We start from the raw sequence: 81,004 nt of genomic DNA, 5'->3' as shown, positions 1-81,004 counted from the left end.
ATCCGCTGCCGACGCCGCCGCAGCAGGTGCAGCCCACCCCGCCGACGCCAAGCCCGCCGCAGCCGCAGCAGGCGCAGCAGACGCCGCGCCCGGACGCGCTGCCGCTGCCGCCCACGCCGGTGCCGCCGCCCCCCGAGCCCAGCCAGCAGGTCGGAACGGGGCAGACGCCGCCGGTTGCACGACCGCAGGAGCGCAGCACCTCGGTGCAGAACACGCTGGAACGGCTGCGCACCGCCCAGCAACAGGAACGCCCGCCGACCGCGCGGCCCAACCCGTCCGGGCGGCCGCAGCAGGGCGGCGGCAGCCCGACCGGCACCGCTGCGTTGAGCCAGGGCGAGATCCGTGGCCTCGCGGAACAGATCTCGGAATGCTGGAACGTCGATTCCGGGATGCTGGGGCTCGAGACCATCGTCGTCGAACTGCGCGTGCAACTCGATGCCCAGGGCGTCGTTCGCAACGTGGTGCCGAATGGGTCGGCCCCGGCCGATCCGCGCGCGCGCTCGGTCTATGAATCCGCCCGGCGTGCCCTCATGTCGCCACAGTGCAACCCGCTGCGTGTCCCGGCGAACAAGTACCAGACCGTGATGTCGTCCATCTTCCGCTTCAATCCCAGGGGGCTCGTGCGATGAACCCAATCTCCTCCTTCGCCGCCACGCGGCGCCGGGTGCTGATCGGCGCCGGCGCCGGGCTGGTCGCGCCCGGCATCTTCGCGACACCGACGACCGCTGTCGCGCAGGCGCCGCAGGGTGCGGTCATCGACATCACCCGCGCCCGCACCGACCCTGTGCCCGTCGCCATTCCGGATCTCGCGGGCGCCGGTGATGCGGCGCGCTACGGCCGCGACATCTCCCGCGTCATCCAGGCGAACCTGCGCAATTCCGGCCTGTTCCGCCCCGTCGACCGGCAGGCCTTCATCCAGACGCCGGAAGCCGCCGCGCAGACGCCGCGCTTCCAGGATTGGCGCGTGATCGGCGCCCAGGCGCTCGTCACCGGTCGCGTGGTGGACCAGGGCGGGCAGCTTCGCGTCGAGTTCCGCCTGTGGGACGTGCTGCCCGAGACGCAGCTCCAGGGCACCGCCTTCACCGCGCCGGCTGCCAATTGGCGCCGCATCGCGCATCTGATCAGCGATGTGATCTACGAACGCCTGCTCGGTGAGAAGGGCTATTTCGACACCCGCGTCGTCTATGTGTCGGAGACCGGGCCGCGCGACCGGCGCACGCGGCGCCTCGCCATCATGGACCAGGACGGTGAGAATCACCGTTTCCTGACCGATGGCCGCTCTGCCGCGCTGACGCCGCGCTTCCACCCGTCGGCCGAACGCATCGCCTTCATGTCCTACCAGGACCGCGGCCAGCCGCGCGTCGTGCTGTTCGACATCGGGTCGGGCCGGCAGCAGGTGCTCGGCAACTTCCCGGGCATGACCCTTTCGCCGCGCTTCTCGCCGGATGGTCGCTCGGTGGTGATGTCCGCCACGCGCGGCGGGGACGCCAACATCTACATCGTCGACATCGGCGGCGGGCGGGAGCGCCAGCTCACCTCCGGTGGCGGGCTCGACGTGTCGCCGTGCTTCTCCCCGGATGGGAACCAGATCGTCTTCAACTCGGACCGCGGTGGCGACCAGCAGCTTTATGTGATGGACGCCGGCGGCGGGAATGTCCGCCGCATCTCCTTCGGCAATGGCCGCTACGCGACGCCGGTGTGGTCGCCGCGAGGCGACCTGATCGCCTTCACCCGTATGGGCCGCGGTGGCTTCGCCATCGGCGTGATGCGGCCGGACGGGTCGGGTGAGCGCATCCTGTCCGAGGGTTGGGCGATGGAGGGCCCGACCTTCGCGCCGAACGGCCGCGTGCTGATGTTCTTCCGCGAAAGCCGTGCCACGGATTCGCGGGGTGGTGGCTACTCCTCGCGCATCGTCTCGATCGACATCGCGGGCTTCAACGAGCGCCCGGTCGCCACGCCGACCGATGCCTCCGACCCCGCCTGGTCGCCGCTACTGTCCTGACGAGGTGCGAACCGCAAGGATTCCCTGCTCTCCCGCCGCATCGCGCTTGACCGCGCTGGTGGCGGGTGCTTACCCCAACGTGACGAACCCTCCGCATAGGGAGATACCCTCGATGTCCACCCGCCTTCTCGGCGCCGTTGCCGCCCTGGGCCTGCTCGCCGCCTGTTCCAACACCGACCAGAACGCGGCGCAGACGGGCGGTGGCAACACCATTCGCCCGGGCAGCCAGGAAGATCTCGTCGCCAATGTCGGCGACCGCGTCTTCTTCGACTTCGACAGCTCCCAGGTGCGCGCCGACCAGCGCCCGGTGCTTCAGCGCCAGGCGGAGTGGATGGGTCGTTACCCCGATGTGCGCGTGCAGGTCGAAGGCAATTCGGATGAGCGCGGCACGCGCGAGTATAACCTCGCCCTCGGCCAGCGCCGTGCCAATTCGGCGCGCGACGTGCTGGTCGCGTCCGGCGTGAATGGCGCGCGCATCACGACGATCTCCTACGGCAAGGACCGCCCCGCGGCCCTGGGCTCGGACGAGACTGCCTGGGCGCAGAACCGCCGCGCCGTCACGGTCGTCCAGTAAGGGAAGGGGCCCGGCCGCGCCGGGCCCGCCACTGGACCATGGCCCCACGTTCTCCTTTCCTGCCGGCTGCGCTGCTGGCGCTGCCGCTGCTGGCGCCGCTGCCGGCGGCGGCCCAGATGGACAGCCGCGAAGGCATCGCGCTGCAGAACCAGATCCTGGAACTGCGGCGGGACCTCGACGCGATGCGCCGCGGCGGTGGCGGCGGCTATACCGCAGCCCCGATACCGGCGCCGTCGCGCGGCGGGGGTGGGGGCGTGCCGCCGGAACTGGCACAGCAGCTCCTCGCCCGCATCGGTGAGCTGGAGGAGCAGGTGCGCCGGATGCGTGGCCAGCTCGACGTCGCCGAGAACGCCAACCGGCGCTTGGCGGAAGATGTCGAGAAGCTGCGCGGCGACATGGACTTCCGGCTCCAGCAATTGGAAGGGGGTGGCCGTCCGGCCGCCAACCGCCCTCCTCAGGGGCCGGCGCCCGCGGCGCCGGCCCCCGCCCCCCAGCAAGCCCAACCCGGCCCCCGGCCCGCTGAACGAGCCATCGCCGACGGGCAGGCCGCCCTGGGCCGGCAGGACTATGCCGCCGCCGAGGCAGCGGCACGGGAGGTTCTGCAAGGCCGGCCCGGTCCGCGCGGGCAGGACGCCAACCTGCTGTTGGGCGAGGCTCTGCTCGGCCGGCGGCAGTTCCAGAACGCGGCGCTCGCCTTCAACGACGCCTACAACGCCAACCGGCGGTCGTCGCGGGCTCCGGAGGCATTGCTCGGCCTGGCCAACGCCTTCCAGGGCTTCGGGGCGCGCCGGGAGGCATGCGATACGCTGGAGCAGCTGCGGTCGGAATACACGCAGATGTCGGCGGCCTTGTCGCGCCGGGTGGCCGACACCCGACGGCGCGCGCAGTGCTCCTGAGCTGAGGTCCCGGAGAGGCCCTGCCCTGCAGGGCACGGCCCGGAAGGATCGGAGCCATCCTCCGATTCCGCCTATCCTGGCCAACCATGCTGACCCCGCCGCTATCCGAGGATGATTTCGCGGCGCTGATGGCGCCGCTCGGGCCGTTCGGCCCGGCGCCGCGCCTGTCGGTCGGGGTTTCTGGCGGACCGCACAGCCTGGCACTGACGTTGCTGGCGCAGGCATGGGCGCGGCGGCGTGGCGGCGATGTGCTGGCCCTGGTGGCGGATCACGGGCTGCGGGCCGGCAGCGCGGCGGAGGCGGCGCATGTCGCCCGCCTGCTCGCCGTTCAGGGCGTGACCGTGCAGGTGCTGCGCCTCGGGCTGTCGGCCGGGCCGTCGATGCAGGAGCGCGCGCGCGGCGCACGGCTGTCGGCGCTGTCGGTCGCGGCCGCGGAGGCCGGGCGGCCCTGGCTGCTGCTCGGCCACCATCGCGGGGACCAGGCCGAGACGGTCCTGTTCCGCGCGCTGCGCGGCAGCCTCGCGATGGGGCTGGCCGCCATGGCGCTGGTTCGGGACGGCGGGGCGGCGCTGATCCTCCGCCCGTTGCTCGGCGTGCCGCCAGCCGCGTTGGAGGCCGTGCTGGCCGCTGCCGGCATCGCGCCGGTGCGCGACCCGAGCAATGATGATCCCCGCTTTGCCCGGGTCCGGCTGCGCCGTGCACTGGCGGATCCGGACGGCACAGGGGCCGGGGTCGCGGCACTTGCCGAGGCCGCGGCGGCCTTCGCCCTTCGACGCGGACGAGCGGGCGCGGCACTGGCGGAGCGACTGGCGCTGGCCGCGGAGATTCGGCCGGAGGGCTTTGCCTGGCTTGATCCGGCGGCACTTGGCCGAGACGCGCTGGCCGTCTCGGCGCTCGGCCGCCTGGTGGCGCTGGTCGGGGGTACGCGCTACCTGCCGGCGCCGGCGCGTGTGGTGGCCCTGCTGGAGGCCCGGGGCGGGACGCTGGCGGGCGCGTGGCTGCGTCCGGCCTCCCGAGGCCGCTGGCTGTTGGCGCGCGATCCGGGGGCGGTGGCGGGTCCGGTGCCCGCAATCGCCGGCACGATCTGGGATGGCCGTTTTCGGGTGCTGGGATCTGAAGCGATGGGCTGCACGGTCGGGCCGGCGGGGGAGGCGGCGACACGGCTGCGCGAGAGGTTGAACCTGCCGGCCGCCGTCATGCGGGCCTTGCCGGTGATCCGCAGGCCGGATGGCGCGCTGGTCGAAGTGCCAAGCTGTTCCTTGGTCTTTTCGCCCGTTCTCAACCTTGGCGCCATCGGGGAGCGGTCCGACGAGTCGCCTGGCTGAAGCGGGGCATCGCGTGGCGCGGCGGCTTGCCGCGCGGCTCGACAAACGGCGTGCTGGCCGCCGCCCGCTGCATGGACTATCCTTCATTGCACGCCTGCGCGCTCTCCACGGTGGTCGACGACCCCCGCCCTGGCGGGGCGCGCGAGCGGTGACATTTCGGGTCGGCCATTCAAGCCGGGTCAACCCGACCCTATGTTCAATGGGCAAGGCCGGCCGGGGATGACCCCGCCGGGTCGGAGACGGACAACCGCAGTGAATAATTTCGGCCGGAATCTCGCGCTCTGGGTGATTGTCGCCCTGTTGCTGGTGGCGCTTTTCAGACTCTTCGAGCCGGCCGGAAGCGGTCGCGCGGGGGCGACGCAGGCCTCGTACTCGGAGTTCCTGGAGAATGTGAACAGCGGCCATGTGCGGGACGTGACGATCCAGGGCCGCACGGTGTCCGGCACGCTGACGGACGGGCGTTCCTTCCAGACCTACACGCCTGACGACCCCGCGCTGGTCAGCCGGCTGGTCGACAAGAACGTGCGCGTCGTCGCGCGGCCCGAGGAGTCGGACGTCAACCTGCTGCACTACCTGATGTCCTGGTTCCCGATGCTGCTGCTGATCGGCGTCTGGATCTTCTTCATGCGCCAGATGCAGGGCGGCGGCGGGCGCGCCATGGGCTTCGGCAAGTCCAAGGCCAAGCTGCTGACCGAGAAGCAGGGCCGCGTTACCTTCGACGACGTGGCGGGCATCGAGGAAGCGAAGGGCGAGCTCGAGGAGATCGTGGACTTCCTGCGCGACCCGCAGAAGTTCCAGCGCCTGGGCGGCAAGATCCCGAAGGGCGTGCTCCTGGTCGGCCCGCCGGGCACCGGCAAGACGCTGCTCGCGCGCTCCGTCGCGGGTGAAGCGAACGTGCCGTTCTTCACCATCTCCGGTTCCGACTTCGTCGAGATGTTCGTGGGCGTCGGCGCATCCCGCGTGCGCGACATGTTCGAACAGGGCAAGAAGAACGCGCCCTGCATCATCTTCATCGACGAAATCGACGCGGTCGGCCGCCATCGCGGCGCTGGCCTCGGCGGCGGCAACGATGAGCGCGAGCAGACGCTGAACCAGATGCTCGTCGAGATGGACGGCTTCGAATCCAACGAGGGCGTCATCATCATCGCCGCGACCAACCGGCCGGACGTGCTGGACCCCGCGCTGCTGCGTCCGGGCCGCTTCGACCGGCAGGTCGTGGTGCCGAACCCGGACGTCCAGGGGCGCGAGAAGATCCTGCGCGTGCATATGCGCAAGGTGCCGCTGGCCTCTGACGTCGATCCCAAGGTGATCGCGCGCGGGACGCCAGGGTTCTCGGGTGCCGACCTCGCCAACCTCGTCAACGAAGCCGCGCTGCTTGCCGCGCGCACCGGCCGCCGCACCGTCGGCATGCATGAGTTCGAGGCCGCCAAGGACAAGGTGCTGATGGGCAGTGAGCGCCGCTCGCTGGTCATGTCGGATGCCGAGAAGCGCATGACCGCCTATCATGAGGCGGGCCACGCGCTGGTCGCGATGCATGAGCCGGAATGCGATCCGGTGCACAAGGCGACCATCATCCCGCGCGGCCGTGCGCTCGGCCTGGTGATGTCGCTGCCGGAAGGCGACCGCTATTCCAAGCACAAGTCCAAGCTGAAGTCCGAACTCGCCATGGCGATGGGCGGGCGCGTCGCCGAGGAACTGATCTTCGGCCCGGACAAGGTGTCGAACGGCGCCTCCGGCGACATCAAGATGGCGACCAACCAGGCGCGCATGATGGTCACCGAATGGGGCATGTCCGATGTGATCGGCATGATCGCCTATGGCGACAACAGCCAGGAGGTCTTCCTGGGCCATTCCGTGACCCAGCAGAAGAACCTGTCGGAAGCCACCGCACAGAAGATCGACGGCGAGATCCGCTCGATCATCGACGGTGCCTACCAGCGTGCGAAGACGATCCTGTCCGAGCACATGGACGAGCTGCACCTGCTGGCGAAGGGCCTGCTGGAGCACGAGACGCTGTCGGGCGACGAGATCAAGCAGGTCATCCGTGGCGAGCCGGTGGTGCGCAACCGGCCGGATGAGCCGGTGAATGCCGGGCGCGGGTCAGTGCCCTCCGCCGGGCGCGCGACAACGCCGCGGCCGCCGGGGCTGAACCCCGGGCCGGCGCCGGCGACCTGATGAGGGCTGGTTGAAAAACGACAGGGCGGTCAAGCGACCGCCCGGGTGATGTTGAGAGGGCGACTCTGCAGGAGTTCGCCCATTCAGGCTGTGATGGCGGCCTTCTCGGTCGGCACCGGCAAGCGACCACGGGCGGAACCAAGCGGATGCCGTGCCGGACCGGTCCGTCACGGGGGTGGTCGGCCGGGTTCGAGGATCACCGCGATCGCTGCCGCGCCGGGCAGTTCCCGGCGCGGCGTACGCTTGTCCTAGCCGTAGATGGCATTGACCATGGCGAGCCAGGGGTCGGGGCGGCGGGCGTGGACGTCGATGTCGCCGCCCGCCATCCCGGTCAGCCCGCGAAGGGGTCCCGCATCATGATGGTGTCGTCGCGCTCAGGGCTGGTGGACAGCAGCACGATCGGCGCCTCCACCAGTTCCTCGATGCGGCGGACATACTTCACCGCCTCGGCCGGGAGCTCGGCATAGGAGCGCGCGCCCATGGTCGAGCCCTTCCAGCCTTCCATCGTCTCATAGACCGGTTCGGCCGCCGCCTGGGCCCGCAGCGCGGCCGGCATGCGCTTCACCAGCTCGCCATTGATGCGGTAGCCGGTGCAGATCTTCAGCTCCGGCAGCCCGTCCAGCACGTCCAGCTTGGTCAGCACCAGCCCGTTGATGCCGCCGACCTTCACCGCCTGGCGCACCAGGCAGGCATCGAACCAGCCGCAGCGCCGCGGCCGGCCAGTGACGGTGCCGAACTCCCGCCCCCGCTCGCCGAGCAGCTTGCCGGTCGCGTCGTACAATTCGCTCGGGAACGGCCCGGAGCCGACGCGCGTCGAATAAGCCTTGGCGATGCCCAGCACGAAGCCGATCGCATCAGGCCCGACCCCCGCCCCGCCCGCCGCATTGCCGGCAACGGTGTTGGATGAGGTGACATAGGGGTAGGTGCCGTGGTCGACATCCAGCATCACCGCCTGCGCACCCTCGAACAGCACGCGCTTGCCCGAGGACCGCGCCTCGTCCAGCCGCTCCCACACCGGCTCCGAATAGGGCAGCAGCTTCGGGGCCAGCGCCAGCAGCCCGTCGAGCAGCTCCTGCTTGCTGAACTCCGGCGCGCCGAGGCCGCGAAGCAGGGAATTGTGGTGCAGCAGAAGCTCGTCGAGCTTCGCCGACAGCGTCTCGGGTTCCGCGAGGTCGCACAGCCGGATGGAGCGCCGGCCGACCTTGTCCTCGTAGGCCGGCCCGATGCCGCGGCCGGTCGTGCCGATCTTGTCCTCGCCGCGCGCGGCCTCGCGTGCACGGTCCAGGGCCGGGTGCAGCGGCAGGATCAGGGGGACGTTCTCGGCAATGCGCAGGTTGTCCGGCGAGACCTTCAGACCCTGCGCGGTGACCTTCTCGATTTCGGACAGCAAGGCAGTCGGGTCCAGCACCACACCGTTGCCGATGACGCCGAGCTTGCCGCGCACCACGCCCGAAGGGAGCAGCGACAGCTTGTACGTCTGGTTGCCCACCACCAGCGTGTGGCCGGCATTGTGGCCACCCTGGAAGCGCACGACGATCTCGGCACGGCTGGCGAGCCAGTCCACCACCTTGCCCTTGCCCTCGTCGCCCCACTGGGCGCCGATTACGGCGACATTGGCCATGGGTCTCAGTCCTTCGGCAGGATCGGGACGGCCTCGCCGCCCTTCAGTTCATGGGTGCAGCGCAGGCGCTGCGGCGTGTCCTCGGTCGCCAGCGCCGCGACGGTGGCGAAGCCCCGGGCGCGGAAGGGGGCGCCATCCGCACCGATCGGCAGGAACAGGCGCGGCCGCGGCGCGCTGCCCGGCGCGGCGCGCATGACCGCGTCAGGGTACAGCGTCATGCCGGTCGCAGGCTCGTCATTCTGCGACAGGTAGCGGCCGCCGCGGGCGAGCTCGCCGCTCATCCCGGGCCCGTAAATCGTGAAGGCAACCCCGGTGTGATAGCGGAAACCGCGGAACTCCACGGGATCGAGCGTGATGCGCAGCCCCGGCGCGCGCGCCTGGATGGCCAGCAGCACCGAAGCCGCGTTCTGCGCGATGGCGCGCGCGGCCGGTGGCAGGTCGGCCGCATCCAGGGCGGCCAGCGCGCCATCGGCCGGGCCGGTCGAGGCCATCAGCTCCGGCAGCACGGCGAGCGGCCCCGGCTGCCTCTGCACCAGGGCGGCCACGGCGGCGCTGTCCTTGCGGTCCAGCGCATGGGCAAGGCCCGAGCGCAGGGCGGGGCCCGCCCCGGCCGCCTCCATCAGCGCGGGCACCATGGTCGGCAGCGTCACGTCCAGGCTGACGGCGGTGACGCCGACGACGGCCAGCGCCTCGATGGCAACGACCGCGACCTCGGCATCCGCCGCCGGCGCGGCGCCGCCGATCAGCTCGACGCCGGCCTGCGGCAGCTGGCGCGAGGGTGCGAGCTGGGTCCCGCGCACCCGCAGCACCTGGCCGGCATAGCAAAGGCGAAGTGGCCGCGCCTGGCCGGACAGCCGGGTCGCCGCGATGCGGGCGACCTGCGGCGTGGTGTCGGCGCGCAGCCCCATCATGCGCTGGCTGACCGGGTCCATCAGGCGGAAGGTCTGTTCGGCGACGGCCGCGCCGGAGCCCGCCAGGAGGCTGTCCTCGAACTCCAGCAGGGGGGGCTTCAGCCGCTCATACCCATGGCCGGCGAACACGACCATCATGGCTTCGACGAGGTCGGCCTCCCGCTCCGCATCGGGCGGCAGAAGGTCGGCGAGGCCCGCGGGCAGCAGGGCGGGGTTGGGCAGATCGTCGGTCATGGCCGGCGGAGGGTGTGGCAGGGCGCCGTTGCGCCGGCAACCCCCGCGGCGCGCAAAGCGGCCCCGTGCCACGATCCCGCCCCATCGTGGCCGCCTCGCCACCATCCGGCGGGGGCAAAAGACCCGCTTCGCCTTCATCGATCGTCAACTTTGCCGGGCCAGGATCGTTTGACGCCCAGGTGAACAGGTGAAGCGTCGCCAGGAGCGCATCATGTCGCAAACCACCGCCCACGCAGTCGAACGGGTTCCCCGGCAGACCGCCGGCCACCCTGACGGCACCGAGAGCCCCGCTCGCGCCTTCGCCAACGGTTTGCTGCTCGCCCTTCCCCTGTGGGGCCTGATCGGCCTCGTCGTCTGGGCGATCGCCGCCTGATCTGGCGACGGCCCGACGGCGCAGGCATGGTACGCGCCTGCAATGGAGGGCCGCATGAACCGCAGGGCGATCCTGGGTCTCGTTGGATGCTTCGTGGCGCTGGCGGGCTGTGCCTCGCAGCCGCCCGACTTCAGTTTCGGGGGTGCGGGCTTCCAGCCGGCCAATACCCGCCTGAACCTGGCCTACGCAGAGCGCAACTTCGGCGACATGAGCCTCTATCGCGGCAAGCCAGCCGAAGCCGCCGCCGCGCTGGCGCAGTTCGAGGCCGCGGTCGCGGGGATGCGCGATCCTGCCACCTCCATCGCCCTACCTGTCCGCTATGGCCCCCAGGTGGCGGCGGCGATCCGTGAGGAACGCGAGGCCCTCGGCATTCCGCTGACCGTGCTGCCGAACCAGGTCTCCGCGGCGCTTGCCGCAGCGGTCGGGCCGCTCCGCAGTGGGGACCAGGCCGCGATCCGCACGGCACTGTCCAATCCGGTCTTCACCCTCGGCCCCGACCAGACACTGGCACGGCTGTCGAACCTGCCGCGGATGTGGACGCTGGAATCCATCGCCCCGATCCTGACCCGCGCGGCGGGTACGGAATCGGGCGTCGTCCTGCGCTGACGACGCCCGCTCGCGATCAGAAGGCCAGCGCCGTCGCCTGCACCACCAGCGGCAATTCGCGCACGCCGGCCAGCACGCCGTCCGGCATCGGCCCGTCCAGGCCGACAAGGCAGATCGCGTCCCCGCCGGGCGCCGAGCGGCCCAGGTGGAAGGTCGCGATGTTCACCCCTGCATCGGCCAGCGCCGTGCCGAAGCGACCGATGAAGCCCGGCTTGTCCTGGTTGGTCACGTAGAGCATGTGCGCGGCGAAATCGGCCTCCACCGCGATGCCCTTGATGGCGACGAGGCGCGGCTTGTTCTCCGCCACCAGCGTGCCGGCGATGGCTCGCTCGAAGCGGTCGGTCACGACCGTCAGGCGCACCAGGGTCTGGTACTCGCCGCTGCGCTCGACGGTGGTCTCGGCGACTTCGATGCCGCGCTGCTTCGCCAGCACCGGGGCATTCACCATGTTGACCGAACCGAGCAGCGGCGTCAGCACCCCGGCGAGTGCGGCGGCCGTCAGCGGGCGGAGGTTCAGTTCGGCGACGCTGCCCTCGTATTCGACGCGGATCGCCTTGATCGCCCCGTCCTGCGCGGCGGTGAGCTGCCCCGCCATGCCCCCGAGCAGCCGCGCAAGTTCCATGTACGGCTTGAGGCGCGGCGCCTCCTCGGCGGTCACCGAGGGCATGTTGATGGCGTTGGACACCGCACCGGTCAGCAGGAAGTCGGCCATCTGGTCGGCGACCTGAAGGGCGACATTCTCCTGCGCTTCCGCCGTCGCGGCGCCCAGATGCGGGGTGCAGACGACGTTCTCGAGGCCGAACAGCGGGCTTTCCGTCGCGGGCTCCGTCTCGAACACATCGAGCGCGGCGCCGGCGAGGTGCCCCGATTTCAGCGCGTCGAACAGCGCCGCCTCATCCACCAGCCCACCGCGGGCGCAGTTGATCAGCCGCGCACCCTTCTTCATGCGCGCGATGGCGTCGCGTGAAATGACGTTCTTCGTCTGCTCGGTCAGCGGCGTGTGCAGGGTGAGGAAATCGGCGCGGGCGATCAGGTCGTTCAGCTCGACCTTCTCCACGCCGATCTCGACCGCGCGCTTCTCGGACAGGAAGGGATCGAAGGCGATGACCTTCATCTTCAAGCCGAGGGCGCGGTCCGCGACGATCGACCCGATGTTGCCGCAGCCGATCAGGCCAAGCGTCTTGCCGAACAGCTCGACGCCCATGAAGCGGTTCTTCTCCCACTTGCCGGCCTTGGTGGAAGCGGAGGCCTCGGGGATCTGGCGGGCCAGCGCGAACATCATCGCGATGGCGTGCTCGGCGGTGGTGATGGCGTTGCCGAAGGGCGTGTTCATCACCACGACGCCGCGCGCGGTGGCGGATGTCACATCGACATTGTCCACGCCGATGCCCGCGCGGCCGACGACCTTCAGCTTCGGCGCGGCGTCGAGGAGCTCGCGCGTGACCTTCGTCGCCGAGCGGATGGCGAGGCCATCATAGCCAGCGATGATCTCGCGCAGTTCCGCGGGCTTCAGGCCCGGCTTGAAGTCCACATCGAGGCCGCGGTCCTTGAAGATCTGGACGGCGGCGGGGGAGAGCTTGTCGGAGATCAGGACCTTCGGCATGGCTCAGGCCCCCACCAGCTCGGCTTCGACGGTCGCGAGTGCCCAATCGAGCCAGGGCAGCAGTGCCTCGATGTCGCTGGTCTCGACGGTCGCACCACCCCAGATACGCAGACCCGGCGGCGCGTCGCGATAGGCACCGGCGTCGAGGGCGACGCCCTCCTTCTCCAGCAGCGACGCGATCTTCTTCGCGGCGGCGGCCTGCGCGTCAGCGGCCAGGCCGACGAACCAGGGCGCCGTGATCTTCAGGCAGATCGAGGTGCAGGACCGCGTCGCCGCGTCCTCCGCGAGGAAATCGTAGCCCGGCTCCGTGGCGACCCAGCGCGCGATGGCGGCGAGATTCGCCTCCGACCGCGCGATCAGCCCCTTGAGGCCGCCGACGGATTCAGCCCAGCGCAGGCCGTCGATCGCATCCTCGACGCAAAGCATCGATGGCGTGTTGATCGTCTCGCCCTTGAAGATGCCGTCGATCAGCTTGCCGCCCTTGGTCATGCGGAAGATCTTCGGCAGCGGGCGGTCGGGGTTGAAGGATTCCAGCCGCGCGACGGCGCGCGGGGACAGGGCAAGCATCCCATGCGCCGCCTCCCCGCCCAGCACCTTCTGCCAGGACCAGGTAACGACATCGAGCTTGTGCCAGGGCAGGTCCATCGCGAAGGCCGCGCTGGTCGCATCGCAGATCGCGAGGCCCTCACGCGCATCGCTGATGAAGTCCGCATTGGGCAGCCGCACGCCCGAGGTCGTGCCGTTCCATACGAACACCACGTCGCGCGCCGGATCGACCTGCGCCACGTCGGGCAGCTTGCCGTAGGGCGCCTCGATCAGCCGAGCATCCTTCAGCCTGAGCTGCTTCGCGATGTCGGTCGCCCATTCCTTCGAGAAGGACTCCCACACCAGCACGTCGACGCCGCGCGCGCCGAGCGCCGACCACAGCACCATCTCGACCGCGCCGGTGTCCGAGGCCGGCACGATGCCGAGCTTCCAATCGGCCGGCATGCCCAGAATGGCCTTCGACCGGTCGATCACCTCGGCCAGACGGGCCTTGGGTTCCTTCGCGCGATGGCTGCGCCCGAGCAGCGCGCCTTCCAGCGCGGCGAGCGTCCAGCCGGGACGCTTGGCGCAGGGACCGGATGAGAAAGCAGGATTGGCCGGACGGAGTCCAGGCTTGGGGTTGGCGGTTGCCATGATGCAGCTCCCTTCCAGAAGCGGATGCGCCCCGGTGGGGGGGCGTGGCCCGCCGCCTGGATACGCCCGCCGAACCGGCGACGCAACCGCCAGTCGCACCAGCCGTTACGCCGCCATGTCGCGCGCCCAGGCTTCCGTCCTCATCATCCTCATCCTCCTGTTGGCGCTCTTCATCTTCGCACCGGAAGTGCCGCTGCTCGGCTTCGCCGGGCTGCTCTTGGCGGTCGCGCTGAACTTGCCGGCGACCTTGCTCATGGGTTGGACCGGCCTGCCGCGCTGGATCTCGGTACTGGTCGTGCTGCTCGGCATCCTGCTGCTGGCCGTTGCGGCGGGCACACTGGCCGCAGGGCCCCTGGCCGAGCAGGCCGGCCAGCTCGCGGAGGACCTTCCCCGCAGCTTCGAGTCCTTCCGCGAGCGCCTGATGCAGAACGAGTGGGGCGCCTGGTTCGCCGAGCGCATGGCGCTGCCCGATGACAGCGCCACCGGCGGCATGGGCTTCGCCGCGACAGCGGCCAGCACGACGCTCGGCTGGCTGGGCAATGCAGCGGTGATCCTGCTCCTCGGCGTCTACCTGGCGCTGCACCCGACCATCTACGTTGCGGGGCTGCGCGCCCTGCTGCATCCGTCCATCGACACCCGGGCTGCCGCCGCGCTGCGGGAATGCGGCTGGGTGCTGCGTGGCTGGCTAGCCGGCCAGGCCTTCGCCATGGTGGTCAGCGGCGTGCTGACCTGGATCGGGCTGATGCTGCTCGGCGTGCCGCTCGCCGGCGTGCTGGCGGTGCTGGCGGCACTGCTCGGCTTCATCCCGAATATCGGCCCGGTCATCGCGGCGGTGCCGGCGATGCTGCTGGCTGCGACGATCTCGCCCTGGCTCGCGCTGTGGGTGGCGCTTCTCTACACGGGCGTGCAGTTCATCGAGGGCAACATCCTGACGCCGCTCGTACAGGCTGAGATGGCCGACCTGCCGCCGGCGGCGCTGCTGCTCGCGCAGGTGCTGATGGCGTCGTTCTTCGGGCTGCTCGGTGTCGCGCTGGCTGCTCCGCTCGCCGCCGCCGGCGCGGTGGTGGTGCGCCGCGCCTACGCCGAGGGCTGGCTCGGCCGCGAACCCGCGCGGGACGATGCAGGGTGATCAGGCGCGCAGGCTGACGGCCAGCGAGGCGATCATCGCCATCGGATCGGTCGCAGCATTCGCGGCCTGACTCTCCGCCGCCTTGTTCGCCGCCGCGATCAGGTAGCGTTCGGCGAGCTTCCGCACCTGCCGCGCATCCTTCAGATCCGCGATGTCGAGCCGGGAGGTGACCGCCCGGCCCTGGGTCTCGACCGGCTGTACTGCGATCTGATCCGGCAGGCCGAGCGCGCCGGTCACGACGCGCCGCATCACCGCATCGCCCAGCACGTCATAGACGTCGCCCGCCCCGGACGCGGCATCGAGGAAGTAGAGCGCATCGGAAATGCCGGCCTGTCGCTCATCCAGCCCGGAGCGGTACTGGTACTTCACGTAGCCCTCGGTCAGGGTCTGGACGAGCTTGCTCTCACGCAGGCCGTCCAGCCCGCTCGCATGGACGCCGAGCGTCTCGGCCGCCCTTTTCCAGGTGGCGCCGAGCTGCGCCGCAAGGCCTTTCTGATCCGCCGGGTTGGACAGCAGCGCCTTGCGCGCGAGGGCGATGTTGCCCTCCTGTCCCGCGAGCCCGAGCGCCGGCAGCAGCACCTTGAGGATGCGTGGGTCGGACAGCGCCCCCTCGATGCTGCCGGCCTTGTGCAGCGCCGTGCGGAACTGCGCCAGCGCGGAGATCGTGACGGGGTCCTTCTCCTCCCGCGCGATGCCCTTCTCCTCGGCACCCTCGGCCGTGGCGCGGCGCAGGGCTGGAATGGCCTCGGCAGCCGTGCCCGAGGAGGCCGCCCCGGCGGGCGACACGCCGAACAACATCTGCACCTGCGCGAGGGTGATGTTCATGCTGCATCCTCGCCGCCTGGGGTAAACCGCGGGTTAACGCGGGATACGGTCCGTATCGACGGTGATGCCGTGGTCGAGCGGCCCATGCCCGGCGCCGAAACCGGGCGCAGCGGCGATCGCCGCAAGGACATAGGCCCGCCCACGCCCGACCGCATCGCGCAGGGACATCCCCTGCGCCAGCCCTGTCGCGATCGCGCTGGCCAAGGTGCAGCCGGTCCCGTGGGTATGGCGCGTCTCGATGCGCGTGGCGGTGAATTCCTCGGTTCCGTCGGCGGTGACGAGCAGGTCGGTCAGTTCCGCACCGTCCATGTGTCCGCCCTTCAGAAGCACGCCTGGCGCGCCAAGGCCACGCAGCGCCTCGGCGGCCGCCCGCATGTCCGCCAGCGTGCGGATGGGGCGGCCCACCAGCGCTTCCGCCTCAGGCAGGTTCGGCGTGATGACCGTTGCAAGCGGCAGCAGCCGCGCCTTCAGCGTCGCCACGGCATCGGCGGCGATCAGAGGATGCCCGCCCTTGGCGATCATCACCGGATCGACGACGAGCGGGACGCCGCGCGCCCGGGCCGCCAACTCGTCGCACACCGCCTCGATGACCGCCACATCGTGCAGCATGCCGGTCTTGACCGCGTCAGCACCGAGGTCATCGAGCACCACGGCGATCTGCTGGCGGACGAAGTCGATCGGCACGCCGGAGACACCATGGACGCCGAGCGTGTTCTGCGCGGTCAGCGCGGTGATCGCCGTCATGGCGAAGCCGCGCAGCGCCGTCACCGCCTTGATGTCGGCCTGGATGCCGGCGCCGCCGCCGGAATCGCTGCCGGCGATGATCAGGACGCGGCCTTTCATGCGCCTCCTCCCGGCGGGGCAGCCGCGCTCATGCTCCCCGCGCCTTCGCTCGGATCGCGTCCGCCAGCTTCGCCACCGTGCTCTCCACCAGCGCCTGGTCCTCCGCCTCCGCCATCACGCGGATCACCGGCTCGGTGCCGCTCGCGCGGATCAGCACGCGGCCCCGCGTGCCCAGGGCCGCTTCCTCCGCCGCGATCGCCGCCTTCACCCCCGGATCGTTCAGCGGCGATGCACCGGCGAAGCGCACATTCACCAGGCGCTGCGGCAGGGGCGCGAAACAGCGAAGCACCTCGCTCGCCGGGCGCTGTTCCTCGACCAGCACCGCGAGCACCTGCAGCGCCGCGATCAGGCCGTCGCCGGTCGTGCCGAAATCCGGCATGATCATGTGGCCGGACTGCTCTCCGCCCAGGTTGCAGCCGGCCTCGCGCATCCGCTCGCCGACATAGCGGTCGCCGACCGACGTGCGCAGCAGGCCGAGCCCGCGCGCGGCGAGGAAGCGCTCCAGCCCCATGTTGGACATGACGGTCGCGACCACGGCGCCGCCGCGCAGCCGGTCCTGCGCCAGCCAGGACCGCGCGATGAGCGCCAGGATCTGGTCGCCATCGACCAGCTGGCCGCCCTCATCCACCAGCACGACGCGGTCGGCATCGCCATCAAGCGCAATGCCGAGATCGGCGCGGCGTTCCTGCACCAGCGTCGCCAGGGCGCCCGGCGCCGTCGAGCCGACGCCCTTGTTGATGTTGAACCCGTCCGGAGCGACGCCGACCGGCACGACCTCGGCGCCCAGTTCCCACAGCACGGTGGGTGCGACCCGGTAACCGGCGCCGTGGGCGCAGTCGACGACGATGCGCAGGCCTTCCAGCGTGCGGCCACGTGGGAAGGATGATTTCGCGGCCTCAATGTAGCGGCCCGGCGCGTCCTCAAGCCGGCTGGCGCGGCCGAGTCGGGACGGCGCGACCATGGCGGCGGCAAGGTCCCCGGCCATCAGCGCCTCGATCGCCGCTTCCTGCTCGTCGGTCAGTTTCAGCCCGTCCGGGCCGAACAGCTTGATGCCGTTGTCCTCGTAGGGATTGTGCGATGCGCTGATCATCACACCGAGGTCAGCGCGCAGCGAACGCGTCAGCAGCGCGATCGCCGGCGTCGGCAGCGGCCCTACCAGCACCACATCCATGCCGGCACCGATGAAGCCAGCGGTGAGTGCGGGTTCCAGCATGTAGCCGGACAGGCGCGTATCCTTGCCGATGACGACGCGGTGACGATGCGCGCCCCGGTTGAAATACCGGCCGGCGGCCTGGCCGAGACGCAGGGCCGTGCCGGCGTCCATCGGCGCCTGGTTGGCGGTACCGCGGATGCCGTCTGTGCCGAACAGGCGGCGGGCCGGGCTCGGTGGCGGGTTGTCCTTGGGCATGGCAGGGCGCTCCTTGACCCCACTCCTATCGCGGACCGGGCGGCAGCGTCCATGCGCGGGGCGGGCGCCGGTTTGGCGGGCCCGCCGGCGCATGCTCTGTTGGCACCTAACCAGGGGAGAAGACGAATCCATGCCGAGCCCGCCCACCGCCCAAGTGCCTGCCATCCATCACCGCCGCGTCGGCGACATCACGCTGACCGTGGTGAGCGACGGTTTCCTCGAAGGCTCCATGGCGGTGTTGCAGAACATCGGCGTCGAGGAGTCCTCCGACATGCTGCGCGCGGTGTTCCGGCCGGTACCGCGGCGTACATCGTTGAACTGCTTCCTGATCCATGGACCGGGGGGCCGCGTGGCACTGATCGACACGGGCGCCGGGACGCATATGCAGAAAAGCTCAGGGCAGCTTCTCCGAAATCTCGCGGCGACCGGCATCGCACCGGGGGAGATCGACACGGTGCTGATGACGCACCTGCACCCCGACCATTCCAACGGCCTCGCCACCGCCGATGGCGGTGCCTTCTTCCCCGGCGCCGAACTGGTGATGCATGAAGCCGAGCACGCCTACTGGACCAGCGAGGAAGCGGAGGCCGAGGTCGCCCGCACCGGCCAGGGCGTGCCGACCGGCGGTGCCTACTTCCCCATGGCGAAGCGGCAGATCGCGCCCTACGCCGACCGCATGCGCTTCTTCAACGATGGTGCGGAAGTCTTCCCGGGCGTGACCGCGATGCACTTCCCCGGCCATACGCCGGGGCATTGCGGTTACCTCATCGCCTCGGGCGGGCAGTCGCTGCTGATCTGGGGCGACATCGTCCACTTGCCGGAAGTGCAGGTGCCGCGGCCGGAGGTGACCATCCTATTCGACGTGGACCCGCCGCAGGCCGCGGCCACGCGCCGACGCGTCTTCGACATGGTGGCGACGGAGAAGACGCACATCGCCGGCATGCATCTGCACTTCCCGGCGACGGCCCATCTCGGGCGCGAGGGCGATGGCTACCGGCTTTTCCCGGAGGCGTGGGAGCAGACGCTGTAGCGCGTCGCGCGCTCTCAGGCGGCCGGGGGCCGCCCCGGCTCCCGCCCCATGCCGCAGGCGCGCCAGACGGACAGCGCCTGCACCGTCTCCGCCACGTCATGGACGCGCAGCACCGATGCGCCGCGCGCCGCGCCCGCGATCGCCGCCGCGACGCTGCCCGGCACGCGCTGCCCGGCTTCCTCGACGCCCGACAGCGTGCCGATGAAGCGCTTGCGCGACGCGCCCAGCACGACGCGGCAGCCAAGTGCCGCGATCAGCGGCAGCCGGTCGATCAGCGCCAGGTTGTGGTCGAGCGTCTTGCCGAAACCGATGCCCGGATCGAGCGCGATGCGCCCGCGCGGAATGCCACGTGCCTCCAACATCGCGATGCGGTCGCGCAGGAAGCCGGCGACCTGCACGGCGACATCGTCGTACTCCGCCAGCGACTGCATCGTTGTGGGGTCGTCGCCCGGCATGTGCATCAGCACCACCGGTACCTCGGATGAGGCGACGAGACGCAGGGCCTCCGCGTCGTGGCGCAGGGCAGAGATGTCGTTGATCACCTCCGCGCCGGCCTCGAGCGCCGCGCGCATGGTCGCCGCATTGCGCGTGTCGATGCTGACCGGCGCTGCCTTCGCCAGTTCACGGACCACCGGCAGGATGCGGGCGATCTCCTCCTCCACCGTCACCGCCGCGGCGCCGGGGCGCGTCGATTCGCCACCGATGTCGAGGATGTCCGCGCCCGCCTCCAGCATCGCATGGCCGGCGGCGATGGCCGCGTCGGTTTCGGCATGGAGACCGCCGTCGGAAAAGCTGTCCGGCGTCACGTTGATGATGCCCATGACCAGCGGGCGATCGGTGGGCAGGCCGGCGAAGGGTGCGGGACGCTGGGCGATGGCATGCATCGCCTCGTGCCAGTCTTCCGGCACTTCCTTGATCGGGCCGACGCCGAGGTCCTCGCCATCCTCGATGAGCCGCACGAAGGTGAAGGCGATGTCGCCACCCTGGAGAGGCAGGGCGAAGCCCTCGCGCAGGGCATGGAAAGCGACGGGGCCCGTGATGAGGCCCAGCGGTTCGACGAAACGGCCGGTGATCATGGGCGCGCTTTGCCCGATCGGGGCGGCGATTGCACGAGGGGAAATTTCAGGAACGCCGGAGCCGGGCGGTGAGGAGCTTTTCCCCTCCCGATTTTCCTGGCGCTGGATCCCCGCGCCCCGGCGCAACACGCGGAGTGGTGGGAGCGTGTGCGACCTGCCAAGACGCCGCCATGTCTGCGCTCGCCTGGTCGCTGCTGCTCCTGCTTTCCGTCCTCTGGGGCGGATCGTTCTTCTTCGTTGGCATCGCCGTCACGGCGCTGCCGCCGTTCACCATCGTCGCGGTGCGGGTAGGGCTGGCGGCGGTCGTGCTGTGGGCGGCGCTGCCGGCGCTCGGCGTCGCGCCGCCGCGCGGGGCGCGGGCCTGGCGGGCGATCGTGGTCATGGCCATGCTCAACAACGCCATTCCCTTCTCGCTGATCGTCTGGGCGCAGCAGAGCCTGCCGTCCGGGCTCGCCGCCATCCTGAACGCGACCACGCCGTTATGGGGCGTGCTGGTGGCCCATGTGGCGACGCGGGAGGAACGGATCACCGCCCCGCGCCTGGCCGGGGCGGTGCTCGGCTTCGCCGGTGTCGCGGCGATGAGCGGGATGGACCTGCTGAGTGGGACAACGGCGTCGCTGCCGGCGACGGTCGCGATGCTGTTGGCCACGTTCTCCTACGCCTGCGCCGGGGTGTATGGGCGGCGGCTCGGCCGGGTGGGAGTGGCGCCGATGCAGGCGGCGCTCGGGCAGCTCACGGCCGCCACGCTGATGATGGTGCCGCTCGCGCTCGCGATCGAAGCGCCATGGGAGCGGCCGATGCCGCCGGCGGCGGTGCTCGCGGCGCTGGGCGGGCTGGCGGTGTTCTGCACGGCGATCGCCTATGTCCTCTATTTCCGCATCCTGGCCCTGGCCGGAGCGGTCAACCTGCTGCTCGTCACGTTCCTGGTGCCGGTCAGCGCCATCCTGCTCGGCACGCTGGTGCTGGGGGAAAGGCTGGCGGTGCAGCATCTGATCGGGATGGCGCTGATCGGGGCGGGGCTCGTCCTGATCGACGGGCGCCTCGCCGCCCGGCTGCGCCGAGGTTGACCCGGGCGGCGCGGGCGGCGAGGTAACGCCGCATGGCGCCACCCCTCCTGCTTCTCACCGATACCCGTCACGGCTTCGGCAGCACGCGGCTGCTCGATGGCGCGGACCTGTCCGTCGCGCCCGGCGAGCGCCTCGCCCTGGTCGGGCGCAACGGCTCCGGCAAGTCCACCCTGCTGAAGATCGCCGCCGGCACGATCGAGGCCGAGGGCGGCACCCGCTTCGTCCAGCCAGGCGCGACGATGCGCTACCTGGAGCAGGAGCCGGACCTCGCCGCCTTTCCGGACGTGATGGCCTATGTCGAGGCGGGGCTCGGTCCGTCGGACGATCCGTACCGCGCGCGCTACCTGCTGGAACAGCTCGGCATGACGGGGGCGGAGAAGCCGGCGTCGCTGTCGGGGGGGGAGACGCGGCGCGCGGCGCTCGCGCGCGCCCTGGCGCCTTCGCCGGATATCCTGCTGCTGGACGAACCGACCAACCATCTCGACCTGCCGGCTATCGAATGGCTGGAAGGGGAACTGGCGTCGCTCGACTCCGCGCTGGTGCTGATCAGCCACGATCGGCGGTTCCTCGAGCGCCTCTCACGCGCCATGGTCTGGCTGGACCGCGGGACCACGCGACGCATCGACCGCGGCTTCGCGCATTTCGAGGAATGGCGGGACCAGGTGCTCGAGGACGAGGAGCGGGACGCGCACAAGCTCGCGCGCAAGATCGTCCGCGAGGAGCATTGGCTGCGCTATGGCGTCACCGCCCGGCGCAAGCGCAATGTCCGTCGGCTGGAGAACCTGCATGCGCTGCGGGCCAAACGCCGGGAGCGCGTGACCGCGCCGGGCCGCGTGACGATGAATGCCGCCGAGGCGGCCGGATCGGGCAATCTTGTCATCGCCGCGGACGGCATCTCGAAGGCCTTCGGGGATCGTGTCGTGGTGCGGGACGTCTCGACGCGCATCATGCGCGGCGACCGCGTCGGCATCGTCGGGCCGAATGGCGCCGGCAAGACGACCCTCCTGAACATGCTGATCGGCGTGCTCGCGCCGGATAGTGGCGAGGTGCGGCTCGGGACGGGGCTCGAAATGGTCGGCCTGGACCAGCGGCGCGCGAGCCTCGATCCGTCGGTCACGCTGGCCGAGGCGCTGACCGAAGGGCGCGGCGACCAGGTGCATGTGAACGGCCAGCCGCGCCACGTGATCGGCTACATGAAGGACTTCCTGTTCACGCCGGAACAGGCGCGCACGCCGCTGTCGGCGCTGTCGGGCGGCGAGCGTGGGCGGCTGATGCTGGCGCGCGCCTTCGCCAAGCCGTCCAACCTGCTGGTCCTGGACGAACCGACGAATGACCTCGACCTTGAGACGCTGGATCTGCTGCAGGAACTCGTCGCGGAGTACGCCGGCACGGTCATCCTCGTCAGCCACGACCGCGACTTCCTCGACCGTACCGTGACCGGCGTGGTCGCCTGGGAAGGGGAGGGCCACTGGCAGGACTATGCTGGCGGCTACACCGACATGGTGGCGCAGCGCGGGCATGGCGTGCGGGCGCGTGCCATCGACACCCCCACGAAGCCCGACGCCGCGCCGAAGCCGGCAACCGCGCCGCGCACGCCGCCAACCGCCAAGCGTGTTCGCATGAATGCCAAGGAGCAGCACGAACTCAAGACGCTCCCGGCGCGCATGGAGACGCTCGGCAAGGAGATCGCGACACTGGAGGCGAAGGTCAGCGACAGCGCCTTCTACACCCGCGATCCCGCCGGCTTCACCAAGGCGACCGAGGCGCTGGGGGCCGCGCAGGCGGCGCTTGCGGCGGCCGAGGAACGCTGGCTGGAGTTGGAAATGCTGCGTGAGGAAGCCGCCGGCGGCTGACGTGCTTGGTTCGGCGCAATTGCAGTCGAATCCGCTCGATCTCGCGCCGGCGCACTCCTCGCGTAGCGGGGCGAGGCGGCTACCGCGTGGGGCGGTTGACGGACAGGTCCGTTACCTTGGCGCGCCGGTCGATCGCGCAACTGAAGTCGAGCCGCACCGGGCCCTGGACCATCGTGCCGATCAACGAGGCGCCGTCAGACGTTCGACTGAAGCGGGGGTATTCCAGCGCGAAGCCGCGGACGCCCTGTTCGCGCATCGCCTGCATGCATTCCCGCCGCGCCGCGGTCTCACTCTGCGCGGCGGCGGGGACGGCGTGCGCGGCAACGATCCAGCCCGCGCCGAACAGCAGGAGCATCGTCTTCATGGTCGGATCCTCCGCCGCGCACGCTACTCCCGCGACGGAACCGATATAATCACGATTACGCGACGATCTGCTTCAACCGGCCTCGGCCAGCAGCGCGTTGAGATCGAGGCGCTTCGTCATCATCGCCAGCCGGCCCGCCGCGTCGCGCGGCCAGTCGGCTTCCTCCCGGTCGCGATACAGCTCGACGCCGTTGCCGTCCGGGTCGCGCAGGTAGATCGCCTCCGACACGCCGTGGTCCGACGCACCTTCCAGCGGCCAGCCCGCATCGAGCAACCGCTGCAGGGCCTGAGCCAGCGCAGGGCGATCCGGGTAAAGCAGCGCGACGTGGAACAGTCCGGTCGTGCCCGGCGGCGGCCAGGCGCCGTCCTTGCTCTCCCACGTGTTGAGCGCGATGTGATGGTGGTAGCCGCCGGCGGACAGGAAGACGGCCTGGTCGCCGTAGCGCTGCTGTTCCTCCAGTCCGATCACGTCGCGCCAGAAGGCGAGGGCGCGCTCGATGTTCGCGACCTTCAGATGGACATGGCCGATGCGCGCGCCCGGATGGATGGCGGGGCGGGGGGCGCTCGGCTGCGGCAGGGTGTCGGGCATGACGGATGCTCCTTCGTCTGCCCGTCCAGATGCGCCTTTCCGACGGGCTTCGCCAATCGGATTGCGGCATTATCGCCATCTGTGCCGCGGATGACGCGCCCCGCCCCCTTGCCCGCGCGCGGGCGTGGCGCGATGACCGGTGGATGGCGACATTCGATACGGACGTGCTGGTGCTGGGCTCGGGCTCGGCGGGGCTGGTGGCGGCACTGACCGCAGCGAGCCGGGGCCTCTCGGTCACGGTTCTGGAAAAGACCGACCGGCTCGGCGGTACCACGGCGATGTCCGGGGCAGGCACCTGGGTGCCGGCCAACCATCACGCGGCGGAAGCCGGCATCGAGGACAGCGTCGAGGAGGCGCTGACCTATATCCGCGCCGCGGCACCCGAGGGCTGGGCGGAAACCGAGGATGCACTGTGGCGGGCCTTCGTCGCCGCCGCGCCGGAGATGCTGCGCTTCGTCGAGGACGCGACGCCGCTGCGCTTCGCCCTGACGCCGGAACCCGACCCGTTGCGGACGCTGCCGGGGGCGAAGCTGAAGGGGCGGATGGTCTCGCCGCGGGCACTCAGCCGCTGGCGGGCGGGGCGCTTCGCCTTCCGGATCCGCAAATCCACGATCCCGGAGATCTTCACGTACCACGAGGCGGTGACCACCGACATCTATCACAAGCCCTACCGGACCGCGCTGGCGCTGGCGCCCCGGCTGGCGTGGCGCTGGCTGGTCAATGCGCGGGGCAAGGGGACAGCGCTGGTCACTGGGCTGCTGCGCGGCTGCCTGGATGCCGGGGTGCGGATCGAACTCCCCGCCCGCGCGGTCGAACTGACGCAGGATGTGGCCGGCTGCGTGACCGGCGCCGTGGTCGAACGCGGCGGCCGGCGTGAAACCTGGTTAGCGCGCGCCGGCGTCGTCATCGCGACCGGCGGCTTCGAATGGGATGCGGCGCTGATGCAGCGGCACTTCCCGGGGCCGGTGGACTATCTCGGCAGCCCGGCGGCGCATGAGGGCGACGGCCAGCGCATGGCCGAGGCGGCCGGCGCGGCGCTGGCGCATATGGACCAGGCGACGATCGCGCCGTCCATCCCCGTGCGCTACCAGGGCCGGGTGCTCGCCCAGCCGGTGCCCTTCCACACCGAGACGAACGCCATGCTGGTGGACCGCACCGGCCGGCGCTTCATGAATGAACTGACCTTCAACATCGGCGAGGAGCTCGACCGCCGCGACCCGACCACCGGCGAGCCGGTTCACCTGCCGGCCTGGGTGATCACCGATGCGCGGATGCTCGACCAGGTGCCGCCGGTGCGCTGGGCGACGAAGGCCGACCCGGCCTGGGCGCGGCAGGCGCCGGACATCGCGGGCCTTGCGACGCTGATCGGCATCGAGCCGGCGGCCCTGGAGGCGAGCGTCGCTCGCTTCAACACCTTCGCCATCTCCGGCAGGGATGAGGATTTCGGCCGCCCGGCGCGCCCGGACCCCGCCGCGGCGGGCGACAAGCGGCGTCGCGCCGGCATGGACCCGATCGTGCAGGCCCCCTTCCTGGCGCTGCCGCTGAGCCGCTCGATCCTCGGCACCAAGGGCGGCGCACGCACCAACGAGCACGCCGAGGTGCTGCGGCCGGACGGCAGCGTCATCCCCGGCCTGTTCGCTGCGGGAATCGCCATGGCGAACCCGATCGGGTCGCGCAATGTCGGCACCGGTACGACGATCGGGCCGAACATGGCGTGGGGGTACATCGCGGGGCTACGGCTGGCACGGCGGAACGCCGGCGGCGTGTGAAGGCTGGATAGGGAGGTTCTTGGCGTCAGGCGCGATCGGAGGGGCGTTGCCCCTCCGAACCACCCCGCCAGGGGGTTGGACCCCCTGGACCGCAATCTGTTGGTATCGAGGCGGCGGGCTGTGCTGCCCGTTTTTGGCGTGCGCAAGGGCGGGTTCCGACAGCAATTCCGCCAGCGGTGCACCGCACCAAATTGAGGTTTGCAAAGGCCTTTCGGCCTTTGCTGGGGTGGCTTGGAGGGGCAAAGCCGCTCCAACAGCGAACGTGGCGGTATCGGTCTTTCAGTCTGTGCCGGAGGGGCGATGTCCCCCCGGCGTTCAGTGCGACATCAGCACCGGTACCGTCATTTGCTTCAGGATGGTCCGCGTCACGCCGCCCAGCACGAATTCGCGCAGCCGCGAATGCCCGTACGCGCCCATCACGATCAGATCCGCGGTCATGTCGGTCGCGTGGTTCAACAGCAGGTCGGCGTCGGGCACGCTGGGGGCGACGTGGTGTTCGACCGTCACGGTTGCGCCGTGGCGGGCGAGGTGGAGGGCGATGTCCGCACCCGGCTCCTCGCCCAGCCCCGCCAGGCCGCCGCGCGGATTGGCCGCGAGCACGGTCGCCGACTCCGCCGAGGCGATCAGCGGGAGCGCGTCATTGACGGCGCGGGCTGCCTCCCGGCTGGCGTTCCAGCCGATCAGCACGCGCCGGCCGACCGCCGTATGCTTGCCGGCATAGGGAACCACGAGTACCGGACGGCCGGCACCGAACAGGATATCCCCGGCCAGGCCGACGGGGCTGGTGCCTGGGGCATCCGGATCGTCCTGGCCGAGGATGACGAGGTCGGCGTAGCGGGCATGCAGCGTGACCATCTCGGCCACCATGCCTTCGGCCACGCGCCATTCGCCCGGTAGTCCTTCCTGGCGGAGGCGTTCGCGGAAGGTGGCCTCGATGCGCCGGGCGTCGGCGAGACCGTCCTCACGCATCTGGTCGACGAGGCTGGCGATCGCCGCCCCGCCGCTGCCGTCGGCCATGCCGATCAGCGGCAGGCCGATATCGACAACGTGAAGCGCCGTCAGATGCGCGTCATGCCTGCGGGCGAGGTCGATGGCGAGTTCCAGCCGGCCGGCGGAGCGGGCCGTTGTGTCCAGATGGACGAGAATGTCCTTGAGCGGCATCGCATTCTCCTGCGTCGAGGCGCAGAGTGGTCCCGTTCTCGGCTGTGGAAAAGTCCTGGCTTGCCAGCGGGGTGGTGTCGGGGGAGACTGAACGAAACGGGAACGTATTTCCGGCTGTGACAAAGCTCGGACTCTGGCAAGGGGTCAGTTGCCCACCCGATCTGGTGGCAGTGTGACTGTGGCAAGACTACATCTTGTGTCGAATGGCCCTGCGGCGGCAGGATGCATGCCCAGGGGATGACTTGGTTCGGGGGTTTACCGTGTTCGATGCAGTCCAGCTTGAAGGCCATGGCCAGGTCCGCACCGATCCGTCGCGCGATGCGCTGCTGACGGATTTCGGAAAGGCGACGCTCGACGACCGGTATCTGCTGCCCGGCGAATCCTACCAGGACCTGTTCGCGCGGGTCGCGTCCGCCTATGGCGATGACGCGGCGCATGCGCAGCGTATCTACGACTACATCTCGAAGCTGTGGTTCATGCCGGCGACGCCGGTGCTGTCCAATGGCGGCACGACGCGCGGCCTGCCGATCTCCTGCTTCCTGAACGAGGCCTCCGACAGCCTCGACGGCATCGTCGGGCTGTGGAACGAGAATGTCTGGCTGGCCGCGAAGGGCGGCGGCATCGGCTCCTACTGGGGCAATCTGCGTGGGATCGGCGAGAAGGTCGGGCGCAACGGCAAGACCTCCGGCGTCATTCCCTTCATCCGCGTGATGGACAGCCTGACGCTCGCGATCTCCCAGGGCTCGCTGCGGCGCGGTTCTGCGGCCTGCTACCTGCCGGTGCATCATCCGGAGATCGAGGAGTTCCTCGAGATGCGCCGCCCGACCGGCGGCGACCCGAACCGCAAGGCGCTGAACCTGCATCACGGCGTGCTGCTGTCCGACGCCTTCATGCGCGCCGTCGAGAACGACGAGGAATGGGCGCTGCTGTCGCCCAAGGACCAAGCGGTGATGCGCAAGGTCTCGGCGCGCTCGCTGTGGATCCGCATCCTGACGGCCCGCATCGAGACCGGCGAGCCGTACATCATCTATTCCGACCACGTGCACCGCGCGCAGCCGGAGCATCACAAGCTCGCCGGGCTCGAGGTGAAGACCTCGAACCTCTGCTCGGAGATCACGCTGCCCACCGGGCTCGACCAGCATGGGGAGCAGCGGACGGCCGTTTGCTGCCTGTCCTCGCTGAATTGCGAGACCTGGTTCGAGTGGAAGGACGATCCGCTGTTCATCACGGACGTGATGCGCTTCCTCGACAACGTGCTGCAGTCCTTCATCGACACCGCGCCCGATTCGATGGCGCGCGCGAAGTACAGCGCGATGCGCGAACGCTCCGTCGGTCTCGGCGTGATGGGCTTTCACTCCTTCCTGCAGAAGATGAACGTGCCCTTCGAATCCGTCGTCGCGAAGGTGTGGAACAAGAAGATGTTCAAGCACGTCCGCGAGCAGGCGGACGCGGCGTCGATCCTACTGGCGGAGGAGCGTGGGCCGTGCCCGGATGCCGCGGAATACGGCATCATGGAGCGCTTCTCCCACAAGATGGCGATCGCGCCGACGGCGTCGATCAGCATTATCTGTGGCGGCGCTTCCCCGGGCATCGAGCCGATCGCGGCGAACGTCTACAACCACAAGACGCTGTCCGGCTCGTTCATCGTGCGCAACCCCTATCTGCAGAAGGTGCTGGCGAAGCACGGCCGCGACGACGACGAGACCTGGACCACGATCACCGTGACCAAGGGCTCCGTGCAGCATCTCGACTTCCTGACCGAGCAGGAGAAGGCGGTGTTCAAGACCGCCTTCGAACTGGACCAGCGCTGGGTGATCGAGCATGCGGCCGACCGCACGCCCTTCATCTGCCAGTCGCAGTCGGTGAACCTGTTCCTGCCGGCCAACGTCCATAAGCGCGACCTGCACCAGATCCATATGAGCGCGTGGAAGAAGGGCGTGAAGTCGCTCTACTACTGCCGGTCCCTTTCAATCCAGCGCGCGGATACGATCAGCGAGAAGGTGGTGGGGCAGGGGGATATCCTGCTCGCGCCGCCGAAGGTCGAGCGGCAATTGCCACTCGCGGCTGCGGCAGGTAGCGGCAACAACTACGAGGAATGCCTGGCCTGTCAGTAACAGGGGCTTTGCCGCTGCAAATGACCTCGCCAAAGGCCGCAAGGCCTCTGGCAACCTAGGCTTGGAGTTGGACAGTCGCCTCAAGCGGCAACTCAGTGGCGCCTGGCTGACGCACAACCGCGACCGGCTTCTTCACGGCAGGCGTTCGAAGCCGTCAGCGCTCCAGCCCTCACTGCCGACGCCATTATGCACGAAGAACAGGCCTTCGGGATCGTAGCGGTGCTTCACCGCGAGAAGCCTGGCATAGTTCGGGCCCCAATAGGCGGCCTGCCAATGCGGCGTGAAGTAGTCGCTTTCGGCGAGGTAGGAGCCAGTTTCTGGTGCGACCTGCCGCAGGCGATCCATGGCCGCCGCGATCGCTGAGGCGTGACGTCGCGCCAGTCGCAGATCGGGCTCGGCGCCCGGCTGGCCCGGAAAGGCAGGCGGCCCTTCGGCGGCGCTGATGGCAAGCGCGAAGGCATCGGCCACGGCGGGATGCGTGGGCAGCCTGCGTGCGTCGGCGACGACCGACGCCGGCGCCCCCGCCATGCCCTTGTTGGTATGGAGGGATATGCGCCAATGCCGGCTCGCTTCGAACAGTGCCTCCGCGAGTGCCGCGTCTTGCCCAGGCGTGAGCAGCGCTGCCGGCAGCCACGCCGATTGGTACCCATGCAGGAACTGTCCGACCTGGCCGGCATCGCCGGCCCAGAACAGGTTGCCCTTGGGCGCGCCGGGCCGGTCGTCCGGGAGAACGAGGCCCGGGAGCGTGCGAAGCAAGGCAGGATCCCAGAAGCGCCGAGCCGGCAACGCGATGGCGCGGACCGGTTCCGCAACCACGTAGTCGCTTGGCGACGCCGCCACCCAATCGAGCAAGGGTCGCCACGCCGCCATCGCGGATGCTTCGTCGATGCCCTGGAACGTCATGCCGATCGACAGGGTGTTGTCCGGGCGTACGGCGAACTGCTCGCCCCAATGCGGATTGAACAGGTGCTCGCGGTAGTGGCTGACGAAGCGCGCGATCAATCGTCCGTAGGCAGCGTCGGAGGTAGCGCGGATGGCGCCGAACACGCCTCCGAACCATGCGGGCAGGTCATGTGTGCGAAGGGTGAGTCGGGCAACGACACCGAAGGAACCGCCGCCGCCTCCGCGCAGCGCCCAGAACAGGTCGGGCTCGCTGCAGTCGTTGACGACGTGCAGCGTACCGTCGGCGGTGACGATCTCCGCTTCCAGGAGACTCGCCGCCGCCATGCCATAGGCCTTGGAGAAACTGCCGAAGCCGCCGCTCTGCACCAGCCCGGCGACGCCCACGGTGGTGCATCCGCCGCCCTGCACGTAGCGGCCGCCACGCGTCGTCACCGCATCATACGCACGCCCCCACATCGCGCCGGCGCCGATCGAAACGGCAGGCACCGGCGGCGCCACGCAGCCCTTGGCGGTGAAGCCGTCATGCAGCGTCACGTCCTGCATCGCGCGCGTCCAGACCAGCAGCGAATCCGGCGCGCTGGAGGTGCCCTGGTAGCTGTGCCCGCCGCCCTTCACGACGAGACGGAGCCGGTGCCGCCGCGCGAAATTCACCGCCGCGACGACATCCGAGGCGTCGCGCGCCGCTACCGCAAGGTGGCTCGGGGCGGAACGCCAGGCTCCGGCCCAGCCGCTCGTCTGCGTCAGCGCCGGCTCGTCGCCGAGATAGAAGGGATTACGCAGGCGCGAGCGGACAGCCGCGCATGCCGCGCCATCCGGCGCGGCCGCGCAGGCGGCAAGGGGGGATTCGAGGCGACGGAGCCTGCCGCCGACGGCGCGATCGAGTGCTGACCACTCGGCCTCGGCCGGCCAGCCGGCTTCGCCGGGCCTGACGCGACGAAAGCCCACCGCGGGAGACCCCCCCGCAACCGAAGGAGCCAGCGCGCAGCCGGTCCAGCCGAGAAGCTTCCTGCGTCGCACGCCGCTGCCTGCCATGTCGGTGGAAGCGCGAGGCTACCGATCGGCAACAGCGCCGGCAACCGCGTGGGCATTGGGTTCGGCCCCGCGATACGGCCCGCGAGAGCGCCCCCCGGTGGCGCAGGTTTGGAAATGCACTAGCCTTCCCATTCCGCCCGGCACGAAACGATGCCGGCAACGAGGGAGAAACAGTCAATGATAACTCGTCGGGACCTCGTCCTTGCGGCAACGGCCTCGGTGGCGGCAGGTCGGTCCGCCATCGCGCAGGACAATTGGCCCAGCAAGCCGGTCCGCCTCATCATCGGGTTTCCTGCGGGCGGCCCGACCGATTTCGGCGGGCGGCTGCTGCAGGACCCGCTCGGGCGGCTATGGGGCCAGCCGCTCGTGATCGAGAACCGCGCCGGCGCCAGCCAGGTCATTGCGTCCGAGGCCGTCGCGCGGTCCGCGCCGGATGGCTACACGCTGTTCCTTGCGGCCAGCACCCATACGAGCAATGCCGCCGTCTATACGCGGCTGCCCTACGACACGCTCAACGACTTCACGCCGATCGTGAATCTGTATGCCTCGCCGACGGTGCTCTTCGTCGGGCGGAATTCGCCGCTGCGCAGCGCGCAGGATTTGGTCGCGGCGGCGAAGCGCGAGCCCGGCATGACCTTCGGCACCTCCGGCAATGGGGTTTCCGGGCATTTCGCGACCGAGATGTTCCGTGCCAAGGTCGGCATCGAGGTGACGGTCGTCGCCTTCCGCGGCGCCGCGCCGGCGCTGCAGGAGGTGATCGCCGGGCGCGTTGCCGCGACCTTCAGCACGCTGTCGGGTGCCATCGGCCTGGTGCGGGAAGGGGTGCTGCGGCCGCTCGCCGTCGGCGGCCCACAGCGTGTCGAGGTGTTGCCCGAGGTGCCGACGCTGGCGGAACTCGGCATGGGTATCCCGGACACCAGCCCGTGGTACGGATTCATGGGGCCGAAGGGCCTGCCGCGGCCCATCGTCGACCGTGTCTCGAACGACGTGCTCGGCCTGCTTCGGGACCCGGCCATCGCGCGGCGCATCGTGGAGACCGGCGGCCTCGTGCTCGCAGAGGGCCCCGCCGCCTTCGACCAGCGTATCCGCAGCGAGGTGGCGGAGAATGCGGTGGTCGCGCGGGAAGCCGGCATCCGGGTGGAGTAGGGCGCAGCCGCGGCCATTGACCGCGGCTGGCCGCTCTGGAACCGTTCCCCCCTTGCAGGAAGGCGCCCCGACCAATGGGGCGCCACCGCCAGGAGGAAACAGAATGTCCATGCGTTCAAGCGCCGCGGCGCTCATGGTTGCGCTCGGGCTTTTGCCTGCCGCGCTCGCCGCCCAGCAGGTTTCCGACGACATCGTTAGGGTGGGCGTGCTGACCGATATGACCGGGCCGTATGCCGACTTCGCCGGGCCCGGCTCGGTCGTCGCGGCCCGCATGGCGGTGGAGGACCATGGCGGTCGCGCGCTCGGCCGGCCGGTGGACGTGGTCTTCGCCGACCATCAGAACAAGCCCGATGTCGGCGGCGCCACGGCCCGGCGATGGATCGACACCGAACGTGTGGACATGATCATCGACATGCCGAATTCGGCGGTCGCTCTCGCGGTGCAGCAGATCGGGCGGGAGCGCAACCGCATCATCATCAACACTTCCGCGGCCAGCACCGAGCTGACGGGGCGGCAATGCTCGCCGGTCGGTTTCCACTGGGTGTCGGACAGCTATGCGCTGTCCTACGGCACGACGCGGGCGGTGATGGGGCAGGGCGGGCGGTCCTGGTACTTCCTGACCGTGGACTATGAAGGCGGCTATGCGCTCGAACGCGCCTCGGAAGCCGCGGTGCGCGCGGGGGATGGCACGATCGCCGGGCGGGCGCGGCATCCACTGAACACCGCCGACTTCTCCTCCTTCCTCCTGCAGGCGCAGGCGTCCCGGGCGCAGGTGGTGGCGCTGTCGAATGCCGGGAACGACACGGTCAATGCCATCAAGCAGGCCGGCGAGTTCGGACTGACGCGGCGCGGCCAACGCCTGGTCGGCATGTTCGTCAACATCACCGATATCCGTGCGCTGGGCCTCGCGACGGCGCAGGGCGTGGTGGCGACCGAAGGCTGGTACTGGGACCAGAACGACGAGACCCGCGCCTTCGCCCGGCGCTTCGCCGAACGCCACCGCGGTGCCATGCCGACGCAGTACCAGGCCGGCGTCTATTCCGCCGTCCGCCACTATCTGCGCTCCATCGAGGCGGCCGGCACGGATGACGGCCCGACCGTTGCCGCGCGGATGCGCGAACTGCCGGTGAACGACGTCTTCGCGCGCAACGGCCGCGTGCGCGAGGATGGCCGCCACGTCCACGACATGTTCCTCGTCGAGGTGAAGCGGCCCGAGGAATCGCGCGGCGAATGGGATCTCTATCGCATCCTGGCGACGATTCCGGCGGATGAGGCATTCCGCCCGCTCGCCGAAGGCGGCTGCCCGCTGGTGCGCCAGTGAGCGGCAACAGGGCCACGATCGGCTTCGTCGGCCTCGGCGCCATGGGGGCGCCGATGGTCGACCGGCTGATCGATGCGGGGCATCGCCTGCTGGTGCACGATGTCGACACGACGGCGGTAGAACGGGCTGTCGCGCGTGGCGCGGTCGCCATGCCGTCGCCCGCGGCGCTGGCCGATGCGGCGCCGGTCGTCTTCGTCAGCCTGCCGACGCCCGATGTCGTGCGGCAGGTGGCGCTGGGCGTGGGCGGCCTCGTGGAGGGGGCCGCGATGCGCATCTATGCTGACCTGTCCACGACGGGCGCACGGGTGGCGCAGGACGTGGCGGCGGGCCTCGCCACGCGCGGTGTCGCGGTGCTGGACGCGCCGGTCAGCGGCGGTGCGGCGGGGGCGAAGGCGGGAACGCTGTCCGTGATGGCCTCCGGCGATCGCGCCGCCTTTGACCAGGTGCGCGGCCTTCTCGAGACGATCGGCCGCAACACGATCCATGTCGGCGAGGGCGTCGGACAGGGCCAGACGCTGAAGCTGGTCAACAACCTGATCGCCGCGACGGTCTGGGCCGCGACCGCCGAGGCGATGGTGATGGGTGCCAAGGCCGGGCTTGACCCTGCGGTGATGCACGCCGTGGTGGCAAAAAGCAGCGGCCGGTCCTTCTCGACCGAGGTCTTCATGCCGAAGGCCGTTCTCGAACGCAGCTTCGATTTCGGGTTCCGGCTGGAACTGATGCGCAAGGATGTCCGTCTCGCACTCGCCGAGGCCGAGGCGCTCGGCACCACCATGCTGACCTGCACCACGGCCAAGCAGCTTTACGACCACGCCCTGGCGCAGGGCGGGGAGGGCCAGGATGTCACGTCCCTGATCCGGCTGCTGGAATGCTGGGGCGGAGCGGAGGTTGCGGCGCGGTAGAAGCGCGAGTCGGTTGACGACTCGCGCTTCTACAACATGTTGTGGTTTGCATTGCCGGAGCCACCAGACATGGTAGGTTCCGCGCATCGTAGACTTGCTGGGGATGGCTCATGGCTGATGGCACCACGACCGACGAATTGCCGGTGAAGTTCGACCTGCTCACCGGGAACCCGGTCTACAAGCCGTTCCGCTACCCTTGGGCCTATGACGCCTGGCTTATGCAGCAGCGCGTGCACTGGCTGCCCGAAGAAGTGCCGATGGCCGACGACGTCAAGGACTGGCAGAAGAACCTGACCGACGGCGAGCGCAACCTGCTCACCCAGATCTTCCGCTTCTTCACCCAGGCGGATGTCGAGGTGAACAACTGCTACATGAAGCACTATTCCCAGGTGTTCAAGCCGACGGAAGTGCTGATGATGCTGTCCGCCTTCAGCAACATCGAGACCATCCACGTCGCGGCTTACAGCCACCTGCTCGACACCATCGGCATGCCCGAGACCGAATACACGGCCTTCCTCAAATACAAGGAGATGAAGGACAAGTACGACTACATGCAGACGTTCTCGATCGATTCGAAGACCGAGATCGCCAAGACGCTCGCCGCTTTCGGGGCCTTCACGGAGGGGCTGCAGCTTTTCGCCTCCTTCGCGATCCTCATGAACTTCCCCCGCTTCAACAAGATGAAGGGCATGGGCCAGATCGTAACCTGGTCGGTGCGCGACGAGACGCTGCACTGCCTGTCCGTCATTCGCCTGTTCCGCACCTTCGTGCAGGAGAATCCGGAAATCTGGAATGAGAAGCTGAAGCAGGACCTGACAGACATCTGCTCGACGATCGTCGAGCATGAGGACGCCTTCATCGACCTCGCCTTCGAACTGGGTGGCGTGCAGGGCCTCGATGCCGCGCAGACCAAGGAATACATCCGCTTCATCGCGGATCGGCGCCTGCAGCAGCTTGGCCTCGATCCGCTCTACAATATCGAGAAGAACCCACTGCCCTGGCTCGATGAGATGCTGAACGCGGTCGAGCACACGAATTTCTTCGAGAATCGCGCGACGGAATACTCCAAGGCCAGCACCGCCGGCAGCTGGGAGGACGCTTTCGCCGATGAGGTCTTCACCTCGCCGCAGCCGGAGGGCGCGATCGAGAGCGTCCGCCACTGAGGCAGGGCAGCGTCGCACGGGGCTACGCTTGCATGCCCCGTGCGATAGGGACTAACTGCGCCGCATCATGATGCGTGCCATTCGTGCGGTTTCCGTCCTTCTCGTGGTCCTTCTCGGTGGCGTCTGGGCCATGGCCTGGTTTCTGCGAGCGCCGGAGGAATCGGTCGCCGATTCCTTTATGCGCCAGCTCGCTCGCCTGACCGGATCGGACATGTCGGGTGCCGTTGCGGGCGGTGTGCAGGTCGCACCGGGCGTCTCTCTCGGTGGCCCCTTCACGCTGGTGGACCAGACCGGCAAGACCGTGACCGAGCGTGACTTCGCCGGTCGTGGCATGCTGGTCTACTTCGGCTTCACCTACTGCCCGGATGTCTGCCCGACCGAGCTCGGCACCATCGCCGCCGCGCTCGACGCCATGGGCCCGGCCGGGGAGCGGGTGACGCCGGTCCTTATCTCGATCGACCCGGAACGCGACACGCCGGAAGCGCTGGCCGACTACGTCTCCCGCTTTCATCCGCGCATGGTCGGCCTGACCGGCACCGCGGAGCAGGTGGCCCAGGCCGCCCGTGCCTACCGCGTCTACTATGCGAAGGTGCAGCCCCGGGATTCCTCAGACTACCTCATGGATCACTCGTCATTCATCTACTTCGTTGGACCGGACGGCCGCGTCCGCAGCCTTTTCCGCCCAGAAAGCACGCCGGAGGCCATCGCCTCGACGGTGAGTGCACAGCTTCGCGCGTTTTGACACGCGGGGTTCCGTCTGGGCTATCCAGGCCGTATGATCCAATGGCCGACTTGCCGGGTCCGGCCACTGCTGGGGCATCGGTGGCGGCGGAGGGGCATCATGTCGTTTGATGATCACGACGGCGCCATGGGCGCCGAGGGTGGGCGTGGCGGTGCGTCGGCGCCGCGGCATACCCGCAGGCTGTCCGACAAGATCCTGATCGCTTTCCATCACGCTTGCGACCAGGGCGATTTCGAGGTCGCCGAGGAACTGCTCCGCATCCTTGAGATGATGCTCACTCGCCGACCGGCGTCGCCCGATTCGAACCGGCGCAAGAATCTTGAGAGTCTGGTTGCCGCGCATGAACGTCTTTGGCTGCTGCGCCACCCCGAGGTGAAGGACCAGTAGCGACTATGCCGCCGCCAGCGAGGCGGCATGGCGCAGGATGGAGTCGGCCGCGGCGGTGAAGGCCCCGTCGGCCTCATGCAGCACGAAAGGCGGGAGCAGCCGCGCAGGCGCGCGGCCGGCCTTGTGGGCGCGGATCAGGACGCGCTTCGCCGCCTGGCCCGCCCGCGGCGCGACCGGCAGCAACACGACGGACCCGCACCCCGCCTGGCGCAAGGCCGCTATCCCGGCATCGAAGCGGGCGGCCGGCAGCACCAGGTTCAGCGTGCCTCGGTCGCGGAGCGCGGCGGCCAGGAACCCGATCCAATCGGCGAGGCCGGGCCCGGATTCATGGGTCGCAGCGCGGCGCACCGCCCCCGGCGGCGCTGTCCCACCAGGCCAGTAAGGGGGGTTCGCCAGCGCATGGTCGACTGCGCCGAGCCGCCGAGCGAGCGCGGTATCCGCCACGTCGCCTTCCGTTACCGTCGCGTCGGCGCCGTTGGTCGCGGCATTGGCGCGGGCGAGGGTGGCCATCGCCGGCTCGCGCTCCAGCGCCGCCACCTGCACGCCCGGCACACGCGCGGCGAGGCAGAGAAAAGCCGCCCCGGTCCCGCAGCCAGCCTCGAGCACCCGTTCGCCGGGCCGGGCAGGGACGAAGGCTGCCAGCAACACGGCGTCGAGCCCTGCACGAAAGCCAACTGCGGGCTGCCGCAATCGGACGCGGCCGCCGAGCAGCGTGTCCTCGGTCGTTTCGGTCACACGGCGGCCTCGCCGGCCTCCCGCAGCACATCGCGCGCTCGCGCCTCATCGTCGGGGATGACCGCGAGGCGACGGGGAAAGGCCCCGATGCCGCCTTCCACCGCGCTGATGTGGGCATCGAGCACGATGCTGTCGATTCCGGCATCGGCCAGCAGGGCCCGCAGGAAGGTCAGCCGGACCGGGTCCGTGGTGGTGGCAACGACACGCATACTCGATGCAATTCCCTTGGTTTTCCGCTGCTTGCCGCCTGGGCGGGGCGTGACTATGGTGCGGCCCCCAGCAGGAGAAGAGCAAGGGTGAGCGCCTCCGCCAAGCCGCTCGGCGCCGACATGGCGCGGCAGCAGCATGCCGCGGCCCCCCGCAAGGGCGAGGACGCGCTCAGCGCCCTGATCGCGCTGGTGCGGGCCGACCTCGACGCCTGCAATCGCCTCATCGTCGAGCGCATGCAGAGCGATGTCGCGCTGATCCCGCAACTCGCGGCGCACATCGTCGCCGCGGGCGGCAAGCGCCTGCGGCCGCTGCTCACGCTCGCGGCCGCGCGCATGTGCGGCTACCGCGGGTCGCGTCACGTCAACCTGGCTGCGTGCGTCGAATTCATCCACACCGCGACGCTGCTGCATGACGACGTGGTGGACGAAAGCGCGCTGCGCCGCGGCCAGGCTTCGGCGAACGCGCTGTTCGGCAACAAGGCGTCGGTTCTCGTCGGCGATTTCCTGTTCTCCCGCGCCTTCGAGGTGATGGTCGAGGACGGCTCGCTCGAGGTGCTGCGCATCCTCTCCGCCGCCTCGGCCACCATCGCCGAGGGCGAGGTGCTGCAGCTCATCACCCAGAACGACACGACGACGACCGAGGCGCAGTACCTGCGCGTCATCGAGGGCAAGACCGCAGCCCTGTTCGCGGCCGCGACCGAGGTCGGCGCCGTGGTGGCCGACCAGCCGCCGGCGCGCCAGGCGGCGCTGCGCGAGTTCGGCATGGCGCTCGGCATCGCGTTCCAGCTGGTGGACGACGCGCTGGACTACAGCGCCGACCAGCAGGCGCTGGGCAAGACGGTCGGCGACGATTTCCGTGAGGGCAAGATCACCCTGCCCGTGCTGCTCGCCTTCGCGCGCGGGAGCGAGGAGGATCGCACCTTCTGGCGCCGGACGCAGGAAGACCGCGAGCAGAGCGACGACGACCTGGCGCACGCGCTGGAGCTGATGCGCCGGCATGGCGCGTTGGATGACACCATCCGCCGCGCGCGGCGGTACGGCGAGCAGGCGATCGCTGCGCTGGCTTCCTTCCCGGACACGGCCGAGAAGACCGCGCTTGCGAATGTCGTGGCCTTCGTGACCGATCGGGCGCGGTGACGCAGGGAGGGGCGTTGCCCTCCACGGAAGGTCGGCGTGGTGACCTCGGCTGTTGAAGTTGGATGGGCTTTGCCCCTCCAAGCCACCCCAGCAAAGGCCGAAGGGCCTTTGCAAACCTTCACTCGGCGTTGTGCGCCGCTGCTGGAATGGATGCCCGAACCCGCCCTTGTGCACCGCGCGCGCCTGGAGGGGTCAATGAGGCAGGGATGCCCGGCACCAGGAGATTGCGGTCCAGGTGCTCCAAGTACCTGGCGGGGTGGTTCGGAGGGGCATACCCACCTATTCCGAACTCTTGTTTGGCCGGACGCGGCCCGTGCCGGTAGTGGCTGAGACGTCGAATCAGGACATTGGACGCCCAGCCGCCTGCGCGCCTTCAGAAGGCTACGCGAAGGCCCATGGATCCACTGTGGACGCCGTAGTCGGCGGCGATGGCCCCATCGTAGCGTACGAATAGCTCCATCGAGTCGAGCGGCATTGATGCCGCTACGCCGATCGCGGCCAGGTCGCGTGGCGCGCGGACGCCGTTCACCGTGAAGGCCGCGCTCGGCAAGCCGGCGAAGGAAGCGTCGATGCTACGATCCGTCCCTGCATAATCGTGCAGCCAAGCCAGGCGGAGCGCAGCCTGAAGGACGCCGGATCCGACCGCGACGCGTTGCGTGATCTCTGCGCCGAGGATGCTGCGGACCGACGAGGTCGTCTCGGACGCGACGCGCAGGTTGATGTCGCCCGCACCGTTCTCGGTGAAAGCGTCCTGTGCGGCGGATACCACCTGCAGCCCAAGGAGCGGCGTGAGCCCCGTATCCTGCGCGAGGCGCAGATGATACCCGAGCTCGGCGCTGGCAAGCACAGCGTTGCCTTGCGGCTCACCGCTGGCGCTGCGTATCACGCCGGGGAAGGCTACATTCCTCGTCACATCGGCATCCATGTGGGAGTAGCCGATGGCCGCATCGAGATAGAGCGGCCCGCGTGCATAGCTCGCGTACAGCGCGACCGTGTACTGGTTGACGTCCGCGTTGCCCGACAGCCCATCCAGCGAGTAGCCGGAACGGGCATAGCCGAGAGCGACACCGGCTCGAAGGGTAGGCAGGAAAGCATAGTCAACGCCTCCCACGATGCCGCCGAGCGCGAAGTTGGCATCATGGCTATCGCCGTTGCCGGAGAGAGAGCCGGCGCCGCCGAAGCCGGTAACCCATGCCCGGAGCGGCTCGCTGCTGGTGGGCGGCACGTTGGCCAGCGGCCCCGCACCGGCCAACGTTCGTCCGACGCGCATCTGATCGCGCAGCGCCCCGAGGAAGAGCTGGCTGCCGGTGATCGCGACGGTCGGCAGATCGGCGTAGATCTCGCCATCGAGCTGAACGAGCGCGTTCCGCAGGCCGGGCGGGTCGGTCAGGTTGAGGATGTCGAGCGCATTGTAGACGCTGTCCATGTCGGTGAACGGCGGCGGAAACGTCGCGTTGTCGAGGGCCGCGGCCACGGCGCCGGCATTGCCTCCACCTGCCTGCGGGGCATAGGCCAGCGCGTAGGTGCCCATGTTGAGCTGCGCGATATAGGCGGCATCCGGAAGATTCTGGGCGTCGACGCAGTTCGGGCTGCTGGTCTGACCAATGATGTAGTACTGGGGCGTACCGCCCTGTCCCCACGGCCCCGGCGTTGGGATATCGGGCGGATTGGCAGGAAAGTTGCCGAGCACGGCGTTGCCCTGCGCCGCGAGCACGCAGACCCCCGCCGGTGCGCGGACGACGGCAAGCGATGTCGGCAATGAGGGCAAGGCCAGGACATTCTTGACCTGTTCCGCCGTCAGCCCGCGCACGCTGTTGGTGGTGGCGATCCAGCTGCCGATCGGCGATCCCATGTCGCCCGTTGCACCGGCCGTATAGAAGCGCACCCACTGCGTCGGCGCCGACGTCAGGACGACGGCGGCCGGGGCATTCGGGACGAAGGACAGCACAGGCGGGAAGGCGCCTACGTAGTTGTTGGCATCGACCCCCGTCATGATCGAAGGGATGAAGCCGCCGCCCCCCTGGAAGGCGATCGGACCCGTTAGAAGCGCGCCGGGCGGGAGAGGAGGCATGGTGAGCTGCTGCGCCGCCGCCGGGAAGGCGTGTCCCGCTAGACACAACGCCACTGCCGCGCTGGCGAGGCGCAGGCCATTTCTCGTCCCGGTGTGCATCAAAACGTTTCCTGGTGAGGCATTGTGGTCTTGCCCCTCCATGCTACCCACGCGCGTGTCCGAGATCATCATGACAAATTATGGAGCACGCGGTGTCGCCAAGCCGGAAGTGCTTCGTTCAGCTTGAGCGGCTTGGCTCCCGGGCATCGGTTGCTCCCGCGATAAGCCGGCGCAGGATCAAGCCGCCGACTACCCACAATCTACCACCCTTCATCGTGCTCTTGGGCCATTCTCCACAGCGCGGCATCGTCACTTCATGTCGTATGGCGACGCGGTAGCAACTCGGGTCGGTGAGCAGCGCAGCGCCCGGCAATGGCGGGGGGCCGGAGGCTGCTGGACCGCATCCGGGAGGCGCGCCATAGTTGCTGCATGCATGGAAGCGGCTTTTGTCAGCCGAGGGACAGCCGGCAGAATTCCGGCGGCGGCTCGGAGGCGAACGCTTCGGCAGCCACTCAGCCGCACCCTGTTCAGGTGCAGCTTCTGGCTCGGCCGCAAGATGTAGGTAGCATTACAAAGCAGGGCTGGAAACTTTGGTCGGCGGGTGATCAAGCCGCGGCGATCGACACGTGGCAGGCGGCCGCTGTGGCCGTTCCCCGCGCCCCCGCTCCGCGTATGGCGCTGGCACACGCCGCACGTGCCCATGGCGGACCGGACCGCGCGCGCGCGCTGCTTCAATCGGTCCTGGCGGATCATCCAGCGCATTTCCAGGCTCAACGTGAGATGGTGCGGTTGCTGATCGCGACCGGCGACCTCGCCGCCGCCCGCGCGATGCTTGCGCCCCTGATGATTGCACAGCCCGGAGACGGCGGTCTGCTCATCGACTATGCGGCGCTGCTGCGGCAGGAAGGCGACTTGCAGGCTGCCGAAGCTGCGCTAGGCGCCGTGTCGGCCGACGATTCCAACCTGGTGCAGGCGCGCTTGGCGCTTGGGCGGCTGCTTCGCAGCCGTGGCGCGATCAATGAAGCCCTGGCTGCATTCCAGGAGGCGCGCACAGCGGCGCCCGACAATCCCGCGGCGCTGGCCGAAAGTGCCCAAACGCTCCTCGATGCCGGTCAGGCGCCCGAAGCGCTTGCCATGATCGCCGAATCTGCCGCGCGCCGATCCGACGAGGCGCGCTTCGCTCTGCTGGAGGCCGAGGCGCTGCGGCACCTCGGGCGGCGCGCCGAGGCCGCTCAGCGTCTCGAAGCGGCGCCTTCCACTCGCGACGTCATCGTGCACCGCCTCATCGACCGCTCCGCGCTGGACCGGCCGGCTCGATTCCTAGCTAAGGCGCAGCCGGGTGTGGCGGAATCCGGTGCGGCGTTGGCTGATGCTTTGGCAGGTGCGGCGTCGAACGAGGCGAGACGGCTGCTAGCGCGCGTTGCCCGCCAAGCCCATCCTTTGACGGTGGTCGGCACCGCGAAGCTACTGCTCGCACGATGGACCGACCCGGAACTGCGCCTGGCAGCCGTTCAGGCCGCGGCACACGCTTACGGCACCATGGGCGCGGCGCGCAGCGCCCTGATGAGCCTGGACAACTTCGCCGCAGAGCCCGGCATGCTGCCATCCGCGCTCAGGGCACAGCTCGCCACGCGGCTTGGCAATGCGATGCTCGCGACGGGGGGCCGGGCCTCGGCCGCGGAGCAATTCGCCAAGGCACGCGCGCTGGCGCCGGCGGATCCGGAAGCCAACGGGCTCCTCGGGATGATGGTGGCAGGGTCGGATCAGGCATCCGCCGAAGGATGCTTCGCACTTCTTTCGGGGGCACAGACGCCACCGCGGCTGCGACCCTGGCTTGCCGACCGTGCCGCGCCGTTGCTGGGGGCTGACGACCCGCGCGTCGCGCTCGTGGGGCTTCCCGTCGCTGAGCGGATCGGCACCGAAGCTCTTTTGCGCCACAACATCGCCCTGGCCCATGGCGACTCGGCCGGCGCGCGCGCGCTACTCGCTGGCGTGTTCGCGCATCACGGTGTCGCTTGTCCGCAACCGGAAGGCGCGCCGCCAGGAATGGCGTGGTTCGCCTGCCCATCCACGCCGCCGGTCGATGGCCCGTTGGTAAGCGTGGTGATCAGTGCACACGATGCCGCTCCCACCCTGGCGCTCGCGCTTGCCAGCGTACTCGACCAGTCCTGGCGGAACCTCGAGGTGCTGGTCGTCGATGACGCCAGCACCGACGCCACGGCGGCCATCATCGCGGGCTTCGCCGAACGCGATCAGCGCGTGCGGCCGCTAGGCACACCGCAGAACGCGGGCACCTATGCCTGCCGCAATCTCGCGATCGGTGCTGCGCGAGGCGCATTCGTCACCTTCCACGATGCCGATGACTGGATGCATCCCAGACGAATCGAAATCGAGATGGAGGCGTTCTCGGAGCCCTCTGTGCTCGCCGTCAATTCGCGCTGGTTCCGCATGGACGCCGCGGGACGCGTGAGGTTCGTCCCGCGATCCAGCCCGATCTATGCCAATCCGTCATTCATGCTCTTCCGGGCGGAAGCGCTGCGTAGACTGGGCTGCTATGACGGCGTGCGGGCGAGCGCCGATACCGAGATGTTGTGGCGGGCGCGACTGGTCCTTGGCTCGGATGCCATCGTCGTACTGCCGCATGTGCTGACCATCGGCGCTGCGCGGCCGGATTCGCTGACAACGAATTCCGCCACCGGCATGGATGTGTTCGGCTTCAACGCATTGCGGGTAGATTACCACGAAGCGTACATCCGCTGGCATCGGGTCTGCGACGCAGACGGGGTTGTTCCTTACCTCGCACCAGGAGCGGCGCCTCCTTATGCGGGCAGTCTGCCTGAGGCGCTGCGGGCGGGAGTGGTCCAAATGCTGCCGGACCAGTCGCCCGATTAGCCATAGCCGCGGGCCTGTAGAGCCAGCGACGCGGCCGATGGCTGCCCCGCGGATTTCCTGCGCAAGTGCGTGGTCGTTCCTGCTGCGTGCGGAGCGTGATGCGCCCGGGGCTGAATCGACTGTGCCTCCCGACGCGACGGTAGATCCGATTCCTGACCAGGAGAGCGGGGATTGGTGGAAGAACCCTGTTCCCTCCGACCTGCGTGATCGCATTGTCGGAGTGGCTGGGCGGCTGCGCGCCGAAGCACCGACGCGGTATGCGCAGCATCGGCTCGCGCCCCGACACCTGTACGTCTCAGGGATGGGCCGACGATTTGAACCGCGCAGGCTGCAATCGATCCTGAAAGCGTCGCCCTCCGGCGAATGGAAGCACCTGTTGCGATGTGGATCATTCTCGCAACGACGCCGGTGCCCGGGAACGGAAGCCGGCCGATCAATCCTGGTTCATTCGCGGCGGGTGCAAGCAACGGGTATTGGTATAAGCGCGAAGGCAGCGGCCGCCGCCTGTTCATCATTTGCGGACCGCCGGACGGCGGAATGGAATTCGGAGGAATAGTGAGACATGGCGGGTGGGCATGATCCGGGCTCTGCCGGAGAGGGCGGGATCAGTGTTGAGCGGCTGACAGTTGCCGTGCCCGACGGCGACATAGGCGTGCATCGGATCGCGACCTTCGTGCATATCCTCAAGCGCCTTGTCGCTCCACAGCGGCGCACGCTCGTCGACCTGGGTGCGGGACACTGCAAGTTCAGCGTCTGGGCAACGAGACTTGGATTCGAGGTCACCGCCGTTGACGGCCGGACAGTCCGTCTGCCCGAGGATCTGGGCAGCATCCGGTTCGTGGAATCCGATGTGCGCACCTATGATCCGAGCGGCCACGGCGTCGTGGCGATTCTCGGCCTACTTTATCATCTCGAACTGGGTGACCAGGAGAGCCTGCTGAGACGCTGCCGCTATGGCGCGCCGGTCATCGTCGAAACGCAGGTTCATGTGCCCGAGATGGTGGCGCACGACCCGAAGGATTGGCACGTGCCTGTCGAGCGCGACGGCTATTGCGGCGTGGATTTCCCTGAAGGCAACAACCCCATGGCGTCGATCGGGAACAAGACCTCTTTCTGGCACACCGAAGCATCCATGGAGCGGCTGTTCGAACGCGCTGGTTACTCGCGGGTGATCGTGATTGATCCGATCTTCATGTCCAGCTACGGCGCCCGGCGCTTCTATGTTCTTCATGCCTGAAGCCGTTGCGCGTTCAGAATTACCTTACAGCCTTGGTCGGCGCCGCGGGGGCGCGTGTTCACGCGTCGCGAAACGCACGACCCGAGAGCAATCTCTCCTGATGCAGTAATGCGTGTCGGGAAGGCTTGCATCATTCGCCGCAGTTGAGCTCGCGCGTCTCACGAAAACTTCAGAATGGAGTTTTCGGAACGTCCGGTAGGGATCTCTCAGAACAGACTGTCGGTACTGCATGGTCGACCCCGACACCGAAATGACGGTGGGGGGCAAGATCGGTGGGACGCAGTTGTCCGGCTAGATGAGGCTTCCATGCAGGACGGCGAGCTATCGAAGGTCGCCGGCGCGGAGCTCGGTCCTTCGGCTGCCGCCATCTCGGCGACGGAAGAGATCGCGGCCATTGAGCAACTCCTGAAGTGCCCCGGGACGGCGGGCGAGGACCTCGGCCAGCGCATCCTCGATGCGCGTCGGCGCTGGCCGTGGCAGGTGCGTCTGCAACTTCTGCAAGGAAGCTGGCTGGAAGCCGCCGGGCGCGGCGATGACGCCGCTGCCTGCTATCGCGCTGCCCAGGCCGATCACCCGACCAATCCGTGGCCCACCGTCCGCTTGGTCGAACTTCTGCTGCGGCAACGGAGGCATGAGGAAGCGCGCCGCGACTTCCGTGACACCGTTTGGAGCTGTTCGGCACCCGAGCGGACGCGAACCGGGCTGTTATCGCGGATTGCCGCGGGGATCCCAGATCCCGCTGACCGCGAGGCCTTTCTGCGCAGCCTGCTGCGCCATCATCCGGACGACCGGTTTGCTCTGCTGAAGCTTGCCGTGCTGCGATTCCGGCAGAAGGATCGGCCGGCGGCGGAGGCCCTGTTCGACGAGGCTGTCCGGCTGGGGCCGCTGACCGACGAAGCCCAGTTGATCCAGCTCGACCTGCATTTCGCAGCGGCGCGGTTCGACGCGGCTTACGGCCTCGCTCGCGACTTGCAGGCGCGCCATCCGGATCGCGTCGAATTCGCTCGCCGCAGCATCCAGGCCGCGTTGTTCTTGCATCGACTCGACGAGGGCGTCGCGCTGTTGCAGGCGGCGCTGCTGCGCTGGCCCGAGGATTGGCTGCTGTTGTTCCGCTATAATCGTTGCCCGTTGCCCAGCGAGACCGACCGCGATCTGTTCGCGACGCTCTCGGCACGGCGAGATGCTATGGCGGGCAACGATCGTTGGCTGTTCCAATACGCCATCGCCAGCCTGCGTCATGTGGCCGTGGAGCCGACCTTGGCCCTGTTGCGCACTCTGGTTGTCTCGCCAGCCGTCGGCCATATGGCGGCGCCGCTTGCGGCCGCCCTGTCCGCGCATCCGCTGGAGTGCTGGGCCAATCCGCGCGCAATCAGCAATGCCTGCGAAGACGACGTGCAGATCGTTCCACAGCCCATGGCCGTCGCGACGGTCGTTCTCTTCTCCAGCGTCGCCGGCGGCCTGGGCTACCTGCCATTCGGGCTGGCCGACGGGTTGCTGCGGCAGCGCCCGGTCAATGTCGTCTATCTGCGCGACCGCAATCATCGCGCCTTCACCAGCGGCGTTCGTGGCCTCGGCACCGATCACGCGGCGATGATCGGCGCATTGCAAGTGATCACGCGTCGACTTGGCGCGCCGGTCGTCACGATGGGCTCCTCCATTGCCGGCGTCGCCGCGATCCGCGCCGCCACCCTGATGCAGGCGCAGGCCGCGATCTCCTTTGCCGGGCCGGTCAATCTCGGCGTGGACGCCACGGAGGAGACGGCGTCGTCACCGGGCGCCGTCGGCGGCACTCGACACGCGCTGTTCACCACCTTCACCGGGGCGGACCCCGGCATCGTACAGATGATCCGCGCAGCCCCCGCTACGCGGGTGCATCAATGCTTCGGCGCCGATTTCGCGCCGGATGTCGCCGCCGCCCGATTGCTGGAACTGCTGGCCAATGCTCGGCTGCACCCGGAGCCGGGCTGCGCCGATCACCTCGTCATCGAGCATGCCATCGCCAGCGGCAGCTTCCTGACAATCTTCGACGCGGCGCTGCGGCGCGAGGCGGCGGCATGATGCGGATGCCTGGCACCGTGCTGCTCTCGGGCATGTTCGATATGAACAACTACGGCGACCTGCTGTTTCCGCTCGTTGCGCGCCAGCGGCTGGCCGAGGCCGGCTTCGAGGCGGTGGCGGTGGCCCCCGCCGGCGGCCGTGCGGCCTTTCCGGATGCGCTGCCCACGGTCGATATCGGCACCATGATGGATGCGTCCCGCCAGCCCGCGGCGGGCATCCTGATCGGTGGTGGCTATATCATCCACGCCCATTCGCTCGATTTTCTCGACCACTATGCCGGAGCAGGACTTGGCAGCTGGTGCGGCGCGGGCCTGTGGCTCGGTGCCACGCTGGCGGCGGCGATGCGCGACATCCCGCTTGCCTGGAATGCGCCGGGCGTGCCGCACCCTTTCTCCGCCCGTCAGCATCGGCTGCTGGCGCCCGCGCTGGAGGCGGCTTCGTATGTCTCGGTGCGCGACGAAGGAAGTCGACGCCTTCTCGCCCCGCAGGGGGCGGCGGACATCGTCGTCGTGCCGGATCCGATCGCGGATCTTCCGCGACTCTGGCCGAAGGCGCAGCTGGCCGAGGATTATCGCCACTTGCTGGTTCGCAAGAACATTCCACCCGAGACGCGCCTGTTGGCCCTGCATCTGCGCAGCCGCTCGATCGCCGGCATCGACCAGGCCGCGCTTGGCGTCGCGCTGCGCGACTTCGCGGCGGGGCAGGGGCTGACTCCAATGCTGGTCGCGGTCGGCGAGAGTCATGATGATCCGGCGGTGGCGCGCCAGCTGGCGAAATCGATCGGCACGCCGCTGCTGATGCTGGACGACCCGCTCAGCCTGCGCGAGATCACCGCCGCGCTGGCCCATGGCGCGCTCTATGTCGGTGCCTCGCTGCACGGCTACATCGCCGCCGCCGCCTATGGCGTGCCGGGCGTGTTGGTGGCACGGCCGCGATACAACAAGTTCGCCGGCTTCCTCGCCCATACCGGCCGGCCGCAGGACCTTGCCGGCGATTGGTCGGAGGCGCTGCGGATCGCCGCCCGTCGGCAGCCAGCATGCGGTGGATCCCTCGTGCCCGCCGCCGCCATCACGGCACTGGACCGCCACTGGGCCTGCATCGCCGGGGCGTTCGCCGCCCCTGCCGCCCGCGCCGCGCAACGCCAGGCCTTCGCGATGGCGCTGCTGCGGGGCGCCGTCGCCGCCGAGGGCCCCGCCTGGGCCATGGCGCCCTTCCTGAACCGCCGCATGCGCGCTGGGCCTGCCGTCCATGGCGGCACCGCGAGTCATTCAGCCTGAGAGACGATGATGGACCGACGCCTGCCCTGCGACCAGGCCACGCTGCGCGCCTGGATGGTGTCCTATATCGGCGGAGTGCTGTCCCTGCCGGACGGCGTGCCGACCAGCAGCACCTTCGACACCTATGGCTTCGACAGCGTCGAGGCGGTGGTGATGGCCGGCGTGATGGAGGAGGAGTTCGGCGTCCAGGTCGACCCGGTCCAGCTGCTGGAGAATCCGAGCATCGACGCCTTCTGCGCCGCCTTCGCCAGCGACGGTGGTGATCCGCTTGCGCCGACGACGTCGGTACCGTGAGTACGACCGCGGCATCGATCGTTCTGGTCTCCCACGAGATGGGCCGTGAACTGCCGCGGACGCTGCGCTCGCTCGCCGCCCCGTACCAGACCGGGCTGCCGCGCGACGCGCTCGAGATCATCGTCGTCGACAACGGGTCTCTCGAGCCCCCGGATGCCGGAGCGGCAGCCGGGCTGGATGCCAGGATCCGCTTCCTGCGCCAGCCCTGCCCGGGGCCCTCGCCGGTGGCGGCGATCAATACCGGGCTGGCCGTGGCGCGCGGCGCGCTGATCGGCGTCTGGATCGATGGCGCCCGGCTGGCGTCGCCCGGCCTGGTCGCCGCCTGCCTTGCGGCGGCGCGGCTGCATGCGCGCCCGGTGATCGCGACACTGAACTACCAGCTCGGCCCCTCCCTGCAATTCGACAGCGCGCGGCACGGCTACGATCAGGCGGCGGAGGACCGTCTGCTGGCGGACATCGACTGGCCTGCCGATGGCTATCGGCTGTTCGATGTCGCCACCAGCGAACTGCGCGCCGGGCCATCCGGGCCGATGCTGGAGAGCAATGCGCTGTTCCTGCCCCGCGCGCTGTGGGACGAACTTGGCGGCTATGATGCAGCGTTCGTCGAACCCGGTGGCGGCGTGGTCAATGTCGACACGTATCTGCGGGCCTGCGCGCTGCCGGGCGTCCAGCAGATCCGCATCCTAGGCGAGGGCACCTTCCACCAGATCCATGGTGGCCTCTCCACCAGCACGCCCGCCTCGGCCATGGCGGTGCTGCAGGCCGGCAGCCGGCTTTATCTGCAGCGGCGCGGCCGGCCGCTGCGCAGTACGCGCGACCCCGGCTGGTTGTTCGATGCCCGCCAGGGCGTCTGCCTCGCCGAGACATCGGGAGCATGACCGTGTCCGATCCGCGCCAGGGTCACGGCCTCGACGACACGAGCATCGCCCGCTACCGCCGCGATGGCTACCTGGCCCCGTTGCCGGTGCTGGACGAGGCAGCGGCCGCCGACTGCCTGGCGCAACTCGATGCCATCGCCGCGCAGCGCGCCGGACGCATGGTGCCGTCGCACAACGTCAAGGCGCATCTGCTGGCACCCTTCCTTTGGGACCTGGTGCATCACCCGGCGATACTCGGCCCGGTCGAGGCCCTGCTGGGTCCCGACATCCTGTGCTGGGGCTCCGGCTTCTTCGACAAGCGGCCCGGCACGGCGCAGCATGTGCCCTGGCACCAGGACGCGACCTATTGGAGCCTGTCGGCGCCGGTGGCGATCACAGCATGGGTCGCCTTCACCCCCTCCCTGATCGAGAATGGCTGCATGCGGGTCAGCCCGGCCACGCATCACACCACGCTGGCCCATGCCGATACCGGCGACAACAACGCCATGCTGCCGGGCCGCGAAGAGGTCGAGGTCGCGGTCGACGAAGCCAGGGCCGTCGATATCGTGCTGCGTCCCGGCGAGATGTCGTTGCATGACGTGCTGCTGGTGCACGGTTCGCGGCCGAACGGTTCCGGCTTGCGCCGCTGCGGCTTCGCCATTCGCTACATTCCCGGCCACCTGACCACGAGCGGCGGGCTACGCGGCACCGCCACGCTGGCGCGCGGCCGCGACCGCGGCGGCTTCGACCTGGAGCAGCCGCCGGAGGCCCCGTTCCATCCGGCCGCGATGCAGCGCTACCAGCACGTGATCCGGCAATGGATGCGCATCGTCATGCCGAAGATGGGCGGCGGTAGCGCACCACCGAAAGGCGCGGCATGAGTGCCGCGACCACCCTGCCGGTGCTGCTCGAGCAGTATGCAGGAAGCCGCGGCGACCACCCGGCGCTGCGCTTCCTCCAGCGCGGCGAAGCGGTGACCGAGGCGGCCAGCTATGTTGAACTCCACGCCGCCGTGGCGCCATTGGCCGGCGGCCTGGTCCGGGCGGGACTGCGGGGCGTTCCGGTGGTGCTTGCCCTGCCGCCGGGGTTGGGCTTCGTCATCGCGCTGCTCGCTTGTCTGCGCGCCGGCGCCATCGCCGTGCCGGTGCCCTTCCCGCCGATCGGGGAGGCGAGGCTCCGGCAGCAACGGGTGATCGACGATCTGGGCGAGGGCGCACTGCTGGCCGCGCCGGACGCGGAGATCGAGACAGGCCGTCTGCGCCGTCTGGATCCCGCGACGCTGCAGGCGCCGCTCACCACCTCACCGCCGCCACCCGAGGCTGCCGCGGTGATCCAGTACAGCTCGGGCTCGACGCGGGCGCCGGCCGGCATCGTCATCAGCCATGCCAATCTCATGGCGAACCAGCGCATGATCAGCGAGACCTTCGGCAGCGGCCCGGAGGTCGTCGGCGTCAACTGGCTGCCGCCGCATCACGACATGGGGCTGTTTGGCACCATCCTGCATCCGCTTTTCCTCGGTGGGACCGCGGTGCTGATGCCGCCTTTCGCTTTTATCCAGAAGCCATTGCGCTGGCTGGCGGCCATTGCGGCGCATCGCGGCACCGTCGCGGGGGGACCGAATTTCGGCTACGAGTTGTGCCTGCGGCGCGTCAGCGAAGCGCAGGTGGCCGGGCTCGACCTCTCCAGCCTCGGCGTGACCTTCTGCGGTGCCGAGCCGGTGCGCGCCGAGAGCCTTCGCCGCTTCGCCGCGCATCTCGCCCCTGCCGGCTTCGACGCGGCGAGCCTGCTCCCCTGCTACGGACTGGCCGAGGCGACGCTGCTGGTGACCGGCGTGGCCAAGGGCAGCGGCCTGCGCGAGGTGTCGGCCGGTGCCGCCGGACAGCGGCAGGTCACATGCGGTAGCCCGCCCGACGGCTGCGTCGTCACCATCCGCGATCCGGACGGAGTAGGCCGGATGCGGCCCGGCGACGCCGGCGAGATCTGCGTCGCCGGGCCGCATCTCGCAGCCGGCATATGGCAGGGCGACGGCGCCGCGATCGACCCGCTGCCCGGCCTATTGCAGGCGGAGGGCGAGCGCTGGCTGCGGACCGGCGACATCGGCGCCATGACTGCGGACGGGCTGGTCATCCTCGACCGCATCAAGGACACCGTGATCGTACATGGGCGCAAGATCTACGCCGCCGATGCCGAGGCCGCCGCTTTCGAGGCCGCCGGCCCGCTGCTCTCGGCGGCGGCCGCCATTGGGCTGAGGGGTGTGCAGGGCGACCGGCTGGTGCTGCTCTGTGAGGTCGCGGTGGCCGAGCGGCGTGGACTGGCGCCGGCGCCGCTGCGCAGACGAATCGCCGAGCAGGTGGGGCAGCGCGGTGGGGTGCTGCCGGAAGTTGTGTTGCTTGGATTTGGCGCCCTTCCACGGACAACCAGCGGCAAGATTCGCCGCCAAGTCGCGCGCCAGGCCTTTCTTGACGGCAACCTCAAGTTGCTGCCATCCGAAGAACCCATGGAGGCGGATACATGGGCAAGCACCTGAGCGAGGAACGGATCGCCGACTTCCGCCGCGACGGCGTGCTGTTCCCGCTGCGGGTCTTCACGACAGCCGAGGCGCAGGCACAGCGGGCGGCGCTGGAAGCGATCGAGGCGAGCCGCGCCGGGCGGCTGCCGCCGGCCATGAACGCCAAGCCTCATCTGCTGGTGCCTTGGCTGTGGGACATCGTCCACCATTCGACGATCCTCGATGCGGTCGAAGACCTGCTCGGCCCTGACCTGCTCTGCTTCGGCACCAGCTTCATCATCAAGAACGGGCCGAGCGACCGCTATGTCACCTGGCATCAGGACCAGACGCATTGGGGCCTCGCCACGCCCCGTGCGGTGACCGCTTGGCTGGCCTTGACCCCCAGCACGCCGAACAATGGCGGGATGCGGATGGTGCCAGGCAGCAACCACCGCATCCTGCCCCATCGAGACAGCGGCGACAGCCGCAACATGCTCGGTCGGCGGGAGGAGGTGATCGCCGAGGTCGATGAGGAGCAGGCGGTCGACATCGTCCTCGCCCCCGGCGAGATGTCGTTGCATGACCCATTGATCGTGCATGGCTCGCCGCCCAGCCGGGCGGCCGACCGGCGCATCGGCTTCGCCATCCGCTACATCCCGGCGACGGTCGGCCAGCGCGACGGAATGCGCAACTTCGCAACGCTGGTGCGTGGGCGCGACCATGGGACATTCGAGCTTGAGCAGGCGCCGGCCGCCGCCTTCCATCCGGATGCGGTGCGAAACCATGCGCAGTCGATCCGCCACGGCATGGCGGTGATCTTCGGCAAGACCGGGACCGGATCCACCGCCGGGGCGCTCGCCGGCGGGCCCGAGGCGTGAACTGCGACATCACCGATCCGGACGCGCCGATCGCTCCACCGGAGCCGCCGCTTGTCTCCACCAGCCAGCTCGGCGGCCAGCGGTTCTGGACGGTGAGCCGGCATGCCGACGTCCTCGCCGTGCTGCGATCCCCCCAGTTTCAGTCGGTGTCGGCGGAGGAGCGCATCGGGCGCATTGCCGGCCGGGCTGGACAGGATTTCGGGAACCTTCTCGCGCTGCTGCGTGGGACCATGATCTTCCAGCAGGACGAACGGCACCAGGATAGCCGCCGCCGGGTCCGCGCGCTGATCGAGGAGGCTATCGCCCGCTGGCCGGCCGCCCGGCTGCAGGCGGAGGCGCGGCGCATCGTCGACGCCTTGCCTGCCGAACCGGGTGAGGTCGATGTGCTGCCAGCCCTCGCCGAGCCGCTGCCCTGCCTGCTGATCGGCGAGACGCTCGGCCTGTCGCCGGCGCTTTGCCTGGCGCTGCAGAAGCGAGCGCTTGCCGTAACGCAGAGCTGGCTGTCCTCCACCGCCTTGCGCGACCTGGTGCGGCTGGAGGCGGAGGCGGCGGAGCTCCGCACCATCATGCGCGCCAATTACGCACCGGGTTGGCGCATCGGCAGGCTGGCGGAGGAGGGCTCCGACGACGCCATCGACACTGCCCTCTTCCTGCTGCTGGCCGGCAGCCACAGCGTCGCCGGCACGATCGCTGCGGCACTCGACATCCTGGCGCGGCAGGGCGGGCTGCAGGCGCGGCTGCGGCAAGACCGCGCGCTCGGCGCCGGCTTCCTGCGCGAGACGCTGCGCCTGGCCGGACCGCTCCGGCGGCTGAACCGTCGGGTGGCGATGGTCGAGACGGAGATCAGCGGTGCTCGCATTCTGCCCGGCGATCTGATCGTACTGCCGATCGATCGTGCGCATCACGACCCGGCCGTCTTTGCCGAGCCCGAGCATGTCGATCCGGCGCGACAGGGCACCGTGCTGCTCGCTTTCAGCATGGGCGCGCATGTCTGCCAGGGCCGGGTCCTCGGCGCGCAGGAAGCCGAGGCGATGGTGCTGGCCGTGCTTGAGCGCTTCACGCTGCGGCCGGGGCGCGAGCGCGGCGCGCTGTTGGCGCATGAGGATTGGCGCACGTTCTGCCGCCTGCCGCTCCTGCTGGGGCGCGTCGACGCCGGCGCCGAGGCGTCATTGCCGACCGCACGCGACGTTGCAGGATCCTGCCCGCGTCACTGCCCCGACACTCTCGACCACGCCAGGAACCAATAGGAATTCGGCGCCGGATGACGTTGATCGTAGCCAAGTTCGATGAAGAGGCCGCTGCCGACGGCATCAGGCCAAGCGTCCCATTCGCCGGTGATTGGCGGATCGAGGCCAGGAACGAGGCGGCGGTGCCGGGTATCGCGCTCTGCGACGAAGGACTGCGCTTCTCCGCGCCGGCGGAGGCGCGGGAAATCCTGCTATCGGCGCCGATTGCCATTCCCGTCGAAGGCGACACGGCGGATCTGCAGTTCAGCCTCGCTATCGAGACGCCTGATCCGGATGCGCTGAAAGCCGCCATCCGCAACGTCTCCCTGGTACGGGTGACGGAGAAGGCGTGGCGGCCCTTCGCCTTCAGCCTGGCCGGCAGCCTGCTGCGCCGCGACGAGCAGGGCGGATTGCGGTTGGCGATGACGGCGGCTTGGTCACTCGGCCGTGGCCAGTTCATGGTCGAGCTGAGCTTCAAGGCCGGAACCCGGCCTGTGACCATCTCGCGGATGGTGGTCGATATCGGACGTGTGGCCGCGGTCCGGTTGCCGCCGGAGCCGCGCCGCCTGACGTGGCCGACCACCGCTGGCAAGGGGCAGCCGCTTCGTGTTGCCGTGGTGACCTGGGAGGTCAACGACAATCCCCTGGGCCGGGCCTACATGCTGGCGGACGTGATCGGCCGCCGCCATGGCGTGGAAGTGCTCGGCAGCGCCTTCAGCCGACCGACCGAAGGCGTCTGGTCGCCGTTGCGCAACTCCACGCTGCCGATCCGCAGCTTCCTCGGCGGCGACATGGCGGCCTTCCTGACCGCCGCCCAGGAATTCGCACGGACTGTCGATTGCGACATCGTCCATGTCTCCAAGCCGCGCTTCCCGGGGCTAATCCTGGCCCTGTTGCTGGTGCATCGTCTGGGCTGCCCCGTCATCCTGGACATCGACGACAATGAGCTGGGCTTCTTCGGTCCGCAGGCGCGGATGATCGGGCTGGACGAACTCGAGGCGTATGCCGGGACGGAGTCCGAGTTCGAATTCACCAGGCCGGAGAAGCGATTCTGGACCGGTGTCGCCGAAGGCCTCATCGCGAGCTTTGCGAACCACACCGTCGCCAATGCGAGCCTGGCCGAGCGCTTCGGCGGGCGGCTGATCCGCCATGCCCGGGATGAAGCGGTCTTCCGCCCCGATCCGGCCGCACGGGCCGCGGTCCGCCAACGATTGGGGCTGACCGACGCCGACAGGGTCATCCTGTTCGCAGGCACCCCGCGACGGCACAAGGGGCTCGAGCGGCTGATGGCCGCCTTGCAGACGCTGGCCGACCCCCACCTGCTGCTGGTGGTCATCGGCACGGTGCACGACCGAGGGTTCGTGAAGGAGCTCAGCTCATATGACCAAGCGCGGGTCAGATTCCTGCCGGACGCGCCATTCTCGGACCTGCCCGATCTGTTGCAGATGGCCGACGGGGTCTGCCTCCTGCAGGATCAGGCCTCGCCGATCACGTCCTTCCAGACCCCCGCCAAATTGTCGGACGCGCTGTCGCTCGGCATCCCGGTGGCGATGACGCCGGTGCCGACGGTCACGGAGCTCGGAAACCAGGGGCTGATCACCCTGATTCATGACGAGGCCGGGCTTCAGGCCTGGCTACGCGGCATCGCGGCGAATGACGAGGCGCCGGTTGCGCGCCAGCGCCGGCTCGAATGGTTCGACGCCGAATTCAGCTACGCGGTGAACGGCGCCCGGAGCGAGCGCGCCCTGGCCGGCGCACTGGAAGCGCCGGTCACCTGGCATGCCGATTGGACCCGGCTGTTCGTCGCATTGAACCGCCACTTCGGCACTGATCTGCCCGAGGCCGCGCCGGCCTGGGCCCAACGGGGCGCGCGGGCTGCGCCGGTGGTGCGCCGGACGCGGCCGATCGACCTGGTCTGCTTCTGGAAGCAGAACGACACAGGCATCTATGGTCGCCGGCATGACATGTTGCTCAAGTACCTTCGGCAGAATGAGCAGGTCGGCACCATCATCCAATTCGACGCGCCGGTGCGGATCGACCATCTGCGCAGGGACGAACTGGCCGGGGCGGGATCGCCCTTTCACCATGGGCGGCTGATCGCCGATGCCACGGCACGGCGCTTCCTCGAGATCGACGACGAGCCCGGGCTGCTGCGACGGACGTTCGTCTACGGGCGTGAGCGCGGCACCAGCTTTCTCGGCCGCAGCCTGCCGAAGCTGGACGACTACCAGGCCTATGTGGCCGAGGTTGTCGCACGGCACTGCCGCGGCAATCTGATCGGCTGGGCTTGGCCGATCGCGCCGTATCATGCGGAGATCGCGAGCGGGCTCGGGTTCGACCTGAGTGTCGTCGACCTGGTGGATGACCAGCGCACCATGATCGGCGATCCGGAGCGCGCGCTGCAGGCGGACGAGGCCTACAGGCAGACACTGGCGGGGGCCGATCTGGTCTTCGCCAACTGCGCTGCGGTCACCGGCGCCTTCGCGGGGTTCAGCCCACACCCCATTCATGTCGTGCCAAATGCCTGCGAGTTCTACGCAGCCAGCGACAGCCGTCCGCGCGACCTCGAAGATGTGGGCGGAACGGTGGTCGGCTATGCCGGCAACCTGCGATCCCGCATCGACATCGAGCTGATGGAGGAGGTGGTGGCGCGGCGGCCGGGCTGGACCTTCGTCGTCATCGGCTCAGCTCACGACAGCCCGGATATCCTGCGGCTGCGGCGACATCCCAATCTGCGAATGCTGGGGCCGAAGCCCTACGAGGAGGCGCTGAGATATATGCGCTGCTTCGACGTCGCCATCATGCCGCATCTGCGCAATTCGGTGAGCGACAACATGAATCCGCTCAAGCTGTACGTCTATGTGGCGCTCGGCATCCCTGTGGTCAGCACTGACGTCGCCAATATCGACGAACTACGCGGTCGGATTGCCGTGGCCTCGGAGATAGAAGATTTCATCGCCAAGCTGGACCTGGCCGTGGCACGCCGCGGCGTCACCGGGCCGCACCGGCCGCCGCCGGCCGAGGAGCTGTGGCCGATTTCCTGGCCGCAGCGCGTGGCGACCATGGTTGGGCTGTGTCGGAAGGCGCTGCTGAGTTGAATGTAGGGTTAAAGCATCAGGCGCGACTAGACTAACCGGCGGTGGCTCGGTCTGAGAATCCTTGCCCGGTCCCGGCTGGGAACATCGCGACGCGCATCGAATGCCCGGCCGCGCCGCAATGAGCGATCGCATCGTCACTAGGTCGATCGCTCAACGGCGCCTGCCGATTGGACCAGACGGGGAGCGTTCCTTTATGGCCCCATTCCATTCGGTGAAATCGGACACGCAGGTATTGACCGATCGCTCTCAGGGAGGCGTGGGGCGCCACAGTCGGGTCAGTTCCCGGTGCTGTGACGGGGTCAGCGCCGCATCCCGCAGGCGCAGGTCATAGAGGCTGCGGGCGGCCTCTACCTGGTCGCTTCCCGCGAGGAGCCGCACCAGCCGGACCGCCGGCCAGGGATTGTCCGGATGCTGTTCCTGCAACGCGGTAAGCCGCAGCTGGGCCTGCTCGGACCGTCCCGAACGCTCCAGCCATTCGGCCTCCAGCAGCGCAAGGCGAAGGTGGTTCGGCCAATCTGCCCGGGCTTTGGCAATGCGGTCGCGCAGCGCCTCGTCGGCCGGCCCGCGCATCGCGATCGCCAGCGCATTGGCCTGCTTGTCCGCGTCGTCCGGCGCAAACCCGGCGGCGCCGATCGCGTCGAACAGCAGGCCCCATTCGGCATGGCTGGGCCGCTCGGCCGAAACCGCCTGAAGAAGCCGCGCCCGCCCGGCCACAGCACCGGCCGACGGGGCTGCCGCGAGCAGGCCTCGCAGTACCGCGGCATGTGCCTCGATGCGCGCCTTTGCCGTTTGCAGCCGAGTGCGGGTCGCCGGAGGCAGAACTTGCAGCAGCGTCTCTGCAGCCGCTTCCGCATCGGCCCAGCTTTCCTGCAGCCGCGCGGCCTCGTCCAGCGGTTCCAGAAGGCCCAGGAACTTCACCATTCGCGTGCGCGCTACGGCAATGCCCGGCCTGCCATAGGACAGCGCGGTGATGAGCCCATGCAGCGACGACCCGACATAGGCCTCGGCATGTGCGATCAGACCGGCGATCTGCCGTAGTCCTTGCGGCTGGTCGACGATAAGCGTCGGCACGTTCATGAACGCCATCGCCTCGCGCGCCAGGGCATCATCGCCATGGCAGGGGCCGATGGCCAGCAGCACTGGCACCGCCCGCAGCGTCGTGGCGATGCGATTGATGGCGGCGCAGGCGGCGCCGAGATCGCCGCCGATGTAGCGGTCGTTGAGATGCACGGCGATCCAGCGTTCCGGTACGGCCACACCCTGCGCGTCGAAGGCGGCTTGTGCTGCGGGACGCAATGTCGCGGCTGGCCAGACCTCGCTGATGGTCAGCGCTGTGTCCGGCACGATCTCGGTGGGTGTCCCCGGTGCGCCGAGGAAAACGCGGCTGGCCCTATCGCGCAGCGTGACGTGATCGGCTCCGGCAAGAGCCAGGTCGCGCAGGTCGCGGGCCCAGGCACCTTCGACCGGGAAAGGCACGCCGGGCGCATTCCAGGCCAAGCGGGCGCCGGTCGTCGCCGCCAGGATGGAAGCCCCCAGCCAAAGCGAAGCATAGGTGAAGTCGGACCGGCGGAAGGCGCCGGCATAGTCGGGCAGCGGCGTCGGGCTGGCATGAATGATGTTGCCGCCGCCGATCAGGCAGAGATCCGGTGCCGGATCTCCGGAGAAGGCGGCGATCGGCCGGGCCGGCCAGCAATCCGCCCAAGCCGGCGCGCCACCGCGCGGCGAGTAGCAGCGCAGCGTCACCGGGCCATCGCCCAACATATGCGCCGCGATGTGCGGGAAGAGCAGATCGCCGTAGTTGCCGACGTCGAAGGTCCCGAACAGAGCTGCGCTGCGCGTTGCCGGCTGTCCGGACATCATTCCGGACTGCGTTCGCTCAGTCCACGCTTGCGATAGGCGCGGCGATGTTCATGCGAACGGTAACCGATATCCATCTTCTGATAGTCGGGGTCGTGGTCCATGAACAGGTCACAGATCAGCCGGACATGCGGCGTCGCGATCTGCTCGTCGTTGTAGACTTCAACGATGGTCGGGAAGACCGAGGGTTTCATCGTCGGTGAAATCGCGAAGGACCAGTCGTAGTCGTCAAACAGGATGACCCCGCCAGGCTTCAGCAGTTCCTTCAGCAGCAGCGTCGCCGGCGCGTCATGATGAAAGGCATGCGCACCGTCGAGGAAGACGAAGTCGAAAAGCGGAACACTCTCCCCGGCCGCACGGCGCGCCAACAGCATCTGCGCCAGAGACCAGCTGTAGCTGTCGAGCTTGCGGCGTGAATTGCAATGATAGACGACATTCGTGAAGCCCAACCCATCGAGATCAGGCTTCAGGTCATCGAGGCGGTTCGCATAGTCGAACAGATGGTACGTCCCGCGATTCTCCAGCAAGCGACAGATCGCGACCGAGGTTGCGCCGATTCCGACGCCGACCTCGCACACTACCGGTTGTTGCTCCTGCTCCAGCAACGCGGCGACCAGCGTCAACGCGTGCTCGCAAGGCTTCGCGATGTGCACGTTCGCCGGATCGCTCAACTTCTCCAACATGCCAACCAACTCCTTCGGTCTCGTGCCAGAGCAATCCGGCCTGCGGGTGATTGTCAATTGGCGCAACGCTGCTTCCGGCGATAGTGGCTGCCTTGATCTGCCACGCGGTGGTCATACGCCGGCTGCCACCGCACACCGTTTTGAGAAGGGGAAAGGCGTCGATGCGCATGGTCGGGCGACTTCCATCGGATCGAAATGCGACCGGGACACCGAAACACGCGATCTACGCAGGTGAGAAAGCGGTCCTGGCACTCACGGGCCTGTGATGATGCGATGGATCGGAGCGATGCTGGGGAGGCAGGCAACTCGGCATGGTCGGCGGATCAAGGGGCACAAATTTGTTTCCACGCCACCTTTGACCCTCGCATGTGGCTCGCGGTTCCGCCTCGCTTCCATCGCCACCCGAGATTGTTTCGAGCGACGGACAATGCCCGCTTGCTCAGAATGGCTGACACAAGCAGAAGGCCTTCTGCTGAATGACTGGAGTGACCCCGGTTGGACGAGATTCGATGCGCTCGAACTGTAGCCACGACGCGGCGGAAGCTTGGTGCACAATGAACGGCACCTGGCGCTCGATCGCCGGCCGCCGCGCCGTCATGGCCGACTGGCGTAGCGCGCGTCCGTCGCACACCACGCCGCGCATGATGTCGAAGCGGTGTCGCACGGCAGGCGCTTGGCCGAACGATGCCGTGCCCGGCGGCGGGTGCGCGAAACCGGCTGGAAACGCCGGCGCAGTGGCAGCCGGCATGACAACCGGCGCGCGGCGAGCGCGACAGGTCCCCGCCGGATACTCGGCGGCCGACGCCCGCTGACGCTCGCGGAGGACCAGGCCTTGCTGACCGTCTCGTCGTTCGAAGAACTCGCCGCGGCACTTCGCACGGCGCCGGACGGTGCCGAGATCGGCCTCGCTGCGCCTGTCTACCGGATCACGGAGAGCCTTGCCGTCGCCCGACAACTGACGCTACGCGGCTGCAACCAAAATGATCCGCCGCTTCTCATCTTCGCTGACGGCCGCTGCGATCTATCCGTTACGAGCAACGGCTGCAGGCTTGAGCATCTGGCTTTCACGGCCCGCGGCCACCGGGCCATCGCACTGCTGCGGGTGGCTGCGGATGCGTGCCGCCTGCTCTCGCTCACGCTGCTCGGTGCGCAGGGAAGCGGTTTGCGACTTGAGCATTGCCACGACACATCCGTGCATGAGCTTGTCGCACAGGACCTGGGGCAGGAAGCGGTGGTCGCCTTGGGCTGCACGGGGCTCAACCTCTCGCTGCGTGGCCAGGACCTCGGCCAACGGGCCGCCGCTTCCGCCATCCGCCTGATCGACTGCCGAAGCTTCCAGGTCGAGGCCGAGATTGCGGGTGTTTCGGGGAGTGCCGTCGCCATCGAGGAGGCGGAGGGTCAGCCCGGCCCCGTGGCCGGCATCGTGGGACTGCGCGCGCGGGGCATGCAGCGCGCCCTGTCTGTGCTCGGGCGGCGCGATGCACCGGCCTCCGGGCTTTCCGCACGCATTCACGGACACGACTGGTCGGATGTCGGCGTGCTTTTGTCGAATGCCGAGGATGTCACGCTGCATCTCGCCATGCCGGACGTCGACGCGATGCCGGCCGTGAGGATCAACGGCGGCTTTGGCCTGCGCCGCTCGACTGTCGTATTGGCCAGCCTTAATGCAGACGAATCCGCACCGCCTCCGACCGGCCTCGTCGTAGGGCACAACGAACCATCGTACGGCAATGCGATCCGCATGCGACGCGACGTTTTCGAGCAGAACGTCCGGCCGGCGACATGTCTGCCGCGGGCGCTGCGGCAGCGACTGCAGGATGAGGTCGAGCCCGACTTTCTCACCTATGAGCAGGACGGCCGCTGCAGCCTTTGCGGCTGGGTGGGCCGCTTCCGTCGCACGCACAGGAGTGAGCGTGAAACCCTGGCGTGTGGCGCCTGCCGGGCGACGTTGCGGTACCGCGGTCAGGCAGAGGTGATCTGCGGGCTCGTCGATGCAGGCCGGTATGCAACTCTCGCTGACCTTGCGGCGAGTGGTGCCCTCTCCGGGCTCGCGATCTACGAGCCCGGAACCAGTGGGCCGCTCCGCCCGTGGCTCAGCCAGGCCGGCCGATATGTGCAATCAATCTACCAGCCTAACCTTCCGAGCGGCACGCTGCGCGCCGACGGCCATGTCTGCCAGGATCTCATGGGCACGACGTTCCCGGATGCCAGCTTCGACTTCATCGTGACGTCAGACATTTTCGAGCATGTGAGGAAGCCCTTCGTGGCCTTCGCGGAAATCCGCCGCATCCTCAGGCCGGGGGGGACGCATCTCTGGACGGTGCCGATCGGCCTGCCGCCGCCCGCTGAAACGCGCGCCCGCGTCGACACCAGCGGGCGTGAAGATCGCATGCTGCTGGAGCCCATCTATCACGGCTCCGGGTCCGATGGGCTGTCCCTCGTCTACACCGATTTCGGCCGTGACATTGGCCGTCTGTTGGCCGGGATCGGCCTGCCAACCCGGGCCGTGCGGCATGTGGTGGGCGAGGATCGTCACGTCGCTGGTGTCACCTTCGTCTCGGTCCGGCCGGATGAGGAGCCTGCGGCTTCGTGAGCCACACCGTGGTGTGAGCGTTCCACCGAAGGCGGCGTTCCGAGAAGGGCCGGATCCTGTCGGCCAGACTGCCCAAGGCTTGTGGCACGCTCGCGATCACCCGTCCGTCGGCTTTCTCGAGCCGATGGATGCCGAGCCGGACAGGACGCCGGTCCGACCACCACGAAAGGCCGCGCTTTCGCCCGGGGCACGACCCGGCCCTCCTACTCTGCATCCGGCCATTGATGGGTCGTAACCGATGAAGCGGGCATTGCTGGCGTGGCTGGGGCGTGTCGGCCTCCGTGGCCAAACCACCGAGGCGTGCGCGCTGCACGGGACCTTCCGCCTCGCCTGGGGACCGTTGCTGCGAACGGCGACGCCCCATCCGTTGCCGCCAATCGTGGAGGAAGCGATCGCCGCAGGAGCCGGGGCGCTGCGGCAGACTATCCTGCCCGCGCGCCAACTTCGCCTGGAAGGCAGGCTCAACAGTGATCCTGCCCGCCGGGCCGCCGGTCAGGTGAAGGCGAGTTTCCCGATGCTCCTGAACCTGGCCCTTGCGGCCCGGCTCGGTCCGGACGGTCTGCGACGACCGGCGCTTGCGAAGATCTCCGATATCCTGCTGGCTTGGTTGGCAGCGTATCGGCCTACGGGAAATCCGATCGACGAGCGCTTCTTCCTTCTGCTCTTTCTCTCTATCGACTTGGTCCTGCCGTCGTTGCCCGGCACGGCGCGGTTTGCGCTCAGGACATGGCTGCGTGATTTCGTCACCGCCGGCGATCGCTTCTTCGCACGTCGACCTCGCAATGACTTGGCGCGCCGCCTCGGCATATCCGCTCCGACAATGGGCCGGAGTTCGTGGCGAAGGAGGTGCGCGGCTGGCTTGGCCGGATCGCCGCGACGAATTGGCGGCGCTGGCGTCCGCTGAGCCGGCCTCGCCGCCGGCCCTGATGCCGAACCTCGCGCAGGTGTACGCCGCGAAGGTCGCCCAGCTCCAGTCGGGGCTACAGGCCGGCAAGGGCACCGAGGTCCTGGAAGCCGCCCGGGCCCTGATCGACAAGGTCATCCTCACCCCTGGCGACGGGCCGGACGACCCGCCCGGCATCGAGCTGGTCCGGCACCTCATGGCCATGCTCCAGGCCGGCGGGGCCTTCGCGAACGGCGCCGATGAGACCAGCCGCAGTCTCATCAACGCCGTATCCACCGGTTCGGTTAAGGGGACTATGAGGGGGCGGCGCCCCTCCGATCTACGCAGCTCGAACTAGCCGGATAGTCAGACCGCCTCGGGCGAGCGACGGTGCGGCAGAGCGCAGGCCGCGACGGCCGCCAGCAGCATCGCCGCCACCCACCAGGCCTGCCACGCGCCGAAGGACAGCATCGCCGTGATGGCGGCGGAAGTCAGCGCCCCGGTCGCGGCCGCCGGCGACGGCGCTCGGGAAGCCGCCACGCCGAGGAACCAGGCGAGGAGCGCCGCAAGCGCCGCACCGATCGCGCCGAGCTCTAGCCAGAGTTGCAGCGCCCCATTGTGCGGATGCAGCGGTAGGATGTGCACATGCGGTTCACTGAACCAGCGCCGCTGCGCCGGATCGGTCACGCGCATGCGGTCGAGCGCCTCCGCACCCGGCTGTTCCCGACCGCCAGGGATCTCCCGGCTGGCTTCCATGCCCCAGCCGATCAACGGGCGCTCGGCGATCCGTGCTGCGGTGAAATCCCAGATCAGCATGCGATGCAGGGCGGAGGTCGGCAGGCGCTCCACCGGCAGGGTCGGGACGGCTGCGACCAGAAGCGGCATCACCAGGATCAGCCCCGCGAGCCCGGCGCCGATTAGTCGCGGCACGGCCCGCGGGGCGAGTGCGGCCGCCCCGGCCGCCAGCAAGCCGAGTATGGCCGCGATCTTTGCCGTATCGCCGGGAAGCGCGATCAGCATGACGGCCCCCGCCAGGACGAAGGCGATGCGCGAGGACATCGGCCAGGGCAGCGCGACCGCCAGCGGCAGCAGAAGCGCCATCACCGATCCGGCCGGCTTCAGGCCGAAGGCGAGCGTCGCGGGCACTTCCCGCAGCCCGCGCACCGCGGCGCGGATCGCGTTGCCGCTCATGCTGTCAAAGCCGGCCGTGGCAAGGCCCAGCAGCAATCCCACGGCCAGCAGGATCACGAGCTGCTTGCGCCCAGGCGCATCGCTGCCGGTCGCGGCGGCCGCGGCCATGGAACCTAGGATCACCATGGCGAGAAGCGACAGGCTTGTGGTCAGCGCGCGCCCCGGCTCGATTGCCCAGGCCGCGCTGAACGCGGCCCACAGCCCGAGGGCCAACGCCATGCCGACCGCCGCGCCGGCAGGGCGCGGCACTGCCCGGTCGCGCCGCCAGGCGGACAGGACGCAGAGCAGCATCGACACCAGCGCGATCGGCGCCATGGCGCGCGATTGCAGTACGGCGGCGAAAGGCGCGATGGCGAGGGCGACGGCGATGGGCAGGGCGGGGGAGGTGGCGGGCACGGATGGTTCCGAATGATCACTGGCGCGGACGGAGGGGCTCTGCCCCTCCGGACCACCCCGCCAAAGGCCGAAGGGCCTTTGGAAACCTTGACTTGGCGCCGGATGCCCGATGCGCGCGGACGTCGACGTCGCGCATCATGACGCACTGGGCGATGGGACCGCGGCGCCCGGGCAGCAGGAACGATTTCCAAAGGCCGCGGGCCTTGAGGCTTGGAGAAGGGCGGCGCCCCTCTCCAATGGCACCCGTCACACCGCGGCGATGCTCTCCCGCCGCAGCTCCACCGCCAGCGCGTCGAGCGACTTCGCCACGCGATCCAGCATCTCCGTCACTTCCGCCTTGGTGATCACCAGCGGCGGTGAGAAGCCCATGCTGTCATTGGCCATTGCGCGCAGGATCACGCCGTTCTCCTCACCGAGCTTGCACAGCCGCGGGCCAGCCTTCTTCGCCGGGTCGAAGGGCTTCTTTGCGGCCTTGTCGGCGGAGAGTTCGATCGCGCCGATCAGCCCGACGCCGCGCACTTCGCCGACGATCGGGTGGTCGGAGAACCGCTTGCGCAGTTCCGCCTGCATGTGGGCACCGACTTCGGCGACGTGATCGACGATCTTCGTCTCGTCGTAGATCTTCAGCGTCTCGATCGCGACGGCGGCGGCGACGGGGTGGCCGGAATAGGTGAAGCCGTGGCCCCAGGTGCCGACGGTGGAGGAGCCTTCGGCGATGCCCTGGAACACCTGCTCATTCACCATCACCGCCGAGATCGGCAGGTAGGAGGAGGACAGCGCCTTCGCGCAGACCAGCACGTCGGGCTGGATGTTGAAGGTCTGCGAGCCCCAGTAGCTGCCGGTGCGCCCGAAGCCGCAGATCACCTCGTCCGCGACGAACAGCATGTCGTACTTCTTCAGCACCGCCTGGACCTTCTCGAAATAGGTCTTCGGCGGAACCAGCACGCCACCGGCGCCCATGACGGGCTCGGCCCAGAAGGCGGCGCATTCGTCCGCGCCACCCTCGGCGATGATCTTGGCTTCCAGCTCCTCGGCAAGGCGGGTCGCGAAGTCTTCCTCGGACTCGCCCGGCTTCGCCTCGTGGTAGTGGTGCGGCGTGCCGACATGGATGAAGCGGCCATTGGCGATCGGCGCGTCGAACAGCTTGTGGTTCGCCGGCAGGCCGGTGAGCGACGCTGCGGCCAGCGTGATGCCGTGATACGCCTTCAGCCGCGCGAACACCTTCTTCTTGTTCGGCTTGCCCATGGCGTTGTTCATGTACCAGATCATCTTCAGCGCGGAGTCATTCGCCTCGGACCCCGAATTGCCGAAGAAGACCTTGCTCATCTTCGACGGCGCGCGCTCGATCAGCATCTCCGCCAGATCGATCATCGGCTCGTGCGACTTCGCCGTGAAGGAATGGTAGAAGGGCAGCTTCCGCATCTGCTCGGTCGCCGCATTCACCAGGCGCTCATTGTCGAAGCCGAGCGAGGCGCACCACAGCCCGGCCAGCGCCTCGATGTATTCCTTGCCCTGGTCGTCGTAGATCTTCACGCCCTTGCCGCGGGTGATGACCAGCGGGCCGGTCTGCTGGAACGCCTTCGCGTCCGTGTAGGGGTGCAGCACGTTCGCGATGTCGCGAGCGGCATTCGAATTGCGCGGCGGGGTCATGGGAAGGGCCTTCTCCGGGCGAAAGAAGGGCGCACCTTAGGCCCGGACGCGCCCCGCCCCAAGGGGCGCGGTTGCGGCACGGCCATCCGCGCGCCACTTTGCCGCGCGAAGGAGCCAACCATGACCGAGATCAAGCCGCATGCCGCTCATTGGGGCAGCTATGATGCCGTGGTGCGGGATGGGCGCGTGGTCGGGGTCAGGCCATTCCATCGCGACCCGTTCCCGGGCAGCCTGATCGAGGCCGTGCCAGACGTCGTCCACGCCGCCTGTCGCGTGGACCGGCCCCATATCCGCAAAGGCTGGCTGGAAGGCCGCCGCAAGGGCGCGTTGCGTGGCGGTGACCCCTTCATCCCCGTCTCCTGGGACCGTGCGGTGCGACTGGTGGCGGAGGAAACGCGGCGCGTTCGTGCCGAACACGGCCCGACCAGCATCTTCGGCGGTTCCTATGGCTGGTCCTCGGCCGGGCGGTTCCACCACGCGCGCAGCCAGCTGCAGCGCTTCCTCGGCCTGGGCGGCGGCTATACCGGGCAGATCAACGCCTATTCCTACGCCGCGGCGCAGGCGCTGCTGCCGCATATCCTCGGCACGAACGAGGTGCTGCTCGGCCGCACCACGGATTGGGCGGCGATCACGCGGCATTCGAAGGTGATGCTCTGCCTGGGCGGGCTGCCGCTGCGCAACGGCTTCGTCACCTCGGGCGCGGCGGGTGTGCATTCCAACGAGATCAACCTGCGCCGCGCCGCGGAGGCGGGGCTGCGTTTCATCCAGATATCCCCCAACCGCGCCGACGTGCCCGACTGGTGCAGTGCGGAATGGGTCCCCATCCGTCCGGGCAGCGACACGGCGATGCTGCTGGCTATGGCCCATGTGATCATCGCGGCGGGCAGGGAGGATCGCGACTACCTCGCCACGCGCTGCGTGGGCTGGGACAAGCTGCGTGCCTACGTCGCCGGTGAGAGCGACGGCGTGGCCAAGACACCGGAATGGGCCGAGCCCATCACCACCATTCCCGCCGCGACGATCCGCCGCATCGCGTTGGAACTCGCGGATAACCCCGCGATGCTGACCGCGACCTGGTCGCTCCAGCGTGCCGACTACGGCGAGCAGCCCTATTGGATGCTTGCTGCGCTCGCCGCGATGCTGGGCAAGATCGGCAAGCCGGGCGAGGGCGTCGCCTATGGCTATGGCAGCGTGAACGGCATGGGCGAACCGCGGCATGAGGTGCCGTCCTTCTCCATGCCCGCCACGCGCAACCCGACCGGCGCCTTCATCCCCGTCGCGCGCATCACCGACATGCTGGAGAACCCCGGCGGCGCCTATGATTTCAACGGGCGCACGCAGAATTACCCCGACGCGCGCATCATCTGGTGGGCCGGCGGCAACCCATTCCATCACCACCAGGATCTGAACCGCATGCTACGCGCCTGGGCGCAGGCTGAGACCATCATCATCCAGGAACAGCACTGGACCGCCGCGGCGCGCCACGCCGACATCGTGCTGCCGGCGACGACCACCCTGGAACGCAACGACATCGCCAGCAGCGGCCGCGACCGCTTCGTGCGCGCCATGCACAAGGCGATCGATCCGGTCGGCCAGGCGCGGAACGACCACGACATCCTCGCCGACATCGCCGAGGAACTCGGCTTCCGCGACCGCTTCACGGAGCAGCGCAACGAGGATGCCTGGCTGCGCCATCTGTTCGAGCAATGGCGTCAGAATTGCGCGCGCCTTGGCTACGACACGCCGGATTTCGACAGCTTCTGGGCGAAGGGCTGGTGGGAGGCCGACCCGCCGACGCACGGTCAGGAGTACACCCAGTTCGCGCAATTCCGCCTCGATCCCGAGGAACACCCGCTCGATACGCCATCCGGCAAGGTCGAGCTTTTCAGCGAGACCATCGCCTCCTTCCGCTACAACGACGCGCCGGGCCATCCGGTGTGGATCGAACCGCGCGAATGGCTCGGCGGCGAGCAGGCGCAGCGCTTTCCGCTGCATCTGCTGTCCTTTCAGCCCGCGACGCGGCTGCATGGGCAGCTCGACCCCGGCCGCGTCGCCGCCGCCGACAAGATCGAGGGCCGCGAGCCCATCACCCTGAACCCGGAAGACGCCGCCGAACGCGGCATCGCGCCCGGCGACATCGTGCGCGTCTTCAACGACCGCGGCGCCTGCCTTGGTGGCCTGCGCACCGATCCTGGCCTGATGCGCGGCGTTGCCATGATGGCGACAGGCGCCTGGTACGATCCGCTGGAACCCGGCGTGCCAGGCAGCCTTTGCGTCCATGGCAACCCCAACGTGCTGACGCCGGATATCGGCACGTCGCGCCTTGGCCAGGGTCCCTCCGCGCAATCCTGCCTCGTGCAGGTCGAGAAATGGACCGAGGCCCTGCCACCCGTGCGCGCCCATGTCCCACCACCGATCGAGGAGGCCACAGCATGATGGACCGTCGTGCTCTCCTGGCCGCGCCGCTGGTTCTCACCGCGACGGCGCTACGCGCCCAGCCGCTGACGATCCGCCCCGACACGACGGTGGTGCCGGGCCTCCAGCAGAGCCTGCTGATCCGCTGGGGCGATCGCGTCACCTTCGACGCGCCGGCCTGGGAGCCCGCCCGCCCGACCGCCGAGGCCGCCGCCGCCCAGTTCGGCTGGGACGCCCGCATCCTTGCTGCGATCTCCACGCAGGCGGCGGATGACGGCGTGGCGCGGGCCGTGCTCGCTGTCGCGCATCCGACTGTCGATGCGGGGATGGCCTTCCCCGGCGGGCGGGACCGGCCGGATGTGGCCGGTGCGATGCAGGGCGTCACGCTGCTCAACCTCGCCCGCCGCGGCGGCACTTGGCTGGTGATTGACGGCGGGTACCAGAACCGCCGGCTGACGTCGGCGACGCTGTGCCGGATCGGTAGCGATGGCGGACCATCGGCCGGCATCCTTGGCGTCACCGGCGGGTGCGCTACGCCCTGGGGCAGCGTGCTGCTCGCCCAAGGCGCGGCCGCCGCATGGGCCGGGCGCCTGCCGGGCGTAGACCCTGCCGGCACCGGCATGCTGGTGGAACTCGATCCGTCGGACCCGGTCTCGGTGCCGGTCAAGCGGCTCGCGACCGGGCGCTTCGGCGCGGTCGACGCCGCCGCCGGCCTCGCCGCCGATGGGCGCGCGGTGGTCTGGATGGTGGATGGCCGGCCGGGTGGATACCTCTATCGCTTCGTGTCCGACGAGGCAGCCGGCGCGCTTGCCCTCGATACCGGCCGAATGGCGGCCGCGCGCATCGAGGGCGGATCGCTGCGCTGGCTGCCGCTGCCGGACGGCGACGCGCTTGCTGTGGCCCGCGACGTGGGAGCGACCCCCTTCGACCAGGCCCGGGCCGTCGCGTTCGACCCGGAACGCCGCCGGCTCTGCATCGCGATGAGCGGCGGGCCTGGGCGCGTGATCGAGATCCGCGCCGCCGCCGGGGATGCCGCCGCCGAGACCGGTATCGCGGAGCCTCTGCTGGACGGCCGCGAGGCCACCATCCAGCCCACGCGCCGCGGCGAGGCGCAGCCCTCGGCACCGGCCTGGCCCTGGGCCCCGGCCTCGCTCGGTTTCGACCGCGACGGCGCGCTGCTGGTCGGCACCGATCGGGGTCAGCGCCCCGGCGCCTTGCCCGAGGCTCTGTACCGGGTTGGCGTCGAGGGCGGTGAGCGCGGCCGGCCGGCCCTGCTCGCCGCCATGCCGGCGGGTGCCGCGGCGGGCGGCGCGGCCGTGGCGGCCGACGGCACGGTCTTCGCCGCGGTGGCACATCCCGGCGCGGCCCCGGGCGCGACCTGGGCCGCGCCGGCCACGCGCTGGCCGACCTTCAATCCCGATGAGCCCCCGCGCAGCGCGGTGCTGGTCCTGGCGCGCTGACGCCGGCTGCAACGGATTCTTCACACGAGCAGCAGTTCCAGCGTCTCGGCGGTGCGGTCAAAACCGTGCCGCCGCGGACCGCCGTCCGTGGCGCCTGTCCCTCGCGGGGCACACCCTTCACGGACGGAGCCCATGCCCGACACGTATCCCGTTGACGCAGTAGCCACCGATGTCGAGATCGAGGACATCGGAAGCAACCCGGACCCGCGGGAGACCATCGGCGAACTCGTCGACCGCCGCCTGACGCGCCGCGCCGCGCTGCGCGGCCTCGGCGGCGCCGCGGCCGCGGCGACGCTGGCCGACCAGCTCGTGGCCGGCGCCCGGGAAGCCTCGGCGCAGGTGCCGATGACAGGCGGCCCGTCCAGCCTGACCTTCCCCGAACTGCGCCACCAGCTCGCCCAGCGCGACGCGGTCGCGGAGGGGTATGAGATCCAGGTGCTGCTGCGCTGGGGCGATGCCGTGCTGCCCGACGCGCCGGCCTTCGATCCGGCGGCGCAGACCCCGGCCGCGCAGGCCATGCAGTTCGGCTACAACAACGACTTCATCGACTTCCAGCCGTTGCCGCAGGGTTCCCGCAGCGCCGATCGCGGCCTGCTGGTGGTGAACCACGAATACAGCAATGCCGAGCTGATGTTCCCCGGCCTCGGCGCCGGTTCCGCCGCGCGCAACCGCACCACGGCCGAGCAGGTGAAGGTCGAGATGATGGCCCACGGCCTCAGTGTCGTGGAGATCGCCCGTACCGACGGCCGCTGGGCGGCGGTGGCCGACAGCCGCTTCAACCGCCGCATCACCGGCGAGACGCCGATGCGCGTCAGCGGCCCGGCCGCCGGCCACGACTGGCTGAAGACCAGCGCCGACCCGACCGGCACGCGCGTGCTCGGCACGCTGAACAACTGCGCCGGCGGCAACACGCCGTGGGGCACGATCCTCACCACCGAGGAGAACTTCAACTACTACTTCAGCGGCGCGGCCGCGAAGACCGGTCCGCAGGCCGAGGCGTATCGCCGCTACGGCATCGTCGAGCGCGCGATGTTCCCCTGGGGCCGCTTCGAGACGCGCTTCGATCTCGACAAGGAGCCGAACGAGCCGAACCGCTTCGGCTGGATCGTCGAATTCGACCCCTACGATCCGCAGAGCCAGCCGGTGAAGCGCACCGCCCTCGGTCGCTTCAAGCACGAGGGCTGCACGCATGTCGTGAACCCCGACGGCCGCGTCGTGCTCTATTCCGGCGACGATGAGCGGTTCGACTACGTCTACAAATTCGTCACGGCACGGCCGTGGAACCCGAATGACCGCGCGGCCAATCGCGACCTGCTGGATGACGGCACGCTGTTCGTTGCCCGCTTTGCCGATGACGGGAAGGTGCAGTGGCTGCCCCTGACCCATGGCGAGGGCCCGCTGACCCCGGCGAACGGCTTCCCCAGCCAGGCCGAGGTGATGATCAACGCCCGGCGCGCCGCCGACCTGCTCGGCGCGACGCCGATGGACCGGCCCGAGGATGTCGAGACCAACCCGGTGACGGGCCGGACCTACGTCATCCTCACCAACAACGGCAACCGCCGGGAAGACCAGGTGAGCCCCGTCAACCCGCGCGCGCGCAACGCGCACGGGCATATCATCGAGATCGTGCCGCCGGCGCCGAACGGTCGCCCCGACCATGCGGCGACGGAGGCGCGGTGGGAGGTCTTCCTGCTCGCCGGCCGGCCCGGCCAGGATGCCGGGGCGCGTTATCATCGAGCGACCAGCGACCAGGGCTGGCTGTCCTGCCCGGACAATTGCGCCTTCGACGCCAAGGGCCGCATCTGGATCTCGACCGACGGCGCGCCCGGCGCGGCGGGTGTGGCGGATGGGCTCTATGCCGCCGATACGCAGGGGCCGGGGCGGGCCCTGACGCGGCTGTTCTACCAGGCGCCGACCGGGGCGGAGGTCTGTGGGCCGTGCTTCACGCCCGACGACACGACGATCTTCCTCGCCATCCAGCATCCGGCCGAGGATCGCGGATCGTCCTTCGACCGGCCGTCGACGCGCTGGCCGGACTTCCAGGACGCCATGCCGCCGCGGCCTTCGGTGATCGCCATCGTGAAGCGCGGCGAGGGGACGATCGGCGAGTGACGCGAACGGCATGAGGCCGCGCGCCGCTGTCTGACATGGAAAGGGGGCCTCGCGGCCCCCTTTTCGATTACTGCTGCGTCACCGGCGCCGGCGCGCTGCTGCCGCTGCGCGAACCGCGGCGCGTGCCGGCCGCCGAGGCAGTCTGCGTCCCGCGACGCTGGCGGGACGCGCTGGCCGAGCCACGGTTGCGGCGCTGGCGGTTCGCCTCGGTGCGGCGGCTGCGGCGGGAGGAGGCACGCGGCGCATCGGTGGAGGCGGCGGTCGCCTCCGTCCCGGCGGCGCGGGTGCGGCTGCGGGCCGCATCGGCGGGGCTGAGCGTGCCGAGGGCAAGCATCAGCCCGGCGGCGAGGAGGAAGGCGCGGAACATCAGAGGGTCATCCTTTCGGCCGGTAGGACCATGGAGCGGTCGGCACGGTCGAGGGGATCCGTCCCTTACATCGGCGTCTACACCTCCTATCCTGTCGTAAGACTATCGGATAAATGACTGATTCGACATGTTTACGGGCGCAGCGAGAGCCGCGCGAGGCGCACCGCCTTCAGGGCCTTGGCAGGTTCGTTCGCTGCCAGTTCGGCCGCCGCGCTGCGCAGATAGGCGGCAAGCCATTCCACATGCCGGGGCGGTTGGCTGTTGCGCACCTCCTCGAGTGCGAGCCGCGTGCCGGCAATGCCAAGCGCGGTGCCCGCGGCGCGGCTGCGGCCTTCGCGCAGGTCGTCCTCGACCTCGGACAGCAGCTGGTCGAGCAGTGCGGCGGTGCCGTCGATGTTGCTGGGCAGGCGTGCCGTCGGGTCCGCCAGCGGGGTGTCGGCCGGCGCGAACTGCCTGCCGGCGGCGGGCAGGCTGATATGCGAGAGCAGGTCCAGCATGGACTTCGCGAGCGGGGTGTTGGGCATCGATCTGCTCTCCCTGGCAGCAGAGGTTCCGGCGATCAGTCTGGGCCATGTCGGACAGCCCGCGATGACTGGCAAGATGGCGCGTGGTCCCGGGTGATGAAACCCGGCCCGGCGAGGCCAGCCGGCGGCGGTGCTATCGCCGCCGCAACCCGTCGGCGACCAGCGTGCAGCCGGCGACGGTCGCCATGATGGCGAGGCCTGGCCACACGGCCGCCCAGGGGGCGCTGAAGACCAGTTCCTGCGCATTCGCCAGCATGTTTCCCCAGGACGGCGCCGGCGGGCTGATGCCGAGCCCAAGGAAGGACAACGTCGATTCGGCGAGGATCGCGCCCGCGCAGGCCAGGGCGGTGGCGACCGCAACCGGCGGCAGCAGCGCCGGCAGGACGTGACGGCGCAGGATGCGCGTCTCGGTAGCGCCAAGCGCGCGCGCGGCGCGGACATGGTCGCGCGACAGCGTCGCCAGCGCCGCGGCCCGGGCGAGCCGCGCGACGCCGACCCAGCCGAACAGGGCCAGGATCACGACGATCCGCATCACGTCCCCCGCCGCTTCCCCGCGCGCCGGCAGGCCGATGCGGGACGGGTCCGCGGCGGCGAGCAGCACCAGCAGCGGCAGGGCGGGCAGCGCCAGCATGAAGTCCGCAAGACGCATGACGAGCGCATCCGCGATGCCGCCGCGCCAGGCGGCGAAGACGCCTGCGGCCGTGCCGATGGTGGTCGCCGCCAGGGCCGCCGCGAGCCCGACCGCGAGGGACACCCGCGCGCCGTAGAGCAGTCGCAGCAGGATGTCGCGCCCGAGGTCGTCCGTGCCGAGCGGGTGCGTGGCCGATGGTGGCTCGAACCGCGCGAAGAGGTCCGGGGTGAAGGCGTCGTGGCCGAGCGCGTCGCCGACCATCGGCGCGACGACCGCCGCGATCGCGAGGAGGCCAAGCAGGGTGAGACCGATGGCGAGGCGGATCATCGCTCACGCAGCCGGGGATCGAGCGCGCGCTGCGCGAGGTCTGCGCCGAGCGTCGCGAGCATCGTCACGAGCGCCACCAGCAGCAGCGCGACGAGGGCGAGGTTCGTGTCGTTGCCCATCACGGCGTCGTAGAGCAGCTTGCCCATTCCCGGACGCGCGAAGACCGTTTCCGTCACCAGCGCGCCGCCGGCGAGCGCGCCGGCGTCGAGCGCGGCGATCTGCAGGATCGGCAGCGCGGCATTGGGGAAGGCGTGCCGCCACAGGACGCGGTGTTCCGAGGCGCCGCGGGCACGGGCGGTGCGCACCCATGGCTCGGTCAGCGTGGCTTCCAGGCTCGTTGCCGAATGCCGTGCATAGGCGGCGAGATGCGCGACCGCCAGCGTCGCGACCGGCAGGATCAGGAAGGACAGGCCGACGCCGCTCTCCGCGACGCCGCCCGCCGGCAGCCAACCCAGCGTGACCGCGAAGGCAATGATGAGCAGCATGCCGAGCCAGAAGGTCGGCATCGCTTGGCCCATGATCGCGACGGCATCGACGAAGGGCGCCGCCCGCGGCCACGACGCCGCCAGCGCCCCGAGCGCGATGCCGGCCGCAAGCGCGATGAGCAGCGCCGTGCCCGCGAGGGTGAGCGTGGAGAGCAGCGCCGGCCAGAGCAGCGAGGCGACGGGCTGGGCAAAGAGGCGCGAATAACCGAACTCGCCCCGCAGCAGGCCCGATGCCCAGGCGAGGTAGCGCTCGGTGAAGGGGCGATCGAGGCCATGCAAGGCCCGCAGGCGCGCGGCATCCTCGGCAGACAGGCGCGGGTCTCCGGCGATGGCGACCTCGATGGGGTCTCCCGGCATGAGCGCGATGAGGGCGAATGCACAGAAGGACAGGATCGCAAGGGTAAGTGCGACCTGGAGCAGGCGCTTCGCGATCATGAGCGCGAACCGGAAGGGCTTTGGCCCACGAAGATTGGCGGTGGCGGGTGGATCAGGAAGGGGCTCTGCCCCTTCCCGAACCCTACCCCGGCAAAGGCCGAAAGGCCTTTGCGAACCTCGATCTGGCACTGCGCGCATGGGATCGAAACGTCGCTGTCATACGGCTCTGCGCACGAAGGGGTCTTGAGATCAGGCGAATTGGTTTTCGCGGCCGGCGCCAAGTCACGGCGGTCCAGGCCATCCATGGCCTGGCGGGGAGAGATTCGGAGAGGGGCGGAGACCCTCTCTAATCCAACCTTCGCGCCAATGGGGTGTTGCCTTCCCCGCACCCAGACCACCAAAGGTCGAGGAGCCTTTGGAAGCCTCCATCCGGAGCCTGGGGCGACAGTCGGGATCGTGACCATCGCGCGATGCCCGACGCGGCAGCGCAACGGATAGAAATAGAAGGGGGTCCGGGGGAATTCACTTTCCCCCGGCCTTACGGCGCGCAGTGACACACCGCCTCCACCCGGTTCCCGTCCGGATCAAGCAGGAACGCCGCGTAGTATTGCGAATGGTAGTCGCGCAGTCCCGGCGCGCCGTCATCCGCACCGCCATTCGCCACGCCGGCGGCGTGGAACGCATCCACCGCCGCCCGATTGGGCGCGCGGAAGCACCAATGCCGGCGATCCGCATGCACCGGCCCGCCCGCCGCGCGGATGGACAGGTAGGTGTGGCCGGCGTCGTCAGGCCGGTTGCGGATGCCGTAGCCGATCGAAGCATCCGACCGGCCTACGCACGGCACGCGCAGCGCCGCCATCACCGCATCGTAGAAGCGCGCTGCGCGCGACAGGTCCGACACGGTGATGGAGACGTGATCGAGCATCAGCGCGCGCGCCACTCCTCTGCCCAGAGCGTCGACACGTTGAGATGCCCCGTCGGCCGCACGCCATCGAGCCACGTCGGCCAGACATGCGCGTCGGCGCGGAACCACAGCGGGATGGACGGCAATTCCTCGGCATAGATCGCCTGCAGGCGCCGCCACATCTCGCGACGCCGCGTCGCGTCCAGCTCCTCGGGCAGGGTGTGCGTCAGCACATCCATCTCGGCGTTGCGGTAACCGCCGTAGTTCTGGCCTGACCAGTTGCGGTCTTCGCGCGGGATCTCGTCCGAATGCAGCGTGGTGCGCGGCACGCTCTCGGGCGCGCTGATCCAGGCGAACATCGCTAGACCCTGGAAGCGGCGGCGCGACAGCGTCTCAGCGAAGAAGACGCGGGGCGGCTCGTTGCGGATGCGCGTCTCGACACCCGCGGCGCGCCACATGCCCTGCAGGACCTGCTGCACCTGTTCGCGCGCGCGGTTGCCGGCGGTGGTCATGAACTCCAGCGAGAGCCGCTCACCGGCGGCATTGCGGCGGATGCCGTCGGGGCCCGGCGTCCAGCCGGCGTCATCGAGCAGCGCGCGGGCGCGGGCGAGGTCGAAGGGCCATTGCCGGACCTCCGGATCGAACATGGCGTCGAGCGGATTGACCGCCGAATGCGCGACCGGCTGGCGGCCGGCGAACAGCCGCTCGCTGATCTGCGCCCGATCGGTCGCCAGCAGCAGCGCCTGCCGCACGCGGATGTCGCCGAGCGCCGGATGATCGTGGCGCAGTTCCAGATGCTCGTAGATCAGCCCTGGATGGTAGTGGAAGCGGAACCGGGTGCCGGCGCGGCGTTCCAGCGCGATGGCCTGCTCGAGCGGCAGGCCGAGCTCGCCCGCCACCATGTCCACCTGGCCGGCGAGGAGCTGCGCCTCCAGCGCCGGCGTGTTCTCGACTGCGCGGATGGTGATGCGGCGGAAGCCTGGCGCGGTGCCGTTCCAGGCCGGGTTGCGCTCCAGCGTGACCGAGGAACCCGGCTGCACCGCGGTGATGCGATAGGGACCGTTCCACAGCGCCGGATTGGTCGTCTCGGTATCGTAGGCGGTGCGGGTGCGATAGCTGCGAGGATCGGCCTCCCACCGCGCGCGCTCGATATGCGCGGGCAGCGGCTGGAAGTCGGCCATCGAGGCGTATTCGAAGGTGACGCGGTCGAGCCGCAGCGTGACCGTGCGCTGATCGACGACGATCAGCTCATAGGCGCTGCGGTAGAATTCCGCTGGGCCGAAGCCGGTGGCGGGATCGCGGCCTGCCTCCCACGCGAAGCGCAGATCCTCGGCGGAGACCGGCGTGCCGTCGCCCCAGCGAAGCCCCTCGCGCAGCCGGTAAGTGACCCGGATGCCCGGCTTACCCTCCGGCGTGGTTTCCAGCACCGCGAGGCCGTTCTCGATGGAGGGCAGCGTCTCACAGGTCAGGCAGGTCAGGCGCCAGTCGGCGCCGTAGGCGGTCAGCGGGCGGCGCGCGAAGCCGAGAACATAGTTCTTCGCGATCATGTTCTCGATGTTGGGGTGGTAGGTCGACGGGTACTGCGTGATGCCGATCGTCAGGGTATCGCGCGGCTGGGCGGCAGCGGGGGTGGCCGCCGCCAGCAGCAGCGCGGCGAGGCGCAGCCTCACTCCACCGCGTCCTTCACCTTCGCCTCATCGACACTCGCAACGCCGCCATGCGCCTTCGACCAGCTCACCGGGTCCTCGAGGAACTTGCGCACTTCCTTGAGCGCCGCCTCGCTGAAATACGGGCGCTCGCGGCAAACCTCGAGCACGTCCCACCAGGTGCAGAGGTGGTGCAGGTTCAGCCCCATCTCCTTCAGCTTCTCGAAGGAACCGGGGAAGACGCCGTAGTAGAAGACGACGAAGGTGTGGTCGCAAATCGCACCGGCATCGCGCAGCGCGTTGGCGAAGCGGATCTTCGAGCCGCCGTCCGTCGTCAGGTCCTCGACCAGCAGGGTGCGCTGGCCGATCGGCACCTCGCCCTCGATCTGGGCGTTGCGGCCAAAGCCCTTCGGCTTCTTCCGCACATAAGCCATGGGCGCCATCATCCGGTCGGCGATCCAGGCGCCGAAGGGGATGCCGGCGGTCTCGCCGCCCACCACCACGTCGATCGATTCATAGCCGACATGGCGGCCGATCTTCTCGACGCCCAGTTCCATGATGCGGTTGCGCGCGCGGGGGAAGGAGATGATCTTGCGGCAGTCGATATAGACGGGGCTCTTCCAGCCGCTGGTGAAGGTATAGGGCTCCTCGGGCCGGAAATTCACGGCCTTGATCTCGAGCAGGATGCGCGCGGTGGTCAGGGCGGCGTCGCGGTCCCAGTCGGAGGCGTGCAGCGCGGTCATGGCGGTTCGTCCTGGTGGTGGTCCTTCGCTGGGCTGTCGTAGTCGGCGGGGCGCGCCGCGTCCATGACGGAGAACGACGTCTGGGTCCTGGCGGACCCGCGCGCCGGCACTGCGGCGCAGGCGATCGGGATTGCGGAGCGCCTCGGCCGGCCGTTCCGGACGGTCGATCTCGCCTGGGGCAGGCTGGCCGGACTGCCGTTGCGGTGGGCGACGCTGGCTGGGCTGGCCGGCGATACGCGGCAGGCGTTCGGCCGGCCCTGGCCAGTGCTGGCCATCGCCGCCGGCCGGCGCAGCGCACCGGTGGCGCTTTGGCTGGCACGGCAGGGTGTCCGTACCGTGCACTGCATGCGCCCGGGCTTCAGCGAGGATCGGTTCGATCTGCTGGTGGTCGGCCGGCACGATTCGCCGCCGGTTGCCCCCAACATCCTGCCCATCCTGGGGGCGGCCCATCGCATGAGCCCCGGCCGCCTCGCCGCCGCGAGGGAGGAATGGCGCGCCTTCTCCGAGTTGCCGTCACCGCGCGTCGCCCTGCTGCTCGGCGGACCGCCGCGCGGGGAGGGGATGGCGCCCGGCACCGCCGCCGCCATGGCCCGCTACGTCGCAGGCTTCGCCGGCTCGGTGCTCGCCACGGGTTCGCGTCGCACCGGCGCGGCCGCGGAGGCCGCGGTGGCCGCGGCACTCGGCGGGCTCCCGCAGCATCTGCATCGATGGGGCGGTGATGGGCCGAACCCCTATGCGGGGATGCTCGCCTGGGCGGACGCGATCGTGGTGACGGGCGATTCCGTCTCCATGCTGTCCGAGGCGCTGGCGACCAGCGTGCCGGTCTTCATCGCCGATCCGGGCGGGCTCGGCCCGCGGCACCACCGGCTGCACGACAGCGTCTATGCTGCCGGACAGGCGAGACCGTTGGCCCAGGCGCCGGCACCATTCGCGCGGGCATCGCTGGACGAGACCGGCCGCGTCGCCCGCGCAGTGGCGGAGCGATTCCTGCGTTCCTGAGGCTCGGAGGTTGCCATGCGTTTCGTCTTCGGTTCGATTCCGATGCTCCTGTTGGCGACCGCGGCCACGGCCCAGCAGCCCGCCCGCCCGCCGGGCCCGCCCGTGCTGATCGCCTGTCCGCCTTCCGTCGAGGTGACGGCCCGCGATGAGATCCATCCTCCCCCCGGCTGGACGGTGCGGCCGGAACGCCAGCGCCACTGGCTACGCGGCGCGGATCTGTTCGAGGGCGACCCGGCCGAGCGGGTGCAACTCCGCCCCGAAGCCGATCCCCGGACGCGGCGCGAATGGTGGGACCTGGGCGACAGCCGCCAGGCCTATCGCCTGGTCTGCCGGTATGAGGGGCTGGAATCCGGCATCATGGCCGCCGTGCCGGCCGGCGCCCGGCGCTGCGAGGTGACCAGCCGGCGCGAGAACAGCCGTGGCATGCGGCAGGGCCGGGTCGTCAGCGGACCGGAGCAGGTGGTGGTCGCCTGCCGCTGAACCGCCACTGGCCGAACGCCGTCATCTTCGCGATGATCGACCGGCGTCATCAGCCCAGGGGGTCATGCGCCATGAAGATCATCGGCCTGTCGGGCAGCTTGCGCCGCAGTTCGTTCAACACCGCACTGCTCCGTGCCGCTGCGGGGCTGATGCCGGATGGCGCGGAACTCGGCGTCGAAACCATTCACGGCATCCCGCTCTACGATGGCGATGTCGAGGCAGCCGAGGGCATTCCGCCGGCCGTCGCCGCGCTGAAGGACAAGGTCGCGGCGGCGGATGCGCTGCTGCTGGTGACGCCGGAGTACAACAACTCCATGCCCGGCCCGTTCAAGAACGCGATCGACTGGATGTCGCGGCCGCCGGCCGATGCGGCGCGCGTCTTCGCCGGGCGCAAGGTCGCATTGATCGGCGCCTCGCCGGGCGGCTTCGGCACCATCCTGTCGCAGAACGCCTGGCTGCCGGTGCTGCGCACGCTCGGCTGCGAGCTGTGGACCGGCGGGCGGCTGATGGTCTCGCGCGCCGGCGGGGTGTTCGATGCCTCCGGCGCGCTGACCGATGCGGGGGTGGAAAAGCAACTCCGTGACTACCTGGCGGGCTTCGTGGCCTTCGCCGGGCGGTAGTTATCGCCCGGTGAAGGATGGGGCGCGCTTGGCCATGAAGGCGTCGCGGCCCTCGCGATGGTCCTCGCTCTGGTAGAGCAGGCCCTGGGCGTCGGCCTCGGCCTTCAGGAACTCGGACAGCGGCGCGGTCAGGCCGCGGTTCACCAGTTGCTTCGCCATGCCGTTCGACAGCGGCGCGGTCGCGGCGATCTCGCGCGCCAGGATGCGCGCGTCGTCCAGGGCGGCGCCGGGCTCGGCCAGGGCGTCGACCAGGCCGAGGCGGGCTGCTTTCTCCGCCGGCACGGGCTTGCCCCGGAACATCATCACCTTCGTCGGGCCGAGGCCGATGCGCCGCGGCAGCGTCCAGGCCGCGCCGAGGTCAGGCACCAGCCCCACCTTGTTGAACGAACAGGTGAAGACGGCCGCGCGCGAGGCGACGACGATGTCACAGGCCGAGGCGATCGACATGCCGGCACCCGCCGCATGGCCTTCGACCGCGGCGATGACGGGCTTCTCGCCCTCAATCAGCAGGCGGAGCATGCGGTGGCTGACGCGCATCATGCGGGCGCGACTCTGCAACGCCGTCTGCTGGCCCATGGCCGAGATGTCCCCGCCGGCGCAGAAATGGCCGCCCTCTCCGGTGAGGATGATGACCCGGCAGGCGGGGTCGGCGAGGCCTTCCTCGAGATGGCGGATCAGCGCCTCCCGCAGCGGGGCCGCGAGGGCGTTGCGGCGGCGCGGGTTGCTCAGCGTCAGCTCCAGGACGCCGTCGGCGAGGGCGGCGCGGGTGGTGGGCTCCGCGGCGGGCGGGGGTGCCGTGTCGTTCATGGCGTCATTTCCTCTCTGGGCGGCGAGAGTAGGAAGCC

The 81,004-nt window shown here is 69.5% G+C and carries 68 protein-coding genes and 1 pseudogene; 41 read left to right on the top strand and 28 right to left on the bottom strand.

Annotated elements, in window-relative coordinates:
- From GXW78_RS10340 to ftsH, 6 genes and pseudogenes are all read left to right on the top strand, one after another.
- Nucleotides 1–629: pseudogene (locus GXW78_RS10340) on the top strand (hypothetical protein); the annotation flags it as partial.
- Entirely contained in the window at nucleotides 626–2,002 is a 1,377-nt protein-coding gene (gene tolB, locus GXW78_RS10335; protein ID WP_211868489.1) for a Tol-Pal system beta propeller repeat protein TolB, read from the top strand. The pseudogene GXW78_RS10340 and the gene tolB, both read left to right, overlap by 4 nt.
- 112 nt (nucleotides 2,003–2,114) lie before the next feature.
- Nucleotides 2,115–2,576, top strand: coding sequence for a peptidoglycan-associated lipoprotein Pal (pal, locus tag GXW78_RS10330; RefSeq protein WP_211868487.1), 462 nt, complete (start codon nucleotides 2,115–2,117; stop codon nucleotides 2,574–2,576).
- Between the two features lie 38 nt (nucleotides 2,577–2,614).
- Nucleotides 2,615–3,472 carry a tol-pal system YbgF family protein gene (locus GXW78_RS10325; protein WP_211868485.1) on the top strand — a complete coding sequence of 286 codons (858 nt, stop codon included), beginning with the start codon at nucleotides 2,615–2,617 and terminating at the stop codon, nucleotides 3,470–3,472.
- 86 nt (nucleotides 3,473–3,558) lie between these two features.
- Nucleotides 3,559–4,797 carry a tRNA lysidine(34) synthetase TilS gene (tilS, locus tag GXW78_RS10320; protein ID WP_211868482.1) on the top strand — a complete coding sequence of 413 codons (1,239 nt, stop codon included), beginning with the start codon at nucleotides 3,559–3,561 and terminating at the stop codon, nucleotides 4,795–4,797.
- Between the two features lie 252 nt (nucleotides 4,798–5,049).
- On the top strand, nucleotides 5,050–6,972 hold the full coding sequence (gene ftsH, locus GXW78_RS10315) for an ATP-dependent zinc metalloprotease FtsH (RefSeq protein WP_338147723.1): 1,923 nt from the start codon (nucleotides 5,050–5,052) through the stop codon (nucleotides 6,970–6,972).
- 331 nt (nucleotides 6,973–7,303) lie between these two features.
- Here the strand turns inward: ftsH and GXW78_RS10310 are convergent, their stop codons facing one another.
- Both GXW78_RS10310 and GXW78_RS10305 read right to left on the bottom strand, forming a co-directional pair.
- A complete protein-coding gene (locus GXW78_RS10310) occupies nucleotides 7,304–8,593 on the bottom strand; it encodes an adenylosuccinate synthase (RefSeq protein ID WP_211868478.1) in 1,290 nt (429 codons plus the stop codon).
- A gap of 5 nt (nucleotides 8,594–8,598) precedes the next feature.
- Nucleotides 8,599–9,738 carry an ATP phosphoribosyltransferase regulatory subunit gene (locus GXW78_RS10305; RefSeq protein WP_211868476.1) on the bottom strand — a complete coding sequence of 380 codons (1,140 nt, stop codon included), beginning with the start codon at nucleotides 9,736–9,738 and terminating at the stop codon, nucleotides 8,599–8,601.
- Nucleotides 9,739–9,949: 211 nt separating this feature from the next.
- On the opposite strand from GXW78_RS10305, the gene GXW78_RS10300 reads away from it, so the two are divergent.
- A complete protein-coding gene (locus GXW78_RS10300) occupies nucleotides 9,950–10,111 on the top strand; it encodes a hypothetical protein (protein WP_211868474.1) in 162 nt (53 codons plus the stop codon).
- Between the two features lie 54 nt (nucleotides 10,112–10,165).
- On the top strand, nucleotides 10,166–10,717 hold the full coding sequence (locus GXW78_RS10295) for a hypothetical protein (protein ID WP_211868472.1): 552 nt from the start codon (nucleotides 10,166–10,168) through the stop codon (nucleotides 10,715–10,717).
- 16 nt (nucleotides 10,718–10,733) lie between these two features.
- Here GXW78_RS10295 and serA read toward each other — a convergent pair whose 3' ends face one another.
- Both serA and GXW78_RS10285 read right to left on the bottom strand, forming a co-directional pair.
- Nucleotides 10,734–12,320 carry a phosphoglycerate dehydrogenase gene (gene serA, locus GXW78_RS10290; RefSeq protein WP_211868470.1) on the bottom strand — a complete coding sequence of 529 codons (1,587 nt, stop codon included), beginning with the start codon at nucleotides 12,318–12,320 and terminating at the stop codon, nucleotides 10,734–10,736.
- A gap of 3 nt (nucleotides 12,321–12,323) precedes the next feature.
- Nucleotides 12,324–13,499: a phosphoserine transaminase gene (locus GXW78_RS10285; protein WP_211868468.1), complete on the bottom strand. Its 1,176-nt coding sequence runs from the start codon at nucleotides 13,497–13,499 to the stop codon at nucleotides 12,324–12,326.
- 115 nt (nucleotides 13,500–13,614) lie between these two features.
- On the opposite strand from GXW78_RS10285, the gene GXW78_RS10280 reads away from it, so the two are divergent.
- Nucleotides 13,615–14,628, top strand: a complete 1,014-nt coding sequence (locus GXW78_RS10280; protein ID WP_211868466.1) for an AI-2E family transporter — start codon at nucleotides 13,615–13,617, stop codon at nucleotides 14,626–14,628.
- On the opposite strand, the gene GXW78_RS10275 is transcribed toward GXW78_RS10280, so the two are convergent.
- The 3 genes from GXW78_RS10275 to glmM are packed head-to-tail and all read right to left on the bottom strand — an operon-like array spanning nucleotide 14,629 to nucleotide 17,704.
- Nucleotides 14,629–15,453: a DUF1217 domain-containing protein gene (locus GXW78_RS10275; protein WP_211868464.1), complete on the bottom strand. Its 825-nt coding sequence runs from the start codon at nucleotides 15,451–15,453 to the stop codon at nucleotides 14,629–14,631.
- 33 nt (nucleotides 15,454–15,486) lie between these two features.
- Nucleotides 15,487–16,296, bottom strand: coding sequence for a bifunctional hydroxymethylpyrimidine kinase/phosphomethylpyrimidine kinase (thiD, locus tag GXW78_RS10270; protein ID WP_211868462.1), 810 nt, complete (start codon nucleotides 16,294–16,296; stop codon nucleotides 15,487–15,489).
- A 28-nt stretch (nucleotides 16,297–16,324) separates the two neighbouring features.
- On the bottom strand, nucleotides 16,325–17,704 hold the full coding sequence (gene glmM, locus GXW78_RS10265) for a phosphoglucosamine mutase (protein WP_211868460.1): 1,380 nt from the start codon (nucleotides 17,702–17,704) through the stop codon (nucleotides 16,325–16,327).
- 130 nt (nucleotides 17,705–17,834) lie between these two features.
- Between glmM and GXW78_RS10260 the strand changes: the two genes are divergently transcribed.
- Nucleotides 17,835–18,734 (top strand): MBL fold metallo-hydrolase, encoded by a 900-nt coding sequence (locus GXW78_RS10260; protein WP_246522017.1) that lies wholly within the window; start codon nucleotides 17,835–17,837, stop codon nucleotides 18,732–18,734.
- A gap of 14 nt (nucleotides 18,735–18,748) precedes the next feature.
- On the opposite strand, the gene folP is transcribed toward GXW78_RS10260, so the two are convergent.
- A complete protein-coding gene (gene folP, locus GXW78_RS10255) occupies nucleotides 18,749–19,810 on the bottom strand; it encodes a dihydropteroate synthase (protein WP_211868457.1) in 1,062 nt (353 codons plus the stop codon).
- A gap of 170 nt (nucleotides 19,811–19,980) precedes the next feature.
- Here folP and GXW78_RS10250 point away from each other — a divergent pair, with 170 nt between their 5' ends.
- Nucleotides 19,981–20,877 (top strand): DMT family transporter, encoded by an 897-nt coding sequence (locus GXW78_RS10250; protein ID WP_211868455.1) that lies wholly within the window; start codon nucleotides 19,981–19,983, stop codon nucleotides 20,875–20,877.
- A gap of 32 nt (nucleotides 20,878–20,909) precedes the next feature.
- Complete coding sequence (locus GXW78_RS10245; RefSeq protein WP_211868453.1) at nucleotides 20,910–22,730, top strand: ATP-binding cassette domain-containing protein; 1,821 nt, start codon at nucleotides 20,910–20,912, stop codon at nucleotides 22,728–22,730.
- 79 nt (nucleotides 22,731–22,809) lie between these two features.
- On the opposite strand, the gene GXW78_RS10240 is transcribed toward GXW78_RS10245, so the two are convergent.
- Together GXW78_RS10240 and GXW78_RS10235 are read right to left on the bottom strand one after the other, a co-directional pair.
- Nucleotides 22,810–23,094, bottom strand: a complete 285-nt coding sequence (locus GXW78_RS10240) for a hypothetical protein (protein ID WP_211868451.1) — start codon at nucleotides 23,092–23,094, stop codon at nucleotides 22,810–22,812.
- A 72-nt stretch (nucleotides 23,095–23,166) separates the two neighbouring features.
- Nucleotides 23,167–23,682 (bottom strand): VOC family protein, encoded by a 516-nt coding sequence (locus tag GXW78_RS10235; RefSeq protein WP_211868449.1) that lies wholly within the window; start codon nucleotides 23,680–23,682, stop codon nucleotides 23,167–23,169.
- A 143-nt stretch (nucleotides 23,683–23,825) separates the two neighbouring features.
- On the opposite strand from GXW78_RS10235, the gene GXW78_RS10230 reads away from it, so the two are divergent.
- Complete coding sequence (locus GXW78_RS10230; RefSeq protein WP_211868447.1) at nucleotides 23,826–25,451, top strand: FAD-dependent oxidoreductase; 1,626 nt, start codon at nucleotides 23,826–23,828, stop codon at nucleotides 25,449–25,451.
- Between the two features lie 315 nt (nucleotides 25,452–25,766).
- Here the strand turns inward: GXW78_RS10230 and GXW78_RS10225 are convergent, their stop codons facing one another.
- The gene (locus GXW78_RS10225) at nucleotides 25,767–26,612 is read right to left on the bottom strand and encodes a universal stress protein (protein WP_211868445.1); all 846 of its coding nucleotides are present in this window, start codon (nucleotides 26,610–26,612) and stop codon (nucleotides 25,767–25,769) included.
- A 260-nt stretch (nucleotides 26,613–26,872) separates the two neighbouring features.
- Between GXW78_RS10225 and GXW78_RS10220 the strand changes: the two genes are divergently transcribed.
- Nucleotides 26,873–28,726, top strand: a complete 1,854-nt coding sequence (locus tag GXW78_RS10220) for a ribonucleoside-diphosphate reductase subunit alpha (protein ID WP_338147722.1) — start codon at nucleotides 26,873–26,875, stop codon at nucleotides 28,724–28,726.
- Between the two features lie 132 nt (nucleotides 28,727–28,858).
- Here the strand turns inward: GXW78_RS10220 and GXW78_RS10215 are convergent, their stop codons facing one another.
- Nucleotides 28,859–30,574 (bottom strand): FAD-binding protein, encoded by a 1,716-nt coding sequence (locus tag GXW78_RS10215; RefSeq protein WP_211868442.1) that lies wholly within the window; start codon nucleotides 30,572–30,574, stop codon nucleotides 28,859–28,861.
- A 264-nt stretch (nucleotides 30,575–30,838) separates the two neighbouring features.
- Between GXW78_RS10215 and GXW78_RS10210 the strand changes: the two genes are divergently transcribed.
- From GXW78_RS10210 to GXW78_RS10185, 6 genes are all read left to right on the top strand, one after another.
- On the top strand, nucleotides 30,839–31,807 hold the full coding sequence (locus tag GXW78_RS10210) for a Bug family tripartite tricarboxylate transporter substrate binding protein (protein WP_211868440.1): 969 nt from the start codon (nucleotides 30,839–30,841) through the stop codon (nucleotides 31,805–31,807).
- 103 nt (nucleotides 31,808–31,910) lie between these two features.
- Nucleotides 31,911–33,128, top strand: coding sequence for an ABC transporter substrate-binding protein (locus GXW78_RS10205; RefSeq protein WP_211868438.1), 1,218 nt, complete (start codon nucleotides 31,911–31,913; stop codon nucleotides 33,126–33,128).
- Nucleotides 33,125–34,030 (top strand): NAD(P)-dependent oxidoreductase, encoded by a 906-nt coding sequence (locus tag GXW78_RS10200; RefSeq protein ID WP_211868436.1) that lies wholly within the window; start codon nucleotides 33,125–33,127, stop codon nucleotides 34,028–34,030. The genes GXW78_RS10205 and GXW78_RS10200 overlap by 4 nt, the downstream gene beginning before the upstream one ends.
- A gap of 110 nt (nucleotides 34,031–34,140) precedes the next feature.
- Nucleotides 34,141–35,193 (top strand): ribonucleotide-diphosphate reductase subunit beta, encoded by a 1,053-nt coding sequence (locus GXW78_RS10195; RefSeq protein WP_211868434.1) that lies wholly within the window; start codon nucleotides 34,141–34,143, stop codon nucleotides 35,191–35,193.
- Between the two features lie 67 nt (nucleotides 35,194–35,260).
- Nucleotides 35,261–35,935: an SCO family protein gene (locus tag GXW78_RS10190; RefSeq protein ID WP_211868433.1), complete on the top strand. Its 675-nt coding sequence runs from the start codon at nucleotides 35,261–35,263 to the stop codon at nucleotides 35,933–35,935.
- 126 nt (nucleotides 35,936–36,061) lie between these two features.
- The gene (locus tag GXW78_RS10185) at nucleotides 36,062–36,322 is read left to right on the top strand and encodes a hypothetical protein (protein WP_211868500.1); all 261 of its coding nucleotides are present in this window, start codon (nucleotides 36,062–36,064) and stop codon (nucleotides 36,320–36,322) included.
- A gap of 3 nt (nucleotides 36,323–36,325) precedes the next feature.
- Here GXW78_RS10185 and GXW78_RS10180 read toward each other — a convergent pair whose 3' ends face one another.
- Both GXW78_RS10180 and GXW78_RS10175 read right to left on the bottom strand, forming a co-directional pair.
- The gene (locus tag GXW78_RS10180; RefSeq protein WP_211868432.1) at nucleotides 36,326–37,057 is read right to left on the bottom strand and encodes a tRNA1(Val) (adenine(37)-N6)-methyltransferase; all 732 of its coding nucleotides are present in this window, start codon (nucleotides 37,055–37,057) and stop codon (nucleotides 36,326–36,328) included.
- The gene (locus GXW78_RS10175) at nucleotides 37,054–37,266 is read right to left on the bottom strand and encodes a putative signal transducing protein (RefSeq protein WP_211868431.1); all 213 of its coding nucleotides are present in this window, start codon (nucleotides 37,264–37,266) and stop codon (nucleotides 37,054–37,056) included. Before GXW78_RS10175 ends, GXW78_RS10180 begins: the two co-directional genes overlap by 4 nt.
- Nucleotides 37,267–37,386: 120 nt before the next feature.
- Between GXW78_RS10175 and GXW78_RS10170 the strand changes: the two genes are divergently transcribed.
- Nucleotides 37,387–38,403 carry a polyprenyl synthetase family protein gene (locus GXW78_RS10170; protein WP_211868498.1) on the top strand — a complete coding sequence of 339 codons (1,017 nt, stop codon included), beginning with the start codon at nucleotides 37,387–37,389 and terminating at the stop codon, nucleotides 38,401–38,403.
- Nucleotides 38,404–38,776: 373 nt separating this feature from the next.
- Here GXW78_RS10170 and GXW78_RS10165 read toward each other — a convergent pair whose 3' ends face one another.
- Complete coding sequence (locus tag GXW78_RS10165; RefSeq protein WP_211868430.1) at nucleotides 38,777–40,645, bottom strand: autotransporter outer membrane beta-barrel domain-containing protein; 1,869 nt, start codon at nucleotides 40,643–40,645, stop codon at nucleotides 38,777–38,779.
- A gap of 297 nt (nucleotides 40,646–40,942) precedes the next feature.
- On the opposite strand from GXW78_RS10165, the gene GXW78_RS10160 reads away from it, so the two are divergent.
- From GXW78_RS10160 to GXW78_RS10110, 11 genes are all read left to right on the top strand, one after another.
- On the top strand, nucleotides 40,943–43,405 hold the full coding sequence (locus tag GXW78_RS10160; protein WP_211868429.1) for a glycosyltransferase family A protein: 2,463 nt from the start codon (nucleotides 40,943–40,945) through the stop codon (nucleotides 43,403–43,405).
- 562 nt (nucleotides 43,406–43,967) lie between these two features.
- Nucleotides 43,968–44,642, top strand: a complete 675-nt coding sequence (locus tag GXW78_RS10155) for a class I SAM-dependent methyltransferase (RefSeq protein WP_211868428.1) — start codon at nucleotides 43,968–43,970, stop codon at nucleotides 44,640–44,642.
- A 306-nt stretch (nucleotides 44,643–44,948) separates the two neighbouring features.
- Complete coding sequence (locus tag GXW78_RS10150) at nucleotides 44,949–46,700, top strand: tetratricopeptide repeat protein (protein WP_211868427.1); 1,752 nt, start codon at nucleotides 44,949–44,951, stop codon at nucleotides 46,698–46,700.
- On the top strand, nucleotides 46,697–47,977 hold the full coding sequence (locus GXW78_RS10145) for a polysaccharide pyruvyl transferase family protein (protein WP_211868426.1): 1,281 nt from the start codon (nucleotides 46,697–46,699) through the stop codon (nucleotides 47,975–47,977). The genes GXW78_RS10150 and GXW78_RS10145 overlap by 4 nt, the downstream gene beginning before the upstream one ends.
- Before the next feature lie 6 nt (nucleotides 47,978–47,983).
- Nucleotides 47,984–48,271 (top strand): acyl carrier protein, encoded by a 288-nt coding sequence (locus GXW78_RS10140; protein WP_211868424.1) that lies wholly within the window; start codon nucleotides 47,984–47,986, stop codon nucleotides 48,269–48,271.
- Complete coding sequence (locus GXW78_RS10135) at nucleotides 48,268–49,149, top strand: glycosyltransferase family 2 protein (protein ID WP_211868422.1); 882 nt, start codon at nucleotides 48,268–48,270, stop codon at nucleotides 49,147–49,149. The genes GXW78_RS10140 and GXW78_RS10135 overlap by 4 nt, the downstream gene beginning before the upstream one ends.
- Nucleotides 49,146–50,009: a phytanoyl-CoA dioxygenase family protein gene (locus GXW78_RS10130; protein WP_211868420.1), complete on the top strand. Its 864-nt coding sequence runs from the start codon at nucleotides 49,146–49,148 to the stop codon at nucleotides 50,007–50,009. The genes GXW78_RS10135 and GXW78_RS10130 overlap by 4 nt, the downstream gene beginning before the upstream one ends.
- Nucleotides 50,006–51,655 (top strand): fatty acyl-AMP ligase, encoded by a 1,650-nt coding sequence (locus GXW78_RS10125; RefSeq protein ID WP_211868418.1) that lies wholly within the window; start codon nucleotides 50,006–50,008, stop codon nucleotides 51,653–51,655. The genes GXW78_RS10130 and GXW78_RS10125 overlap by 4 nt, the downstream gene beginning before the upstream one ends.
- Entirely contained in the window at nucleotides 51,640–52,494 is an 855-nt protein-coding gene (locus tag GXW78_RS10120) for a phytanoyl-CoA dioxygenase family protein (protein ID WP_211868416.1), read from the top strand. The genes GXW78_RS10125 and GXW78_RS10120 overlap by 16 nt, the downstream gene beginning before the upstream one ends.
- The gene (locus GXW78_RS28470) at nucleotides 52,491–53,741 is read left to right on the top strand and encodes a cytochrome P450 (protein WP_211868414.1); all 1,251 of its coding nucleotides are present in this window, start codon (nucleotides 52,491–52,493) and stop codon (nucleotides 53,739–53,741) included. Before GXW78_RS10120 ends, GXW78_RS28470 begins: the two co-directional genes overlap by 4 nt.
- Nucleotides 53,742–53,755: 14 nt before the next feature.
- A complete protein-coding gene (locus GXW78_RS10110) occupies nucleotides 53,756–56,818 on the top strand; it encodes a glycosyltransferase (RefSeq protein ID WP_211868412.1) in 3,063 nt (1,020 codons plus the stop codon).
- A 246-nt stretch (nucleotides 56,819–57,064) separates the two neighbouring features.
- On the opposite strand, the gene GXW78_RS10105 is transcribed toward GXW78_RS10110, so the two are convergent.
- The 3 genes from GXW78_RS10105 to GXW78_RS10095 all read right to left on the bottom strand — a co-directional run bounded on the left by GXW78_RS10105 (nucleotide 57,065) and on the right by GXW78_RS10095 (nucleotide 60,022).
- Nucleotides 57,065–58,675: a polysaccharide pyruvyl transferase family protein gene (locus tag GXW78_RS10105; RefSeq protein ID WP_211868410.1), complete on the bottom strand. Its 1,611-nt coding sequence runs from the start codon at nucleotides 58,673–58,675 to the stop codon at nucleotides 57,065–57,067.
- The gene (locus GXW78_RS10100) at nucleotides 58,675–59,358 is read right to left on the bottom strand and encodes a class I SAM-dependent methyltransferase (protein ID WP_211868408.1); all 684 of its coding nucleotides are present in this window, start codon (nucleotides 59,356–59,358) and stop codon (nucleotides 58,675–58,677) included. Before GXW78_RS10100 ends, GXW78_RS10105 begins: the two co-directional genes overlap by 1 nt.
- 439 nt (nucleotides 59,359–59,797) lie before the next feature.
- Nucleotides 59,798–60,022 (bottom strand): hypothetical protein, encoded by a 225-nt coding sequence (locus GXW78_RS10095; protein WP_211868406.1) that lies wholly within the window; start codon nucleotides 60,020–60,022, stop codon nucleotides 59,798–59,800.
- 39 nt (nucleotides 60,023–60,061) lie between these two features.
- On the opposite strand from GXW78_RS10095, the gene GXW78_RS28465 reads away from it, so the two are divergent.
- From GXW78_RS28465 to GXW78_RS10080, 3 genes are all read left to right on the top strand, one after another.
- Complete coding sequence (locus GXW78_RS28465; RefSeq protein WP_211868404.1) at nucleotides 60,062–61,951, top strand: methyltransferase domain-containing protein; 1,890 nt, start codon at nucleotides 60,062–60,064, stop codon at nucleotides 61,949–61,951.
- 238 nt (nucleotides 61,952–62,189) lie between these two features.
- The gene (locus GXW78_RS28275) at nucleotides 62,190–62,855 is read left to right on the top strand and encodes a hypothetical protein (protein WP_211868402.1); all 666 of its coding nucleotides are present in this window, start codon (nucleotides 62,190–62,192) and stop codon (nucleotides 62,853–62,855) included.
- Between the two features lie 22 nt (nucleotides 62,856–62,877).
- On the top strand, nucleotides 62,878–63,192 hold the full coding sequence (locus GXW78_RS10080) for a hypothetical protein (RefSeq protein ID WP_211868400.1): 315 nt from the start codon (nucleotides 62,878–62,880) through the stop codon (nucleotides 63,190–63,192).
- Nucleotides 63,193–63,200: 8 nt separating this feature from the next.
- Here the strand turns inward: GXW78_RS10080 and GXW78_RS10075 are convergent, their stop codons facing one another.
- Together GXW78_RS10075 and GXW78_RS10070 are read right to left on the bottom strand one after the other, a co-directional pair.
- The gene (locus tag GXW78_RS10075) at nucleotides 63,201–64,421 is read right to left on the bottom strand and encodes an O-antigen ligase family protein (protein WP_211868398.1); all 1,221 of its coding nucleotides are present in this window, start codon (nucleotides 64,419–64,421) and stop codon (nucleotides 63,201–63,203) included.
- A gap of 246 nt (nucleotides 64,422–64,667) precedes the next feature.
- Nucleotides 64,668–66,071, bottom strand: a complete 1,404-nt coding sequence (locus GXW78_RS10070) for an aspartate aminotransferase family protein (protein WP_211868397.1) — start codon at nucleotides 66,069–66,071, stop codon at nucleotides 64,668–64,670.
- A 120-nt stretch (nucleotides 66,072–66,191) separates the two neighbouring features.
- On the opposite strand from GXW78_RS10070, the gene GXW78_RS10065 reads away from it, so the two are divergent.
- The 3 genes from GXW78_RS10065 (at nucleotide 66,192) to GXW78_RS10055 (ending at nucleotide 72,058) form a co-directional block, all read left to right on the top strand.
- Nucleotides 66,192–68,507, top strand: a complete 2,316-nt coding sequence (locus GXW78_RS10065) for a molybdopterin-dependent oxidoreductase (RefSeq protein WP_211868396.1) — start codon at nucleotides 66,192–66,194, stop codon at nucleotides 68,505–68,507.
- On the top strand, nucleotides 68,504–69,946 hold the full coding sequence (locus GXW78_RS10060) for an alkaline phosphatase PhoX (protein WP_211868395.1): 1,443 nt from the start codon (nucleotides 68,504–68,506) through the stop codon (nucleotides 69,944–69,946). The genes GXW78_RS10065 and GXW78_RS10060 overlap by 4 nt, the downstream gene beginning before the upstream one ends.
- Before the next feature lie 132 nt (nucleotides 69,947–70,078).
- Nucleotides 70,079–72,058 (top strand): PhoX family protein, encoded by a 1,980-nt coding sequence (locus tag GXW78_RS10055; protein ID WP_211868394.1) that lies wholly within the window; start codon nucleotides 70,079–70,081, stop codon nucleotides 72,056–72,058.
- 67 nt (nucleotides 72,059–72,125) lie between these two features.
- Here the strand turns inward: GXW78_RS10055 and GXW78_RS10050 are convergent, their stop codons facing one another.
- The 7 genes from GXW78_RS10050 to GXW78_RS10020 all read right to left on the bottom strand — a co-directional run bounded on the left by GXW78_RS10050 (nucleotide 72,126) and on the right by GXW78_RS10020 (nucleotide 78,060).
- Entirely contained in the window at nucleotides 72,126–72,425 is a 300-nt protein-coding gene (locus GXW78_RS10050; protein ID WP_211868392.1) for a hypothetical protein, read from the bottom strand.
- Nucleotides 72,426–72,556: 131 nt separating this feature from the next.
- Nucleotides 72,557–72,922: a hypothetical protein gene (locus tag GXW78_RS10045; protein ID WP_211868390.1), complete on the bottom strand. Its 366-nt coding sequence runs from the start codon at nucleotides 72,920–72,922 to the stop codon at nucleotides 72,557–72,559.
- Between the two features lie 160 nt (nucleotides 72,923–73,082).
- A complete protein-coding gene (locus tag GXW78_RS10040; RefSeq protein ID WP_211868389.1) occupies nucleotides 73,083–73,907 on the bottom strand; it encodes an ABC transporter permease in 825 nt (274 codons plus the stop codon).
- Nucleotides 73,904–74,827: an ABC transporter permease gene (locus GXW78_RS10035; protein WP_211868387.1), complete on the bottom strand. Its 924-nt coding sequence runs from the start codon at nucleotides 74,825–74,827 to the stop codon at nucleotides 73,904–73,906. The genes GXW78_RS10040 and GXW78_RS10035 overlap by 4 nt, the downstream gene beginning before the upstream one ends.
- Nucleotides 74,828–75,305: 478 nt before the next feature.
- Nucleotides 75,306–75,692 (bottom strand): VOC family protein, encoded by a 387-nt coding sequence (locus GXW78_RS10030; RefSeq protein WP_211868385.1) that lies wholly within the window; start codon nucleotides 75,690–75,692, stop codon nucleotides 75,306–75,308.
- The gene (locus GXW78_RS10025) at nucleotides 75,692–77,341 is read right to left on the bottom strand and encodes a peptide ABC transporter substrate-binding protein (RefSeq protein WP_211868383.1); all 1,650 of its coding nucleotides are present in this window, start codon (nucleotides 77,339–77,341) and stop codon (nucleotides 75,692–75,694) included. Before GXW78_RS10025 ends, GXW78_RS10030 begins: the two co-directional genes overlap by 1 nt.
- Nucleotides 77,338–78,060: an orotate phosphoribosyltransferase gene (locus tag GXW78_RS10020; protein ID WP_211868382.1), complete on the bottom strand. Its 723-nt coding sequence runs from the start codon at nucleotides 78,058–78,060 to the stop codon at nucleotides 77,338–77,340. Before GXW78_RS10020 ends, GXW78_RS10025 begins: the two co-directional genes overlap by 4 nt.
- 63 nt (nucleotides 78,061–78,123) lie before the next feature.
- Here GXW78_RS10020 and GXW78_RS10015 point away from each other — a divergent pair, with 63 nt between their 5' ends.
- From GXW78_RS10015 to GXW78_RS10005, 3 genes are all read left to right on the top strand, one after another.
- Entirely contained in the window at nucleotides 78,124–79,059 is a 936-nt protein-coding gene (locus tag GXW78_RS10015) for a mitochondrial fission ELM1 family protein (protein WP_211868381.1), read from the top strand.
- A gap of 15 nt (nucleotides 79,060–79,074) precedes the next feature.
- Entirely contained in the window at nucleotides 79,075–79,539 is a 465-nt protein-coding gene (locus GXW78_RS10010) for an STY0301 family protein (protein ID WP_211868380.1), read from the top strand.
- 71 nt (nucleotides 79,540–79,610) lie between these two features.
- Nucleotides 79,611–80,159 carry an NADPH-dependent FMN reductase gene (locus tag GXW78_RS10005; protein WP_211868379.1) on the top strand — a complete coding sequence of 183 codons (549 nt, stop codon included), beginning with the start codon at nucleotides 79,611–79,613 and terminating at the stop codon, nucleotides 80,157–80,159.
- Here the strand turns inward: GXW78_RS10005 and GXW78_RS10000 are convergent, their stop codons facing one another.
- Nucleotides 80,160–80,966 (bottom strand): enoyl-CoA hydratase/isomerase family protein, encoded by an 807-nt coding sequence (locus GXW78_RS10000; protein WP_211868378.1) that lies wholly within the window; start codon nucleotides 80,964–80,966, stop codon nucleotides 80,160–80,162.
- Nucleotides 80,967–81,004 lie beyond the last annotated feature (38 nt).

Origin of the sequence: Neoroseomonas terrae (assembly GCF_018129025.1) — a bacterium.
GTDB lineage: Bacteria > Pseudomonadota > Alphaproteobacteria > Acetobacterales > Acetobacteraceae > Neoroseomonas > Neoroseomonas terrae.
This window is presented reverse-complemented; position numbering and strand designations above follow the sequence as displayed.

Bases quoted from the DNA above. Each gene is read 5' to 3' on its own strand.
- tolB (WP_211868489.1), top strand. From the start codon at position 626: ATGAACCCAATCTCCTCCTTCGCCGCCACGCGGCGCCGGGTGCTGATC.
- pal (WP_211868487.1), top strand. From the start codon at position 2,115: ATGTCCACCCGCCTTCTCGGCGCCGTTGCCGCCCTGGGCCTGCTCGCC.
- GXW78_RS10325 (WP_211868485.1), top strand. From the start codon at position 2,615: ATGGCCCCACGTTCTCCTTTCCTGCCGGCTGCGCTGCTGGCGCTGCCG.
- tilS (WP_211868482.1), top strand. From the start codon at position 3,559: ATGCTGACCCCGCCGCTATCCGAGGATGATTTCGCGGCGCTGATGGCG.
- GXW78_RS10310 (WP_211868478.1), bottom strand. From the start codon at position 8,593: ATGGCCAATGTCGCCGTAATCGGCGCCCAGTGGGGCGACGAGGGCAAG.
- GXW78_RS10305 (WP_211868476.1), bottom strand. From the start codon at position 9,738: ATGACCGACGATCTGCCCAACCCCGCCCTGCTGCCCGCGGGCCTCGCC.
- GXW78_RS10300 (WP_211868474.1), top strand. From the start codon at position 9,950: ATGTCGCAAACCACCGCCCACGCAGTCGAACGGGTTCCCCGGCAGACC.
- GXW78_RS10295 (WP_211868472.1), top strand. From the start codon at position 10,166: ATGAACCGCAGGGCGATCCTGGGTCTCGTTGGATGCTTCGTGGCGCTG.
- serA (WP_211868470.1), bottom strand. From the start codon at position 12,320: ATGCCGAAGGTCCTGATCTCCGACAAGCTCTCCCCCGCCGCCGTCCAG.
- GXW78_RS10285 (WP_211868468.1), bottom strand. From the start codon at position 13,499: ATGGCAACCGCCAACCCCAAGCCTGGACTCCGTCCGGCCAATCCTGCT.
- GXW78_RS10280 (WP_211868466.1), top strand. From the start codon at position 13,615: ATGTCGCGCGCCCAGGCTTCCGTCCTCATCATCCTCATCCTCCTGTTG.
- GXW78_RS10275 (WP_211868464.1), bottom strand. From the start codon at position 15,453: ATGAACATCACCCTCGCGCAGGTGCAGATGTTGTTCGGCGTGTCGCCC.
- thiD (WP_211868462.1), bottom strand. From the start codon at position 16,296: ATGAAAGGCCGCGTCCTGATCATCGCCGGCAGCGATTCCGGCGGCGGC.
- glmM (WP_211868460.1), bottom strand. From the start codon at position 17,704: ATGCCCAAGGACAACCCGCCACCGAGCCCGGCCCGCCGCCTGTTCGGC.
- GXW78_RS10260 (WP_246522017.1), top strand. From the start codon at position 17,835: ATGCCGAGCCCGCCCACCGCCCAAGTGCCTGCCATCCATCACCGCCGC.
- folP (WP_211868457.1), bottom strand. From the start codon at position 19,810: ATGATCACCGGCCGTTTCGTCGAACCGCTGGGCCTCATCACGGGCCCC.
- GXW78_RS10250 (WP_211868455.1), top strand. From the start codon at position 19,981: ATGTCTGCGCTCGCCTGGTCGCTGCTGCTCCTGCTTTCCGTCCTCTGG.
- GXW78_RS10245 (WP_211868453.1), top strand. From the start codon at position 20,910: ATGGCGCCACCCCTCCTGCTTCTCACCGATACCCGTCACGGCTTCGGC.
- GXW78_RS10240 (WP_211868451.1), bottom strand. From the start codon at position 23,094: ATGAAGACGATGCTCCTGCTGTTCGGCGCGGGCTGGATCGTTGCCGCG.
- GXW78_RS10235 (WP_211868449.1), bottom strand. From the start codon at position 23,682: ATGCCCGACACCCTGCCGCAGCCGAGCGCCCCCCGCCCCGCCATCCAT.
- GXW78_RS10230 (WP_211868447.1), top strand. From the start codon at position 23,826: ATGGCGACATTCGATACGGACGTGCTGGTGCTGGGCTCGGGCTCGGCG.
- GXW78_RS10225 (WP_211868445.1), bottom strand. From the start codon at position 26,612: ATGCCGCTCAAGGACATTCTCGTCCATCTGGACACAACGGCCCGCTCC.
- GXW78_RS10210 (WP_211868440.1), top strand. From the start codon at position 30,839: ATGATAACTCGTCGGGACCTCGTCCTTGCGGCAACGGCCTCGGTGGCG.
- GXW78_RS10205 (WP_211868438.1), top strand. From the start codon at position 31,911: ATGTCCATGCGTTCAAGCGCCGCGGCGCTCATGGTTGCGCTCGGGCTT.
- GXW78_RS10195 (WP_211868434.1), top strand. From the start codon at position 34,141: ATGGCTGATGGCACCACGACCGACGAATTGCCGGTGAAGTTCGACCTG.
- GXW78_RS10190 (WP_211868433.1), top strand. From the start codon at position 35,261: ATGATGCGTGCCATTCGTGCGGTTTCCGTCCTTCTCGTGGTCCTTCTC.
- GXW78_RS10185 (WP_211868500.1), top strand. From the start codon at position 36,062: ATGGGCGCCGAGGGTGGGCGTGGCGGTGCGTCGGCGCCGCGGCATACC.
- GXW78_RS10175 (WP_211868431.1), bottom strand. From the start codon at position 37,266: ATGCGTGTCGTTGCCACCACCACGGACCCGGTCCGGCTGACCTTCCTG.
- GXW78_RS10170 (WP_211868498.1), top strand. From the start codon at position 37,387: ATGGCGCGGCAGCAGCATGCCGCGGCCCCCCGCAAGGGCGAGGACGCG.
- GXW78_RS10165 (WP_211868430.1), bottom strand. From the start codon at position 40,645: ATGATGATCTCGGACACGCGCGTGGGTAGCATGGAGGGGCAAGACCAC.
- GXW78_RS10160 (WP_211868429.1), top strand. From the start codon at position 40,943: ATGCATGGAAGCGGCTTTTGTCAGCCGAGGGACAGCCGGCAGAATTCC.
- GXW78_RS10155 (WP_211868428.1), top strand. From the start codon at position 43,968: ATGGCGGGTGGGCATGATCCGGGCTCTGCCGGAGAGGGCGGGATCAGT.
- GXW78_RS10150 (WP_211868427.1), top strand. From the start codon at position 44,949: ATGCAGGACGGCGAGCTATCGAAGGTCGCCGGCGCGGAGCTCGGTCCT.
- GXW78_RS10145 (WP_211868426.1), top strand. From the start codon at position 46,697: ATGATGCGGATGCCTGGCACCGTGCTGCTCTCGGGCATGTTCGATATG.
- GXW78_RS10140 (WP_211868424.1), top strand. From the start codon at position 47,984: ATGATGGACCGACGCCTGCCCTGCGACCAGGCCACGCTGCGCGCCTGG.
- GXW78_RS10130 (WP_211868420.1), top strand. From the start codon at position 49,146: ATGACCGTGTCCGATCCGCGCCAGGGTCACGGCCTCGACGACACGAGC.
- GXW78_RS10125 (WP_211868418.1), top strand. From the start codon at position 50,006: ATGAGTGCCGCGACCACCCTGCCGGTGCTGCTCGAGCAGTATGCAGGA.
- GXW78_RS10120 (WP_211868416.1), top strand. From the start codon at position 51,640: ATGGGCAAGCACCTGAGCGAGGAACGGATCGCCGACTTCCGCCGCGAC.
- GXW78_RS10110 (WP_211868412.1), top strand. From the start codon at position 53,756: ATGACGTTGATCGTAGCCAAGTTCGATGAAGAGGCCGCTGCCGACGGC.
- GXW78_RS10105 (WP_211868410.1), bottom strand. From the start codon at position 58,675: ATGTCCGGACAGCCGGCAACGCGCAGCGCAGCTCTGTTCGGGACCTTC.
- GXW78_RS10100 (WP_211868408.1), bottom strand. From the start codon at position 59,358: ATGTTGGAGAAGTTGAGCGATCCGGCGAACGTGCACATCGCGAAGCCT.
- GXW78_RS28275 (WP_211868402.1), top strand. From the start codon at position 62,190: ATGAAGCGGGCATTGCTGGCGTGGCTGGGGCGTGTCGGCCTCCGTGGC.
- GXW78_RS10080 (WP_211868400.1), top strand. From the start codon at position 62,878: ATGCCGAACCTCGCGCAGGTGTACGCCGCGAAGGTCGCCCAGCTCCAG.
- GXW78_RS10070 (WP_211868397.1), bottom strand. From the start codon at position 66,071: ATGACCCCGCCGCGCAATTCGAATGCCGCTCGCGACATCGCGAACGTG.
- GXW78_RS10065 (WP_211868396.1), top strand. From the start codon at position 66,192: ATGACCGAGATCAAGCCGCATGCCGCTCATTGGGGCAGCTATGATGCC.
- GXW78_RS10060 (WP_211868395.1), top strand. From the start codon at position 68,504: ATGATGGACCGTCGTGCTCTCCTGGCCGCGCCGCTGGTTCTCACCGCG.
- GXW78_RS10055 (WP_211868394.1), top strand. From the start codon at position 70,079: ATGCCCGACACGTATCCCGTTGACGCAGTAGCCACCGATGTCGAGATC.
- GXW78_RS10050 (WP_211868392.1), bottom strand. From the start codon at position 72,425: ATGTTCCGCGCCTTCCTCCTCGCCGCCGGGCTGATGCTTGCCCTCGGC.
- GXW78_RS10045 (WP_211868390.1), bottom strand. From the start codon at position 72,922: ATGCTGGACCTGCTCTCGCATATCAGCCTGCCCGCCGCCGGCAGGCAG.
- GXW78_RS10040 (WP_211868389.1), bottom strand. From the start codon at position 73,907: ATGATCCGCCTCGCCATCGGTCTCACCCTGCTTGGCCTCCTCGCGATC.
- GXW78_RS10035 (WP_211868387.1), bottom strand. From the start codon at position 74,827: ATGATCGCGAAGCGCCTGCTCCAGGTCGCACTTACCCTTGCGATCCTG.
- GXW78_RS10030 (WP_211868385.1), bottom strand. From the start codon at position 75,692: ATGCTCGATCACGTCTCCATCACCGTGTCGGACCTGTCGCGCGCAGCG.
- GXW78_RS10020 (WP_211868382.1), bottom strand. From the start codon at position 78,060: ATGACCGCGCTGCACGCCTCCGACTGGGACCGCGACGCCGCCCTGACC.
- GXW78_RS10015 (WP_211868381.1), top strand. From the start codon at position 78,124: ATGACGGAGAACGACGTCTGGGTCCTGGCGGACCCGCGCGCCGGCACT.
- GXW78_RS10010 (WP_211868380.1), top strand. From the start codon at position 79,075: ATGCGTTTCGTCTTCGGTTCGATTCCGATGCTCCTGTTGGCGACCGCG.
- GXW78_RS10005 (WP_211868379.1), top strand. From the start codon at position 79,611: ATGAAGATCATCGGCCTGTCGGGCAGCTTGCGCCGCAGTTCGTTCAAC.
- GXW78_RS10000 (WP_211868378.1), bottom strand. From the start codon at position 80,966: ATGAACGACACGGCACCCCCGCCCGCCGCGGAGCCCACCACCCGCGCC.